The sequence below is a fragment of the Rhodanobacter sp. sgz306013 genome, from assembly GCF_057031145.1.
The window spans coordinates 500,576-612,249 of sequence record NZ_JBXCIJ010000003.1; the positions used below are offsets into that span (position 1 = coordinate 500,576).

At 68.1% G+C, this 111,674-nt stretch carries 108 protein-coding genes (2 of these 108 running past the window's edge); 57 read left to right on the forward strand and 51 right to left on the reverse strand.

What is annotated here, in order from left to right; genetic code table 11:
* The 9 genes from AC2EWF_RS11910 to AC2EWF_RS11950 all read right to left on the reverse strand — a co-directional run.
* On the reverse strand, positions 1-2,158 hold the 5' portion of the coding sequence (locus AC2EWF_RS11910; RefSeq protein WP_483639577.1) for a DEAD/DEAH box helicase. It extends 251 nt beyond the left edge of the window; 2,158 of the gene's 2,409 nt are visible here — the first part of the coding sequence; the start codon lies at positions 2,156-2,158; its stop codon lies off the left edge, out of view.
* 141 nt (positions 2,159-2,299) lie between these two features.
* Positions 2,300-2,734 (reverse strand): hypothetical protein, encoded by a 435-nt coding sequence (locus AC2EWF_RS11915; protein ID WP_483639578.1) that lies wholly within the window; start codon positions 2,732-2,734, stop codon positions 2,300-2,302.
* A 64-nt stretch (positions 2,735-2,798) separates the two neighbouring features.
* Positions 2,799-4,079: an SMP-30/gluconolactonase/LRE family protein gene (locus AC2EWF_RS11920; RefSeq protein ID WP_483639579.1), complete on the reverse strand. Its 1,281-nt coding sequence runs from the start codon at positions 4,077-4,079 to the stop codon at positions 2,799-2,801.
* Between the two features lie 138 nt (positions 4,080-4,217).
* Entirely contained in the window at positions 4,218-4,634 is a 417-nt protein-coding gene (locus tag AC2EWF_RS11925; RefSeq protein ID WP_483639580.1) for a MarR family winged helix-turn-helix transcriptional regulator, read from the reverse strand.
* 314 nt (positions 4,635-4,948) lie between these two features.
* Positions 4,949-5,506 carry an ester cyclase gene (locus AC2EWF_RS11930; protein ID WP_483639581.1) on the reverse strand — a complete coding sequence of 186 codons (558 nt, stop codon included), beginning with the start codon at positions 5,504-5,506 and terminating at the stop codon, positions 4,949-4,951.
* A 41-nt stretch (positions 5,507-5,547) separates the two neighbouring features.
* Positions 5,548-6,441, reverse strand: coding sequence for an MBL fold metallo-hydrolase (locus AC2EWF_RS11935; RefSeq protein WP_483639582.1), 894 nt, complete (start codon positions 6,439-6,441; stop codon positions 5,548-5,550).
* Positions 6,442-6,525: 84 nt separating this feature from the next.
* Positions 6,526-7,104 carry a flavodoxin family protein gene (locus AC2EWF_RS11940; protein ID WP_483639583.1) on the reverse strand — a complete coding sequence of 193 codons (579 nt, stop codon included), beginning with the start codon at positions 7,102-7,104 and terminating at the stop codon, positions 6,526-6,528.
* A gap of 89 nt (positions 7,105-7,193) precedes the next feature.
* Complete coding sequence (locus AC2EWF_RS11945) at positions 7,194-8,117, reverse strand: helix-turn-helix transcriptional regulator (RefSeq protein ID WP_483639584.1); 924 nt, start codon at positions 8,115-8,117, stop codon at positions 7,194-7,196.
* Positions 8,118-8,238: 121 nt separating this feature from the next.
* Positions 8,239-8,919 carry a BLUF domain-containing protein gene (locus tag AC2EWF_RS11950; protein ID WP_483639585.1) on the reverse strand — a complete coding sequence of 227 codons (681 nt, stop codon included), beginning with the start codon at positions 8,917-8,919 and terminating at the stop codon, positions 8,239-8,241.
* Between AC2EWF_RS11950 and AC2EWF_RS11955 the strand changes: the two genes are divergently transcribed.
* Entirely contained in the window at positions 8,860-9,072 is a 213-nt protein-coding gene (locus AC2EWF_RS11955; RefSeq protein WP_483639586.1) for a DUF6988 family protein, read from the forward strand. The two genes, AC2EWF_RS11950 and AC2EWF_RS11955, sit on opposite strands and share 60 nt — an antisense overlap.
* 335 nt (positions 9,073-9,407) lie before the next feature.
* Here AC2EWF_RS11955 and AC2EWF_RS11960 read toward each other — a convergent pair whose 3' ends face one another.
* The gene (locus AC2EWF_RS11960; protein WP_483639809.1) at positions 9,408-9,929 is read right to left on the reverse strand and encodes a fasciclin domain-containing protein; all 522 of its coding nucleotides are present in this window, start codon (positions 9,927-9,929) and stop codon (positions 9,408-9,410) included.
* Positions 9,930-10,194: 265 nt separating this feature from the next.
* On the opposite strand from AC2EWF_RS11960, the gene AC2EWF_RS11965 reads away from it, so the two are divergent.
* The 8 genes from AC2EWF_RS11965 (at position 10,195) to AC2EWF_RS12000 (ending at position 16,106) form a co-directional block, all read left to right on the forward strand.
* Entirely contained in the window at positions 10,195-10,755 is a 561-nt protein-coding gene (locus AC2EWF_RS11965) for a sigma-70 family RNA polymerase sigma factor (RefSeq protein ID WP_483639587.1), read from the forward strand.
* On the forward strand, positions 10,752-11,558 hold the full coding sequence (locus AC2EWF_RS11970; RefSeq protein WP_483639588.1) for an anti-sigma factor: 807 nt from the start codon (positions 10,752-10,754) through the stop codon (positions 11,556-11,558). Before AC2EWF_RS11965 ends, AC2EWF_RS11970 begins: the two co-directional genes overlap by 4 nt.
* Before the next feature lie 213 nt (positions 11,559-11,771).
* Positions 11,772-12,161, forward strand: coding sequence for a COG4315 family predicted lipoprotein (locus AC2EWF_RS11975; RefSeq protein WP_483639589.1), 390 nt, complete (start codon positions 11,772-11,774; stop codon positions 12,159-12,161).
* Between the two features lie 88 nt (positions 12,162-12,249).
* Positions 12,250-13,158 carry a DUF3034 family protein gene (locus tag AC2EWF_RS11980; RefSeq protein WP_483639590.1) on the forward strand — a complete coding sequence of 303 codons (909 nt, stop codon included), beginning with the start codon at positions 12,250-12,252 and terminating at the stop codon, positions 13,156-13,158.
* Positions 13,159-13,185: 27 nt separating this feature from the next.
* Positions 13,186-13,686, forward strand: coding sequence for a group I truncated hemoglobin (locus AC2EWF_RS11985; protein ID WP_483639591.1), 501 nt, complete (start codon positions 13,186-13,188; stop codon positions 13,684-13,686).
* Positions 13,687-13,948: 262 nt separating this feature from the next.
* Positions 13,949-14,749, forward strand: coding sequence for a cupredoxin domain-containing protein (locus AC2EWF_RS11990; protein ID WP_483639592.1), 801 nt, complete (start codon positions 13,949-13,951; stop codon positions 14,747-14,749).
* Positions 14,746-15,807: a hypothetical protein gene (locus AC2EWF_RS11995; RefSeq protein WP_483639593.1), complete on the forward strand. Its 1,062-nt coding sequence runs from the start codon at positions 14,746-14,748 to the stop codon at positions 15,805-15,807. Before AC2EWF_RS11990 ends, AC2EWF_RS11995 begins: the two co-directional genes overlap by 4 nt.
* Positions 15,808-15,917: 110 nt before the next feature.
* A complete protein-coding gene (locus tag AC2EWF_RS12000) occupies positions 15,918-16,106 on the forward strand; it encodes a hypothetical protein (protein WP_483639594.1) in 189 nt (62 codons plus the stop codon).
* A 187-nt stretch (positions 16,107-16,293) separates the two neighbouring features.
* Here the strand turns inward: AC2EWF_RS12000 and AC2EWF_RS12005 are convergent, their stop codons facing one another.
* A complete protein-coding gene (locus AC2EWF_RS12005; protein ID WP_483639810.1) occupies positions 16,294-16,692 on the reverse strand; it encodes an MAPEG family protein in 399 nt (132 codons plus the stop codon).
* Complete coding sequence (locus AC2EWF_RS12010; RefSeq protein ID WP_483639595.1) at positions 16,683-17,846, reverse strand: alpha/beta hydrolase; 1,164 nt, start codon at positions 17,844-17,846, stop codon at positions 16,683-16,685. Before AC2EWF_RS12010 ends, AC2EWF_RS12005 begins: the two co-directional genes overlap by 10 nt.
* A gap of 356 nt (positions 17,847-18,202) precedes the next feature.
* Between AC2EWF_RS12010 and AC2EWF_RS12015 the strand changes: the two genes are divergently transcribed.
* Complete coding sequence (locus AC2EWF_RS12015) at positions 18,203-19,432, forward strand: YncE family protein (RefSeq protein WP_483639596.1); 1,230 nt, start codon at positions 18,203-18,205, stop codon at positions 19,430-19,432.
* Positions 19,433-19,687: 255 nt separating this feature from the next.
* Here the strand turns inward: AC2EWF_RS12015 and AC2EWF_RS12020 are convergent, their stop codons facing one another.
* A complete protein-coding gene (locus tag AC2EWF_RS12020) occupies positions 19,688-20,593 on the reverse strand; it encodes an AraC family transcriptional regulator (protein WP_483639597.1) in 906 nt (301 codons plus the stop codon).
* 91 nt (positions 20,594-20,684) lie between these two features.
* Here AC2EWF_RS12020 and AC2EWF_RS12025 point away from each other — a divergent pair, with 91 nt between their 5' ends.
* Positions 20,685-21,647 carry an SDR family oxidoreductase gene (locus AC2EWF_RS12025; RefSeq protein WP_483639598.1) on the forward strand — a complete coding sequence of 321 codons (963 nt, stop codon included), beginning with the start codon at positions 20,685-20,687 and terminating at the stop codon, positions 21,645-21,647.
* 116 nt (positions 21,648-21,763) lie between these two features.
* Here AC2EWF_RS12025 and AC2EWF_RS12030 read toward each other — a convergent pair whose 3' ends face one another.
* Positions 21,764-21,964, reverse strand: a complete 201-nt coding sequence (locus AC2EWF_RS12030) for a hypothetical protein (RefSeq protein WP_483639599.1) — start codon at positions 21,962-21,964, stop codon at positions 21,764-21,766.
* 799 nt (positions 21,965-22,763) lie between these two features.
* Positions 22,764-24,338 carry a hypothetical protein gene (locus AC2EWF_RS12035; RefSeq protein WP_483639600.1) on the reverse strand — a complete coding sequence of 525 codons (1,575 nt, stop codon included), beginning with the start codon at positions 24,336-24,338 and terminating at the stop codon, positions 22,764-22,766.
* 396 nt (positions 24,339-24,734) lie between these two features.
* Here AC2EWF_RS12035 and AC2EWF_RS12040 point away from each other — a divergent pair, with 396 nt between their 5' ends.
* Both AC2EWF_RS12040 and AC2EWF_RS12045 read left to right on the forward strand, forming a co-directional pair.
* Complete coding sequence (locus AC2EWF_RS12040; RefSeq protein WP_483639601.1) at positions 24,735-24,992, forward strand: hypothetical protein; 258 nt, start codon at positions 24,735-24,737, stop codon at positions 24,990-24,992.
* A gap of 143 nt (positions 24,993-25,135) precedes the next feature.
* Positions 25,136-25,789, forward strand: coding sequence for a response regulator (locus tag AC2EWF_RS12045; protein ID WP_483639602.1), 654 nt, complete (start codon positions 25,136-25,138; stop codon positions 25,787-25,789).
* Positions 25,790-25,866: 77 nt separating this feature from the next.
* Here AC2EWF_RS12045 and AC2EWF_RS12050 read toward each other — a convergent pair whose 3' ends face one another.
* A complete protein-coding gene (locus AC2EWF_RS12050; RefSeq protein WP_483639603.1) occupies positions 25,867-28,869 on the reverse strand; it encodes an Rne/Rng family ribonuclease in 3,003 nt (1,000 codons plus the stop codon).
* A 344-nt stretch (positions 28,870-29,213) separates the two neighbouring features.
* Between AC2EWF_RS12050 and AC2EWF_RS12055 the strand changes: the two genes are divergently transcribed.
* A complete protein-coding gene (locus AC2EWF_RS12055; protein WP_483639811.1) occupies positions 29,214-30,218 on the forward strand; it encodes an RluA family pseudouridine synthase in 1,005 nt (334 codons plus the stop codon).
* Here the strand turns inward: AC2EWF_RS12055 and AC2EWF_RS12060 are convergent.
* Together AC2EWF_RS12060 and AC2EWF_RS12065 are read right to left on the reverse strand one after the other, a co-directional pair.
* Positions 30,196-31,686, reverse strand: a complete 1,491-nt coding sequence (locus AC2EWF_RS12060) for a CPBP family glutamic-type intramembrane protease (protein ID WP_483639604.1) — start codon at positions 31,684-31,686, stop codon at positions 30,196-30,198. The two genes, AC2EWF_RS12055 and AC2EWF_RS12060, sit on opposite strands and share 23 nt — an antisense overlap.
* A 26-nt stretch (positions 31,687-31,712) precedes the next feature.
* Positions 31,713-32,054 (reverse strand): 4a-hydroxytetrahydrobiopterin dehydratase, encoded by a 342-nt coding sequence (locus tag AC2EWF_RS12065; RefSeq protein WP_483639605.1) that lies wholly within the window; start codon positions 32,052-32,054, stop codon positions 31,713-31,715.
* A 153-nt stretch (positions 32,055-32,207) separates the two neighbouring features.
* On the opposite strand from AC2EWF_RS12065, the gene AC2EWF_RS12070 reads away from it, so the two are divergent.
* Positions 32,208-32,816 (forward strand): NfuA family Fe-S biogenesis protein, encoded by a 609-nt coding sequence (locus tag AC2EWF_RS12070; RefSeq protein ID WP_483639606.1) that lies wholly within the window; start codon positions 32,208-32,210, stop codon positions 32,814-32,816.
* Between the two features lie 120 nt (positions 32,817-32,936).
* Here the strand turns inward: AC2EWF_RS12070 and AC2EWF_RS12075 are convergent, their stop codons facing one another.
* The 6 genes from AC2EWF_RS12075 to AC2EWF_RS12100 all read right to left on the reverse strand — a co-directional run bounded on the left by AC2EWF_RS12075 (position 32,937) and on the right by AC2EWF_RS12100 (position 37,624).
* Positions 32,937-33,287 carry a c-type cytochrome gene (locus AC2EWF_RS12075; RefSeq protein ID WP_483639607.1) on the reverse strand — a complete coding sequence of 117 codons (351 nt, stop codon included), beginning with the start codon at positions 33,285-33,287 and terminating at the stop codon, positions 32,937-32,939.
* Between the two features lie 14 nt (positions 33,288-33,301).
* The gene (locus AC2EWF_RS12080) at positions 33,302-33,631 is read right to left on the reverse strand and encodes a c-type cytochrome (RefSeq protein ID WP_483639608.1); all 330 of its coding nucleotides are present in this window, start codon (positions 33,629-33,631) and stop codon (positions 33,302-33,304) included.
* A 124-nt stretch (positions 33,632-33,755) separates the two neighbouring features.
* Complete coding sequence (locus tag AC2EWF_RS12085) at positions 33,756-34,988, reverse strand: TraB/GumN family protein (protein WP_483639812.1); 1,233 nt, start codon at positions 34,986-34,988, stop codon at positions 33,756-33,758.
* Between the two features lie 123 nt (positions 34,989-35,111).
* On the reverse strand, positions 35,112-36,002 hold the full coding sequence (locus AC2EWF_RS12090; protein WP_483639609.1) for a carbon-nitrogen hydrolase: 891 nt from the start codon (positions 36,000-36,002) through the stop codon (positions 35,112-35,114).
* A gap of 47 nt (positions 36,003-36,049) precedes the next feature.
* A complete protein-coding gene (locus AC2EWF_RS12095; RefSeq protein ID WP_483639610.1) occupies positions 36,050-37,084 on the reverse strand; it encodes an agmatine deiminase family protein in 1,035 nt (344 codons plus the stop codon).
* Positions 37,085-37,276: 192 nt separating this feature from the next.
* Positions 37,277-37,624, reverse strand: a complete 348-nt coding sequence (locus AC2EWF_RS12100; protein WP_483639611.1) for a hypothetical protein — start codon at positions 37,622-37,624, stop codon at positions 37,277-37,279.
* Between the two features lie 134 nt (positions 37,625-37,758).
* Here AC2EWF_RS12100 and abc-f point away from each other — a divergent pair, with 134 nt between their 5' ends.
* From abc-f to recJ, 3 genes are read left to right on the forward strand one after another with little or no spacing between them, the layout of a single operon-like run.
* On the forward strand, positions 37,759-39,711 hold the full coding sequence (gene abc-f / locus AC2EWF_RS12105; RefSeq protein WP_483639612.1) for a ribosomal protection-like ABC-F family protein: 1,953 nt from the start codon (positions 37,759-37,761) through the stop codon (positions 39,709-39,711).
* A 6-nt stretch (positions 39,712-39,717) separates the two neighbouring features.
* On the forward strand, positions 39,718-40,632 hold the full coding sequence (locus AC2EWF_RS12110; protein WP_483639613.1) for a phosphoglycerate mutase: 915 nt from the start codon (positions 39,718-39,720) through the stop codon (positions 40,630-40,632).
* Positions 40,629-42,443: a single-stranded-DNA-specific exonuclease RecJ gene (gene recJ, locus AC2EWF_RS12115; protein ID WP_483639614.1), complete on the forward strand. Its 1,815-nt coding sequence runs from the start codon at positions 40,629-40,631 to the stop codon at positions 42,441-42,443. Before AC2EWF_RS12110 ends, recJ begins: the two co-directional genes overlap by 4 nt.
* Before the next feature lie 69 nt (positions 42,444-42,512).
* Here recJ and AC2EWF_RS12120 read toward each other — a convergent pair whose 3' ends face one another.
* Entirely contained in the window at positions 42,513-43,301 is a 789-nt protein-coding gene (locus AC2EWF_RS12120) for a hypothetical protein (RefSeq protein ID WP_483639615.1), read from the reverse strand.
* Between the two features lie 171 nt (positions 43,302-43,472).
* Here AC2EWF_RS12120 and AC2EWF_RS12125 point away from each other — a divergent pair, with 171 nt between their 5' ends.
* Entirely contained in the window at positions 43,473-43,847 is a 375-nt protein-coding gene (locus tag AC2EWF_RS12125; RefSeq protein ID WP_483639616.1) for a SpoIIAA family protein, read from the forward strand.
* Between the two features lie 357 nt (positions 43,848-44,204).
* Entirely contained in the window at positions 44,205-45,902 is a 1,698-nt protein-coding gene (gene asnB / locus AC2EWF_RS12130) for an asparagine synthase B (RefSeq protein ID WP_483639617.1), read from the forward strand.
* A 111-nt stretch (positions 45,903-46,013) separates the two neighbouring features.
* On the opposite strand, the gene AC2EWF_RS12135 is transcribed toward asnB, so the two are convergent.
* On the reverse strand, positions 46,014-46,436 hold the full coding sequence (locus AC2EWF_RS12135) for a VOC family protein (RefSeq protein WP_483639618.1): 423 nt from the start codon (positions 46,434-46,436) through the stop codon (positions 46,014-46,016).
* A gap of 135 nt (positions 46,437-46,571) precedes the next feature.
* Complete coding sequence (locus AC2EWF_RS12140; RefSeq protein WP_483639619.1) at positions 46,572-47,231, reverse strand: class I SAM-dependent methyltransferase; 660 nt, start codon at positions 47,229-47,231, stop codon at positions 46,572-46,574.
* Between the two features lie 129 nt (positions 47,232-47,360).
* On the opposite strand from AC2EWF_RS12140, the gene prfB reads away from it, so the two are divergent.
* The 9 genes from prfB to AC2EWF_RS12185 all read left to right on the forward strand — a co-directional run bounded on the left by prfB (position 47,361) and on the right by AC2EWF_RS12185 (position 58,139).
* A protein-coding gene (gene prfB, locus AC2EWF_RS12145) for a peptide chain release factor 2 (RefSeq protein ID WP_483639620.1) occupies positions 47,361-48,486 on the forward strand; the annotation gives its coding sequence in 2 pieces (ribosomal slippage) (positions 47,361-47,435 and positions 47,437-48,486; 1,125 coding nt in all).
* 86 nt (positions 48,487-48,572) lie between these two features.
* Positions 48,573-48,920 (forward strand): hypothetical protein, encoded by a 348-nt coding sequence (locus AC2EWF_RS12150; protein ID WP_483639621.1) that lies wholly within the window; start codon positions 48,573-48,575, stop codon positions 48,918-48,920.
* Between the two features lie 172 nt (positions 48,921-49,092).
* On the forward strand, positions 49,093-50,616 hold the full coding sequence (gene lysS / locus AC2EWF_RS12155) for a lysine--tRNA ligase (RefSeq protein WP_483639622.1): 1,524 nt from the start codon (positions 49,093-49,095) through the stop codon (positions 50,614-50,616).
* A 441-nt stretch (positions 50,617-51,057) separates the two neighbouring features.
* Complete coding sequence (locus tag AC2EWF_RS12160) at positions 51,058-51,357, forward strand: YciI family protein (RefSeq protein WP_483639623.1); 300 nt, start codon at positions 51,058-51,060, stop codon at positions 51,355-51,357.
* Positions 51,354-51,605 (forward strand): BolA family protein, encoded by a 252-nt coding sequence (locus AC2EWF_RS12165; RefSeq protein WP_483639624.1) that lies wholly within the window; start codon positions 51,354-51,356, stop codon positions 51,603-51,605. The genes AC2EWF_RS12160 and AC2EWF_RS12165 overlap by 4 nt, the downstream gene beginning before the upstream one ends.
* 143 nt (positions 51,606-51,748) lie before the next feature.
* A complete protein-coding gene (smc, locus tag AC2EWF_RS12170) occupies positions 51,749-55,258 on the forward strand; it encodes a chromosome segregation protein SMC (protein WP_483639625.1) in 3,510 nt (1,169 codons plus the stop codon).
* 89 nt (positions 55,259-55,347) lie between these two features.
* Positions 55,348-56,301, forward strand: a complete 954-nt coding sequence (zipA, locus tag AC2EWF_RS12175; RefSeq protein WP_483639626.1) for a cell division protein ZipA — start codon at positions 55,348-55,350, stop codon at positions 56,299-56,301.
* A gap of 51 nt (positions 56,302-56,352) precedes the next feature.
* Positions 56,353-57,219 (forward strand): PP2C family protein-serine/threonine phosphatase, encoded by an 867-nt coding sequence (locus tag AC2EWF_RS12180; protein WP_483639627.1) that lies wholly within the window; start codon positions 56,353-56,355, stop codon positions 57,217-57,219.
* Complete coding sequence (locus AC2EWF_RS12185; protein ID WP_483639628.1) at positions 57,216-58,139, forward strand: LysM peptidoglycan-binding domain-containing protein; 924 nt, start codon at positions 57,216-57,218, stop codon at positions 58,137-58,139. The genes AC2EWF_RS12180 and AC2EWF_RS12185 overlap by 4 nt, the downstream gene beginning before the upstream one ends.
* A gap of 25 nt (positions 58,140-58,164) precedes the next feature.
* Here AC2EWF_RS12185 and AC2EWF_RS12190 read toward each other — a convergent pair whose 3' ends face one another.
* From AC2EWF_RS12190 to motA, 5 genes are all read right to left on the reverse strand, one after another.
* Positions 58,165-59,853 (reverse strand): protein kinase domain-containing protein, encoded by a 1,689-nt coding sequence (locus AC2EWF_RS12190; RefSeq protein ID WP_483639629.1) that lies wholly within the window; start codon positions 59,851-59,853, stop codon positions 58,165-58,167.
* 10 nt (positions 59,854-59,863) lie between these two features.
* Positions 59,864-60,319 carry an FHA domain-containing protein gene (locus AC2EWF_RS12195; protein WP_483639630.1) on the reverse strand — a complete coding sequence of 152 codons (456 nt, stop codon included), beginning with the start codon at positions 60,317-60,319 and terminating at the stop codon, positions 59,864-59,866.
* Positions 60,320-60,577: 258 nt separating this feature from the next.
* Positions 60,578-62,860: a nitric-oxide reductase large subunit gene (locus tag AC2EWF_RS12200; protein ID WP_483639631.1), complete on the reverse strand. Its 2,283-nt coding sequence runs from the start codon at positions 62,858-62,860 to the stop codon at positions 60,578-60,580.
* 298 nt (positions 62,861-63,158) lie between these two features.
* Positions 63,159-64,217 (reverse strand): flagellar motor protein MotB, encoded by a 1,059-nt coding sequence (motB, locus tag AC2EWF_RS12205; protein WP_483639632.1) that lies wholly within the window; start codon positions 64,215-64,217, stop codon positions 63,159-63,161.
* Positions 64,214-65,083: a flagellar motor stator protein MotA gene (gene motA / locus AC2EWF_RS12210; protein WP_483639633.1), complete on the reverse strand. Its 870-nt coding sequence runs from the start codon at positions 65,081-65,083 to the stop codon at positions 64,214-64,216. Before motA ends, motB begins: the two co-directional genes overlap by 4 nt.
* Positions 65,084-65,339: 256 nt before the next feature.
* Between motA and hemN the strand changes: the two genes are divergently transcribed.
* Positions 65,340-66,737 (forward strand): oxygen-independent coproporphyrinogen III oxidase, encoded by a 1,398-nt coding sequence (gene hemN / locus AC2EWF_RS12215; protein ID WP_483639634.1) that lies wholly within the window; start codon positions 65,340-65,342, stop codon positions 66,735-66,737.
* Positions 66,738-66,924: 187 nt separating this feature from the next.
* Here hemN and AC2EWF_RS12220 read toward each other — a convergent pair whose 3' ends face one another.
* Positions 66,925-67,083: a hypothetical protein gene (locus tag AC2EWF_RS12220; protein ID WP_483639635.1), complete on the reverse strand. Its 159-nt coding sequence runs from the start codon at positions 67,081-67,083 to the stop codon at positions 66,925-66,927.
* 189 nt (positions 67,084-67,272) lie between these two features.
* Here AC2EWF_RS12220 and AC2EWF_RS12225 point away from each other — a divergent pair, with 189 nt between their 5' ends.
* Complete coding sequence (locus tag AC2EWF_RS12225) at positions 67,273-67,578, forward strand: hypothetical protein (protein ID WP_483639636.1); 306 nt, start codon at positions 67,273-67,275, stop codon at positions 67,576-67,578.
* A gap of 139 nt (positions 67,579-67,717) precedes the next feature.
* The gene (locus AC2EWF_RS12230; protein ID WP_483639637.1) at positions 67,718-68,401 is read left to right on the forward strand and encodes a DUF4396 domain-containing protein; all 684 of its coding nucleotides are present in this window, start codon (positions 67,718-67,720) and stop codon (positions 68,399-68,401) included.
* 31 nt (positions 68,402-68,432) lie between these two features.
* Here the strand turns inward: AC2EWF_RS12230 and AC2EWF_RS12235 are convergent, their stop codons facing one another.
* The 4 genes from AC2EWF_RS12235 to azu all read right to left on the reverse strand — a co-directional run bounded on the left by AC2EWF_RS12235 (position 68,433) and on the right by azu (position 72,357).
* Complete coding sequence (locus AC2EWF_RS12235) at positions 68,433-69,191, reverse strand: prephenate dehydrogenase/arogenate dehydrogenase family protein (RefSeq protein ID WP_483639638.1); 759 nt, start codon at positions 69,189-69,191, stop codon at positions 68,433-68,435.
* A complete protein-coding gene (locus AC2EWF_RS12240; RefSeq protein WP_483639639.1) occupies positions 69,188-70,693 on the reverse strand; it encodes a UbiD family decarboxylase in 1,506 nt (501 codons plus the stop codon). Before AC2EWF_RS12240 ends, AC2EWF_RS12235 begins: the two co-directional genes overlap by 4 nt.
* A gap of 54 nt (positions 70,694-70,747) precedes the next feature.
* Positions 70,748-71,785, reverse strand: coding sequence for a PLP-dependent cysteine synthase family protein (locus AC2EWF_RS12245; RefSeq protein ID WP_483639813.1), 1,038 nt, complete (start codon positions 71,783-71,785; stop codon positions 70,748-70,750).
* A 125-nt stretch (positions 71,786-71,910) separates the two neighbouring features.
* Positions 71,911-72,357, reverse strand: a complete 447-nt coding sequence (gene azu, locus AC2EWF_RS12250; RefSeq protein ID WP_483639640.1) for an azurin — start codon at positions 72,355-72,357, stop codon at positions 71,911-71,913.
* A 389-nt stretch (positions 72,358-72,746) separates the two neighbouring features.
* Between azu and AC2EWF_RS12255 the strand changes: the two genes are divergently transcribed.
* The 8 genes from AC2EWF_RS12255 (at position 72,747) to AC2EWF_RS12290 (ending at position 81,116) form a co-directional block, all read left to right on the forward strand.
* A complete protein-coding gene (locus AC2EWF_RS12255; protein ID WP_483639641.1) occupies positions 72,747-74,297 on the forward strand; it encodes a cytochrome ubiquinol oxidase subunit I in 1,551 nt (516 codons plus the stop codon).
* Positions 74,294-74,449 carry a cytochrome bd-I oxidase subunit CydX gene (gene cydX / locus AC2EWF_RS12260; RefSeq protein WP_483639642.1) on the forward strand — a complete coding sequence of 52 codons (156 nt, stop codon included), beginning with the start codon at positions 74,294-74,296 and terminating at the stop codon, positions 74,447-74,449. The genes AC2EWF_RS12255 and cydX overlap by 4 nt, the downstream gene beginning before the upstream one ends.
* Before the next feature lie 230 nt (positions 74,450-74,679).
* On the forward strand, positions 74,680-75,504 hold the full coding sequence (locus tag AC2EWF_RS12265) for a universal stress protein (protein ID WP_483639643.1): 825 nt from the start codon (positions 74,680-74,682) through the stop codon (positions 75,502-75,504).
* 124 nt (positions 75,505-75,628) lie between these two features.
* Complete coding sequence (locus AC2EWF_RS12270; protein WP_483639644.1) at positions 75,629-76,624, forward strand: zinc-dependent alcohol dehydrogenase family protein; 996 nt, start codon at positions 75,629-75,631, stop codon at positions 76,622-76,624.
* Positions 76,621-77,718: a hypothetical protein gene (locus tag AC2EWF_RS12275; protein WP_483639645.1), complete on the forward strand. Its 1,098-nt coding sequence runs from the start codon at positions 76,621-76,623 to the stop codon at positions 77,716-77,718. Before AC2EWF_RS12270 ends, AC2EWF_RS12275 begins: the two co-directional genes overlap by 4 nt.
* Before the next feature lie 81 nt (positions 77,719-77,799).
* Positions 77,800-78,450 carry a BON domain-containing protein gene (locus AC2EWF_RS12280; RefSeq protein ID WP_483639646.1) on the forward strand — a complete coding sequence of 217 codons (651 nt, stop codon included), beginning with the start codon at positions 77,800-77,802 and terminating at the stop codon, positions 78,448-78,450.
* A 309-nt stretch (positions 78,451-78,759) separates the two neighbouring features.
* Complete coding sequence (locus tag AC2EWF_RS12285) at positions 78,760-80,238, forward strand: thymidine phosphorylase family protein (RefSeq protein ID WP_483639647.1); 1,479 nt, start codon at positions 78,760-78,762, stop codon at positions 80,236-80,238.
* A gap of 17 nt (positions 80,239-80,255) precedes the next feature.
* Positions 80,256-81,116 carry a ribose-phosphate diphosphokinase gene (locus tag AC2EWF_RS12290; protein ID WP_483639648.1) on the forward strand — a complete coding sequence of 287 codons (861 nt, stop codon included), beginning with the start codon at positions 80,256-80,258 and terminating at the stop codon, positions 81,114-81,116.
* 36 nt (positions 81,117-81,152) lie between these two features.
* Here the strand turns inward: AC2EWF_RS12290 and AC2EWF_RS12295 are convergent, their stop codons facing one another.
* Positions 81,153-82,184, reverse strand: a complete 1,032-nt coding sequence (locus AC2EWF_RS12295; RefSeq protein WP_483639649.1) for a hypothetical protein — start codon at positions 82,182-82,184, stop codon at positions 81,153-81,155.
* Positions 82,185-82,371: 187 nt separating this feature from the next.
* On the opposite strand from AC2EWF_RS12295, the gene AC2EWF_RS12300 reads away from it, so the two are divergent.
* Positions 82,372-83,019, forward strand: coding sequence for a Crp/Fnr family transcriptional regulator (locus AC2EWF_RS12300; RefSeq protein ID WP_483639650.1), 648 nt, complete (start codon positions 82,372-82,374; stop codon positions 83,017-83,019).
* Between the two features lie 18 nt (positions 83,020-83,037).
* Here the strand turns inward: AC2EWF_RS12300 and AC2EWF_RS12305 are convergent, their stop codons facing one another.
* The 3 genes from AC2EWF_RS12305 to AC2EWF_RS12315 form a co-directional block, all read right to left on the reverse strand.
* On the reverse strand, positions 83,038-85,056 hold the full coding sequence (locus AC2EWF_RS12305; protein ID WP_483639651.1) for a PAS domain S-box protein: 2,019 nt from the start codon (positions 85,054-85,056) through the stop codon (positions 83,038-83,040).
* The gene (locus AC2EWF_RS12310; protein WP_483639652.1) at positions 85,053-85,808 is read right to left on the reverse strand and encodes a response regulator; all 756 of its coding nucleotides are present in this window, start codon (positions 85,806-85,808) and stop codon (positions 85,053-85,055) included. Before AC2EWF_RS12310 ends, AC2EWF_RS12305 begins: the two co-directional genes overlap by 4 nt.
* A 435-nt stretch (positions 85,809-86,243) precedes the next feature.
* Positions 86,244-86,783: a universal stress protein gene (locus AC2EWF_RS12315; RefSeq protein ID WP_483639653.1), complete on the reverse strand. Its 540-nt coding sequence runs from the start codon at positions 86,781-86,783 to the stop codon at positions 86,244-86,246.
* On the opposite strand from AC2EWF_RS12315, the gene AC2EWF_RS12320 reads away from it, so the two are divergent.
* The 3 genes from AC2EWF_RS12320 (at position 86,776) to AC2EWF_RS12330 (ending at position 89,231) form a co-directional block, all read left to right on the forward strand.
* Positions 86,776-87,639 carry a universal stress protein gene (locus AC2EWF_RS12320; RefSeq protein ID WP_483639654.1) on the forward strand — a complete coding sequence of 288 codons (864 nt, stop codon included), beginning with the start codon at positions 86,776-86,778 and terminating at the stop codon, positions 87,637-87,639. The genes AC2EWF_RS12315 and AC2EWF_RS12320 overlap by 8 nt on opposite strands.
* Before the next feature lie 120 nt (positions 87,640-87,759).
* Positions 87,760-88,335 (forward strand): N-acetyltransferase family protein, encoded by a 576-nt coding sequence (locus tag AC2EWF_RS12325; RefSeq protein ID WP_483639655.1) that lies wholly within the window; start codon positions 87,760-87,762, stop codon positions 88,333-88,335.
* Positions 88,336-88,346: 11 nt separating this feature from the next.
* Entirely contained in the window at positions 88,347-89,231 is an 885-nt protein-coding gene (locus AC2EWF_RS12330) for a universal stress protein (protein ID WP_483639656.1), read from the forward strand.
* A 27-nt stretch (positions 89,232-89,258) separates the two neighbouring features.
* On the opposite strand, the gene AC2EWF_RS12335 is transcribed toward AC2EWF_RS12330, so the two are convergent.
* The 5 genes from AC2EWF_RS12335 to AC2EWF_RS12355 form a co-directional block, all read right to left on the reverse strand.
* Positions 89,259-90,659: an MBL fold metallo-hydrolase gene (locus tag AC2EWF_RS12335; protein WP_483639657.1), complete on the reverse strand. Its 1,401-nt coding sequence runs from the start codon at positions 90,657-90,659 to the stop codon at positions 89,259-89,261.
* A 6-nt stretch (positions 90,660-90,665) separates the two neighbouring features.
* Positions 90,666-91,103 (reverse strand): universal stress protein, encoded by a 438-nt coding sequence (locus AC2EWF_RS12340; RefSeq protein WP_483639658.1) that lies wholly within the window; start codon positions 91,101-91,103, stop codon positions 90,666-90,668.
* Between the two features lie 25 nt (positions 91,104-91,128).
* Positions 91,129-91,890 (reverse strand): glucose 1-dehydrogenase, encoded by a 762-nt coding sequence (locus AC2EWF_RS12345; protein ID WP_483639659.1) that lies wholly within the window; start codon positions 91,888-91,890, stop codon positions 91,129-91,131.
* A gap of 65 nt (positions 91,891-91,955) precedes the next feature.
* Positions 91,956-92,792, reverse strand: coding sequence for a universal stress protein (locus tag AC2EWF_RS12350; protein ID WP_483639660.1), 837 nt, complete (start codon positions 92,790-92,792; stop codon positions 91,956-91,958).
* A gap of 28 nt (positions 92,793-92,820) precedes the next feature.
* Complete coding sequence (locus AC2EWF_RS12355) at positions 92,821-93,027, reverse strand: dodecin family protein (RefSeq protein WP_483639661.1); 207 nt, start codon at positions 93,025-93,027, stop codon at positions 92,821-92,823.
* A gap of 219 nt (positions 93,028-93,246) precedes the next feature.
* Here AC2EWF_RS12355 and AC2EWF_RS12360 point away from each other — a divergent pair, with 219 nt between their 5' ends.
* From AC2EWF_RS12360 to AC2EWF_RS12390, 7 genes are all read left to right on the forward strand, one after another.
* Positions 93,247-93,957, forward strand: coding sequence for a CBS domain-containing protein (locus AC2EWF_RS12360; RefSeq protein WP_483639662.1), 711 nt, complete (start codon positions 93,247-93,249; stop codon positions 93,955-93,957).
* A gap of 119 nt (positions 93,958-94,076) precedes the next feature.
* Entirely contained in the window at positions 94,077-95,816 is a 1,740-nt protein-coding gene (locus tag AC2EWF_RS12365; RefSeq protein ID WP_483639663.1) for a PHA/PHB synthase family protein, read from the forward strand.
* A 141-nt stretch (positions 95,817-95,957) separates the two neighbouring features.
* Positions 95,958-96,416 (forward strand): phasin family protein, encoded by a 459-nt coding sequence (locus AC2EWF_RS12370; RefSeq protein WP_483639664.1) that lies wholly within the window; start codon positions 95,958-95,960, stop codon positions 96,414-96,416.
* Positions 96,406-97,152 (forward strand): acetoacetyl-CoA reductase, encoded by a 747-nt coding sequence (phbB, locus tag AC2EWF_RS12375; protein ID WP_483639665.1) that lies wholly within the window; start codon positions 96,406-96,408, stop codon positions 97,150-97,152. The genes AC2EWF_RS12370 and phbB overlap by 11 nt, the downstream gene beginning before the upstream one ends.
* Before the next feature lie 14 nt (positions 97,153-97,166).
* On the forward strand, positions 97,167-98,123 hold the full coding sequence (locus AC2EWF_RS12380; RefSeq protein ID WP_483639666.1) for a bifunctional enoyl-CoA hydratase/phosphate acetyltransferase: 957 nt from the start codon (positions 97,167-97,169) through the stop codon (positions 98,121-98,123).
* Positions 98,124-98,125: 2 nt separating this feature from the next.
* Positions 98,126-99,367 (forward strand): acetate/propionate family kinase, encoded by a 1,242-nt coding sequence (locus AC2EWF_RS12385; RefSeq protein ID WP_483639667.1) that lies wholly within the window; start codon positions 98,126-98,128, stop codon positions 99,365-99,367.
* A gap of 126 nt (positions 99,368-99,493) precedes the next feature.
* On the forward strand, positions 99,494-99,844 hold the full coding sequence (locus AC2EWF_RS12390; protein WP_483639668.1) for a DsrE/DsrF/TusD sulfur relay family protein: 351 nt from the start codon (positions 99,494-99,496) through the stop codon (positions 99,842-99,844).
* A 175-nt stretch (positions 99,845-100,019) separates the two neighbouring features.
* Here the strand turns inward: AC2EWF_RS12390 and polX are convergent, their stop codons facing one another.
* Positions 100,020-101,747 carry a DNA polymerase/3'-5' exonuclease PolX gene (polX, locus tag AC2EWF_RS12395; protein ID WP_483639669.1) on the reverse strand — a complete coding sequence of 576 codons (1,728 nt, stop codon included), beginning with the start codon at positions 101,745-101,747 and terminating at the stop codon, positions 100,020-100,022.
* 8 nt (positions 101,748-101,755) lie between these two features.
* The gene (locus tag AC2EWF_RS12400; protein WP_483639670.1) at positions 101,756-102,187 is read right to left on the reverse strand and encodes a host attachment protein; all 432 of its coding nucleotides are present in this window, start codon (positions 102,185-102,187) and stop codon (positions 101,756-101,758) included.
* 229 nt (positions 102,188-102,416) lie between these two features.
* Here AC2EWF_RS12400 and AC2EWF_RS12405 point away from each other — a divergent pair, with 229 nt between their 5' ends.
* The 4 genes from AC2EWF_RS12405 (at position 102,417) to AC2EWF_RS12420 (ending at position 106,314) form a co-directional block, all read left to right on the forward strand.
* Positions 102,417-103,010: an OmpA family protein gene (locus AC2EWF_RS12405; protein WP_483639671.1), complete on the forward strand. Its 594-nt coding sequence runs from the start codon at positions 102,417-102,419 to the stop codon at positions 103,008-103,010.
* A 6-nt stretch (positions 103,011-103,016) separates the two neighbouring features.
* Entirely contained in the window at positions 103,017-104,345 is a 1,329-nt protein-coding gene (locus tag AC2EWF_RS12410; RefSeq protein WP_483639672.1) for an alpha/beta family hydrolase, read from the forward strand.
* A 153-nt stretch (positions 104,346-104,498) separates the two neighbouring features.
* Complete coding sequence (locus tag AC2EWF_RS12415) at positions 104,499-104,951, forward strand: Hsp20/alpha crystallin family protein (protein WP_483639673.1); 453 nt, start codon at positions 104,499-104,501, stop codon at positions 104,949-104,951.
* Between the two features lie 58 nt (positions 104,952-105,009).
* Positions 105,010-106,314: an erythromycin esterase family protein gene (locus tag AC2EWF_RS12420; RefSeq protein ID WP_483639674.1), complete on the forward strand. Its 1,305-nt coding sequence runs from the start codon at positions 105,010-105,012 to the stop codon at positions 106,312-106,314.
* 349 nt (positions 106,315-106,663) lie between these two features.
* Here the strand turns inward: AC2EWF_RS12420 and AC2EWF_RS12425 are convergent, their stop codons facing one another.
* Both AC2EWF_RS12425 and AC2EWF_RS12430 read right to left on the reverse strand, forming a co-directional pair.
* Positions 106,664-107,113 carry a DUF3775 domain-containing protein gene (locus AC2EWF_RS12425; protein ID WP_483639675.1) on the reverse strand — a complete coding sequence of 150 codons (450 nt, stop codon included), beginning with the start codon at positions 107,111-107,113 and terminating at the stop codon, positions 106,664-106,666.
* Positions 107,110-107,772: a nitroreductase family protein gene (locus tag AC2EWF_RS12430; protein ID WP_483639676.1), complete on the reverse strand. Its 663-nt coding sequence runs from the start codon at positions 107,770-107,772 to the stop codon at positions 107,110-107,112. Before AC2EWF_RS12430 ends, AC2EWF_RS12425 begins: the two co-directional genes overlap by 4 nt.
* A gap of 362 nt (positions 107,773-108,134) precedes the next feature.
* On the opposite strand from AC2EWF_RS12430, the gene ppsA reads away from it, so the two are divergent.
* Both ppsA and AC2EWF_RS12440 read left to right on the forward strand, forming a co-directional pair.
* Positions 108,135-110,549: a phosphoenolpyruvate synthase gene (gene ppsA / locus AC2EWF_RS12435; RefSeq protein WP_483639677.1), complete on the forward strand. Its 2,415-nt coding sequence runs from the start codon at positions 108,135-108,137 to the stop codon at positions 110,547-110,549.
* Positions 110,550-110,803: 254 nt separating this feature from the next.
* A complete protein-coding gene (locus AC2EWF_RS12440; RefSeq protein WP_483639678.1) occupies positions 110,804-111,085 on the forward strand; it encodes a DUF2934 domain-containing protein in 282 nt (93 codons plus the stop codon).
* Positions 111,086-111,477: 392 nt separating this feature from the next.
* Here AC2EWF_RS12440 and AC2EWF_RS12445 read toward each other — a convergent pair whose 3' ends face one another.
* On the reverse strand, positions 111,478-111,674 hold the 3' portion of the coding sequence (locus AC2EWF_RS12445) for a hypothetical protein (RefSeq protein ID WP_483639679.1). 91 nt of this gene lie beyond the right edge of the window; only the last 197 of its 288 coding nucleotides appear in the window; its start codon lies beyond the right edge, outside the window — the gene reads right to left on this strand; the stop codon is at positions 111,478-111,480.

Here is a 111,674-nt window from a genome sequence, read left to right on the forward strand (position 1 = left end):
GGCCCGCCGGTTGCCCGTCGGTGCCGCGAATCTGGCCCCGTCCGCTCGTGTCGGTACTCACGAACCAGGCACCGTCGCCGCTGCCCACGGCCTTCTGCAGGTCACGCGCCTCGGCCATCACGGCCACCGTGGCGACGATGTGCAGCGCATACGCTGCACCCAGGAATCCATCGAGCGCCTGCTGGCGCAGTTCGAAGGCCGCGTCCAACACCACCTGTGGCAGCTGCCACCACACCGCGGTGGTATGCAGCTCCTGGTCGGGCAGGTTCACCGGCCCGTAGCCGATGTTCTCGTGCGAGTAGAAGCGGATCTTCTTATAGCCCGGTACGCGCCGCACGACGTGCACCTCGCCGTGGTGCACCTCCCCGCAGCCAGCCCGGGAGTTCGCGAAGCTGTCGAGTACCTTGAGCTTGGTGTAGTCGATCGCATCGGTGTAGTAGTCGACGTGGGTGCGCGTGACGTAGGCCTTGCGGCCTTCCCAATCCAGCCGCTCCACCTGGTAGGGCATAGACTGGATCATGTGGATGGCGCCTTCATAGAGCGTCATCGGAGCGGCGGTGTAGTCGACTTCGGCGATGATCGTCTGGCGACCGTTGGTGCGATCGATCACCACGAAGTTGCCGCCGGCGACGGAACGCAGCGACACGGCAATGGCCGGGTAGCTGTCGGCGATCCACTCCCAGCGATCGCCTTCGCGATGGAGCACGCCTTCCTCGCCCAGCACGTCGAGCCAGGGCGTAGCGACTTCGGTGCCGAAGAGCTCATCGCCGACGAACGGCAACTCGAAGGCGGCACAGCGAATGTGGTCCAGCAGGATCAGCGGCTGGTTCGGCTGGATGCGGGCATGCTCCGGTGGCGCCCCCTGGAAGAACTCCGGGTGCCGCACCAGATACTGGTCGAGCGGATCGGAGTTGGCCACCAGCACCCCGAGCGCGGGTTGCTGCCGGCGACCGGCACGGCCGAAGCGCTGCCAGGTCGCGGCGACGGAGCCGGGATAGCCGTTCAGCACCACCGCATCGAGGCTACCGATGTCCACGCCGAGCTCCAGCGCGGAGGTGCTGACGATGCCGTCGACGGCGCCGGCGCGCATCTCACGCTCCGCGGCGCGCCGCTCCTTGGGCAGGTAGCCACCGCGGTAGGCACGGATCCGCGCGGGCTTGCGTGGATCGCTGTCGAACACGTCCTTTAGGTACTTGGTCAGCACCTCGACCATGGTGCGCGACTGGGCGAAGACCAGCGTCTTGAGACCCGACTTGATCGCTAGCCGTGCGATGCGATTGGTTTGCGAGCGCGCCGAGGCGCGCAGCCCTAGGTCCGGGTTGACCACGGGGGGATTCCACAAAAGAACGTGCTTGTCGCCGGTGGGCGCGCCGCTCTCGGTGATCGCGGTGACCGCATCTTCGATCAGCGCTTCGGCGTGTTCCTTCGGATTTCCGATGGTCGCCGAGCACAGGATGAATTGCGGCGTCACGCCGTAGAACGCGCACACGCGTTTCAGTCGGCGGATCACGTTGGCGACATGTGAGCCGAACACCCCTCGGTAGGTGTGCACCTCGTCGATCACGACATAGCGCAGGTTTTCGAAGAACTGCGCCCATTTGGTTTGATGCGGCAGGATCGCCTGGTGCAGCATGTCCGGGTTGCTCACCACGATGTCCCCGTGAAGCCGGATCGCCTGGCGCGCATCGCCCGGCGTATCGCCATCGAAGGTGAAAGCCTTCACCCCCAGCGCGCCGGCCTGGTTGAGCTCCAGCAGTTCGGCCACTTGGTCCTGCGCCAGCGCCTTGGTCGGAAAGAGGTACAACGCCTTGGCATGCTGGGTCATCGCCGCGGTGATCACCGGTAGGGTGTAGCAGAGCGACTTACCGGACGCGGTAGGGGTGACGATAGCCACATGCTCCCCCGACTGCGCCGCAGCCCAGGCCTGTGCCTGATGGCTGTAGAGCTCTGCGATGCCGCGCGAGCGCAGGGCCTTTGCCAGCGCAGGTGGCAAGTCGTCGGGCAACGGTGCAAAGGCGCCTTCCTGGCCGGGCACCTTGAATGCCCCGGTGATGCAGGTCGCATAGCGTTGGGTCAGCCGCTGGACCAGCGTGAAGCCATCGCCGGAGCGGCGCAGCACCAGGTCGTCGGTTGCGTAGCGGTCGGGGAGGGCATTCATGCAGCGGTCTCGGCAAGTCGGGAGCGCAGTGAATCGCGGCGCCATCTCATCAGGTGAGATGGCGCCCCGTGGTGGGCGGCCAGCCGGGATTCGACGTTGTTTCCGGCCCCGATCGTGGCGGCTGCCTTCCGACGCAGCTCATCAAAGGCGAGGATGGGATTCGGCGATGAACGTCGCCATGAAGAGAAGCGTGTTGATCAGCGTTGCGAAAAGACAGGTGCGATAAACCGCCAGCCGCCGGAAGACTCGGTTGAGTCCTTCTTCCATCGCCACGGCGGGGTCGATCTGCAAACCCCGAGGCTTGGTCATGACGATGGTGTACAGACAGCCGAGCGTGATCGTCAAATAGACTAGGAGCTCTATCTCGAACGCCCACCGGACGGCCTGGCCGGTGGTGAGCTGGGTGTACACCAGTGCCGTCATCCCCAGCATGATCGAGACATGGGTCAAGAGGGTGCCCGTTTTCTGGTCGATCCGATCCAGGGTGTAGAACGCCGCCGATCCGATCTTTGAACGCTGCAGGTCCGCAGTGGATTCGAGAAATCGACGCATGTCACGTTGATGTTGCTTGTGCATGGATTTGTCCACTTTGCCTTGAAACGAGAGAGCGCCCGGCAGGTCCTGCCGGACGCGAGGAGTTCTACCGCGAGGGATAAGGCTTTACAGCCACCAGTTGGCCACGGGTTCGGGGTCCGCCATTGAAGGCTCCACCGTCGGTGGCGACGTAGAGGACGTCACGATCCTTCTCGGTCCGCCCGAAAGTGGCGTCGGTGGCGCCGACGATCTGCTGGCGTGCGTCGGCAATGATCGAGCGGCGTCCATCGGGCGCGATGCGTACCAGCGTGTTGTAGGGGTGGGTCGTAACAAACAAAGATCCATCCGTTCCGATGGCGAAATCATCGCCCGGGATGCCGGTCGCCAGTATCTCGGGCGCCGCGAAGCGTCCGGTTGCGTCCATGCGGAAGCGAAGTACCTCGGTACTGTCGGATACGGTGACGATGAGGTCGTGGCCGATGAAATGCAGGCCATTGGCACCTGGGGCCAGGGCGATGAACCGCCGGGCGCGCAGCGACGGATGCTCGACCGCGACCTCGGCTTTGCCGCTTGCCGGATCGATCCGCCACACCAGCCCCAATGAGCTGTCCGGTGAATAGAGCCAGCCGTCGGGTCCGAAATCCAGCCCGTTGGGCCAAGCGCCGCGAGGCAGGCGCGCCCACAGCGTGCCCTGTCCGTCCGGGGTGATACGCCAAATGCCCGATGTCGCTCCGTGACTGGTCATATAAAGCACGCCATCGTCGGTGACGGCGAATACACCGGCGGCGGATCCCTTAGGTGTCTTGAACAGCACCTGCTCCGAACCATCCGGGCGGCGAGCGATCACTTCGCCGTGGGCGCCGCGGTAGTAGTCGCTGCGGTTGAAATCAAGGCCGATGTTTGCCGCCAGGTAGAGGGTTCCGTCTACGCCCGCGCGTACGCTCTCGAACCAGACGCCCTCGCCGTAGGTCTTCACGACCCATGCCTCGGCGACGGGCTCGTACGGAAGATCCGCTGCCTTTGGCAAGCCGAGGACGCGCAATCCGAGAGGCTGCAAGGCGGCGATGGCAGCCGATCCCAGGGTGAGGCCCGCCGCGATGGGCAGGTCGATCATGGCGTCATGCAGCGCGGCTTGGGTGCCAAGAACGATGGCGGTAAGCCCGGCGAACACGCCGGCGAAGAAGGCGAGAAACGGTACCCGTACCGAGACCAGCATGGCCACAGCGGCCAGCGCGCTGGCCCCGATGCGTAGGGTGTTTCCCAAGCCATGGGATGCAAAAGGCAACAGGACACAGTGCATGGCGCCTGGACGCGCAACGAGTGCGAACGTGAGCACGATGAATGCGAGTGCGACGAGGCCTTGCAGGAAGGGAGTGATGCGGTTCATGGGTTGTCTCCGTGGTTGTTCGATGCGTCGAGCCGGCGCAGAAAGCGGGGCACGTTGGGTGTTGCTCTATTTCGGTAGCTAGCTAACTAAATGAACAAAAACAAAGGCTTGCATCCCTTGCGGGATGGAAGCGCGCGATTACTCCAGGTTCTTTTCGATGCGGCGGAGGAGGTGCGTGAAGGTTTGGCGTTCCTGTTCCGTAAAGCCGCGGAACATGCTTTCAACCAACCGGTCCCCGGCATCGCAGAACGCTTCCGACGAGCAAAGCGTACGCGCGTGAGAGCCTAGGTAGATGCGCTTGACGCGTCCGTCGGTGGGATCCGATTTACGTTGCAGGTGCCCGTCGCGCTCCATCCGATCGAGGATCTTGCTCAGCGTCGGCGAGGCGATGGCCAGCCGTTGCTGCAATTCGCGATGTTCGAGGCCATCCTCGTGCATCAGGAGCTGCAGCACATCAAATTGCGCGACGGAAAAGTCGAACGGCTTGATGGTTTGCTCAAGGGCGCGGCGCATGGCGAGGTAGGCGCGCTTGAAATCCAAAGTAGGATGGCTCATTTAGTTAGCTTGCTACGTATGTTGACCAAGGTCAAGGGCATGCGGTGAGTACGCCATTCCCCCGGTGGCATGGTGTTGTCCTTGGTGGTCCTGCTGACGGGGGACGCCGAGTGCTACCGGATCTGGTGATTCCTCTCTGCGACAGCAATGATCGGGCGTCGCGCAAGGCGAGGCCGCCCACGGGACGGTGCACTTCGGGCCGTCACCGGCCGACGATATGGGGCCCTTTCCGGCGCCCCACCTCTTCATCAGTCCCAGGCCATAGGTGTTCAACCGGCAATCCGCGAACGTTCGAGAAGGACTGCCCTTCAAACTCAGGGTGCGATCCCCAACTGCTTCATGAAGGTGGCGTTATCCCAGAACAGGTATTCCTCGTCCATGGTCGACCCCTTCCAGTGACCGATAGTGACCATTTCGAGCTTGAACGCGCGGCCGGTCGGCTGGATGAACTTGCCGTTCCCGACCGGCATGGGGCGGGTGAATGTGCCTTGGAGCACCCCGATCACCGACGTCCACGGGCCCTGGCCGAACTTCACTGGGTGGGCGCTGATACGGGTGTCGGGCGCGTAGACGAACATCGACTTCAAGTCCTTGATGTGCTGCTCGATGCCGTGGGTGACGTGACCATCCGGCCAGTGAACGACGATGTCTTGCGCATGGCTCTCCCCGAGGCGATCCCACTTCTGGTGCGTGAACACGTCGAAGTCGAGCTCATCGAAGGTGGCGATGTGCGAGGCCACGCTATCGCGGTGCGAGATGACCGATCCATTGGCGTGTCCTGGCCCGGTGGAGGCGGCCATAGCCTGCGTTGATCCAGTGGCCAGCGTGCCCAGAACGACGAGCTGCGCCATGATCGAAATCTGCGTTTTCATTCAGATGCCTCGGTGTTGGAAGGTGGGGACAGGTATCGGGCTCACTTGGGCCAACGGGTATCACCCATCACGACGTGGGCACCCAGTTCGAGCCAGGAGGACGTGCTGTCAAAGTCGGGGTAGGCCTTTTTCATTGACTCGATGAGGTCGGCCGCGTCAGGTGCGCGGGCCAGTCTTTCGTTGAAGACTTCGAGGTATCGGGCCGTGAAGTCGACCGCGCGCAGGCCGTCCGGTGCGTTGCCCAGATAGTGACCAGGCACCACCCTGACCGGATGCAGGCTCTCGATGCGTCCGAGAGTGTCCTGCCAGTGCGCTCGCGACGCTGGCGTCTGCGTGTCGGCAACCCACACGTGCGTCCCGCTGAATACCACCGAGCCACCTACCACTGTCCTAAGCTCGGGAATCCAGACGAACGAACGCTCCGGGGTAGGGCCATCCAGTCCCTCGATCAACAGCGGATACCCGTCCACCAACAGGCGGTCCCCTTTTAGCACCTGGGGAAGGATCAGTTGATCTGGCGCATTCGCCTTCAGGATCGGCCCCCAGTAGGCCTTCTTGCCCGCCATGAGGTACGACATCGCCTCGATGGTCGGCGCCGTCGCGACGATGCGCGCGGCAGGGAATGCCTTGTGGATAACGCCGAGCCCGAAGTAGTAGTCGGGGTCGCTGTGGCTGATGTAGATCGTGGTCAGCGTCTTGCCTGTGGCGCGAATTTCGTCCACGAGCTTTTCGGCGTCATCGCGCTGGAACTGCGCATCGATCAGGATGGCGTGATGTGGTCCGGTCACGATCTCCGACGACACGGGGAATAGCGACTTCGCCCCCGGGTTGTACACCGTCAGGTGAAGTCCGCTTTCCTCGAGGGTTGCCGCCTGGGCCGTGGCGACCATCAGGCCGATCAGGGCGAAGATCGCAACGTGCAGTGACTTGCGCATGCCTTTCTCCTGGGTAGGGGCTACGTGCGGACGTGGTGCCGCTGAGGTGGGAACAGGTCGGGTACAGCGATGACGGGACGGGAGTCAGGCCGGCATCAGGCGTGAGGTGATGCGGGCGACCCGCTCGCCGAACAGGCGTGCGGTATTCAGGTCGCCTGCTCCCGGAGCGTTCTCAAGCGGAGCATCGACCGGCGATTGCGCCATGGCACCGGCAAAGGCACCGAGGTAGTTCACATCGTCGCGTTGCGCGGCGAGCGTGTTTGCGGGCATCAGATCCGAGCCCACCCACAACATGGCGTGCTGCATGGCCAGGGTGAACAGATAGCTCAGGGTCGAATGCTTGTCACCGTTCATGGATCCGGAGTTGGTGAAGCCCGCAGCAAACTTGTCCCGCCAGTGGCGCGCGAACCAGGGCTTGCTACTGTCGTCCGCGAAGCGCTTGAACTGCCAGGGAATGTTACCCATGTAGGTCGGGCACCCGAAGACGATCGCATCGGCTGCTGCGAGCTGAGCCCAGGCGTCGTCCTGTACGTGGCCTTCGGCGTCGATGACGATCTCTGAGGCCTCGACCTCGTGGACCGATACCAGTCCCTTGATCACCGCGGCCGCCTGGCGTGCCGTATGCCCGTAGCCGCTGAAGTAGACCGTACATATCTTTTTCATGGATGGTGTCCCGCGTTGAGTGCGAGATCCATCGTGGCGGTAGCACGAGGGTGTGGACAGGTCGGCACTTATCCCGGAACTGTCTGCATTTACGATGTCATGCGGTGTGCCATGCGAGCGCTCTCACGCCAGGCAGACGGAGTGAGTCCGTGGCGGGCGCGAAATCGGCGGATAAAAGATTCCACCTCGGCATAGCCGAGCGCCTGGGCGATCTCGCCGATGCCCAGATCCGTGGCGCTGAGCAGTCGCCGCGATTCGATCATACGACGCTCGATGACCCACTCCCCATAGGTCCGACCGGTCAGCTGTCGAAGTCGCGTCGTCAGGTGACCCACGGAATATCCAAGTCGGGAGGCCGCCAGGGTCAACGCAGATGCCTCCCGAAAATGGTGGTCAATGTCGGTGAATGCGCGCGAGACGAGGTCCGCCGGCGCCGCGGATGTGTCCGTCTGGCCCTGCAGCCACGGAGCAAGCCGCGTCAGATCGATCAACAGAAGTTGCAGAGTGGCGCGCGCCGCGTGCTCGTATCCGGGGTGCCGTGATTTCAACTCCTGCCGGAGCTGGTCGACTCGTGCCCCGACCGACGCCAGCTCTGTGGAGCCAAGCCGGATGGGGCGTGTCATTTGAAGCACGGGCAGTCGGAAGAGGTCGAACATGAAGCCGCGTGGCAGCGCGCTGATGGGAGTCAATCCCAGAGAGAGGCTCGCGTCGATGCCGTCGGCCTCAAACAGGATGGACCACCCATCTGCGTCCTCCATTGCACGCATGTCGTGCACCGACCCCGGCGGGAGCACAAAAACCATCCCGGGCTCGGCCTCGTGGTCGAGTCCATCGACCACGTGTCTGCCTCGACCGGACTTCACTAGTACCACTTCGAAGAACATGTGCGCATGGGGCTCCATGCGCTTCATGTGGCGGTTCTGGGTCAGGCCCTGCACCTCGATCGCCACCGCGCTCGCCGAGCTGGGCACGTAAGTAAGCATCTGCAGCGGCGTTGCACTCGGCTTGCTCATGCAAGGGATCCCGGTATCCAGTACTAGGTTGGAAAGTACGCCCGCTGACGCGGCGGGCCGGTGTCCACGGTTCAGTCCCGACTTCCACGTATGATCTCGGACAGGAACGACAACACCCGTGCTAGCGTCGCCATGCCAGCACGATCGCCAGCAGCGCGAGCAGCAGTGCCCCCGCGCTGACCGCCAGCGCCCGACGGGCGAGACGCGCGATATCGTCGCGATCCTGCCGTGAGGGGGCTTCCGCGGGTGATCCGGGCACCGAGGGGCGGTGCTGCAGCAGCGCGACCATGGACGAGACCTGCGCATCGTCGAAGCCATAGGGATCGAACCGGCGATGGCCGAATGAGGCCAGCAGGTGCCTCACCTCGTCTGCCGCGGCCACGTATTTCATCGACCATCCGCTGAAGCTCGGTCGCTCGATGCACACGCGCGAGAGCACGGTCAGTTCGTCGTGGCGCGGGTCCTTGTGCAGCGTGTCGAGTAGAGCGTCGATCGCGGCAACCTCGCCCTCGAGCACCTGGAAGAAATGCCCGTCGCCGTAGTACAGCGCCCCGACTAGTCCGCGTGCGGGATTGTTGCGGCGCGACTGCATCAGGATGCGGCCGATCTGCGGCTCGATCGCGGATGCACGGTCGGCGTTGGCGAAAGTGGCTTTGCTGATGTAGACAATACGTTGCCAGAGCGACATCGAAACCTCGGCAGGCGGCTGCGTAAACGAGCGTTCTACGCACGCTGCAGCGGTTTGGATGCAGCCGTCTGCGCGGGCCGAGGGCCGGGATGCGATCCTGTCGTTGATCCACACGGCCGGCTTGGTCTGGCGCCAGCGCTGCTTCGCCTTTGTTTTGAGGCACTGATCCGAGGGCTGTGGTTGCTACGTGGAGCTTCGAAAGAGCAAATCGACCGCTACATTGCGGGTGACGTCGCCCCGATGCGGCTGCATGCAATGTTGATGTAACCACCGACAGATTCGTTTTCACACAGCCTCCGCCGGAGGCGGACGCAGGGTGGGGCGATTAGGGAGCGTTATCGGGGGTATGGCGACCACGCGAACATGCAGCAAGCACTACAAGCTGTCGACCGGTAGGGGCGCGCCGGCCGAAACACCTCTGATGGCGATCATCGACCAACTTGCCTGTTTATGATTCGGAAACACTCCACATCGCGGGGCTTGGCACCATTTCAATCAAATCACATGGCGGCGCACTGTGATTCCCAGTCAAAAAAACGTCCCGGCCATGGATGTGGCCGGGACAAGGAGTTGCGACGGGAGGGGTCGCAACCCGAGGGGACTCAGGGCATCAACACCTTGTCGACCACCATGATCACACCGTTCGACTGATAGACGTCGGGGATGGTGACGTCGGCAACGTTGCCCTTGCTATCCGTGACAGTCAGATGCGTGCCGCTACCTTTGATCGTCAGCGAGTCACCTTCCACTGTTTTCAGTTTGGCCTGACCTCCGCCAGCCACGATCTTGGCATCAAGTGCCTTCGCATCCAGCCGGCCGGACACCACGTGATAGGTGAGGATCTTGGTCAGCGCGGCCTTGTTCTCGGGCTTGAGAAGATTCGTCACAGTGCCGGCCGGAAGCGCATCGAACGCTTCGTTGGTGGGTGCGAACACGGTGAACGGACCCGGGCCTTCCAGCGTATTCACCAGGCCGGCTGCCTTGACCGCGGCGACCAACGTGGTGTGGTCCTTCGAATTGATGGCGTTCTGGACGATGTTGCGCGAGGGGTACATGGCGGCCCCACCCACCATCACGGTCTGCTCGGAACCCGCTGGGCTCATGCTGCCCGACATCTGGGCCATAGATGGTGTAGCGCCGGCGACCAACGCCAGCCACAGTCCGCATTTCAATGCGCGTACGGTATAGCCATATTTCATGTCATCTCTCCTGTCCGGGTGATGCTGCGAATTGCGCAAGCACCTCCACTTACGTAGCGGGACCTGACACGGATGCATCCCTCGGGCATGATGGGATGTCTGCATCAAACGCATGGCATCACCGCGCCCCGCTCGCTGGGTAAGATTGATGGCATGCAGAACTTGATTTCCCGATACCGGACATTCGCCCATGCCCGCAAACCGCACCACCGAGCAGGAGGCGCTGGATCGCCTGTTGTCGCAGACCGCTGCAGGCGACCAGGCGGCGTTCGCCGAACTCTACCGGCGCAGCTCCTCGCGCCTGTACGGCGTGTGCCTGCGCATGCTGCGGGAGCGGGGCGAAGCCGAAGAGGTACTGCAGGAAGCCTGGATTGCGGTGTGGCATCGCGCGGCGATGTTCGATGCGTCCAAGGCCAGCGCGATCACCTGGCTCATCACGCTGGTGCGCAACAAGGCGATCGACCGGCTGCGCCAGCGCCGCGAGCAGCCACTGGATGATCCCGCACTGCTGGACGACTTGGTGGACGATGATCCCGGCCCGGCTGTCGGCGCTGAGAACAGCCAGGAATATCGCCGTCTGCGCGACTGCCTAGAGCAGCTGGATCCGCAGCAGCGTCGTTCAGTGCGTGAAGCCTTTTTCTCGGGAGTTACGTATAACGAGCTAGCGGCGCGCTGCAAGGTGCCGCTGGGAACCATGAAAAGCTGGATCCGCCGTAGCTTGCTGCAACTTCGCACGTGCCTCGACACATGAACACACCGATCGACGACGGCAACACCCATTTGCGCTACGCGGAATATGTCCTCGGCGTGCTGGGTGCCGACGCGCGGGCCGAGGTCGAGCGCGAGATGATGGCGAGCGATGCCGTCGCCACCACCGTGGTGCTGTGGCAACGTCGGTTGTTGCCGCTGGGCGAGGAAATCGCATCCAGGGAGCCGCCGGCCTACGTCTGGCACCGCATCCACAGCCAGCTCGGACTGGACACGCCGTCGCGTGTCGAACGGTCCGGTAATGCAGCGACCCGGAAGCCGGGCCTATGGGAAAATCTGCGCTTCTGGCATTGGCTGGGGCTGGGCACCAGCGTGCTGGCCGCCGCCTGCCTGGTGCTGCTGTTGCTGCCTGCGCGGCGACCGGTGGCTCCCGCGGCCGTCTACATGGCTTCAACCATTACCCAGACCGACGGCCAGGTTGGTTGGACGGCTACGGTGGATGTCGGTCATAGCCGCATGGTCGTGGTGCCCGCCAAGCCGCAGGCCATCGCGGCGGGGCACGCGCCGGAGCTCTGGCTGATCCCCGCGGGCCAGAAACCCATCGCGGTGGGTATGATCGGCGGCAGCGCGCCGACCACGCTGATACTCGATCCCACGCTGCTGGCCAAGCTCGGCCCTAGTGCTGCGCTGGCGGTCTCGGTGGAACCACCGGGCGGCTCGCCCACTGGCCAACCCACCGGTCCGGTGATCGCCAAGGGCAGCATTGGCGCCTCGCCCGACGCCGCACGCGGACAGCCAGTGACCCTGCTGAACCGGCCGGACGAGAACGTGCGCAGCAGCAGTTGAGCCCGACCCGCGCGCTGACTCGGCGCGCGGATCGCGGTTCTCTCATTCGGATGAATCCACGGCACGCAGGGACCGTGGCGTCGACTCCATCCCGGTTGTCGGTAGGGCGAAGCCGCCGCTTCGCTCGCAGACTGGCCAGTGCCGCATCCGCGCGCCTCCGGCCCCCGTATCAGGCTCGGCAGGCACGGGCCTGCGTCGAACGGGAGACAGGCGATGAAGGCTTCGATCCGGACCGCTTCGGTCCTGCTGTACATGCTGTGCCTGCACACCTCCATCGCCGCCGCGCAAACGCAAGCACCGCCAGCGGCAGATGCCCAGCAGCGGCTGGTCGGCAGCCGCGGCATGACGCTGTACACCTACGATCCGGACGGCGACAGCGGTCATAGCCAATGCGACGGGGCCTGCGCCACGTTGTGGCCGCCATATCTCGCGGCGGCGGGCGCCAAGGCGGAGGGCGGATTCGGCCTGGTTTCGCGCAGCGACCACAGCCTGCAGTGGAGCTACCGAGGGCACCCACTCTACCGCTACGCCGGCGATACCGCGCCTGGCACCGCGCTGGGCGACGGGGTGAACGGCAACTGGCACGTGGTGCGGATGCATTGAGGAACATCTCGCCGTGCATCCTTCGGCGTACTTGCTCCGTATCTGCCTGCAGGGCGCAAGTGGTGCGCCGAAGAGGGAGAACGCGGCAATGCACAAATTTTGCAGGCAAAAGATGCTGCTGGTCGGCGCCTTGGCGCTGGCGGGCGGGCTGGTTTCGCTGCAGGCAGCGGCCGCCGACGGCGGCGATCCGGCCGACAACGTCAGTGGCAAGCTGCTGCTCACCGGTGGCGTGTCGCAGGTCGAAGGCTCCGCCGGCGGTGGCCTGACCCCTTGGGCGCTCATCGGCAGCTACGGAACCCAAGGGCAGTTCGGCGCCAACGCCTTCTACACCCGGGTCAACGTGCAGGACTACCACCTCGACGATGCCGGCGCGATGTTCGGTATCGACAACCGCGTCGAGTTTTCGGTGGCGCAGCAGCGTTTCAACACCGAAGACGTGGGCGCTGCGCTGGGCCTGGGTCGCGGTTTCACCTTCAAACAAAACGTCATTGGCGTGAAGGTGCGGTTGTTCGGCGATGCCGTGCTCGACCAGGACAGCTGGGTGCCGCAGGTGTCGGTGGGTGCGCAATACAAGAGCAACAACCAGGGCGCGATCCTGCACGCGATCGGCGCCAAGAGCGACCACGGCACCGACTACTACATCAGCGCGACCAAGCTGTTCCTGTCGCAGAGCCTGCTGCTGGATGCCACGCTGCGCTTCACCAAGGCCAACCAGATCGGCATCCTCGGCTTCGGCGGCGACAAGCACGACAGCTACCAGGCCGAGTTCGAAGGCTCGATCGCCTACCTGCTCAGCCGCCATTGGGCCATCGGCGCGGAGTACCGCCAGAAACCGAACAACCTTGGCATCGCCAAAGAGGACGACTGGTACGACGCCTTCGTCGCCTGGGCGCCGACCAAGCACGTCTCGCTGACGCTGGCCTACGCCAACCTCGGCAACGTCGTCATCAAGGACAACCAGCACGGCCTGTATGCGTCCGTGCAGGTGGGCTTCTGACCCGATCACGCCATGAGGATTTCGACCATGTACAAGACTCTGCCTTGCATCCTGCTGCTTGCAGCCGGCCTTCTCGCCGGTACCACCGTTTCGGCGCAAACCGCCATGCAGCCGGCCGGTTCCGGCGCCAGCGGTGACGCCTACCCTGCCGCGCCGCGCGACCCCGCACTCAAGCCGGTATTTGAACAATTCGGCGGCAGGCCCGGCCTGGTCGCGCTGATGAACGATTTCATGGACAACCTGATGGCCGATCCGGTCACACGCCCCTTCTTCCAGAACGCCGACCGCGAGCACATCAAGGCCGAGCTGGTGGACCAGTTCTGCGTGATCCTGGACGGCCCGTGCACCTACACCGGCAAGGACATGACCGCGGCGCATCGCGGCATGAACGTCGACCGCGCCGACTTCAACGCGCTGGTGGAAGACCTGCAAAAGGCCATGAACAAGCACGACATCCCGTTCCGCGCCCAGAACAAGCTGCTGGCCAAACTCGCACCGATGCACCGGCAGATCATCACCAAGCCATGAGGTAGTGATCCTCCACGCGAACGTCGCCAGCCAACCGCGGCGTTCGTGCCGTTTCACTCTCCATAAAAAGGCGGCGCCCGAAACGGCGCAAGCCCATCGTTCACAACAGCCACAGGGGGCTGTCATGCTGGATAAACGACTGGTTCTGTTGTCTGCACTCGGCTTGTGCGCCTGCAACCCGGCACCCAGGCCAAATGCGCCCGCTACGCCCGCGCCGACGATGGCGCCTTCATCGGCTGCATCCGTCGCTGGCACGGCGGCCATGTCTGTCCAGATCGAACCCGCGCAGCCGGTCGTATCGACGCGCGCACCAGCTGCGCCGTCGTCGTCGCCAGAGGTCGCCGCGCTCGTCTCGCCCGCACCGGCGACTGCGATCGACCCAGCGGCGCAATCCGTGCCGGTCCCGCCGCCAATGCCTAGCGTCCGCTTGTCGCATCCGTCGCAACGCGGCGACGCGACCCGATCCGGAGGCGGCCCAGCCTCTGCCGACCTAGCCGGACGAATCGAACTCGTCGGCAAGCACGGACAGACCGTCTCGGCCAGCGACTTGACCAACACCTTGATCTATTTCGTGCCCGCCTCGGGCAAGCCCAAGGCCCCAGCCGGTACATACACGGTCTACACCGTCAATCGCGACTTCAAGCCGGAAGCCATGGCCGTGCCGCTAGGCAGCACGGTGAAGTTCGTGAATCTGGATCAGATCCGCCACAACGTGTTCTCGGTGACGCCCGGCGCAGCGTTCGACCTCGGCCTACAGGCCGCAGGCCAGACCGCCATGCATCGCTTCGACGGTGCCGGCCTGATGCTGATCAGCTGCAACGTGCATCGTTCGATGGAGCTGGATCTGCTGGTGGTGCCCAGTCCTTACCGCACGACCGCAAGCGCCGATGGCAATTTCAGCCTGCATGCTCTGCCACCGGGCCCCGGTACGCTGTATGTGTGGAACCCGCGCGGCGAACTGCAGAAGCGATCGGTGACCGCGCCACTGGGCGGCTTGCAGGAACGCGTGGTGATCAGCAAACCCGCGATCGTCGCGGACATCAATCCGGAGCCCGGCCCGTGAGCGCGGCCTACCGTTCCCTTGCGCTGGGCCTGCTGCTGGTGCTGGCCGGCGCTGTGGTTGCAGCCGTCGGCACCATCCATCTGTCGCGCCAACAAGCGCTGGCCGGCGACCGCCACAACGTCGCCACCGGCGGCAAACTGCTGGCGACGCTGGAGCGGATGGACATGGACAACCTCGCGCTGCGCTCGCAAGCCCTCGCCAACGATCCCGCCTTCGTCGACTACGTGGCGCAATCGCTGATGCCCAATCCTCAACTAGGCGGGGCCATCGACAGCGCTTCCATCATCGATCAGTTGAACGAGCGCCGCCACGGCTACGACGTCGCTTTGGTGCTTGATCCTGTCGGGAAACCCGCCGGCATGTCCGGCCTACTGACACGCTCCGCCGCCGATATCGCCAAAGATCCGCTGGTGCGCAGGGCCATCGCCAGCCAGCAACCGGTACAGGGATACTGGCTGGACAACGATCGCCTGCTGCGCGTGGCGATAGCTCCGTTGTTGCGCGGTCGCAGCTTGCAAGGCCTGGTTGTGGCGGCCCGTCGCGTTGGAGCAGATTTCGCGAATGAGGTGCACGACACGACTGGCGTGGATCTCGCTTTGCTGAGCACGTCCAGCCCGACTATCCCGCTGGTCTTTAGCGGCGTGGAGCCGCCATCTTCGACCGAATTGACCCACTTGTGGGGTGCCGCGCTATCCGCCAGTGGCGCCCCGAAGGCGCTACGCGTCGTAGGTTGGCCGGTGGCCTGCGGGCTTGCCGTACCCGTCTCCAACGGCCGAGCCGCCTGGCTGCTGTTGCCCTCGGCCGGCGGCGCGCCGCGCACGGTTCCCCGCGCAGCGGTGCCGCTGCTGTCGGGCGTGGCTTGCCTGGGCCTGCTGGCCGCGCTCGGCATTGTCTGGCTGTGGTGGCGCACCTGGTTGCCGCTGGAACGCATGCTGTACATCGTCGATCGGGCCGCGGCCGGCGATGGTCACATGACACTGCGGACCGGTGGGAGTGCTTTGGTGCGCCAGTTGCGCGACTGTCTCAACCGGCTGATCCATCAGCATCGTTCTTCGTAGAGCGGTATGGCCCGTCCGGCCCTCTTTCGACTGTGTTCATGCCTACCCCGAATCACAGTCACGTAAATACCAATGACTACGCGAAAACGAAAAAGGCGATCTGGAGGGAAGTGGAACTGTTGCTAATCGCCGATCTGGCCGACTGGCCGAATCAGGCGGGCGACTTCGGCATCACCTCGGTGTGGAAACCGTGCCACGCCGAGAAGCGCGGCCAGACCATCGAGATGCCTTCCGACTTCTACCTGTTCTTCAGTTCGGAGCCGCTGGGCGGCATACCGGGCATGCAGGATCAGGACTAACGGATTGCCAAATAACGATCTGCTGGCGTAATCCATGGACGAATCATTCGCCGAGCGATCAAGCCGGTCATTGATCGACGGAGCCGAGTCCGAACATGCGCAGAGCTTTGCGAGAGGTGGAAGTGCAGGACGGTCCTGCTGCGTACGGCACATCCATGCACTGCACCACTTCGAGGCAGCCTGCAAACTAGCGCAACAAGGTCTCCACCATTTGCAGGATGCCCCACAGGCTGGCAATCCAGACCGCTGTACGCAGGTAGGGGATGCCGACCACATAGACCGGTAGGTAGGCCAGGCGTGCCCAGAAATAAACCTGAGCGCCGAGCGCGGTTTGCGCGCCGGTCTTGTGCATCGCCACCACCGCCAAGGTGGTAGAAGCGAAGAATGCGAAGGTTTCGAGAAAATTGCGGTTGGCGCGATCCGCGCGCGCAGCGTACTTGTCGAGCGGCTTAGGCTCGCCGTCGCGGTTGCCCGCATTCCACCGTAGACCGCGCTGCCATGTACCGAAGGCCGCCGCGATCAACAGGTAGGCAATCCCTAGCACCACCGACCAACCCAGCATTTGCAATTCAGTCGTCATGTCGATATTTCCCCTTGGTTGGACATCGAGCTCTCACGAGCTTCAGGCATGCTGATTCTTGAATCGCACGAGCCTGCCTCGTGATCTGATTCGTGTTCACGGATGAAATGCAAGGTGTCGCGCAACGCCGTCGAGCTGCCGCGCAGCGGATGCGAGAACGAGAGCAGCAGGCGGATATGGCCCATGCCGGGATAGATGCGAACCTCGGCCGATTCACCTAGCGCATGCATGCGTGTCGCCAGCGCATGCGCGTTTTCCGGACGCACATAGTGATCGCTGGTACCCTGCAAAAGCAGCATCGGCGGCTCGTCGCCATCGACGAAGTTAACCGGCTGCGAACGCGCCTGCGCCTTGGGCGTGTCGCCGAACATGCTGATATAGGCGGGGTCGCTCAGCGGCAGGAAATCGTAGGGTCCGGCCAGTCCGATGAAGCCGGCCAGCTGGCGCGGGCGTAGGCCGACCCGTTCCAGCCAGCGCCCATCGGTGGCGAGCAGCGCGGCGATGTGCGCACCCGCCGAATGCCCCATCAGGAACAGTACCTGTGGATCACCGCCATAGTCGGCGGCGTGCGCATGCACCCAGGCTAGGGCATGGCTGGCATCGGACATGAATCCCTCCAGGCGCACCTGCGGGTACTTGCGGTAGTCAGGAATCACCACCACCAGACCGTGCCGTGCCAGCGTCTCGCCCATCCAGCGGTACCACTGGCGCTTGCCGCTCTGCCAATTGCCGCCATGGAAGAACACCACCACCGGCAGGTCGTGCGCGCCAGGCGGCGAATAGATGTCCAGCGCTAGCCGGTGCGCGGGGTCGAATTCGATGTCCGAGTCGACGCCACCTCCAGTGTCGCGGGAGATGGCGTTGATGGCATGGAACAGGCCCGCCTGGCAACCACTCAACAGCAGCGCTACCGGTAGCATCTGCGCACGACGTCGCAACGTATGCAGGCATGGCGGGATGTGCATGGGCTTCGCATGGCGGTAGAGACAATCCATGTACGTTGCAAGCCACTCGCTGGATGCGCCACGGACTGATGGCCAAGCCCCGGCCATCGGCCGCTGGCTGGATTGGTCGGCTTGTTGCTCTGTCATCGCCGCACCTGCATCCAATCCGCCCTTTGGTTCGCACCCATCACTGAACCTTCGACAGGCATCACCCATGGCACGCTCACGCTCCCTGGGTCGAAGTCGGGCTCTGGGGGCAACGTCGTATGCGTGCGCAGCCTGTCACTGTGAGCGGACTGGCATTGGATCCGGGATAGACGTTGGGGTAGGGTGATTAGGGCAAGTTATCGAGGGTAGGAAGCAGTACGCGTTTGATCCGACGTCGCCGCCACCGTACCCGGTTACCCGCCCCCTAGGATGTGGTTGCTCGCACCACCATGTCTTGCCGACAGAGAAAAGATGTGGCGGCATGTCGTCTGGTGCGTCGGAAAGTGGGCCACGTCCAGTGAGTTTGGCTGCGCTCCTTTCACTGGAGTAGTCTCGCCGCACATTCGCGAGGGGGGCGGATCCAGGTGAAGACGATATTCCGCGGTTTGCTGTGCGCGCTCCTGGCCACGCCGCCGGCGGTGCAGGCGGCCTCGCCACCCAGTCGCTACCTGTTCGTGTGGGCGATGGAGGCCAGCCATCCGCAGGCGGACACGATGGCGCTGGCCTCCACCGATTTGGCCGCCCGACGCGCGACGCTGGGGCTGGGCAGGGATTTCCTCGCGGTGTTCGACGTAGCACCGGGGCCGTCGTTCGGGCGGTTCGTGGCGATGGTGCCGGCCGGGCCGGCCGCGATGGCCCATCACACCAACTACGCCGAACCGGCCGACGACATGCTCTATGCCAACGACTGGCTGGCCAACCGCACCGACGTGTTCGACCTCCACCGGCCGCAGCACCCGCGGCTGGCCCGCAGCCTGGGCAGCGTGGGCGACCTGAGTTATCCACACTCATTCGTGGCGCTGGCGGACGGCAACACGCTGGCTACTTTCCAGTATTCCGGCGGCTTCAACCATGCGACGGGCGGGCTGGTGGAGTTCGACCCCCAAGGGCGCGTGGTGCGCAGTGCGTCGGCCCGGGTGCCAGGGCATCCGAACGTGCGGCCCTACAGTCTTGCCGTGGTGGCGTCGGCCGACCGGGTGGTCACCGGCAGCGCGGACATGATGGGCGCGCAGGTGAGCCATGTGGTGCAGGTCTGGCGGCTGTCCGATCTGAAGCTGCTGCAGACGCTGTCATTGCCGCATGAACCGGACTGGATCTACGACACGGCGGCCGATTCCTCCGAACCGCGTTTGCTGGCCGACGGCAAGACCGTACTGGTGCCGACCTTCAACTGCGGACTGTTCCTGCTCAAGCATCTCGTGGGTGCGCAGCCGACTCTGCAGCATGTCTACGACTTCGGCTATCGCATGTGCGAGGTGCCGGTAGTGGCGGGCGACTTCCTGGTGGAAGCGATGCAAAGCGGCCACGCGATCGTGAGCCTAGACGTGCGCGATCCGGAACATCCGCGTGAAGTCGGTCGCATCCTACTGCCGCCAGATGAGTACCCGCACTGGCTGGCGCTCGAGCCGGGCGGTGATCGTTTGGCCATCACCGGCTACGGGGCGCTTGCCACCCGGGTGCGCTTTGCCCGCGTCGACCTCCGCACTGGCGCATTGCAGCTCGATCCGGCCATGACGATCGACCTCTCGCATGCGCCGCCAGACGGCTGGCACGGCAGCGCCATGCCGCACGGCGTGGTGTTCAGCCGGCCGTGAGCGTTACGCGTCGGATGACTACGTCCGTGTTTGCGCGATGCGGGTGGCTAGGACGAACAAGGCACCAAGAAAAATTCCTGGGAACGAGGAACGGCAAAGCAGCCACATGCGACATGCCGGCGGTAATCTGGGAGGAGGGGTAACCTGCTATGCGCAATTTCTGAAAACGTCGCGGCACAAGACTTCCCGGCGACTGTTGGATAGACGCCATCCTACAGAGGTGTGGGCCAGCGGCAGTGAATTTGGACACTTGCCTCAGTCTGCCGCCATTTGACTATAAGTCGTCGGTGACATCCCTGTGGCGCGGTTGAACGCGGTGCTGAAAGCGCTGACAGATCCGTATCCTGCGATCTTGGCTACTTCGATCATCGGACGCTTGGTCGAAACCAGGGCGGCTTTGGCCAGCGACATGCGCCAAGCCGACAGATAGCCGATGGGCGAGACGCCGACGATCTCGGCAAACCGGGCCGCGAATCCGGCACGCGACATACGCGCTTCCCGCGCGAGGTGAGCCACGGTCCAACCGCGTGATGGTTCTATGTGCAGAGCCCGCAGTGCGCGGCTGATGCGCGGATCGGCCAGGCCTGCCAATAGCCCCGGTCGTATGCTGTCCACTTGGGTGGCGCGATGGCGTAGCGACTCCACGAGGATCACCTCCAGGAGGCGATCCAGCGCCAGCGAACGACCCGGACGGTCCGCCGTTGCCTCGTCGTCCAGGAGACTCAATAACCGTCCCAGCCGCTGGGCGGCCACGTCAGCCGCGCGGACATGCACGATCGGCGAAAGCAGGCCCGCAATGTGATCGGCGTTGGGCTCGGCGAACAGGAAATGCCCCGCCAGGAAACGGGCGGCGGGCGTGGCGGGATCGGAACCCAGAAGCGCTGACGGATCGGCGAACAGCGCCTTCAATCCGAGCGGCTGGACCTCCGGAGCCGATCGCATGACCCACTCCGGCGGGCAGGCCATGATCATGAAGTCGCCGGGCTGCAACGTCAGCCGAACCTCGCCGCGTTCGAGCGTGCATGCCCCTTCAATCATTTGCCCGAACACCACCGCTTGGACGGCAGGAAAGCTAATGGCCCAAGGCTCCCGCACCGCAATCATGCGCCAGCTCAACTCGCGTGGCCGCAGCAGGCTGATAACTTGTGATAAGGGATCCATTTGGACGATTGGTAAACAGATATGGATCTTGGATTATATATCGTCTCGATCGCTTGCCGGTACCGTGGCCTCAGGTCATTGGGAGATCGAAATGCGAGTATTCGTCACTGGTGCAAGCGGCTTCATCGGCCGGGCGGTTGTTAAAGAGCTGATTGGTGCTGGCCATCAGGTCACCGGCATGGCGCGTTCGGACGACGCCGCCCGGAAGCTGGCAAAACTTGGCGCGAAAGCCCATGCAGGCTCACTGCACGAGCCTGAAACCCTACGAGCCGGAGCGGCCGCCGCCGACGGCGTGATCCACCTGGCCTTCATCCACGGTCCAGGCGATATCCCGCTGGGCCGGCGGCTTGGTGTCATCCTCGGCGGTTCGCCGGGCGGCATCGTCGACCGGTTTGGCGCGGCGATCACCGCCGCCGACCGCCGTGCGATCGATGCCATGGCTGGGGCGTTGAAGGGGTCGGGCAGGCCTTTGGTGACCGTGTTCGGCACCATGGGCATGGCTGAGGGGCGAGCGGCGACGGAAGACGACGAGCCAGACCCGTGCTCTCCGGGTTGGATGCGCTCGCAGACCGAATCGGCTGTGAAGGCTTGGGCCGAACGTGGCGTCCGTGCGACGATGGTTCGTCTCGCGCCCTCGGTGCATGGCGATGGCGATCACGGTCTCGTCCCGAGGTTCATCGCCGCGGCGCGCAAGCACAAGAGCGCGGGCTACGTCGGCGACGGCTCGAACCGGTGGAGCGCCGTCCATCGCTTCGATGCGGCGGTCCTGCTGCGCCTAGCGCTGGAAGAGGGACAAGCCGGGGCGCGCTATCACGGCGTCGCCGAAGAGGGCGTTCCCTTCCGCCAGATCGTCGAGGTGATCGGACGGCGACTGAACCTGCCCGCGGTCAGCATGACGCCCAAAGAGGCGGTTCGGCGGTTCAGTTGGCTCGCCCCGTTCGCCGCCTACGACAACCCTGCCTCCAGCCAGAGCACTCAGGAACGGCTGGGATGGCGGCCGACCCGTCCAGGCCTGCTCGCCGACCTGGACCGCGAAGCGTACTTCTGCACGTAGGTATTCTGCCCAGGATGCCCATCACGGCTGGTTGGCTGGCCCGTCAGGTCATCAAGAGCTTGGAGCGCAATGTCCAAATGGGATTCCAGATTTCTCGACGGATCGGCAAACCAGGATTACACGGCGTAGCCAAAGGCAGCCATACCGATCCGGGCGGCCAGCATCGCCAGCGGTGCTTTCACATCCCGCTTTTCCAGCTCGCCCGCCAGCAGCAGGGGCAGGGACGCCGTCTTCGCCTCCGCCCGGTCTCTCAAACCCGGGTTTGCGGCGATGATCTCGCGCCGGGGTCTTGTGAGGCTCCGATTCTCCTCGAACATGCCCTTGATGTCATTGAGAGGGCATTGCCCATTGCCCCCGCGACTGCCCAATTCGATGCCCTAAACGGGACTAGAACTGTTGACCCCAGGAGTGCCGATATTTGGGCGAGCTCACGGGGCAGGGCTTCGCAATTGGGTACAAATTTGGGTATAAATGCCATATTTCTTCCCTATGAATTCTTTAAATTCAATGCTTTGGTTGAGATTACGGGTCCCCTCTTGGCACCAATGCAAGATTCCGAACTGTCAAAGATTGTTCGGAATTTCAACAACCCCGCGATCTGCGGGGTTTTCTTTGCCCGAATTGTCTGAAGCCCACCCGCGTCGTCCAAGGGCGTCCAGGAGCTATAGGTACACTTTTGGGTACAAATTGCCTTGTTTGTACCCAGGCTGGTTTCAAGCCGTGCTCCGCCTTGCCGTCTCGCTGACTGAGCTCCCGAAGGGCGTGTTGAAATGGAGCGCGCTTCATTACGCGCCGTGCCGGGGCGATGGATGTCGGAAAAACCTTCCCCATGGGCGCGGAAACCTGCCGCAAAGCCCGCCCGGTAGTGGAGTCGTACCCTGTCCCCAGATCGGCGACCTGGACGTTCGCATGATGGAGATAAAGCATGTCCACCCTTTGCCTGTCGGGATGGCCAGGGATACTCGGCAGCTGGCCGGAAAGCGCGACAGGACGTGGCCAGCCTCGTGGAGCAAGCCATCGAGGGCGGTCTGCGCCACGGCGATGGCCGGCCGTCCCTTGATTGCACGCTGCCAATCCGCCGCAGCGGCCACATGCCCGTCGTCCCCGCGACATAGGCTAGGCGCCCGGAGCTTCGCCGAGTCCGTCTTTCTTCAGCGTGTCCAGAAGTGTGCTCCAAGGTGTGGGTCGCATGTGCATGCCGATCATGCGCAAGCCTTTGGTGGCAACAGGTGTCTTCTCCACGGAATGCTTCAGCTCCAGCAATGACTCGGGTTGCAGCAGCGCACCCCGAGGCCCGAGCGGCATGACCATCTCGGCGGTATGAAGCAAATGGGCGCTTGCTATCCAGCTCATAAGCATGGGCTGCTCACCCTCACTAACCGGGTACAGCACGATCGCGTTGCGTCCTTGCCCCAGATGCGTTGGCTGGGAGACCGGGTGAAGGATCGGAGGTGCCGGATGCTTGGCGAGCGTATCCGGCGCCAGCGTGTGAGGGGCATTCAACAAGGCCCGGATCACCGGGATATTGCGATCCCGCGCATAAATGGGGATGCCCCTGGCCGCGTATTCGCGGATGCCGGCCACATGCCAGTAGAACGCGGTAGAGGTAACCAACGCCTTGACCGGCACTCCTGGGAAGCGCCGCGCAGCCTCATCCAGCACCTTGCGCGAGTAACCGCTGGAGATGGGTGCGTCGATGATCACCAGGCCATCCGGCTGGCGCACAATCGTTGTGAACCAGGACCCCGGGATCTGCACGATCCCGGGTGCGATCTCGGTGATGGGCGCCTTGGGGTCGGGAGCCCGTGCAACCGCTTGTCCGAGCTGAAGCTCATCGCTCGTCGTGTGGGATAGCGGAACATCGGTCTGCGCCATTTGGAAGTATTGGTCCTCCTGGGCGCCATTGACGCGCAGATCGTTGCAAGTCGTCACTTCCAGGTGCACTCCGTTGCGAAAGAAGTCGGCCTGGACCGGATACCGCACTCCATCGAATACCGCGTAATTCATCCACTCGATGCGATCGGTGAGATCACCCATGGCGTTGTACGCGATGTCCGAGCTGTCGGCGCGCGGCTGCACCCGCAAGACTTCGACCGCACTTGGCATGCCCGTGGACACGTCCAAGAACAGCCGCACGGGGAAGCGTCCCAGATGGAACGAAACCACGTGTTGCGGGATTCCGTGCAAGGAAACATCCGGCTCCTGCAAGAGATCATTTGCCTTTTCTGCGTAAAGCAGCGCACTGATCGGCTCCTCGATTTCCCAGGCGGCAGGCGGCTCTAGTCGCACCGTTTTTGCAGGCTGGCTGCCGGCAAGGTGATCAATGCGTTCCTCTGACCGTGTTACCAGCGTCCGCACATGCGGCATCGTGGAAGGATCGGTATCGCCCACCGGGACCTCATCGGTCAGCCGGCGATCGCCGCGGAGATCGTAGACGGCAAGAGATTGCGTTACCCCCTGGAAGATAAAGGGCGCATCGGCATGATCGAATTCCACTACATCCCAAAGTGCCTTGACGCTCTGGGTGCGCAAGGAGGAAACCTGGTGCAGATCGTGTGTCTGCCCCATCGCCTTCAGCGCCGCCTCGACCACCGTGCGCGCCCCGGCATTCGCAGCGCTGCTATGGCTGGCCAGCACCAGCACGGCGATCAGTGCGGCGGATCTTCCCGGCCGATCAAGAAGATATGGCATGCGAGTTCACCCTGAGCAGTAGCCCACTCCCGGCCAGCCCCGTGCCGCCCGCTGGAGTGTTGGCACTGCAGAGTGCGTCCTCTTCCGCAAGACAAGCTCATAAATGGGACAAGCGGACGCTTGCCGGTGGCCAACGGGCTGCCGGGGATTTCGAGTGGTCGCCAGCACCGCAGCCTCCGGACGGAGCGGTGTCTTTGCGTTGCGGGTTGGGACTGGCGCGGGTGTCGCAAGGCGGGCCACCATGGCTGTGGCCTGTCGATTTGGCGGACACGATGCGTAGGCATCGGCCGACAGAGTGCGCAGGCGACGCGTGGCACAGTTGCAGGGGATCGACGGCGCGGACTCCCCCGGCTGGTCGTCCTGCCGCCTTGCGGCTTGCGCACAGGGATCGCCTGCATGGTGCTTGTCTCGCTTACCCAGACCGATGCGTATCGCTGGAGTATCCGGCGCGGCAATACCACCTTGTTCCGCGGGTTGCCTCTGGGTCCGGCCATCACGCTGGCGCGGGAAATCGCGCGCGACGAGCATCTGCGCAGCAAGCGCGCCGTCTGTGTGGAGATGCCGGGCATCGGCGGACCGATCCGGTTGGCCTCGTATGTCAGGCCGTCGGTCGACGCAACGGAGGCCCCATCCGGAGACTCCGTGGCGGCCTGAGCCTGATCGATGCGGGCGTTTTGCTTGCATCCTGCGGCAAAGCCGCCTAGCTTCCTTTCCGGATGGCGGGGCAGCGGCGCATGCATGTGCCTTGCTTCGCCGCATACCGGCAACCAGGAGCATTCATCAGGGAGGGCAGGGGCATGATCCAGATCGTTCTTATCGACGACCACGAACTCGTGCGCACGGGTTTCCGGATGATCCTGCAGCAGCAGCGGGACATGGCGATCTGCGGCGAGGCGGCGAGCGCGGAGGAAGGCCTGCGCCTGATCCGCAGCCTCAAGCCCGAAATCGCCCTGGTGGACGTGCATATGCCGGGCATGAGCGGCATCGAACTCACCGAGCGGGTGAGCCGGGCCGAACTGGCCACGCGCATCGTGGTGGTTACCGTGGTGGACGATGGCCGCTTTCCCAAGCGCTTGCTCGACGCAGGCGCCTCGGGTTATCTGACCAAGGGCTGCAGCGCCGATGAGCTGGTGACGGCGGTACGCCAGGTGGCCGCCGGCCGGCGCTATCTTGCGCCCGCGGTGGCGCAGCAGCTGGCGCTGGCCACGCTGGACGGCAGCGCCTCGCCATTCGATGCGCTGTCCAGCCGCGAACTCGAGGTGGCGATGATGCTGGTGCGCGGCAAGCCGCTGACGATGATCGGCGAGCAGCTCAACCTGAGCCCGAAGACCGTGTCGACGTACAAACAGCGGCTGATGGAGAAGCTGCGCGTGGAGCACGTGCTGGGACTGGCCCACCTGATGACGGCGCACGGACTGATCGACGCGCCAAACCATCAGGTGGGTGCCTGAGCCGCTGCCCCACGGACATGGCGTCCACAAAAAAAGCCGGACTCAGGTCCGGCTTTTTTGTGGCGCAAGGTCAGGCGTCAGGGTGCTGCATCCTGCCGGGGCTCTTCTTCTTCCTCTGGTGCGTCGGCAGCCTTCGCCTCGGGGGCGGCCGGAGCCGGCGTATTGGCGGCCTCGGCATGGCCCAGCAGATCGCCTTGACGCGGTTGCGCGACGACAGGCGCGGCATGTCCGCTGGCTGCTCCGTGCGGAGGTTCCGCGCGTGCCTCCGTCGTGTCCGCCAACGGGAGCGGGGCCGGAGCCGGGATTGGCGCGGGTGAGGGCGCGGCGGCTTCCTTCGGCGCTACGACCGCTGGCGCGGATTCACGTGCCGGGTTCGTTTCGCTGTCGGTGGCGATGTCGGTTCCGACCGGGCGGGCCACGTCCGTCGCCGGTGCGCTCGGCGATGCCGGCTTCTCCGGGATCGGGGGCAGCGGCGGCAGGCTGAAGGCGGTGGCGACCGCGGCGGCGAGCGGCGCTTCGGTCAGTACCGCGCGCGCGGACTCGGCACGCTCGGCCTGCGCCGGCGTGGCACGGGCCGCGGGCGCAGCGCGAGGCACGACCGGAGCGGCCGGTGCCGCCGCCGCGGCATCGGTGGCGGCCTTGTCGGCAATGGCCGGGCGGCTCGCCGCATCGACGGCTGCAGGCACCGCAGCGGGTCCGGTTTCCTCGGCAGCGTCATCGGCCTCGTCGCGATCCTCGTCGTCCAGCTCGTTGAGCTGCTCCGCGTTCTCCGCGGCGCCGGCAGCGGCATCCTCGTGGCGACGGCGGCGGCGACCGCCGCGGCGGCCACGGCGGCGGCGCGAGGGATTCTCTGCGTCGGCGGCAGCGTCGGCGCCCTCGGGAGCTCCGGCCGCCGGAAGTGCGGCCAGCTTGGTTTCGTCGACGGACTCGGCGGGTGCGGGCGCGGGGGCAGGGCGCGGCGCAGGGGCTTCCGGCTTCGGTGCCGCGGCCGCTGCGGGAGCCGCGGGCTTGCGCTCGGCACGCTCCGGCTGGGAGGCCTTGTTGCCGTCCGGGGCATTGTTGCGCGGCTGCTGGCGTTCCTGCTTCGGCGCCTGCGCCGTGGCCTGCTGCTGGCGCGACGCCGCCTCGTTGCCCTGCTGGCGGCTGTTGCGGGCCTGCTGTTGCTGCGGGTTCGGCTTGGCCGAGGCCGTGCCGCCATCGCGGCGCTGGCGGTTGCCGCCTTGTTGCGCGTTGCGGTTGCGCTCTTCGCGCCGCGGCTGCTGCGGGCGGTTGCCGCGTGGCTGGCCGCTGTCGCCGGCACTTGCGGGCGCGGCGGCGGGTGCCGTGGCGGCCGGCGCGGCGGCCTCGTGGCGGAACCAGCCGAACAGTCGCGCGATGATGCCCCCGGCCGGGGCCGTGGCGATCGGGGCGGGTGCCGCCGCCGGACGACGCGACTGCACCGGTGGCGGCGCGGTGGCGGCCGCCTCCTCGCGTACCGGCGCCGGCGTGGCCGGCACGATGCCGCTGACCGCGGGCTGTTCGCTGCTGCCCAGCGTCTGGCCCATCTTCGGGACCGGCGTGGTTTCGACCGCGGTGAGCCGCTCGTAGCTGGGCTTGCTGTGCTCGCCCATGTCCGCTTCCTTGATCCGCTGGATCTGGATGTGCGGCGTCTCCAGCTTGTCGTCGGCCACGATCACCACGTGCGCCTTGTGGCGCAGCTCGATCTCGACCACGCTGGCGCGCTTCTCGTTGAGCAGGAAGTTGGCCACCGTGGGCGGCGCCTGCACCAGCACCTGGCCGGTGTTGTCCTTCATCGCGTGCTCTTCGATCAGGCGCAGGGTCGACAGCGCCAGCGATTCCACGCCACGGATCGCGCCATGGCCTTCGCAGCGCGGGCAGACGATCTGGGTGGCTTCGCCGAGGCTCGGGCGCAGGCGCTGGCGGGACATCTCCAGCAGGCCGAAGCGGCTGATGCGGCCCACCTGCACGCGGGCGCGATCAAGCTTCAGCGCATCCTTGAGCTTGTCCTCGACCTCGCGCTGGTGGCGCGGGCTGTCCATGTCGATGAAGTCGATCACGATCAGGCCGCCGGCGTCGCGGATGCGGCACTGGCGGGCGATCTCCACTGCGGCCTCGAGGTTGGTGTTGAACGCCGTTTCCTCGATGTCGGAGCCCTTGGTGGCCTTGGCCGAGTTGATGTCGATCGCGGTGAGCGCCTCGGTCTGGTCGATCACGATCGAACCGCCGGAAGGCAGGCGCACCTGGCGGTCGAACGCGCTCTCGATCTGGGTCTCGATCTGGTAGCGGCTGAACAGCGGGGTGTCGTCCTTGTAGAGCTTCAGCTTGCGCAGCGAGGTGGGCATCACCTGCTGCATGAACTCGCGGGCGTCCTCGTAGAGTGATTCCTCGTCGATCAGGATCTCGCCGATGTCGCTGCGCAGGTAGTCGCGCAGGGCGCGGATGAACAGCTTGGATTCCTGGTAGATCAGGAACGGCGCCTTGCGCTCGCTGGCGGCCTTGGAGATCGAGCGCCACAGGGTCAGCAGGTAGTCCAGGTCCCACTGCAGCTCTTCGGCATCGCGGCCGAGGCCGGCGGTGCGCACGATCAGGCCCACGTCGTCGGGCACGGTGACGTGCTCCAGGGCCTCCTTCAGCGCCTGCCGGTCCTCGCCCTCGATGCGGCGCGACACGCCGCCGGCCTTCGGGTTGTTCGGCATCAGCACCATGTAGCGGCCGGCCAGCGAGATGAAGGTGGTCAGGGCGGCGCCCTTGTTGCCGCGCTCTTCCTTCTCGACCTGGACGACGACCTCCTGGCCTTCCTTCAGCAGCTCGCGGATGCCCGACTTGTGCGGGTTCAGGCCCGGGGTGAAGTACTGCTCGGCGATTTCCTTCAGCGGCAGGAAACCGTGGCGTTCGGCGCCGTAGTCGACGAAGCAGGCTTCCAGGGATTGCTCGACGCGGGTGATGCGGCCCTTGTAGATGTTGGCCTTTTTCTGTTCGCGGGAGGGGATTTCGATGTCGAGATCGTAGAGGTTCTGGCCATCGACGATGGCCACGCGCAACTCTTCACGCTGAGTTGCGTTGATCAACATGCGCTTCATTGTAGTTTTCCTCGGCTCGCCCGCGCGTCGCGTGCCGCGGTGGCGCCGGGATGGCGGCCTGCCGGGGATCGCGCCGCTGCGGTGGAGCGGCTCATGTGACGGCGCCGTTCCCGGCGCCCGGATTGTTCGGTCTGCTGCGCCTGTCGCACCCTGGCACAAGGCTTCGGGCAAACGACAGCCCGAACCGTTACGATGAAAGGGAGTCGCGACCGCTGCCTGGGAATCATCCCTTGGACATCCGGCGCAATCCTCGCCGGCGTGACGGGCGGGGCCCCGGCCCGAACCGGTCTCGGCGGGCAGGGAATGACGCTCGCCGAGTATCCTATTTCGACAGGTTTTTTTCAATGCAGACGGCAACTTCCCGCGACGTACCTCACGGTGTGCGTCAAGTCGCGATCGGCCCCGAGCGGGACGGCCAGCGGATCGACAACGCGCTGGCGACCCTGCTCAAGGGGGTGCCCAAGAGCATGATCTACCGCCTTTTGCGCACCGGCCAGGTGCGCGTCAACGGCAAGCGGGCCAAGCCGGATACGCGGTTGAGCGACGGCGACATGCTCCGAATTCCGCCGATCCGGGTTGCTGAACGGCCCGAGGGGCGGGAGGCGCCCGATGCGCTGGTCTCGTCGATCGCCGAGACGGTGATCTTCGAGGACAAGCACTTCCTGGTGATCGACAAACCCTCGGGGATCGCCAGCCATGGCGGCAGCGGCGTCAGCCACGGTGCGATCGAGCTGCTGCGCGCGGCGCGGCCGCACGAATCGCTGGAGCTGGTGCACCGGTTGGACCGGGATACCAGCGGCGTGCTGGTGCTGGCCAGGTCGCGGGCGGGGCTGACCGGCCTGCAGGCGGCAATTCGGGCGGGCGAGGTCACCAAGCAGTACCTGTGCCTGATGGTCGGCCATCCGCCCAAGGCGAAATTCGACGTCAACGCGCCGCTGCGCAAATCCGTCCTGCAGGGCGGCGAGCGGATGGTGCGGGTCAGCGAGGACGGCAAGCCGGCGCTGACCTTCTTTCGCGAGATGGAGCAGTACCCCGGCGCCCGCCTGATGCAGGCCACGCTGGGCACCGGCCGTACCCACCAGATCCGCGTGCATGCTGCCCACGTCGGCCATCCGCTGGCGGGCGACCCGAAGTACGGCGACCGCGAGATGAACAGGCGTTTCCGCGAAATGGGTCTGCAGCGGCTGTTCCTGCACGCCTCGCATCTCAGCTTCGAGCTGGATGGACGCCTCTACAGCTTTTCCGCGCCGCTGCCGGATGATCTCAAGACCTTCCTCGACGTGCTGGCGGTGAAAGGCAAGCGCCTGCCATACATTCAGGCCGCGGCTAAAGAAAGAAACGGGCGCTGACCTCCAGCGAACGCAGCAGGCCGCCCACCAGGCCGGCTTCCGCCAGCAGGGCGCAGGCAGCATGCGCCGCCGCGACCGGAAGCAGCGCGCGCGAGCGCCGGAAGCACCACGCCCACCACAACTCGGCCAGCAGGCAGAGCTGCATCAAGACCCCGTTCGGCGTATGCAACAGGGCGAACGCGAGGGCGGTGAGCAACACGGCCAGGTCCGGGCGCAGCCTTCCGCCTTCGAGGCGACGCAGCACCACGGCCAGCACCAGCCATTGCTGCAGGATGGCCCAGAGCAGATAAATCAGCACATGCCCGGGCGTGGGCGCCTTGTAGTGGCCGCCATACCCGGTGATCAGCAGCAGAGCCAGCGGCAGCAAGGCGAACGGCGTCAGCCAGGCACGCCAGCCGCCCAGCCAGCGCCAGTTGCCGGGGCGTTGCCGCCACTCGGCGTGGGCCGCGAACAGCAAGGCTCCGCCGAAGCACAGCAGGCCGGGCAACGAGAGGCGCAGGCCCAGTTGCAGTCCGACGACCAGCCACAGGGGGCCGGCCAGGCAGGCGACGAGTTCCAGCCAGCGGCGCCCACGTAGGCGCGGCGCGCGCCAGGCCAAACTCGCCAGCGCCAGCAGATAGCCGATCGTACCGATCCAGGGCAGCCAGCCGTTGCCGCCAGAGTCGCCCGCAGCCATGGGTGTGCTGCCGTGCGGCAGGATCAGGGCGCCCGGTCGCTGCCACCAGACCAACTGGCGCAGGGCCAGTTGCATTTCGGCCGAGGCGCCCGCCGGCAAGGCGATCCACGGCGCGGCCGGCAAGGCGGGATCGGCGAGTTGCCGCCCGGCCGTCGCGGGATCGGGCGAAAGCTGCAGCGAGGGCCGGGCGGGTACGGGCAGGTAGGCATCCCGACGCAGCGCCACCTCGTCCAGATGCAGCGACGCCCCGGCCGGGAGCGCCAACTTGAGCCGCAGCATCTGGATCCGTTGCGGGGCGGCGCAGTTCTTGCCATCGGCAGCCCGCCAGTGCAAGCGGCGCAGGTCGACCACGGCGTGCACCGGACCTGCTGCGACGGGGGTGTCCTGCCAGCCGAGGCAACCCGGTTGTCCCAGCCGTGGTCGCCACGCCACGCCGAGACGGAATGGCGCGTCGGCTTCGCCATCCAGCGCCAGCAAGGGCCAGTGACCCGGATCGAGCATGCCGCTCACCGGCAGGCCCAGTTCGAATGGCGTGCCGTCGCGACTGCGGATGCGCAGGCCGCCGCCTGCGTGCCGCACGTCGGCGGCGCCGAAGGCGCGGCCGGCGACGAGGTCGTGCGGCTGGCGCAACCGCCACCGCCACAGCGGCTGGCCGTGCGCGATCAAGGCCAGTTGCCGATCCGCCGCGCGCTGCAGCTGGCCCGCGGTGACCCGCGCGGCCAGTTCGCGCAGGCCGGACAGCAGCAGCGCCAGCAGCAACGCAAAGCCTGCGGCGGCCAGCCAGCGGTGCATCGTCGGCGCGGGAAACCGCCGCACGCTCAGTGCGCCAGCAGCGCCTCGACCTTGGCCGCGCAGATGATGTCGTTGAGGGAGAGCCCGCCGACGTCGTGGGTGGACCACAGCAACTGGCAATGCCCGTAACCGGCCTCGATGTCGGGATGGTGATCCTCGTGGTTGGCCATGAAGCCCACCGCGTTGATGAATCCCAGCGTGTGGTGGAAGTCGCGGAAGCGGAAGTCCTTGACGATCGCGCGACCGTCCGCGGTGAGTTTCCAGTCGGGCAGCAGCTGAAGCAACTGGGTGATCTTGTCCGCTCCCAGCGCGTGTTCCTTGCCCTTGCGCGGCTGGCAATGCTGGCTGGCGAAATCGTGGATGTTCATGGGCGCTCCATCAGAGGCAAGGACAAGGCGCGCAGCGTCGAAGTTGTGCGCGCAAAAGTCAAAACCTGCCGGGCGGCATGAAACCGTACTAAAATGGTTCTGATTCGACGGGCGCGCTGGCGCGGCCTTCGCGGTGTCTGCCACAGGTGAAGCATGATCGAGATTTCCGAACGGGCGCAGCAGCATTTCCGCCGCCTGCTTGCGCAGCAGGGCAACGAAGGGCTGGGCATCCGCCTGCACGTGACCGCGCCGGGCACGCCGGCGGCGAACTGCGAACTGGAGTTCTGCGAACCGGCCGAGCTGCTCGGCAACGAGTGGACGATCGAGTGCGCCGGTTTCGACTTCCACGTCGAGGGCGGCAGTGCGTCGTGGCTGGATGGCGCCAGCATCGACTTCGAGCCGAACGCCACCGGTGGCCTGCTGAACATCCGCGCGCCGAAGATCAAGGGCGACGTGCCGGGGCTCGAAGCCGGCGTGATCGAGCGCGTGCGCTACGTGCTCGATGCCGAGATCAACCCGCGGCTGGCCTCGCACGGCGGCCGCGTCACCTTGCTGGAGGTCGACGCCGAGGGCGTGGTGAAGCTGCAGTTCGGCGGCGGCTGCCATGGTTGCGGCATGGTCGACGTCACCCTGAAGCAGGGCGTGGAAAAAACCTTGCGGGAGCGCGTGCCCGAGGTGACCGCGGTGCGCGATGGCACCGACCACAGCGGCGGCAAGCAGCCGTACTACAGCAAGCACGAAGGCAAGTCGGCGCTGGGTTGAGCGCCGGATGCTCGCGATCGTCGCCGATCGCGAACTTCGAACGGGCGGCCATCGATGCCGCACTTGTCAAACAAGCAGCCCGCCGTGAGGCGGGCTGCTTGTTTCAAGGCACGGAGCGGATCAGTCGCCCTGGATATGGCCTTTCAGCGTGTCGAGCTTAGTCGGCAGGCTGGAGAAATAGGCGGAGATGTCCTCGATGTCCTGGTCGGACAGCGTTGCCACCATGCCCTTCATGATCGGGTTGTTGCGGCGGCCGTCCTTGTACTCGTGCAGTACCTGTTGCAGGTACTCGTTGTACTGGCCGGCGAGGCGCGGGTATTGCGGGTCGACCGCGTTGCCGTCGGCGCCGTGGCAGGCGAAGCAGGCGGCGGCTTTGGTCTTGCCGTCCGCGGCGTTGCCGCTGGCCAGCAGTGGAGCGGAGGCGAACGCCAGCAGGGCGCCGCACGAAAGCAGGGTTAGTGCACGTTGCATGCGGAATCCTTCGGTCACTTGATCGGCGTGAGGCTGGACAGGTAGGCGGCGATGTCCTTGATGTTCTGCTCGGACAGGCTCTGCGCCTGCGCCACCATGGTCGGATAGGTGCGGTCGCCGTTCTTGTACCCGTCCAGTGCGTTGATGATGTATTGCTCGTTCTGCCCGGCGATCTTCGGCACCGGATAGCCCGGATAGGCGTTGGAGTAGCCAGGTATGCCGTGGCAGCCGGCGCAGGTGTAGACCAGCGTGCGACCGGCCGCCTTGTCACCTGCGGCGTGCGCGCTGGCGGTGGCCAGCAAGGCGGCAGCGGCTGCCAGACCGAGTGTGTGCAGTCGTATCATCGAGATCGTTCCCCAGGTGCGGCGACGGATGCGAATGAATGCAGCAATCGTCGCAGTATAGACAGCAGCTCAGGGCACGGACAACCTGCCGTACCCGGCTGATCCGCGGCATGCGCCACCAGGCTCAGACCAGGCTGCGGAAGATATGGATGCCCGCGCTGTACTCGCCCACGATGGTGCCCAGGCTGACCAGGAAGAAGTTCAGCAGGGTGCGCGCCACGCGGTTCTTCCACCAGCCGCTCCAGTGCACGATGTCGTCGCGCAGGGTGTCGAAATCCGCCACGCGCGGGCGGCGCACCCAGGCCTCGGCCGTGGCGCTGATGCCGCCGGCGGGAATGCCGGGGCGGAACGGCTTGATTGGCGCGGCAATGAACGCCGCGAGGATGCTGAGCGGATGTGCTGCGGCGGCCAGTGCGCCGAGTGCGGCAAAGCCGCCGGTAAACAGCACCCACGCGGTGAGCGCCTGCGTGCCCAGCGCTGCGTTGCGATGAAAAGCCCAGGCGATCGCCACGAACACCAGCAGCACCAGGCTCACCGCCAGCCACTTCGGCCAGCGTGCCTTCGGCGGCGATTGCGCCAGCCCGGCGGCGCTTGTCGCCGGGTCGCCCTGCTGTTCGCGCAGCAGCTGGCAAAGGCCTTTCAGATGACCTGCGCCGATCACCACCAGCACGCGGCGCGGCGTGCCGGTCGCGGTGCGCGCCGCTTCCTCGCGCAGGCGCGCGGCCATGTAGGCATCGCGCTCGGCGATCAGGCTCTGGTAGAGCGGTTTTGATTCGCTGGCGAATTCGCTGAAGGCGCTCTCCAGCATGTCGCCCTGCTTGAGCTTCTCGATCTCGCTGGCCTCGATTTCCTCGCGCTCGAACACGCTGGCGAGCAGGCCGCCGAGCAGGCCAAAGCGCTGCCAGAAACCCACGCCGTGCCAGGCGCGCTTGAGCGTAGTGCCGACTTCGCGGTCCACCAGCCACAGCGGCAGGTCACGCGCATCGGCACCGTCCATGGCCGCCTTCATCTCCGCGCCGGGCTGGATGCCGGACTGCTCGGCAAGCCGCTTCTGGAAAGTGGAGAGCACCAGGCTGGCCGCGACCATGCCGGCCTTGCCCTGGCGAATCACCTGGAACAGGTCCATGCGCTTGAACGCGTCGGGATCGCGCATGCCCTGCGCGCGGCTTTCGCACAGCTCTACCGCCACCGCGTCGAAAGGCTCGTGTTCCAGCAGCGCCTGCACCGCTTCCATGCTGGTGCGCGAGACGTGGGCGGTGCCCAGCACCACGTATTCCACGCCGTCGCGCTGCACGCGTTCGATCGGCTGGTCCTGCAGCACGGCAGGCAGGGGCGGGGCGGGTTCGGGGAAACTCATGCGCTGGGCGTGCTGGTCACGGGGATGGTTCAAGCATGGGGACGTGCTCCGCACGAAGCAAGTCGTGGGGAGTGCGGCCAGGGTCGGCCGCCGGTGTGATTCTCGCGTTCAGGGGCGAACGCACTAGTCCCTGAAACGCCTGAGCAGGTCGCCATAGGCGTCGATGCGGCGGTCACGCAGGAACGGCCAGATGCGGCGCACGTGCTCGCTGCGCTGCATGTCGATCTCGGCGACCAGCAGTTCGCGCCGGTCGGTGCCGGCCCTTGCGAGGAATTCACCCTGCGGCCCAGCCACGAAGCTGCTGCCCCAGAACTGGATACCTGCGCCGACGCCGCTGGGGTCGGCTTCGAAGCCGGTGCGGTTGCAGGCCAGCAGCGGCAGGCCGTTCGCCACTGCGTGACCGCGCTGCACGGTGACCCAGGCCTCGCGCTGGCGATCCTTCTCGTCCTGCGCGTCGTTCGGGTCCCAGCCGATGGCGGTGGGGTAGAGCAGCAGTTCCGCACCGGCCAGCGCCATCAGGCGCGCGGCTTCCGGATACCACTGGTCCCAGCACACCAGTACGCCGAGGCGGCCCACCGAGGTGTCGATCGGCTCGAAGCCGATGTCGCCCGGCGTGAAGTAGAACTTTTCGTAGAACGCGGGATCGTCGGGGATGTGCATCTTGCGGTACTTGCCCGCGATCGCGGCGGAACGATCGAACACCACGGCAGTGTTGTGGTACAGCCCGGCCGCGCGCTTTTCGAACAGCGAGGCCACCACCACCAGCTTCAGCTCCTCGGCCAGCCTGCCGATGCGTGCGGTACTCGGGCCGGGAATGTTCTCGGCCAGGTCGAACAGGTCGACCGACTCGTGCTGGCAGAAATACGGGCCGTTGTGCAGCTCCTGCAGCAGCACCAGTCCGGCGCCGGCTCCGGCGGCCTCGCGCAGGCCGGCCTCGATCGCGTCGAGGTTGGCGTCGCGGCTGCCGCGGTCAGTCTCCTGCAACAGGGCGACCTTGAGCGTCTTGCGGGTCATCGGTTGGATCCTCGTGCTGCCGGATCGTCCATTCTAGCCGAGGCGGCTCATACCAGCCCGGCCGGCAGTTGCATGGTGATGCAGTGCAGGCTGCCGTTCTGCCAGATCAACGGGCGGCAGGGCACCTGCACCACGACGCGGCCCGGGTGGGCGCTGCCGATGATGCGTGCGGCCTCGTCGTCGACCGCGTCGCCGTAGGCGGGCACCAGCACCGCGCCGTCGATGATCAGGTAGTTCGCATACGAGGCCGCGAGGCGGCGGCCCTCGTCGATGACCGGCTTGGCCCAGGGCAGCGGATGCAACTGGTACGGGCGCCCGTCGAGCGTGCGCAGCGCGGCCAGCTCCTCACCCATGCGCCCGAGTTCGTCGTGGTGCGTGTCGCCGGCGTCGCCGCAGGCCTGGTACACGATGCGGTCGCCGGGCGCGAAGCGGGCGAGGGTGTCGATGTGCGCATCGGTGTCGTCGCCTTCGAGATAGCCATGTTCCAGCCAGAGGATGCGCCCGGCGTGCAGGCTGTCCCTCAGGATCGCGCCCATCGCCTCGCGGCTCTGTTCCGGATGCCGCTGGTGCAGGCATTTCCAGGTGGTGAGCACGGTACCGGCGCCATCGCTCTCGATGCCGCCGCCCTCCAGCGCCCAGTCGATGCGCCGGTGCGTGGCCCGGCCGAACACGCCGGCGGTGACCAGACCCGCGATCAGCGCGTCGTCCCGTTCCGCGCCGAACTTGCCGCCCCAGCCGGTGAAGCGGAAATCGGCGAGCTGGAAGCGGCCATTGTCGCTCTTCAGGGTGACCGGGCCGGAGTCGCGCAGCCAGGTGTCGTCGTAGGGCAGTTCGATGAAGCGGATGCGGGCCAGGTCGATATCCGCCGCGTGCAGCAGGGTTTCGGCGCGGGCGCGAACCTCCGCATCGGCCACCACCACGATCAGCCGCTGGAAGCGGACGACGGCCGCGGCCAAGGCCACGTAGGTGGTTTCCACCTGGACCAGGCGATCGGCCCAGTCGGTGCCGGCGTGTGGCCAGGCGATCAGTACCGCGGCTTGCGGCTCCCATTCGGCGGGCAGGCGCCAGCGGGGTTCGGTCATGACGGAATCTCGTGCAGGGCAGGCCGGCCATGCGGCACGGCGCGGGTCGCGAAGTTTAAGCGATACGCGCAGCACAAAGCGGCGGGACTGCCGTTTTGCAGGTCCGAGGGGCGCCCGGGAGGGTGGCGCACAAGGGTGCGCGGCATGAAAAACGCGCCCCGCGCCGCCGCGAGGCGCGTCGCGAGCGGATGCTCAGTTCGCCGTGGCGGGGTTGGTGTTGTTGCCGGCCGGGGTGTTGAGCACGGCATGGATCACGTGGTCATGCTCGAAGTAAACGATGAAATCCGAATACTCCCAGCGGTTGATTACCGGGTGTTTCCGGGTGTCGCCACCGCGCGGCGCGAGCTTGCGCTGCGGCGCGCCGTATTTTTTCTCGACCTGGGCCATGGTCATGCCCCGCACGGGCAGGTTCATGCCCTTCTCCTGCTGCACGCGATGGATCAGCAGGTTGTCGGCGCGGGCGGCCTGCGGCGCGACCAGGGTGCCGGCACTGAAAGCGATGGCTGCCAGCAAGGGCAGGCTGTGGCGATGCTTGAACATGGTCCCCTCTCCGCGCAAGGCGTTGCCGCGTCGTTGTAGCAGAACTGTTTGCGACTATCCACGGGCAGGCGCGGCGGGTGTGACCGGCATAGCCGTTATCATGTGCGGCCGTTCGCCCGATTGAAGCATACCGAATGATCGCGTTCCGCCATTTTGCCCTGCGCCGCGGCAGCCGCCTGCTGCTGTCCGACATCGACCTGGTGATCCAGGGCGGCTGGAGGCTGGGCGTGATCGGGCGCAACGGCTGCGGCAAGTCCAGCCTGTTCGCCGCCCTGCAGGGCCAGGTGGAGGCCGACGCCGGCGACATCGGCCTGCCGGCGAAGCTGCGCCTGGCGTCGGTGGCGCAGGAAACCCCCGCGCTGCCCGACCCGGCGATCGACTACGTGCTGGGTGGCGACGTGGTGCTGGCGGCTGCGCTGCGCGACGAGGCCGATGCGCAGGCGCGCGGCGACACCGAGGCCATGGCGCGCGCCCACCACCGCATCGAGGAGCTGCACGGCTACGACGCCCGCGCCCGCGCCGGGCGCCTGCTGCACGGGCTCGGCTTTGCGCCGGAGACGCACGAGCGCGCGGTGAGGGAGTTTTCCGGCGGCTGGCGCGTGCGCCTGAACCTGGCGCGGGCGCTGATGGCGCCGTCCGAACTGCTGCTGCTCGACGAGCCCACCAACCACCTCGACCTCGACGCCGTGCTGTGGCTGGAGGAATGGCTGCGCCGCTACCAGGGCACCTTGCTGATCATCTCGCACGACCGCGAATTCCTCGACGGTGTGATCGACCATACGCTGCATCTGGTCGACGGCGGCGCACGGCTCTACAGCGGCAACTACAGCGCGTTCGAACGCCTGCGCGCGGAGCAGTTGCGCCAGCAGCAGATCGCGCACGAGCGCGAGCAGGCCGAGCGCGCGCACCTGCAGAGCTTCATCGACCGCTTCAAGGCCAAGGCCAGCAAAGCCAAGCAGGCGCAGTCGCGCATGAAGCGGCTGGAAAAGATGGCGGGCACCGAGGCGGTGCGCGCCGAGCGCGCATTCCACTTCCAGTTCGCCAAGCCCGACCGCGTGCCCGATTCCATGCTGCAGCTGGAAGAGGTGGTCGCCGGCTACCCGGCCGGCTCGCGCGAGGAGGGCGACGACCATCTGCCCGGCCACGATGTGGCCAGCCGCGAGGCCACGGTGATCCTGCGCGACGTGCGCTTCCGCCTCGAAGCCGGTGAACGCATCGGCCTGCTCGGCCCGAACGGCGCGGGCAAGTCCACCCTGGTCAAGACGCTGGTCGGCGAACTGGCGCCGATGGGCGGCGAGCGCAAGGCGCACAAGGATCTGCGGATCGGCTATTTCGCCCAGCACACCGTGGAAAGCCTGCGCGCCGGCGCCAGCCCGTTCGATCACCTGCAGGACAAGGCGCCGGACGCGGCCGCGCAGGTGCTGCGCGATTTCCTCGGTACCTGGAACTTCGCCGGCGACCGCGCCTTCGAATCGGTGGACGGCTTCTCCGGTGGCGAGCGCGCGCGCCTCGCGCTGGCGCTGATCGCCTGGGACAAACCCAACCTGCTGCTGCTCGACGAGCCCACCAACCATCTCGACCTCGACATGCGCGAGGCGCTGGCCGATGCGCTGGCCGACTTCGACGGCGCGCTGGTGCTGGTGTCGCACGACCGCCACCTGCTCGGCATGGTCAGCGACAGCTTCTGGCGGGTCGCCGATGGCGTGGTCGAGCCGTTCGACGGCGACCTCGACGATTACGCGCGCTGGCTGCGTGCGCGCGGCGCTGCGAACAAGAAAGCCGCCAGATCGAAGGTGGAGGCGAAACCCGCGGCACCGGTCGAATCCCCCGAGGAACGCCGTCGCGCCGCGGCCCAGCAACGCGACAGCGAAAAGGCCTCGCGCCAGCGCGTGAAAAAGATCGAAGCACGCGTGGCTGGCATCGAAACCGAGCTGACCCAGCTCGAAGCGAAGCTGGCCGATCCTGAAACCTACAACGGCCCCACCGCCGCGCTCATGAAGCTGAGCCAGCAACAGGCCGAGCTCCGGCGCGAGAAGGAGGCGCTGGAAGCGGAATGGATGGCCCTCTATGAAGTGCTGGAAGCCTGAGTGTCGATGAGCGCCCAACCGACGCAGCTGTGGCTGCCGGCACTGGATCGCTTTGATCGCGCGCATCCGCTGCGTCGCCTGCTGGCGCGGTCGGACCGACTCGCCGATGACACCCGCGGCCGGCTCGAATGCGTCGCCGCTGCCTTCCATGTCGATGCCGCGAGCTTGCCTGCCGCCGCGCTGATCCGCGAATACTTGGCCGGCGACGCGGGCGATGCGACGTGGCTCAATGCCGACCCCGCCTGGGTGCAGCCGGACATGACCGGCGTGCGCCTGCTCGCCTGCGGCTCGATGCCGCTGCAGCCGGGCGAGGCGCAGGCTTACGCGCAGGTGCTGCAACCCACGTTCGCCGAAGCGGGACTGCAACTGGAAATCACCGGCCCGAACCACTGGCAGCTGCGCCTGCCTCCGGATGTGCCCGTGCCCGACTTCGCCGCGCCCGAGCGGGCGCTGGGCGAGGACTTGTACCAGCATCTGCCGCAAGGCAGCGACGGACGTCGGTGGCGGCTGTTGCTCAACGAAGTGCAGGTGCTGCTGCACCAGCATCCGCTGAACGCCGCCCGCCAGGCGAGAGGCCTGGCACCGGTCAACAGCGTGTGGCTGTGGGGGGCAGGGCGCCTGCCCGCACGGTTGCACGGCGCTTTCGCCGGCGTGGCCGGCAACGATGCGTTGCTGCGCGCACTCGCGGCGCGGGCGGGCATTCCCGGCCGCCATCTCACGCGGGAAGCCACGGCGCTCGCGCTGGCCGGCTGGCTGCTGGACATGCAGGATCTGCCGGCCGCCGAACTTGCGCGCGACTGGTGGCCGGCCGTGCAGGCTTTGGCACGGCGGCAGGCGCTGCACTTCGCATTCGCCAGCGGCGAGCGCTGGTCGTGGCGGCCACGGCACCGCTGGCGCTTCTGGCGCGGGGCGTCGCCTTGAGCACGCTCGAGTTGCGTCGCCGGGAGGCGCAAGGCGAACCGTCCGGCTGGGCTGCCACCGTGCATCCGGTGCTGCAGCGCGTTTACGCGGCGCGTGGCGTGCTGCGGCCGGCCGATGTCGAGCACCGGCTGCAGCGCCTGCTGTCGCCACAATCCCTGGGCGGCCTGGATGCCGCGACGGACCTGCTGGCCGAGGCCATCCGCGATGACTGGGCGATCCTGATCGCCGGTGACTACGACTGCGACGGCGCCACCGGTACCGCCGTCGCCGTGCGCGGCCTGCGCATGCTCGGTGCCAAACGGGTGGGCTATGCGGTGCCGAACCGCTTCGTGCACGGCTACGGCCTGACGCCGGCCCTGGTCGATTCGCTGCTACCCCGCCCCCAGCTGGTCGTCACCGTGGACAACGGCGTGGCCAGCGTGGCGGGTGTGGCAAGGGCGCGGGAACTCGGCATGCGCGTGATCGTCACTGACCACCATCTGCCAGGTGAGCAGCTGCCCGCCTGCGACGCGATGGTGAATCCCAACCTTGCAGGTGACGGTTTCCCGAGCAAAGCCTTGGCAGGTGTCGGCGTGATGTTCTATCTCCTGCTGGCGCTGCGCGCGAAGCTTTACCCCTGCGATCGGCCGGATAGCTGGGAACAGGAAACGGCCATCCAGGGCCGCGCGCCTCATGGTTCCAGCGATCATCCTGATCGTGGAAGTCAAAAAGCGGCCATCCATGGGCGCACTCCTCAAAAAAGCAGGCCCGATCTTTCCGTGCTGCTCGACCTCGTGGCGCTGGGCACGGTGGCCGACCTGGTGCCGCTGGATTTCAACAACCGCGTGCTGGTGGAGGCCGGGCTGCGGCGCATCCGCGGCGGCAAGGCATGCGCGGGCATCGCCGCACTGGTCGAATGCGGCAAGCGCAGCGTGGCGACGCTGTGCGCCAGCGATCTCGGCTATGCGGTGGGGCCACGCCTGAACGCGGCGGGTCGGCTGGAAGACATGCGGCTGGGCGTGGAATGCCTGCTCACCGACGATCCTGCACAGGCGCGCGACTGCGCCGGACAGCTCGACGCGATCAACCGCGAGCGCCGCGACCTGCAGGCCTCGATGGTGGCCGAGGCCGAAGCGATGGCCGCCGGCCTGCGCGACATCCAGGCGGCAGGCGTGGCGTTGTACGAGCCTTCCTGGCATGCGGGCGTGGTGGGGCTGGTGGCCTCCAAGCTGAAGGAACGCCTGCACCGGCCGGTGATCGCCTTCGCTCCGGCCAGCGAAGACGATCCCGATAACCTGCGCGGTTCGGGCCGATCCATTCCGGGCTTGCACCTGCGCGACGCGCTGGCCACGGTCGCTGCGCGCCATCCCGACCTGGTCGAGCGCTTCGGCGGCCACGCCATGGCGGCGGGCTTGAGCCTGCGTGCCGCCGACTTTCCGCGCTTCGCCGCGGCCTTCGATGCCGTTGCACGCGAGCTGATCGCGCCGGAACGGCTGCAGGCCGCGCTCTACACCGACGGCGAACTCCCTGCGGGCAGCCTGTCGCTGGAACTGGCGCGGCAGTTGCGCGATGCCGGCCCGTGGGGACAGGCGTTCCCCGAGCCGCTGTTCGACAACGCGTTCGAGTGCGCGGGCTGGAAGACCATGGGCGAGGGCCACTGGCGGCTCAGCCTGCGCGACCCGCGCGACGGCAGCGTGCACGACGCGGTGATGTTCAACGTCGGCACCGCCGCGCCGCCGCCGCGCCTGCGCGCCGCCTACGAGCTGGTCATCAACGACTGGCAGGGGCGCGAGTCGCCGCGCCTGCTGCTGCGCCACGTCGAGGCCGTCTGAACGGCGGGGTCCGATGCCCGACCGGACCCCGCGCGCTCATGCCTGACGATCCCCTGCCGGAACTGCGGGCTACTGCTTGTGCGAGGTGGCGGTGGTCGTGATGTCGTTGTGCATGTCGTGGCTGATGCTCTTCATGCTCTTGCCGTCGGCGGAGACGGTCATCGTGCTGGTGCTCTGCACCTTGCCGTCGCGCTCGTAGGTCTCGCGCAGGCTGTGGGGACCAAGCTTCTTCACCGTCACGGTGTCCTTGGCCCCCATGGTGTTCTGGTACGGCACGGCGGGGCCATCGAGTTTCGCGGCATACGAGTTGCCCGTAAGGTCGCTGAAGCTCACATTGTCCCCGTCGACCTTGTAGGTGAAGGTGAGGGCGGCGTCGGAGATGTTGTCGAAACGCTTCATCTTCCACGAGCCGGCCAGCATGTGCGATCCGGGTGGCGCCTTGGCCACCTTGTAGATGGCCGCCTTGCCGGTCACCGGTTTCGTACCGCTGTCGTCAGTGAACTCCTCGCTGGCGTTCTTGCCGTCCGCGGATCCGGTGACAGTGAGCGTCTGCACGACCTTGCCGGCCTTCTTGAGGGTCTGCTGGATGGTGTGATCGTCCACGATCTTCACCGCGACGCTGTCGAAGCCCGGGTGCCCGGACACGGGATGGTCCTCGCCGTCGGTCTTCACGGTGTACGGCGGATTGCTGCAGGAGCAGCGGAACATGCCGTCCTTGAGCGTGATGACGATGGGCTTGCCCGTGTCGTGGATCGAGCCCGGGTCGGTTTTCCAGGTGCCGTTGAATGCGCTCTGCGCCAGCGCCATGGCGGGCATCAGCAGCGCGAACACGGAAACCGCATAAAGCAGCTTTTTCATGGCAGTGCTCCGGTGATTGGAGTCCCCCTATCCGGGTGCGTGCACCGGATCCTCTTTACTGTCCGCGCAGCCGCGTTATCGGCGCGTGCAGGCCACATGAACGCCGCCGGCCTTGCGCGGTGTTCACGGCATGCGCGCGAGACTGGCCATCCGTCCGCCATGGAGACCGTCATGCTCGAGCAGATCGATGGATTGCCGCCCGGCACGCTGGGCTTTCGCGCGCATGGCCAGGTGACCGCCGCCGACTACGAGCAGGTACTGGTGCCGGACGTGGAGGCCGTGTTCGCGCTGAACCGCAAGCTGCGCATGCTGTTCGTGGTGGCGCCGGATTTCACCGGTTTCGACGCGGGCGCGATGTGGGACGACTTCATGCTCGGCATCCGCCACATCAGCGGCTGGGACCGCGTGGCGCTGGTGACCGACGTGCCGTGGCTGCGCACCGCGACCAAGGCGACGCGCTTTCTGGTGCCGGCCGATTTCCGGCTGTTCGGGCTGGCCGAGCTGGAGGAGGCGGCGCGCTGGATCGCCGAGCCTGCAGAGAGCTAGTCGATGGACGGCCAAATCCCCACATGCGAAATCGTCACTTGCGCCGGTGCAGGTCTTCATGGTGTAGTCCGCCCATGATCTCCGCGACCGCCCTGTTCCCGAACGCCACCGCGCCTGCCGCGCGGGGTTTCGCGGCGGCCGTCAACAGCAATAACAATCGCGCGAACAATAACGCCAGCCGTTGGCGGGCCCGCGCGTAGCTGGAAGCAACACCTGCAGACACGCGACCGGGGCCCGCCAAAAGCGGGCCTTGGTCTTTTTGTGTGCTTGGTTTGTGCGCGGCTCCATCCGCGCAGTGCAGAACCGGCCATCCATGGCCGGCTTTCAACAAGAGCGCCGACACCGAGGAATTTCACCATGTGTTCGATTTTCGGAATGTTCGACCTGCAGCCGGGCGACGACCTTGCCGCGCTGCGCCGCCAGGCACTGGAACTTTCGCAACGGCAGCGCCATCGCGGTCCGGACTGGAGCGGAGTGTTCGTGGATGCCGGGGTGATCCTGGTGCACGAGCGGCTGGCCATCGTCGACCCGGCGTCCGGTGCGCAGCCGTTGCGCTCCCGCGACGGCGCGCTGGCGCTGGCGGTGAACGGCGAGATCTACAACCATCGCGAACTGCGCGGAGCCAGCACATACGACTTCACCACCGGTTCGGACTGCGAGGTGATCAACGCCTTGTACCGCGAGCAGGGCGCGGCTGAATTCATCGGGCAGGGCCTGCCGAAACTCAATGGCATCTTTGCCTTCGCGCTGTGGGACGGCGCGGCGCAGCGCTACCTGATCGCGCGCGATCCGATTGGCGTCTGCCCGCTGTACTGGGGCCACGACGCGCAGGGTCGGCTGTGCGTGGCGTCGGAGATGAAGGCCTTGGTGGGCGTGTGCGCGGATGTGGCCGCGTTCCCGCCAGGCCACGTCTACGACAGCGCCACGGGCGAGCTGCGCAGCTACTACGCCAAGCCATGGCGCGACTACGCGGCGACGCAGGGCCGCGCACCGGCGCCGGGCGAATTGCGCCATGCCTTCGAGCAGGCCGTGCATCGCCAGCTGATGACCGACGTGCCTTACGGCGTGCTGCTTTCGGGCGGTCTCGATTCCTCGCTGGTCGCCGCCTGCGCCGCCAGGTTCGCCCGCGAGCGCATCGAGGACGGCGACCGCAGCGAAGCGTGGTGGCCGCGCCTGCATTCCTTCGCGATCGGCCTGGAAGGCTCACCGGACCTCGCCGCCGCGCAGGTCGCCGCCGATGCGCTGGGCACGGTGCACCACGGCTTCGTCTACACCTTCTGGGAGGGGCTGGATGCGGTGCCGGAAGTGATCCGCCACCTGGAGACCTACGACGTCACCACCATCCGCGCCGCCACGCCGATGTACCTGCTGGCCCGCCGCATCAAGGCGATGGGCGTGAAGATGGTGTTGTCGGGCGAAGGCTCCGACGAGCTCTTCGGCGGCTACCTGTACTTCCACAAGGCGCCTTCGGCCGAAGCCTTCCACGAGGAAACCGTGCGCAAGCTCGACGCGCTGCACAGCTACGACTGCCTGCGCGCGAACAAGGCGATGATGGCCTGGGGCGTGGAGGCGCGCGTGCCGTTCCTGGACCTTGAATTCATCGACGTGGCGATGGGCATGGATGCCGCGCACAAAATGGTCGATAAAAGCGGGGCCGGCCACGGCAGGATCGAGAAACACGTGCTGCGCGCGGCCTTCGAAGGTGCGCTGCCCGGGGAGATCCTGTGGCGGCAGAAGGAGCAGTTCAGCGACGGCGTGGGCTATGGCTGGATCGACGGCCTGAAGGCACACGCCGAACAGATGGTGAGCGACCGCGAATTCGCCGCCGCAGCCGCGCGCTTCCCGTTCAACACGCCAGCCACCAAGGAGGCGTATTTCTATCGGCGCATCTTCGAGCAGTTCTATCCGGGCGAGGCCTGCGCCGCCACCGTGCCGGGAGGCAAGTCCATCGCCTGTTCCTCGCCGGCGGCGCTGGCCTGGGATCCCGCGTTCGCGGCGATGGCCGATCCATCGGGGCGGGCGGTGCGCGGCGTGCACGAGCAGGCGCTGGTCTGATCCCGTCCAGGCCGAGGTGCGGCAACGGCGGCATCATGGCAAGGCAAGCCCGCCGTTGCCCGCTCGCGAGCAGGGGGCGGGTCCTGCAAAACGGGCCGGGCGTCGTGCAGGTCAGCCCGCCGGCCCGGCGAACAGGATCAGGTTGCTGTCGGGATCGGAAATGACGAAGTCCCGGGCGCCCCAAGGTTGCTTTCGGAGCATCTGGTGGAAGTCCACGCCGGTCGCCTGGAAGGCGAGGAAAAGCTGCTCGATTTCATCTGCGCTCTCAACGGTGATTGACGCGCAGAGCAACTGTTCGCGTTCGCGGACGCCATCGGCGAACACTGGCGCCGGAACAAGCCGCAAGGCGATACGCGCGCAGTCGCGGCTGACCTGGGCGTAGAACGGTGGCTCGCCATAGGCAAAATCCAGAGCGAAGCCGAGCTTGCCCGTGTAGAAAGCGAGGGCTGCGGCGACATCGCTGACGTAAGCATGGGCGGCGATCGAATTGAAAGTGGGGCGCGGCGATTTGCTGGACTGGTCGAGCTGGTTCATGGTCTTCGCATCGTGAGGTGCATAGGGACCTGCCGGTGTGCGCTGGTTACATCTGGGCGACGCCTGCGCCGCTTCCGGATGGAGTGATGCGCGGAGTGCAGCAACGGGCCGCGTCCTGACGGATCGGCGGTCGAGTCAGCGCTTGCGGGCCAGGGTGAGGCCGTCGCCGACCGGCAGCATGGAGAGGTCGATACGCTCATCGTGGTGCAGATGCTGGTTGAGCGCCTGCAGCGCGCGGGTGTCGTCGTCCTGCGCGGGATGCGCTACGGCGCCGCTCCACAGCACGTTGTCGATCGCGATCAATCCGCCCCGGCGCAACAGCTGCAGGCAGCGCTCGTAGTAGGCGGTGTAGCCGGTCTTGTCGGCGTCGATGAAGGCTAAGTCGTAGCGGCCGGATGCGCCGGCGGCCAGTTCCGCATCGAGTGTCTGCAGCGCCGGCGCCAGCCGCAGATCGATCTTGTGCGCCACGCCGGCGCGTTCCCAGTACGGCCGGCCGATGCGGGTGTACTCGTCGCTGATGTCGCAGGCAAGGATGCGGCCGTCGTCGGGGAGGGCGAGCGCCACCGACAACGCGCTGTAGCCGGTGTATACACCGATCTCGAGGGTGCGGCGCGCGCCGAGCAGCTTCACCAGCAGGGCCATGAACTGGCCCTGTTCCGGCGAGACCTGCATGCCGGCGCGGGGATGGCCGCGCGTCGCACCGCGCAGGGCGACCTGTTCCGGATGCTCGCGCAAGGAATGTGCGAGCAAGTAGTCGTACAACGTGTCGTCGAGGTTCAGGCTGCGGTTGGACATGGGGGCGCTCCGGCCTGCGGTACCGGGCCGCCATGGTAACGCCGGCGGCACGCCCGACCGTCGTCCGCCGTCTGTCGCAGTGCGGCAATTTTGCTACCATGGCGGGCCATTCGCACGACGTGCCAATCCATGATCGAGACCAATCCGATCCTCGCGCAGATCGCGGACCTCACGGCCCGCGTCGAGTCGCTTAGGGGGTATCTTTGACTACGCCACCAAGCGTGAGCGCCTCGAAGAAGTAAGCCGCGAGCTGGAAAGCCCCAACGTCTGGGACGATCCGCCGCGCGCGCAGGAGCTGGGCCGCGAACGCGCCCGCCTGGACACCGTGGTCACCGGCATCGACGAGCTGACTTCGGGTTTGTCCGACGCGAAGGAACTGGTGGAGATGGCTGCCGCGGATGGCGACGAGGACACCGTTGCCTCGGTGACCGACGACGTGGCCAAGCTCGAAACCCGTGTCGCCAAGCTTGAATTCCAGCGCATGTTCTCCGGCAAGATGGACTCGGCGAACGCCTTCGTGGACATCCAGGCTGGCGCCGGCGGCACCGAGGCGCAGGACTGGGCGGAGATGCTGCTGCGCATGTATCTGCGCTGGGCCGAGTCGCGCGGCTGGAAGACCGAGCTGCTGGAGGTTTCCGGCGGGGAAGTGGCGGGCATCAAGTCGGCCACGTTCCGCGTCGAGGGCGACTACGCCTACGGCTGGCTGAAGACCGAGATCGGCGTCCACCGCCTGGTGCGCAAGAGTCCGTTCGATTCGGACAACCGCCGCCACACCAGCTTCACCAGCGTGTTCGTCTCGCCCGAAGTCGACGACGACATCGACATCGAGATCAACCCGGCCGACCTCAAGACCGACGTCTACCGCTCCTCCGGCGCCGGCGGCCAGCACGTCAACAAGACCGAGTCCGCGGTGCGCATCACCCACGTGCCCAGTGGCGTGGTGGTGGCCTGCCAGACCGAGCGCAGCCAGCACGCCAACCGCGACCGCGCGATGAAGATGCTGGCCGCGAAGCTGTACGAGATCGAGATCCAGAAGCGCAACGCCGAGAAGGACGCACTGGAAGCGACCAAGTCCGACATCGGCTGGGGCAGCCAGATCCGCAACTACGTGCTCGACCAGAGCCGCATCAAGGACTTGCGCACCGGCGTGGAGCGTTCCGACACGCAGAAGGTGCTGGACGGCGACCTCGACGAGTTCATCGAGGCCAGCTTGAAGTCCGGCCTGGATGCGGGCGCCAAGCGCATCGATGCCTGAGTAGTCCGTGCCGCGGCTTCGGCCGCGGCACGGAAAACCGCCTGTATCGACCTTCCCCGGTTTTCCACCCAGACGAGGTAGCCAGCATGAATGCCAGCAAGATCTGCAGCATCCTGTTTGCCTGTGCCGCCCTGGCGGCGTTCGGCGCGAGCGCGCAGAGCGCGGGCCAGGACATCAAGCAGGGCGCGAAGGACGTCGGCCACGGCGTCGCCACCGGCGCGCGCGACGTGGGCCATGCGACCAGGCATGTCGCCAAGAAGGTCGGCCATGGCGCCAAGGAGGCCGGCACCGGCATCGGCCACGGCGCGAAGAAGGCCGGCATCGCCGTGGGCCACGGCGCCAGGGACGTCGGCAAGGCCATCGGCCACGGCGCGAAGGAAGGCTGGGACGCCACCAAGGACGCGACCAAGAAAGTGTTCGGCAAGGGCGGTTGAGCGCCCAGCCTTCGCGAGAAGGTTTTGTAGGAGCGCACCCTGTGCGCGATGGCACTGATCCTGGGCAAGGCACACAGCCAATCGCGCACAGGGTGCGCTCCTACCGCTCCCGCAGAGAGACGAAAGGCGTCACGACAACAACGCAGGCGCTCCCATTCATTACGGAAACCCCATGAGCGATACCACCGATATCCAGCCTGTCGTCGACGAGAACAAGTTGATCGCCGAGCGCCGAGAGAAACTCACGGCCTTGCGCGGGCAAGGCATCCCGTTCCCCAACGACTTCAAGGTGGACAGCTTCGTCGGCGACCTGCAGGACGCGTACGCCGACAAGGACGCCTACACCGCCGAGGTCGTCGAGGCGGCGCAGCGCCGGGTGAAGGTGGCCGGCCGCATCGTGCTGAAGCGCGTGCAGGGCAAGGTCAGTTTCGCGCAGATCCAGGACATGACCGGCCGCATCCAGCTGTTCATCCACCAGGGTACGGTGGGCGACGGCGCCTACGAGGCGTTCAAGGGCTGGGACATGGGCGACATCGTGGGCGCCGAAGGCGTGCTGATGCGCACCAAGACCGGCGAGCTGTCGGTGAGGGTTGACGTGTTGCGCCTGCTCACCAAGAGCCTGCGCCCGCTGCCCGACAAGCACCACGGCATGGCCGACGTGGAGCAGCGCTACCGCCAGCGCTACGTGGATCTCATCGTCACGCAGGAAGCGCGCGACACCTTCCAGAAGCGCTCTCGCATCATCGGCTTCATCCGCCAGTGGCTGGAGGCCGCGCCGCGCCGCTTCATGGAAGTGGAGACGCCGATGATGCACGTCATCCCCGGCGGCGCCACGGCCAAGCCCTTCATCACCCACCACAACGCGCTGGACATGGACCTCTACCTGCGCGTGGCGCCGGAGCTGTACCTGAAGCGGCTCGTGGTGGGCGGCTTCGACCGCGTCTACGAGATCAACCGCAACTTCCGCAACGAGGGCGTGTCCACCCGGCACAACCCCGAGTTCACCATGCTGGAGCTGTACCAGGCCTACGCCACCTACAACGAGATCATGGACCTCACCGAGAACGTGATTCGCGAGACGGCCAAGTCGGTGATCGGCACTACCCGGCTGACCTGGGAAGGCGCCGAAATCGATGTCGGCCCGGCCTTCCGCCGCTGGACGATGGAGGACGCGGTGCTGGAGCACAATCCCGGGATCAAGCGCGAGGAACTGCGCGACCGCGCGGCGATGGCCGCACACGCGCAGCGTCTCGGCATCCACGTCAAGGACGGCTACGGCTGGGGCAAGCTGCTGCTGGAGATCTTCGAAAAGACGGTGGAGCACACCCTGATCCAGCCCACCTTCATTACCCAGCATCCGGTCGAGGTCTCGCCGCTGGCACGCGAGAACGACGCCGACAAGGGCATCACCGACCGCTTCGAGCTGTTCGTCAACGGCAAGGAGCTGGCCAACGGCTTCTCCGAGTTGAACGACCCGGAAGACCAGGCCGCCCGCTTCAAGGCCCAAGTGGAAGCCAAGGACGCCGGCGACGACGAGGCCATGCACTTCGACGCCGACTACATCCGCGCGCTGGAAGTGGGCTTGCCGCCCACCGGCGGCCTCGGCATCGGCATCGACCGCCTGGTGATGCTGCTCACCGACTCCGCCTCGATCCGCGACGTGCTGCTGTTCCCGTACATGCGGCCGGAAGCCTGAGCCTTTCCGCCGGTGGCATGTGATCCGACAGGGCCTGCGATCGCGGGCCTTGAGCGTTTCAGGCGGGTACGCACGAGTGTGTTGCCGCAACGCGGTTTAGCGCTGTTGCACAATCATGCCGGCCGTCCCGGCTCTGCTGATGCGGGCTTGCGGCAAGCTAGCCTACGCGCGCTCTTGCTTGAGAAACGACGACACTCCGGCTGTCTCTTTCCTCGCATTCCCCGCATTCCTCGTGGGCGCACCGATCCTGGCTACTTCGGACCTTCAATTCGACTTCAACAAGAAGCCATCGCTGTGCATCGTCCAGCGATCGATCAAGGGTTCGTAGGTAAGGCAAAAGCATCAACCCACGTCGCGGCCAGCACGCATCCCTCACTCAGCACCTTCCGGGCAGCGCAGTCGGGTAAAATTGCCGACTCGCCTTGCAACGGAGCCTTGCCCATGTGGTTCGCGATCATCGCCCAGGATCATCCCGGCACGCTGGACCGGCGGCTCGCCGCTCGCGCGGAACACCTGGAGCGACTGAACCGGCTGCAGGACGAGGGACGCCTGCTGCTGGCCGGCCCGTTTCCGGCCATCGAGTCGGAAAACCCCGGGCCGGCCGGGTTCACCGGCAGCATGATCGTGGCGGAATTCGCCTCGCTGGCCGACGCCGAGGCCTGGGCCAGGGTCGATCCCTACGTGGCTGCCGGCGTCTATGCCGAGGTGAGCGTCAAGCCGTTCCGCAAGGTCCTGCCATGAGTGAGGCGATGGCGGAGCAGATCCGCTCGCGCCTCGCGGCCGCGTTCTCGCCCACGGAGCTGGAGGTAGTGGACGAAGGCCACCTGCACCGCGGCCACGCGGGGGAGGGCAAGGGGCATTACCACGTGCGCATCGTCAGCCCTGCCTTCGCCGGCGTGCTGCCGATCAGGCGCCACCGGATGATCTATGCCACGCTCGACGACCTGATGAATCGCGGCATCCATGCGCTGTCGATAGACGCCGGGTAGAAAAGAATTAACAAACAAGTCGATACAATGCATTTCTGCAGTGAAATCTCATGCAGAAATGCATTGCGGCACCGCCCCTCCTTTGGCACAGTGCCTTGTCGCCCAGGCCCCTGGGCGCCCTCCGATTTCCCTGCGATGACCGCATGCGCCTGACCACGATCAAACTCGCCGGCTTCAAGTCCTTCGTCGACCCCACCACCCTGCACCTCCCGGCCAACATGACCGGCGTGGTGGGGCCGAACGGCTGCGGCAAGTCCAACATCATCGACGCGATCCGCTGGGTGATGGGCGAGAGCGCGGCCAGCCGCCTGCGCGGCGACTCGCTCACCGACGTGATCTTCTCCGGCTCCACCTCGCGCAAGCCGGTGGGGCAGGCCACGGTGGAACTGATCTTCGACAACGCCGACGGCACCGTGCAGGGCGAGTACGGCCAGTACGCCGAGATCTCGGTCAAGCGCCAGGTGACGCGCGACGGGCAGTCCCTCTATTTCCTCAATGGCGCGCGCTGCCGCCGCCGCGACATCACCGACCTGTTCCTCGGCACCGGCCTGGGCCCGCGCAGCTACTCGATCATCGAGCAGGGCATGATCTCGCAGATCATCGAGGCGCATCCCGAGGAGCTGCGCACGCACCTGGAGGAGGCCGCCGGCATCTCCAAGTACAAGGAGCGCCGCAAGGAAACCGAGAGCCGTATCAAGTCCACCCGCGAGAACCTCGACCGCGTGAAGGACGTGCGCGACGAAGTGGACAAGCAGCTCGAACACCTGAACCGCCAGGCCCGCGCCGCCGAGCGCTGGAAGGCCTACAAGGAAGAGGAAACCCGCAAGCAGGCCGAGCTGCGCGCGCTGGAATACCGGGCCCTGAAGGGCCAGCACGACGGCGAGGGCGCGGGCCTGTCCGCCGCCGAGATCGAGATCGAGAAGCAGTTGGCCGGCCAGCGCGAGATCGAGGCGCAGATCGAAGCCATGCGCGAGCGCCACACCGCGGCCGGCGAGCACCTCGGTGGGGTGCAGGCCGAGGTCTACAAGGTCGGTGCCGAGATCGCCCGCGTCGAGCAACAGGTACGCCACAACCGCGAGACCGCGGAGCGGCTGCAGCGCGCCCAGGGCGAGGCCGAGCGCGAACGCAACGAACTGGCCGAGCACATCGCCGGCGACCGCAGCCAGGTCGAAACCCTGCGCATGGCGCTGGCCGAGGGCGAACCGAAACTCGAAGCCCTGCAGCAGCTGCAGGACGACACCGCCGAAGCCCAGCGCAGCGCCGAGACCAGGCTTGCCGACTGGCAGCAGCGGTGGGACGCACATACCCGCACCGCCGGCGAATCCAGCCGCGCCGCCGAGGTGGAGCGCACCAAGCTCAACTACCTCGACCGCCAGGCCATCGATCTTTCCCGGCGCCGCGACGCGCTGGAAGCCGAGCAGAAGGCCACCGACCTCGCCGCGCTGGACGCCGCCGCCGAACAGATGCACCTGGAGCACGACACCCAGCGCGAGCGAGTGGAATCGCTGGGCGGCCTGCTCGACCAGCACAAGACCACCCACGAGAAGGTGCTGGACGAGGAGCGCCAGCTGCAGTCCACGCTCAACGAGGCGCGCTCGCAGCTGCAGACCGCCCGCGGCCGGCAGTCTTCGCTGGAGGCCCTGCAACACGCCGCACTGGGGCAGGAGGAGAACGCCGCCAGCCAGTGGCTCGCCCGCCTGAGCCTGGACAAGTCGCCCCGCCTTGGCGAGACGCTGCAAGTGGAAGCCGGCTGGGAAACCGCGGTGGAAACAGTGCTGTCCGGCTTCATCGACAGCGTGCTGGTCGACGGCGCGCATGCGCTGGCCGCCGACTTCGGCGCGCTGGAGAACGCCGACCTCGCGCTGCTCGATGCTGCCGAGGGCGGCGCCCACACCGCCGGCACGCTGGCCGCCCACGTGCGCGGCCCGGCTGCGGCGATCGCCATCCTCGGCCACGTGCTCATTGCCGAAACGCTGGACGAGGCGCACCAGCGCGTGGCCGGCCTGTCCGCGCTGGCGCCCTACCAGTCGGTGATCACCCGCGGCGGCGAGTGGCTGGGCCCGGGCTGGGCGCGCGTGCGCCGTGCGCAGGGCAACCAGGTGGGCGTGCTGGCGCGCGAGCGCGAGATCCGCACCTTGACCGAGCAGGTCGCCGCGCTGGAAGCGCGCATCGAGGAATGCACGGCGCAGCTCGACGACTTGCGTACCCGCAAGTTCGAGGCCGAGCGCGCCCGCGACGACACCCAGCGCGAGCTGTACAACGCGCATCGCCGCCAGAGCGAGCTCGCCGGCCAGCTGCAGAGCCACCGCGGCAAGCTGGAAACCGCCCGTGCCCGCGGCGAGAAGGTGGCCAGCGAACTGGCCACCCTGATCGAGCAGCTGGACGAACTGCAGACGCAGACCCGCGAAGCCCGTGCGCGGCTGGATGAGTCAGTCAGCCACATGGGCGACCTCGAGGACCAGCGCCGCGAACTGGAGAACGAGCGCCGTGCGCTGCTGGAGGCGCGCGAGGAAGCGCGCATGAACGCGCGCGAAGCCGCCGACCAGGCGCACGCGCTGGCGCTGTCGCTGGAATCCAAGCGTTCCTCGCTCACGTCGCTGGAACAGTCGCTGGCGCGCATGGAAAACCAGCTGCGCCAGATCGAGGCGCGCCGCGGCGAGATCGCCGAGCAGCTCGCCGCCGGTTCGGACCCCATCGCCGAACTCGAGGCCGAACGGCAGACCTACCTCGACCAGCGCCTGCTGGTGGACAGGCAGCTGGTCGAGGCGCGCCGTGCGCTGGAAGAATGCGACATCGCCCTCCGCCAGCTGGAACAGCGCCGCCACCTCGCCGAACAAGGTCTCGCCGGGCTGCGCGAAAGCCTGTCCGAAAAGCGCCTCGCCGCGCAGGCGCTGCAACTGCGCGCCGAGCAGCTGGCCGAGGCGATCGCCGCTTCCGGGCTGGAGCTGGAAACCCTGCTCGCCGAACTGGCCGAGGACGCGGATGCGGCGCAGTGGAGGCAGCAACTGGCCGACCTCGCGCAGAAGATCGTGCGGCTGGAGCCGGTGAACCTCGCCGCGATCCAGGAGCATGCCGAGCAGAGCGAACGCAAGACCTACCTGGACAACCAGCTGGCCGACCTCACCAGCGCGATGGAAACACTGGAAGGCGCGATCAAGAAGATCGACCGCGAGACGCGCGCGCGCTTCAAGGAAACCTTCGACAAGGTCAACGCCGGCGTGCAGGAGCTGTTCCCGCGCCTGTTCGGCGGCGGCCACGCCTACCTCGAACTCACCGGTGACGACCTGCTCGATACCGGCGTGGCGATCATGGCGCGCCCGCCCGGCAAACGTCCATCCAACATCTCGCTGCTCTCCGGCGGCGAGAAGGCGCTCACCGCGGTGGCGCTGGTGTTCGCGATCTTCAATCTGAACCCCGCGCCGTTCTGCCTGCTCGACGAGGTGGACGCGCCGCTGGACGAGGCCAACGTGGGCCGTTTCTCCAGCATGGTGCGCGAGATGAGCGAGCGGGTGCAGTTCATCTTCATCAGCCACAACAAGGCCACCATGGAGGCAGCCAGCCAGCTGTGCGGCGTCACCATGCGCGAGCCCGGCGTGTCGCGTCTGGTGCAGGTGGACCTGGCCGAAGCGGCTAAACTGGCGGGTACCGCCTGAGCATCGCCACCCATGCCCGGGACTTGAATTGAGGAAGCGCGTTCGCCCGCCGCGGGTCCGCGACGGACGAACCACACGAGGAACCGAAGATGACGCTGCAACCCGTGCTTGCCCTTGCCTGGAATCCGGCGGTCGGCATACCGCTGCTGATCGTCGGCGTGGTCGTGCTTGCGCTGATCTGGCTGTTCGGCCAGCCGAAGAAGGAACAGGGCAGGCGGCGTGCTCCGGGCGGGCAGGGCGCGCACGGCGGCGAACGCCGCGAGCCGACGCTGGGCGAAGCGGGCGACGAGGATGGCCTTTCCTTCAGCGCCACCGACCACGCGCTGGCCGACGAGCCGCCGCCGCAGCAGGGCGAGCTGGATATGGGCCTGCGCGAGGAACTCGAACGCCTCGGCGCCACGCTGGCCGGCGAGCGCAACGCGCCGCTGTCGCGCGGCAAGCTGGCCGGGCAGGCCGCCTCGATCGTCGACGCGTTGCGTGCACCGTCGTCGTCGGCACCCGCCGCGCCGGCGCCGGGCCCTGCGCCAGCCGCCCCCGCGCCGCAGTCCTCCCGCATGCCGCCGCGTTCCGATCTCGGCCGCCGTCCGCCGCAGGTTGCGGTGGAGCGCATCGTCACGCTGTTCGTGATGGCGCGCGAAGGCAGCCACTTCAACGGCTCCGACCTGATCGTGGCGGCCGAGAAGGCCGGCCTCGAATTCGGCGACATGGGCATCTACCACCGCCTCGTCGACGGCAAGCGCGAGCTCGGCCCGATCTTCAGCGTCGCCAACATGCTCAAGCCCGGCAGTTTCGACCTGTCCCGGCTCGACGCGCTGCGCACGCCCGGCCTCAGCTTCTTCATGACGCTGCCCGCGCCGCTGCCCGCGCTCGACGCCTGGGACACCATGCTGCCCACCGCGCAGCGCATGGCGGAATTACTGGACGGCCAGGTGCTGGACGAGGAGCGCAACGCGCTGGGCCGCCAGCGCATCGCCCACATCCGCGACGAATTGCGCGGCTGGGACCGCGACCACGAGGGCGAGGAAATCCACTTCGGGCGTTGAACACCCGGACTTGCATGGCTTGCTGGCTCGGGTTTCGGTAGGGGGCGGACGATGGACCAGGCGATCGATTTCCAGGCCTTGCCGCAGGTGGCTGCGGGACGCGCCCGCGGCGGCCGCGACACGCAGCAGGACGCGTTGGTCTGCCTGCACGATCCCGCCAGCGACACCTTGCTGCTGGTGCTGGCCGACGGCATGGGCGGCGACGGCGCGGGGGAGCTGGCCGCTGAGGGCGTGGTCGATACCGCTCGCCGCTTGTGGGAGCAGGGCCGGTGGCACGAGCAACCCGGTGCGCTGTTCCTGGAGGACTTGTGCCAGGAAGCACATGCCGAGCTGGTTCGCCGCCGCGAGGGGCTGCTTGCGGGCGAGCCCCATTCCACCGTGGTCGCGCTGCTGGTCCGCGGCAAGCAGGCGTACTGGGCGCACGTGGGCGACAGCCGCCTGTACCGCTTCCAGGGCCGGCGCTGCCTCAGCCGCACCGAGGACCACAGCGTCGCCCAGCTCAAGCTGCGCCGTGGGGAGATCACGCCGGAGCAGCTGGCCGGTGACCCCGACCAGCACAAGCTGCTGAGGGGACTGGGCGGCACCTCGCCTCCCGAGGTCGAGCACGGCGGCGCGATCCTGCATGCGGGACAGACCTTCGCCCTGTGCAGCGACGGCGTCTGGGCGCAGCTGTCCACGCCGGAGTTGCGCCGGCTGTCGCGCCGTCGCGACCAGGGCGGCGCGCTGCACGAAGCCTTGCGGCTCGCCACCGCGCGCGGAGGCGAACAGGGCGACAACGCCGCGCTGATCTTCGTGCGGGCGGCCGGTGCGGGCTGGATGCGCCGCTGTGGCGAAAAGCTCTGGTCCGCCATGCATCCCGCCGGCACCGCCGTGCGCGGATCCGGCGGGCAGGGTTTCGCGGGTGATGGCGAGGCATGAAGACGATGGCGTTTGCCTACCGGTCCCTGCGCATCGTCCTGCCGCTGGCCCTGGCCGGCCTGGCCGGCTGCGCGCAGATGACCACGCTGAAGAACAAGGTCGACGACCGCATGAGCGGCTCGCCGAGAGTCACCGTGGAACGGGCGGCGCCCGAGATGGAGGCGCCGGCAGCCGCGCCGTCGTCGCTGGGCGAGATCATCCAGGGCGAGCTGCAGCGGGGCCATTACGCCGACGGCGAGCGCGCCCTGCGCCAGTACCTGGCGGCGCACCCCGGCGACCGCACCGCGCAGGCCATGCTGCATCAGCTCACCGTTGATCCCGCACGTGAACTCGGGGCGCGTTCGCGCAGCTACACGGTGCAGCCCGGCGATTCCTACAGCACGCTGGCGGCACGCTACCTGGGAGATGCGCAGCGCTTCCTGATACTGGCGCGCTACAACGGTTCGACCGATCCCTCGGTGCTGCGCACGGGCCAGACGCTGCGCCTGCCGCTCGCCGCCGCACCGCCCGGTGCAGCGACGGCGGCATCGGCTGTCGCTGCGGAGGCCGGCGCCGCGGCGCCGGCGGCACACGGCCCGGCGAATGCATCGGGCGGATCGGCGGTGGCGAAGGCGCGTCGCCTGCAACGCGAGAGCGTGTCCCTGCTGGCGCAGGGGCACAAGAACCAGGCGCTGGAGCAGCTCGACGAGGCGCTGTCGCTCGACCCGCAGCTGAAGCCCGCCGACCCGCAGGCGGCCGCGTTGCGCCAGCAGCTGCTGACCGCGTATCACCAGCGCGCGATCGTGCTGTATCGGGACCAGAAGCTGGATCCGGCCATCGCATTGTGGGACCACGTCCTGGCGATCGACCCGTCCTATGAGCCCGCGGTGATCTACCGCGCCCGCGCGCTCGAACTCAAGCAGCGCCTGAAGCAGCTCTGATCCGGCGCCGGTGCGGAGCGACGCTTCAGGACGCGTCCGGGGGCGGGATGATGCGGGTCGGCTGCACGGCCGGCTCCACGGCGACGCCGGGCGAAGTGGAGGGGCCGGCCTCGTTCTGCTGGCGCGCCTGCAGCGCGCTGTTCATCAGGTTAAAGGCGGCGAACAGCTGGCCCAGCTCATCGCGGCGCACGAGCCGGATGCGGTGGTGGAAGTCGCCGCGGCCGACCCGCAGCAGGGCGTCGCTCAGCATCTGCAGCAGCGCGAACGGACGCCGGAACAGCCAGTAGGCGGCGCCGACCACCGCCGCCAGCGTCACCAGCAGCACGGCGAGGATCACCCACAGCGTGGTGTGCTGGGCGGTGCGCAGCGGCGCGCCGCTGATGCCCAGGCGCAATTCGCCGACCATCTTGGCCTGGTAGCGGATCGGCACGTCGAACAGCAGCATGGTGTCGTCGTCGCCGCCGACCACCCGACCGTGGTAGCTGTCGATGCCGTCGCCCCCGGAGAGCGGCTTCTGCCCCACCGGCACCGGCAGCGCGCGGCCGACTTCCGCGGGCCGGGTACTGGCCACCACGTTGCCAAAGCGGTCGGCGACGGCCAGGTAGTGGATCTGCCGGTTTCGCGCGATGTCCTGCACCAGCGCGCGCGTGGCGGCCTGGTCGTTCAGCAGCAGGTTTTCCGCCGCGTCGCCGGCGATCATGCGGCTCAGCGAACGGCCGAAGTCCAGCGCGAGGCCGGTGATCGCGGTGTTCTGCTTGGCATAGATCGCGGTCAGCCCGAGCAGCAGCACCAGGCACAGCGTGGCGCCCAGCGCGCCGGCCCAGCGCAGGCGCAGCGAGATGATGCGATTGGCGACCGGCTTCTCGTGCAGGCGCTCGTATTCGCGGCGTGCCTGGTGCAGGTCCTCGACGACTTCGGCGCCGCTCTGGTAGCGCGCGGCCGCGGTGGGCGAGAGCAGGGTGCGCACGATCCCCACCAGCATCGACGGCGTCGCCGGATCCAGCGGTTCGATCGGCGGGCGGGGCATGCGCTGCCGTTCGCGGATCAGCCGCGGCACGTCGGAGGTTTCGCGCCACGGCAGCTTGCCGGTGATCAGCCAGTGCAGCACCACGCCCAGCGAGAACAGGTCGCTGCGCGCGTCGTCCGGTTCGCCGCGCAGGCGCTCCAGCGCCATGTAGGCCGGGGTTCCACCGGTTTCAGTGCCGGCCGAAGGCGCGCCGCGCCGCTCCGCAATGCCGAAGTCGCTGAGCTTGGCGTAATGCCAGCCCTCGGCCAGCATGATGTTCTCGGGCTTGATGTCGTGGTGGATGATGCCCTGCTCGTGCGCGTAGTTCAGCGCAGCGGCCACCTGGCTGGCCAGCTCGATCACCATGGGCAACGGCGGCAGGCCCTCGGCGGCGACCCTGCCTGCCAGCGTCTCGCCGCCGAGGCGCTCCATCGCGATATAGGGGCGGCCGTCGTCGGTCTCGCCCGCGTCGAAGATGGTGACGATGTTCGGGTGGACCAGGTGCCCGGCCGCGCGCGCTTCGGCGAGGAAGCGCCGCCGGTAGGCGCTGTCAGCGGCCACGTGGCGGTGCAGGCACTTGATGGCGACCTGGCGCTGGATGCCAGGGTCGAAACCGGCGTAGACCACGGCCGTCGCGCCTTCGCCGAGTACGCCGTCGATGCGGTAGCGGCCGATTGTCCGCGGCATGGCGGTGGCGCGGGCGTTCACGGCGGAACCTTCAGAGCAGCCACCAGGCCAGGCCGGCGAGCGCGACCACCGCAAGCAGGCCGATGCCCAGCAAGGCCGGCTTGCCAAGGCGGGAATCGCGGCGGTCGCGGGTCAGGAAGACGAATTCGGCAACGCCCAGCCGGATGCGGTCGCCATGGTGCAACACCGACTCGTGGACGCGCTGCCCGTTCACGAACGTGCCGTTGGTGGACAGCGTATTCATGATCACGTAGTGGCCTTGCTGGTTCATGATCCATGCGTGCGACGCCGACACGCTGGAATCCCCGATCACGATGTCGTTGTCGCCGCGCCGGCCCACCGTCTGTCGACCCGGGCGCACGATGTAGCGCCGACGGTCATGCTCGCCACCGACGCCTTCGAGCACCGGTTCGTGGACGCTGGCGTGTCCGAGCGGAGCGGGCGCCAGCCCATCGGCCTGCAGGCGCAATTCTTCGGAGGAGAACAAGCGTGTTCCCTGCGGGCCGGCGGAACGCGGTGGCATGGATGGGCGTGGGTTCATGGCAGGCGCCGGTATGGCTCGGGTCCACACTATAGCCAATCGCCATGCCGATTCTGCCGACGCGATCGCCAATCCCGCACCTGCGCATCCGGTCATCGACCGCATAAGCGCTGCCCGTCTGCCACGACACGGCAGGGCCATCGCTGCCGCAGGAGAAGCGGTCCGGCAGGCGGGCAAGCCCCGCCTGCCGGACCGCCCGCTCGCTCATCGGCCCTGGCAGCGCTGGGTCCACAGCTTGGCCAGGAAGTCCCAGGCCATCAGCAGCGCACCGGCGGCGAACACGATGTCGCCGGGCATGCGCATCCACTGCCAGAACGTGGTGGTGTCGTAGAACGCGAGGCTGCGCGCATAGGCGTAGCCGTGGGTATAGACCGCTTCCAGCTGCGGCCAGCCCACCGGGTAGAAGTTCATCACGATCCACATCACCACGCCGATGTTGTAGAGCCAGAACGCCCACACGCCGCAGCGGTCGCTCCACGGCCGCTCGCCGTTGAAGTAGCGCAGCACCATGTAGAGCAGGCCGATGGCCAGCAGCCCGAACGCGCCGAACATCGAGGTGTGCGCGTGGTTGAGCGTGAGGAAGGTGCCGTGCTCGTAGTAGTTCACCAGCGGCGCGTTGAGCGTGCCGCCGCCGAACACGCCGGCGCCCACGAAGTTCCAGAACGCCGCACCCAGGATGTAGAGGTAGGCGAGCTTGTACGGGAAGTCCCGCTTGGCCTGGACGTGCTGGTGCTGGTCGATCGCCTCCAGCGCCAGTAGCACCAGCGGCAGCACCTCGATGAAGGAGAACATGCTGCCCACGCCCACCCACAGGCCGGGCTCGCCGGCCCAGTACAGGTGGTGGCCGGTGCCGAGCACGCCGCCGATCACGATCAGGATCCATTCGAACAGCACCGCGCGCTCGGCCATCTGCCGCGACACCAGCCCCAGCGCCATCAGGAAGTAGCCGGTTACCGAGGCGGCGAACAGCTCGAAGGCCAGCTCCACCCACAGGTGCACCACCCACCAGCGCCAGAAGTCGGTGATCGAGAACGAAGGGTTGGGCTCGCCCAGCGGGATCATGCCGAACACGTAGAACAGGGCGACCGTCAGCGTGCTGATCCACACCAGGTGCTCGATGCGGAATAGCCCGTACAGCGAGCCGCTCTGCCGGAACAGCGTGCGCAGCGTGGGCAGGAACGCGCGCAGCAGCACCAGGCACCACACGGCGAGGCCGACGAAGAACAGGATCTGCCAGAAGCGGCCCATCTCCAGGTAGGACAGCCCCTGGTTGCCCAGCCAGAACCAGTGCCGGTCGACGATGCCGGCGATGCCGAGGTAGTTGCCGACCAGCGCGCCGGCCACGATCACCACCAGCACCCAGAAGATCAGGTTCACCAGGAAACGCTGCCCGCGCGGCTCGCCGCGGCCGATGATCGGCGCCAGGAACAGGCCGCCCGCGATCCAGCTCACGCCGATCCACACGATGGGCGCCTGCAGGTGCACGCTGCGCAGGAAGGCGAACGGCAGCCACTTGTCCACCTCGATGCCGTAGAAGCTGGCGCGCTCGGTGTAGTAGTGCGCCATGATCGAGCCCGCGAGGATCTGCACCAGCAGCACGCCGGCCACCACCAGGAAGTACTTCCACAGCGCCTTCTGGCTGGGGGTGGGCGTACGGAACTTCTCCAGCACGGGCTCGAAGGTCTCGTTCGGTGCCTTGGGTTCGATCCACAGGCGGAAGATCACCAAGATCGCGCCGATGGCGAAGAACACCATGGTGAACGAGGCCCAGGTCCAGGTGAATGTGCTGGGCGTGGGGCTGTTGCCCACCAGCGGTTCGGACGGCCAATTGCTGGTCCACGAGTAGTCCTTGCCGGGTCGGCGCGCCACCGTGGTCAGCGAGGAGTAGAGCAGGAAGCCGGCGGTCTGCCGCGCGCTCGCTGGGTCCAGCGCGCGTGCGCCGGTATAGCCCTTGTTGAAGTCGTCCCGGCGCAGCGCCGCGCCGATGCGCTCGCGCAGCGCGACGATCGCCCTGGCCACCGCGTCGGGCAACACCACCTGCGGCTGGCTGAGGTCGATGCCTTGCAGCTCCGCGCGCATGGCCTGCGTGATGCCGGACTGCCGCTCGGCACCGATGGCGTCGAACGGCTGGCCGTAGCGTGCGAGCGCCAGGTTGTCCTGCACCTCCCTCGCCAGCTGCACGAGGTATTCGGCGGTGTAGTCCTCGCCGAAGGACGAGCCCATGCCGTACAGGCTGCCGTAGTCCATCAGGTCGGCCTTCTGGAAGCCGGACTTGCCGGCCACGATGTCGGCGTAGCTCATCACCAGGGCGCCGTCGCCGGTGGTCATCTGCTGCGGGATCGGCGCGGCCTGCCGGTAGGTGCTGCGGGTCGCCGCCAGCATGCCGGCGGAGCAGGCGATGGTGACGGCGACGAGTATCCAGACCAGTACCCGGCTGATGCGATCCTGCGGACCGGCCCGGTCCGCAGCTGGCGTGTCTGAGGCCATGCAAATCTCCTTGGAAGAGTGGGTGGGATGGGGAAAGCCGGCGGCATGCTAGAAGCCGGCGAAGCGGCCGCTCCTGATCTGGGTCAGCCCATCCTTCATTGCCCGGACAAACCGCGCCGCGCGGCGGTCATCGCGGATGCGGCATTTCGACTCACGCGCGATGGAGCGCATGCGGCGCAAGGCGCGCCTATCGGCCTGCCGCAGGACGGCGGGCAGGCTCAGCCGGCGGCGCGGTGTGCGATGCGCCGGCGTGGAGTGGCGAGGATGAGGGAGACTGCGACCCGTGGCGGGCTACGCCTCAGCCGGCGCGCTGACTGCTGTCCACGGCGTGCAGTGTGGGTGGCACGGGCAGCGTGGCGATCGCTGCGGCCGGCCGTCCGGCCGGGAAGGCCTGCGCATGCGTGCCGCCGGCCGGCTCGGGCGGCGTGGCGGCTTGCGGCGCAGGCACGCTTCCCCGGCTTGGCCGCGGCGCGCTGTCCACCATGTCGCGGGAAAGCGCCGCCGCCTCGGCCTCCCTGGTCATCACGATGATGCTGATGCGCCGGTTGACCGGGTCGCCGGGGTCGGCCTTATCCAGCGGCACCGAGGCGGCCAGGCCCACCACGCGGGACACCTTGCCGTCCAGCAGGCCGCCGGCGATCAGGGCGCGGCGCGCGGCATTGGCGCGGTCGGTGGACAGTTCCCAGTTGCTGTAGCCGTCGTTGCTGCCGTAGGACGCGTCGTCGGTGTGGCCGATGATGCTGATGCGGTTAGGCACGCGATTGATGAAGCCGGCCAGCTCGCCCAGGATCGTCCGCGTGTAGTCCTTCAGCCGCGCGCTGCCCAGGTCGAACATCGGCCGGTTGAGCTTGTCCACGATCTGGATGCGCAGGCCCTCGGACGTGATGTCCAGCAGCAACTGGTCCTTGAACGGCGCCAGCGCCTGGCTGTTCTGGATGGCCGCGTTCAGCTCCACCTTCAGCTCTTGCAGTCGCGTCCGGTCCAGTTCGCGCGCGCGGTGCTCGATCTCCGCCTTCGCGGGCACGCCGACCGGGCCGTTGTGGCGATCCTTGCCGGGGCCGTGCGAGAGGTCCATCGCGCCGCCGAGCTTGATCATGGCGTCGCTGGCGCCGCCGGGGCCCATCTTGCCGGGCGGCGCCACCGTGGCGTTGCCCGGCGTGGCGCTGGGGTTGCGGAAGTACTCGGAAATCGCCGCCTTCTGCTCGCGCGTGCCCACGCCGATGATCCACATCACCAGGAAGAACGCCATCATCGCGGTGACGAAGTCGGCGTAAGCCACCTTCCAGGCGCCGCCGTGGTGGCCGTGGCCGCGTTTCCTCGCGCGCCTGACGATGACCGGCGGGGCGGCGTCGCTCACGTGCCGGCTCCGGCATGCACCTTGCCGAGATGTTCCTCCAGGTCCTGGAAGTTCGGGCGCGCATGCGCGGAGAGCATCTTGCGGGCGAACTCCACCGACACCTTGGGGTTGTAGCCGCGCAGGTTGGCCAGCAGGCCCACCTTCACGCATTCGAAGGCCTTGCCGTCCTCGCGTACGCGCGCCTCCATGGCCGCGGCCAGCGGGCCCACGAAGCCGTAGCACAGCAGGATGCCGAGGAAGGTGCCGACCAGCGCGCCGGCGATGTGCGCGCCGATCTGCGAGGTGTCGCCGGAGAGGTTGGACATCGTCGTGACGATGCCGAGCACGGCCGCCACGATGCCGAAACCCGGCAGTGCATCGGCCATCTTCGCCACCGCCAGCGCGGGTACTTCCGCCTCCGTGTGGTGGGTTTCCACCTCGGCGTCGAGCAGCGCCTCCAGCTCGAACGGCTCCATGTTGCCGCCCACGATCAGGCGCAGGCAGTCGGTGATGAATTCCACCAGATGCCGTTCGCCAAGCAGGCGCGGGTAGGCGGAGAACAGCGAGCTCGTCTGCGGATCCTCGATGTGCTCCTCCAGGCCGAGCAGGCCTTCCTTGCGCATCACGCTGAAGATGTCGTACAGCAGCGAGAGCAGGTCCAGGAAATCCTGCTCGCGGTAGGCCGGCCCCTTGAACATCGCGCGTATTTCGCGCAGCGCGGCCTTCACTACCTTGGCCGAATTGGCGGTGAGGAAGGCGCCGATCGAGCCGCCGAAGATGATCAGCAGTTCGTAGGGCTGCCACAGCGCCAGCAGATGGCCGTGCGACAGCACGTATCCGCCCAGCACGCAGCCGATCACGACCAGCGACCCGATGAGAACCAGCATGTATCACTCCGTGTAGCGCGCGCATTGCCGTAGGCCTGGTATCTATCGGTCGCAGCGCGTGTAGCTTGAGCGCGCCGGGCGCCTGCGTGTGGCGGCGACGTGGCCCGCGCGGCCAGGGCAGCTGCGGCGTTTCGACACAGGGCGCGCCGCGCAGCGCGGCCAGGCGTGGTCCGTGGCCGTGCGTCGTGGGCGTCGCCGGCGGGCGGGTTTGACGTGCGTCAAGGCTTCCCCGCAAACCCTTGCGCACACTGCACCCATGAACCATGCCATCCAGATCCCCGAGTTCGATCCGGCGCTGATCGCGCGCTACGACGTGGCCGGTCCGCGCTACACAAGCTACCCCACCGCGCCGCAGTTCCGCGGCGACTTCGACGAACGCGCCTTGCGCTCGGCGATCCAGGCGTCCAACGAGGAGCCGATCCCGCGCCCGCTGTCGATCTACGTGCACGTCCCGTTCTGCACCAGCCCGTGCTTCTACTGCGGCTGCAACCGCATCATCACCCGCGACCTGGACAAGGCCGACCGCTACTTGGAGCGGCTGTACCGCGAGGTCGAACTGGTGGCGAAGCTGTTCGACCGCGACCGCCAGGTGACCCAGCTGCACTTCGGCGGCGGCACCCCGAACTTCCTCGACCTGCCGCGCATGCAGGAGCTGATGGGCGTGCTGGCGCGGCACTTCAGCTTCAGTACCGAGCGAGGGCGCGAGTTCGGCATCGAGATCGACCCGCGCTTCGCCGACGCCGGCTACATCCGCGGCCTGGGCGAGCTGGGCTTCAACCGCATCTCGGTGGGCATCCAGGACTTCGATCCTGCGGTGCAGGCGGCGGTCAACCGCATCCAGAGCGTGGCGCAGACCCGCGAGGTGCTGGAGGCGGCACGCACCAGCGGCTTCCGCTCGACCAGCGTGGACTTGATCTACGGCTTGCCGCGGCAGACCGTCGCGGGCTTCGAGCGCACGCTGGACGAAGTGATCGCGCTGGCGCCGGACCGCGTGGCGGTCTACGCCTATGCGCACCTGCCGGAGATGTTCAAGGCGCAGCGGCAGATCCACGCGGAAGAGCTGCCCGACCCGGCCACGCGCCTGGCCCTGATCGGCCGCGCGCTGGCACGCCTCAACCAGGCCGACTACGCCTACGTCGGCATGGACCATTTCGCACGTGCCGACGACGAACTGGTGGCGGCGCAGCGCGCCGGCACCTTGCAGCGCAATTTCCAGGGCTATTCCACCCATGGTGAGTGCGACATCGTGGGCCTGGGCGTGAGCGCGATCGGCCGCATCGGCGACAGCTACAGCCAGAGCGCGCGCGACCTCACCGGCTACTACGCCGCGCTGGACAACGGCCGCCTGCCGGTGGCGCGCGGCCTCGCGCTGGTCGAGGACGACCTGATCCGCCGCGAGGCGATCGGCCAGCTGATGTGTTACGGCGAGCTGGACACGATCGCGTTCGGCGAACAGCGCGGCATCGTGTTCGCCGAGTATTTCGCGGCCGAGCTGGAGCGCCTGCGCGCACTCGCCGGCGACGGCCTGGTGACGCTCGACGAGCGCACGATCCAAGTCACGCCGCGCGGACGGCTGCTGCTGCGCATCGTGGCGATGTGCTTCGACGCCTACCTCGACAAGGCGGCGCCGCCCCGGTTCTCGCGGACGATATGAACGGCGGACCGATGAACGTGCGCGTCGCATGGTCGGCTACGGCAAGCCCGAGCTGTCGCCGCTGCACGGCCTGATGGAACACCTCGGGCCGTGCCGTGTCGGCGAGGCGGTGTTCCGCCAGGGCGATCAATGCGCTGTCCGGGTAGGTATTCAAGGCGAGGTAAACCTTGCGGCCGCGTGCATGCGCTTAGGCGATGCCCTGCGCCAGCTCCGCATCGGAAAAGTTGTGACCAGGGAAGGCGCGCGCGTTGGTCTCGTTGCGCAGGGTGGCATAGACCGCGCCGGCGCCGGCTTCGACCGCCGCCTGCAGAGCGTGCAGGTTGCAGCCGGCACAGACCAGTTGCATAAGCAATGCTCCGCGTTGTGAAAGTGCACATCGTGGCCGCAGCGGGTCGCCGTGGCGTTGACGCGGGTCAGTTGATTCGCGGATCGAGGCGACGCGCTGGTTGACACTGATCCGGGGCACTGCTGATCCGGATCAAGAGCTCCGCCGCGGCGGTGGCGCACGATGCCAGCATCGAAACGGGCGACGCGCATGACCGACTACATTCAGGCCTGGCAATGCATTGGCTGCGGCAAGATCGAGGCGCCGCAGCCCTGCATCGGCGTATGCAGGGACCGCAAGGTGTTCATGGTGGGCAAGGAAGAACACGAGCGCGTGCTGGCCGAGCACGCCGCGCTGCAGGCGCAACTGCAGCAGGCGCGCGGGATGTTGCTGCGCTTCGGCCAGGCCAGGCCCAAGCCGGGACAATGGGAGGCCACGTGGCTGGCCCTGCACGAACAGCTGCGCGAGGCGCTGGCCGTGTTGGCCGAACCGAACGGCGGGACGCCGCCAGCCTGAGCCGTGGGACCAAGCCAGCGGACTGCCATCCCGTTGCTTGCAGAGTTTCTGCTCTCGCTTCCACCGTGGCTTCACCGGCCGGCAGCGATGCTGTGCAGCGGAGTCGACTCGCGCCGGGAGGCTGTCAGTGCTGGAGGCGATGGCAGTCGCCAACATCATGGTTTCGATCCTGCTGATGCTGTGGGCGATCGTGGACGTCAACCATCGTCCTCCGCCGATGGCAGTGATGAAGTGGGTCTGGCCGCTCACGTTTCTCTGGGGCGGGTTGTTCGCGCTGCTGATGTACCTATGGTTCGGTCGCGCTCCCGGGAACGGCGCACCGGGCCACGCCCCTCACGCCCATCGCGAGAAGCACGAACGCGGCCAGCGCCCGATGTGGCAGAGCGCGGCGCTGGGCGCGACGCACTGCGGGGCTGGCTGCTCGTTGGCCGACATGCTGGTCGAGGGCGCGATGTTCGCCCTGGGTCTGCGGTTCGTGGTGCTGGGCGAGGCGGTGTTCGGCAACTGGATCGTCGACTATGTCGCTGCGCTCGCCATCGGCATCGTGTTCCAGTACGCGGCCCTGGCGCCGATGTCGGACGCGCCGCGCCGTACCGTCGCCTGGAAGTCGTTCAAGTCGGACTTCCTGTCGCTGTCGTTCTGGCAGATTGGCATGTATGGCTGGATGGCGATCGTCATCTTCGTGCTGTTCGGCCATCCGGCCATGAGGCCAGATCACTGGCTGTTCTGGTGGATGATGCAGTTCGCGATGCTGCTGGGTTTCTTCGTCGCCTGTCCCGTGAACTGGCTGTTGATCCGCGTCGGCGTGAAGGAGGTCATGTAGAACGACCGAGGAGCCGGGCGGTACCGCCATCTCAAGGCGCTGGTGGCGGAATCGCCAGGGATTCGTCGCTGGCGAGCAGGCGGCGATGGATCGCGTCGAGGTGCTCCAGCAGTTCGGCGCGGGCCGCTTCGGCGTAAGGATTCTCGCGCTGGATCGCGGCGAACAGGTGGCCGGCGTCACCGCGCACCGCGGCGAGCATGTTGGCTAGGCCGAGGAAGGAGGGCGGCGCCACCGAGAGGTCGTCGCCCACGCCCATCTCCACCAGCGCGCGGGCGATGAAGAAGGCCAGCGCGTGGGTCTTTGCCATCGCGCGGTCGTGCGTGGCGGCGTCCTGCGCGATCACCGTGCAGCCCAGCGATTCGAACAGCGCCCGCGTACGTTCGGCCGCCTGCGGATGCCGCGTACTGGCGCACAGCACGGTGCGCAAAGGCTCGCCGCGGGCCAGGCTGAGCGGGCCGAACAGCGGGTGGGTGCCGGCATGCGGGATCGCCTCGCCGAGGTGCGCGTCCAGCAGCGCGCAGGGGTGTTCCTTCACGCTGCCCACGTCGATTACGGTGTGCCGCGCTTCGAGCAGGGGGCGCAATTCGTGCAGCGCCGTTTCCAGCTGCGGCACCGGCATCGCCAGCACGACCCACTCGGCGCCGTCGAGCGCGGCGGCGGGCGTGGCGCAGGCCAGGGCGGCCGGTGCCCCGGCGTGCGGGTCGTGGATGCGCACGGCGTGGCCGGCGCGTTGCAACAGATCGGCGAAGGCATGGCCGAAGCGGCCGTGGCCGAACAGGGCGAAGATCATCGAGGATTCCGGCGGTCGGGCTGGGAGTCTGCCGCCGATTCTCGCAGCGCGCGCCACAAAGTCTCCACCCGCGCCTCCACCGTGGCGTCGGGCGCGATCGGCATGCCCCAGGCGCGGCTGGTCTCGCCGGGCCACTTGTGGGTGGCGTCGAGGCCAAGCTTGGAGCCCAGGCCGGCCACCGGGCTGGCGAAATCGAGGTAGTCGATCGGCGTGTTCTCCACCAGCATCGCGTCGCGCGCGGGATCGACGCGGGTGGCGATGGCCCAGATAACCTGCTTCCAGTCGCGCGCGTCGATGTCGGCGTCCACCACGATCACGAACTTGGTGTAGGTGAACTGGCGCAGGCAGGACCACACGCCCATCATCACGCGCCGTGGGTGGCCGGCGTACTGCTTGCGGATCGCCACCACGGCGATGCGGTAGGAGCAGGCTTCGGGTGGCAGGTGGAAGTCGACGACCTCGGGGAACAGCTTCTGCAGGATAGGCACGAATACCTCATTCAGCGCCATCGCCAGCACCGAGGGTTCGTCGTGCGGCGCGCGGCCCATGTAGCTGCCCTGGTAGATCGCGTTGCGGCGCAGGTGCATGCGCTGGACGGTGAGCACGGGGAAACGTTCCTGCGCGTTGTAGTAGCCGGTGTGGTCGCCGAACGGTCCTTCCAGCGCGGTGTCGTCGGGATGGATGAAGCCTTCCAGCAGGATCTCAGCGCCGGCCGGCGCATCCAGCCCGGTGAGCTCGCTGCGCCACAGCCGCGTGCGCTCGCCGCGCAGCAGGCCCGCGAATTCGTATTCGGACAGCGTGTCGGGCACCGGCGCCACCGCGGCTAGCAGGGTGGCCGGGTCGGTGCCGATCGCCACCAGCACGGGAAAGGGGTCGCGCGGACGGTCCGCGCGCCAGTCCGCGTAGTCCAGCGCGCCACCGCGGTGCGGCAGCCATCGCATGATGACGCGGTTAGGCGCGATCACCTGCTGGCGGTAGATCGCCACGTTCTGCCGGCGTTTGCGGCTGCCGCGGGTGACCACCAGGCCCAGCGTGACCAGTCGTCCCGCGTCGCCCGGCCAGCAGTGCTGGATTGGCAGGCGGGCGAGGTCGACGTCGCTGCCCGCCACGGTTTCGTCCAGGAACGCGGCGCCGTCGAGGCGGCGCGGCGCCACGTGGGCGAGCTGGGCCAGTTCCGGCCAGGTGGCCAGCGCCTGGCGCAGGTTCGCGGGCCAGCTCGGCTCCTTGATCGCGGCCAGCAGCTGGCCCAGCTCGCGCAGGCTGGCCAGCGGCCGCCCGGCCAGCGCCAGTTCGATGCGGTGGCGATGGCCGAACAGGTTACCGAGGAAGGCGTGGTTCGAACCGAGTGGCTGCTGCATCAGCAGGGCAGGCCCGCCTTCGCGCAGGGCGCGGTGGCACAGCGCCGTGGTTTCGAGATGGGAGCTGACCGGCGCCTGTACGCGTAGCAATTGCTGCTGGCGTTCGAGCCGGTCGAGGAAGGACCGCAGATCGTGGTGGCTCATGCGGCAAGGTTCGCCGCCCGCGGGCCTGCGTGCCTTGATGCCGATCAGTCCGGATCAATCCCGCAACGGCTGCCAGCGGCTGCCGGCGAGGCAGCGCTGCAGCGCCTCGCGCGCTGGGACGAGGTCGATGCGATGGTCGGCCAGCCACGCCGGATCGAACAAGGTCTCCGCGTAGCGCACGCCGGGATCGCACAGCAGACTCACGATGCTGCCGCGCTCGCCGCGTGCGTGCATGGCTGCGGCCAGCTGCAGGCAGGCCACCAGGTTGGTGCCGGAGGAGCCGCCGTAGCGGCGGCCGAGCAGGTCTTCGAGCAGCCACGCGGCGGCGATCGAGGCGTTGTCGGGCACTTCGATCACGTGGTCGATTACGTCGAACAGGAAGCCCGGTTCCACGCGCGGGCGGCCAATGCCTTCGATCAGGGTGGCGTGGCGGGCGACCGCGGCGTGGTTGCGCGTGCGCCAGCCTTCGGCGAAGGCACAACCCGCGGGCTCGGCCACGCAGAGGCGGGTATCCAGGCGGCGATAGCGCAGGTAGCGGCCGATGGTCGCCGAGGTGCCGCCGGTGCCGGCCCCGCAGACGATCCAGGTCGGCACTGGCTGCGGTTCGCGCGCCATCTGCTGCAGGATCGACTCGGCGATATTGTTGTTGCCGCGCCAGTCGGTGGCGCGCTCGGCGAGGCCGAACTGGTCGAGGTGGCAGGCGCCGCGTGCGGCGTGTTCGGTGGCACGCTCGTGTACCCGCGCGGGATCGTCGACCAGGTCGCAGCGGCCACCCAGCGCCTGCACGTCGCGGATCTTGCGCGGCGCGGTGCAGGCCGGCATCACTGCCGTGAAGGACAGACCGAGCAGGCGCGCGAACCAGGCCTCGGAAATCGCGGTGCTGCCCGAGGAGGCATCGACCACGGCCTGGCCTTCGCGCAGGCGGCCGTTGCACAGCGCATAGAGGTAGAGCGAGCGGGCGAGGCGGTGTTTCAGGCTGCCGCTGGGATGCACCGACTCGTCCTTGAAGTAGAAGTCGATGCCGGGGAAGCCGGGGAAGCCGAGCTTGAGCAGGTGCGTGTCGGCCGAGCGCGCGGCCTCCTGCGCCAGCATGTCCAATGCGTCGTGCACCCAGCGGCGGTGGCCTTCGCGCGATGGTGGAATCGCCGGCAAGATGTTTTCCACGGAAGGCTCCGGCATGGCCGCGGCGTTCGGAATGACGATCACCGGAGGCTGGCCTACTTACCCAGGCTCAGCGTGCCTCTCATCAGCGTGGAATGGCCGGGGAAAGTGCAGAAATAGGTGTACCGCTCGCCGGCCTTGAGCTGGGCCACGTCGATCGTGGTGGTGTCGGACTGGCCGCCGCCGATCAGCTTGGTGCGGGCGATGATGCGGGTGTCGCCAGGCTTCTCGTAGTCATTGGCGGCGCCGGCCTGCATGCCGTCGGCGACCACGCCGGATTCGTCGGCGGCACGCGTCAGCACCCAGTTGTGGCCCATCGAGGCCACCGGCAGCTGGCCGGTGTGCTTCAGCGTGACCTTGAAACTCTTGCACGTCCTGGGCACGGTGATGGACCTGACGTTGAATTGCATCGCGTCGTCGGCCTCGACCGTGGTGCTGCATTCCGCCGCCATCAGTGGAGAGGAAGCGAGGGCGAGCAGGGCGAGGAAGATGAGTCTGCGCATGGGGGCGACTCCGGCAGGAAGGTGGACGCCCGGATTCTGCGCGGGCCGCAACCGGCCGACACTGATCTGCGTCACCTGCCGGGACGGTCGCGCGATCGAATGATCACGGGGTGCCGGCATGCGGGCCGGGCGGGGTTCTGGCACAGCGGCGGCTGCCGCCCGCGCTGCCGCCCTGGCCGAGTTGATTTCAATCAACACCCGACACGAACGGTGGATCCTAAGCTGGCGCACGCACGTGGCGCTTGCGCGACGTGCGTCAGCCGGGGTGCGGGCAAGGCGCGCCCCGGCAGTCGACATGTTCGAGCGCGCCCGGATTCCGGCAGGCGGGGTCCAGGGCCGTGCCTCGGTGCTTGCGCGGGAGCCGCGGCCAGGATGCGAAGGAGGCCAACATGATCGATCTTCCCTCGTTCCACGCGTCGACGCCGTGGCCGCACATCATCGCTCTCTACTGCGCCACCTTGCTTCCGCTTGTCGTCGGCCTGCCGCCGGTCATCGCGATCATCGAAAGCGTCCACGTGATGACCGAACGGGAGATCTGGCGGGAGATCGCGCGCTTCTGGAGCAGGTTGCTCGGCATCGCGTTGCTGATGTGGACGATAGGCTCGATGGTACTGGTCATCCTGTACGGCGCGGACCCCGGCCGGTTCGGCAGATATCTCCAGGGGACTCCCGGCCCATGGCTGATCCTGTTGCTTGCGCCGCTGGTCTTCGCCGGAGGCGCTTACCTCTGGCGCCTGTCCGGAGACTGGCGGGGCCGGGGGCGGTTGCGGCATCTGGCCGTCACGTGGCTGTGGATGCCGCTGTCGACCCTGGTCGTGCTGAAGATCGCGATCGGCTATGGCCTGATGGACCGTGCTGCCGGCGCAATCCTCGATCCCGGCAGCCTGCAGGTACGGATCCACGACCTGCCTTCGATGCTGCTCAACCCCGCCGCACAAGCGCGGTTCGTGCATCTCATCGCGTCCTGCTACCTCACTGCGGCGACGTTCGTGCTCTCGGTGTCGGCGTGGTACCTGCTGCGCGGCCGCAACGTGCAGATTGCGCGCCGGTCGATGACCGTGGCCGCCGGTTTCGGCCTGGCCGCGGCCTTGTCGCTTGCCGTGCTTGGCGACCGCGACGGCTACGCCGGTGCGCCCGGGCAGCAGATGAGGATCGCTGCGGTCGCGGGCGAATGGCATACGCGGCCGGCGCCGGCGTCGCTCATCCTCCTTGGGATACCCGATCCGGCGGGGCGCAGGACCCGGGTCGCACTGCAGGTCCCCTGGTTGCTGGGCCTTGCCGTGACGCACTCCTGGCGGATGCCGGTAGCGGGGCTGGACGACCTCGAGGCGGCGAATGCATTGCGCATACGCCGCGGCCTGGCGGAGTTCGTCGCGCTGGATGCCCAGGACGCCCGCGCGCACGGGGCCGGCTCGCCCGCGGACCTGGCTGCCGCCAACCCGGATCTGGGGTACGGGTTGCTGCTGCTGCGCCATGTCCGGATCCCGACGGCCCGGGGCAGTGGCGATGCGATGGCCGCGGCCGCGCGCGACACGATCCCCAATGTACCGCTGCTGTTCTGGTCCTTTCGGGCCATGGCGCTGCTCGGTGCATACGGCCTGGTCCTGTTCGGCGCATCGTTCTGGCTGGCGTCGCGGCGCCGGCTCGAGCAACGCGGATTTCTGCGCATCGCCGCCTGGAGCTGGCCTGCGCCGTGGGTGGCGGGCGCGCTGGGCTGGATCGTGAGCGAGGCGGGTCGCGGTCCCTGGCTGGTCGACGGGCTGCTGCCCGTCACCGGCATGGATGCGACGGAATCCGGGCGGCTCGTCGCCGTGATCGCGTATGCGGCGGTGTCCGGCCTGTTCGTGGCCGGCGCTGTCTCGACGATGCGCCTTGTCCGCCTTGGCCCGGATGGATTGAAGATCTGGCCGGTGGATCCGGACCCGACGAGAACGTATTGACCCTGCCGGTCATGGGAGAGCGGACGATGTGGTATTTCGCATGGTTGCTGGGCGTCGGCCTCGCCTGTGCCTTCGGCATCTTGAACGCGATGTGGTTCGAGCTGCACGCGGACGACGAGCGCGACTGGGCGGCGGTTGCCAACGACGACTGATGCCGCGGGTTTGCCGCGCGCGACGCAGGCCGGGATGGCGTCCGGCAGCGCGTTGCATGCGGATTCCCGGCGTGGCTGCGTCCCGGAAGCGGCGATCCGGGTGGACGTGTCCACGCTCATGCGGGGTGCGGTTCCGTTGACATGTATCAATGTGCCGCGACGCGTGCGCGGCAGCATGTCGCCGGCCGGGCAGATGCCGACACGCACGGTTCCCGGCGCGGAGCAGGCCCTTGAAAGACATCCTCATTCACGTCAGGGACTATCAGGAGCACACGCGGGCCGCCGATTTCGGCATGCGGCTCGCGGCGACGCTGGGCGCATCGGCCACGGCCGTCTACGCCTGCCCGCACCCCATGCATTTCGTGCCCGCATTTGATCCTGCGCCGATGACCGCATTCATGGAAAACGCGCTTGAGCTCGTCCGGGGCGCGGTCCAGGCCAGGCAGTCGTTCCAGTCCTGGGCGGCATCGCTGGGCGTGCCACGGGCGGAGTGGTTGGTCGCGCAGGGGGACCCCTTCGATGCGCTGATGCAGGAAGCCACGCGGCACGACCTGCTGGTGCTGGAGCATGCGCTGGACGGCCGCGGTTCGCCATGGGACATCCCCGGCCTGATCCTCAAGGCAGGTGTGCCGTGCATCGTGCTGCCGCGCGAGGAGACGGCGCCGGGCCGGCAGATTCAACGGGTCGCCCTTGCCTGGAACGGTTCGCCGGAAGCGATGCGGGCGATCCACGCGGCCTGCCCGTTGTTGCAGGGCAGGCAGGTGCTGTTGCTCTGGGGGGCCGCGGAGCGCGATGTGGACCATGGGGTGGAGTGGGACCCGCCCTTCCACATGCTCCGCTATCTGCGGCGCCACGGCATCGAGGCCGAGGAGCGCATGATCACCGCCAGGCACGACAACGCGGGAAGGGTATTGCTGGATGCGTCGACCAAGTTCGGCGCCGATCTTCTGGTGATGGGGGCCTACGGTCGCAATCGCTTCAGCGAATGGTGGCTGGGCGGCGCCACGCGGCACGCGCTGGCCTGGGCGAACATCCCGGTGCTGTTCCGGCATTGACGCCCGCGTGCCCGGGAACGGTCCTCCGCCCGCGCTGGCTCAGGGCTTTCGACGCATCGGGCATCTTCCACGCGGGCAGGATCGGTTGAAGCAACGAGGTGCAAGGGCGGGAGGTGTCCTCCACATGCACGCGATGGTCTTGCGCCGGCCGCAGACGGCGTTGGTTCCAGAGGAGCGGCCAATACCCGCGCCCGGAGCGGGCGAAGTGCGCATCCGGGTGGAAGCCTGCGGTGTGTGCCGCACCGACCTGCACCTGCTCGACGGGGAGCTCCCGCAGGCGCGCCTGCCGGTGGTACCGGGGCACGAAGTGGTGGGCAGGGTGGAGGCGATCGGCGCGGACGTCCTTTCGTGGAAGCAGGGCGACCGTGTCGGCGTGCCATGGCTGGGCGGCACCTGCGGCGTCTGCCGATACTGCCTGCACGGACGTGAGAACCTCTGCGACGCGCCGGCATTCACCGGCTGCACGCGCGACGGCGGCTATGCCACGCACATGCTGGCCAGCGCGGCGTTCTGCCTGCCGCTGCCGGAGCGCGATTATCCCGACCCCGCGCTGGCCGCGCCGCTGTTGTGCGCGGGGCTCATCGGCGGCCGCGCGTTGCGGCTGGCGGGCGAGGGCGCGGCGCTGGGCCTGTACGGGTTCGGTGCGGCGGCGCACATCCTGGCGCAGGTGGCGCGGGCGGAGGGCCGCCGGGTGCATGCCTTCACCCGCGCCGGGGATTCGGAGGCCCAGGCGCTCGCGTACTCGCTGGGGGCGACCTGGGCCGGGGCCTCCGGCGAGACGCCGCCCGAGCCGCTGGATGCCGCGATCATCTTCGCCCCCGACGGCGCGCTGGTCCCGGTCGCGCTGGCCGCCGTGCGCAAGGGCGGCACCGTGGTGTGCGGCGGCATCCACATGAGCGACATCCCGGGGTTTCCCTACCGCCTGCTGTGGGAGGAACGCCGCCTGCTTTCGGTCGCCAACCTCACCCGTGCGGACGGGCACGCCTTCCTCGCCGCCGCCGCACGGGCCGGAGTGCGCACGCGGGTGCGGCGCTATCCGTTGGCCGACGCCAACCAGGCACTGGATGATCTGCGCGCCGGCCGCGTGCATGGCGCCGCGGTACTGGTGCCGCCGGCATGAACACGGCCGCCGCAGCGGTGGTACGCCGGGGGCGGGTGATCGCGCAGCGCCTGTTCGACGTGGCTTATGCGATCGACCTGGGGCGGGCAAGGCAACTGTGCGCCGACCTGCCGGTCGCCGATACGCCGCCCGGGCCGCTGAGCTTCGGTACACCACCGCTGCGGCTGCGCCTGTCGCCGATCGACCTCCGCATCGGCGGCAAGCCGATGGCCGGCGATGTCTCGGTGCACCTGTATGACTTCGGCGCCATCGCCATGGCGATCACCTTCGTGGTCGAGGAACTGGCATGGAGCGGCTACGCCGAATTCTCGCGCCAGGTGGAGGATGCCGTCGCCGCCAACGCGGCGGCGGCGCCGTGGACGATGCTGCTGGAATCCCTGCGGGCGCGCATCGCGCCCGCACTGGAACGGCCGGGCGCGACGGTGATCCAGGAGGACTACCAGTTGATGGTGGTGGACACCTTCCGCGAGCCTCCGGATGAGGCGCTGCAGGGCGCCCTGGATCTCGCGCCGTTGCTCGCCGCCGAACCGCGCCCGCTGTCGGAGGATGCGCGCGAGGCATTGCTGCGGCACCGTTTCGCCCATCTTGCCGGGGATTGCGTGGTGGTCACGCGCGACCGCGCGTTCCTGTACCAGCCCGACGGCGATGCGGGCGTGGCCGCGGTACTGGAAGTGGCCAATGCGCAATTGCTGGAGCTGCGCTACTACGACGCACTGCTCGACGCCGAATTGCCGCGCATGTACGCGCTGGTGGCGCGTACCCGGACGGTTTCGCCGTTGTCGGCGCCTGGAAAGTTGTCGCGCCTGGCCCGCCGCCTTTACACCCTGGTCGCCGAAGTCACGGAACTGACCGGCAGGGTGGACAACGCGCTGCAGGTCACCGGCCACCCTTATCTGGCTCGCGTGTACACCACGACACTGGAGTCATTCGGCGTGCCTGCGCTGAGAGCCGCGGTGGACCGCAAGCTGGCGATCATCCGCGACACTTACGCCGCGCTTTACGACGAGGCCGCGGTAAGCCGCGCCGGAGTGCTGGAGCTGACCATCATCGTGTTGATCGGCGTGGAGCTGTTCATGGCGATGTTCCGGCGCTGAATCGGCCGACGGGTTGACCTGCGTCAACACCATGCATTTTCCGCGGCCCATCCTGAGCCGACGAAACATGGAGGAGCAGTCATGCGTACCGACGGGCAGTTGCAGAAAGACGTCATCGACGAACTTCACTGGGAACCGGCCGTCCAGGCCGATCACATCGGCGTGGAGGTGCGCAACGGCATCGTCACGCTGGCCGGCCGGGTCGGCAGCTACGCGGAAAAATACGCGGCCGAGCGCACGGCGCAGCGCGTCACCGGCGTGCGCGGCGTGGCGGTGGAACTGGACGTGGTGCTGCCAGGCGACAGTCATCGCACCGATGCGGACATCGCCGACGCGGCCACCCGCGCCATCGAGTGGAACGCCTCCATTCCCAGGGGCAGCGTCAAGGTCCTGGTCGAAGACGGGTGTGTCACGCTGAGCGGCGAGGTGCCGTGGGCCTATGCGCGCGAAGCGGCTTCTGCATGCGTGCGTGGGTTGCTCGGCGTCAAGGACGTGGTCAACCTGATCGCGATCAGGCCGCCGGTCACGGCGCATGACATCAAGGGAAAGATCGAGGCGGCGCTGCAACGCCAGGCGCACCTGCACACGAAAGGCATCACCGTGGGCGTCGATCGCGGCACGGTGACCCTGTCTGGCGAAGTCGGCTCGCTGAACGAACGCGCGGCGGTGGAGCAGGCCGTGTGGAACGCACCGGGCGTGCAGACCATCGTGGATCACATCCGGGTGCATTGAAGGTCTGCCTGTTCGCTGCATGGGAACGCCAGCGTGCCGGCGGCGCCGGCACAGCCCGTATGCGATCAAGGCCGTTGCGGCGCAGCTCCCGGGCCTGGACGACCCGCGGCCGGGACGGTTCATGGCCGAGCTGATGGAAAACCTTGCCCGTGCCTCGGTCGCCGTCCCGGCGTCGGATCGTGCGGGCCATTGACAAGGCCTGCCCCGACCGCCATGGAACCTCGCCTTTCGCCTCCCACAAGCGCTGGGTTGAAGAGTGCGTCGCCCGAGATCCCCCGCCCCGTCCTGCCGTCGGAGCGGCTGCGGCGGATGGGCATCGACAGCGGCGACGAGCATGTGATCTACCTGCAGGAGGACTCGCCCATCTGTCGCGCCGAGGGTTTCGGCGCGCACAGCCGGGTGCAGGTCGGCATCGGTGCACGCCAGGTGCTTGCCCGGTTGAACGTGGTGCACGGCGCATGGCTGGCGGGCGGGGAGGTCGGCCTGTCCGAGTCGGCCTGGCTGGCCCTGGCGCCGCAGCCGGGCGAAACGGCCATGCTCGCGCATCCGTCCAGCGTGGATTCGCTCTCGCTGGTGCGCGCGAAGATCCACGGCGCGGTGCTCCAGGACGACGCGTTCGCCGCGATCATGCACGACGTGGCCGCCCGCCGTTATACCGGCCTGGAGCTGGCCGCCTTCATCACCGCCTGCGCCGACGGCCACCTCGGGTTGGGGGAGATCAGCGCGCTGGCCGGCGCCATGGTCGCCACCGGCAGTCGCCTGCGCTGGCCCTGCGACCGGGTCATGGACAAGCACTGCATCGGCGGCCTCGCCGGCAACCGCACCTCGCCCATCGTGGTGGCCATCGCCGCGTCGCTGGGGCTGATGATGCCCAAGACGTCCTCGCGCGCCATCACCTCGCCGGCCGGCACGGCCGACACGATGGAGATGCTCGCGCCGGTGGACCTGTCGCTGGAACTCGTGCGGCGCACGGTCGAGCGCACGGGTGCCTGCCTGGCGTGGGGCGGGGCGATCGGCCTGAGTCCCGCCGACGACGTGCTGATCCACGTCGAGAAGGCGCTGGACATCGACAGCGAAGGCCAGCTGGTCGCCTCGGTGCTGTCCAAGAAAATCGCCGCCGGCTCTTCCCGCGTGCTGATCGACATCCCGGTCGGCCCCACCGCGAAGATGCGCGATCCGGACGCGGCCCGCTCGCTGGCCGCCTGCCTGCAGCACGTGGCCGCGGATTTCGGCGTGCGCGTGCAGTGCGTCTTCACCGATGGCCGCCAGCCGGTCGGCACCGGGGTCGGGCCGGCGCTGGAGGCGCACGATGTCCTTCGCGTGCTGCGCGGCGAGCCGGGGGCGCCGGCGGACCTGCGCGACCGCGCCGTGCTGCTCGCCGGGGCGCTGCTGCTGCTGGCGGAGGCCGCCAGCAGCGCGGGCGAGGCGCGCGCCATGGCGGTGCGGGCCCTCGACGGCGGCGACGCGTGGCGGAAGTTCCAGGAGATCTGCGAAGCGCAGGGCGGCATGCGCAGCCCCGGGCGCGCCGCCCAGCAATATCCCGTCGCATCCGCCTGCGACGGTACCGTCAGCGCCATCGACAACCGTCGCCTTTCGCGCGTGGCGAAACTGGCCGGCGCACCCGGGTCGCCGCTGGCCGGGCTGGAGCTTCACGCGCATCTCGGCGACCGGCTGGAGCGCGGGCAGCCGATGTTCACCGTGCACGCGCAGACGCGCGGCGAGCTGGCCTACGCGATGGAGTACGTGCAGCGCCATCCCGGCATCCTCACCCTGGACGGGTCCGCATGATGCGGGCGGTCTATGCCATGCCTGGCAACGAGGCACTGGCCGACGCGCTGGCGCGGCAGCTGCGGCTGCCGCGTCGTGCGCTGGACCTGCACCGCTTTCCGGACGGCGAGTCGCTGGTACGCGTGGATGAGCCTCCGGCGGGCGGCGAGGCCATCGTCGTGTGCACGCTGGACCGACCGGACGCGAAGACACTTCCGCTGCTGATGGCCGCGGCAACCCTGCGCGAGCTGGGGGCGCGACGGTTGGGGCTGGTCGCGCCCTACCTGGCGTACATGCGCCAGGACGCGCGCTTCCGTCCCGGCGAGGCCGTGTCGTCGCGCCTGTTCGGGCGGCTGCTGGCGCAGGGTTTCGAATGGCTGGTGACCGTCGCCCCGCATCTGCACCGGCACCGCAGCCTGGCAGAGGCTGGCATGCCGCACGGCCGCGCCGTGTCGGCCGCGCCCGCCCTGGCCGCCTGGCTGCAGGCGCATGTGGCGCGGCCGCTGCTGATCGGGCCCGACGAGGAAAGCGCGCCGTGGGTGGAAGGCGTCGCCAAGCTGGTGGCGGCGCCGGTGGTGGTCGCCCGCAAGCACCGCCTCGGCGATCGCGAGGTGCGCGTGAGCCTGCCAGATCTCTCGCGATGGCAAGACCGCGTTCCGGTGTTGCTGGATGACATCATTTCCAGCGGCCATACCTTGCTGGACGCCATCGCCGGCATCCGTGCCGCCGGCCTGCCGGCGCCATGGTGTATGGCCGTGCACGGCCTGTTCGCCGGGGATGCGCTGCAACGCCTGCGGTCGGCCGGGGTGGCCGGGGTGGTCGTCAGCAACAGCGTGCCGGGGGACACCGCAGAGATCGACCTGACCGGGATCCTGGCGGCGGCCTTGCCGCAGGAGTAATCACGCTGGGGTGCCTGCCGGCGGCGCCGCCGGCGCTCAAGCGTTGCAGCCCACGTGGGTGGCGATGGCCTTCCGGGTTTCTTCGGAGCCCGCCAGCGGCGACGGATAGCAAATCGGTTCGTCGATCCATGGCTGGATGGCCTCGCACAACGCGGGCTGGGCCTGCGCCGAAAGCTCCGCCAGCTCGGTGCCCACGCTGCGCAAGGCCTGACGCGTATGGAGGCGCTTGGCGAGCAAGATCGCATAACCCGGCGAGCAGACGAGGCGGTTGGTCTCGGCATCCGGGATGGCATGGATGTCGCCATGCGCGAGCAGCGGATCCGCGGCATCGGCAACGTTGTTGGCGAGCAGCGCCAGTCGCTTTTGCGAGTCGATCGCGGTGAGCGAACCATGGCGCAGGCCGTGCCGCACGGCATCCGCCGCCTCCGCCGCGTCGCCCAGTTCACCCAGGCGGCCCAGTCGCCGCAACGCATCCGGCGGCGACAGCAAGGCGCCACGCTCCCGGGCCAGGCGCAGGCTGCCCTGCAGGCAGCCGCGAGCCAGGCTCTGCGTAATGGCGCGCGCCGCCTGGCGCCCCTGCGGGCTGTCGTAGGCATGGCCCAACTGCGCCAAGGTGTCGGCCAGGCCCACCATGCCTATGCGCAGATGCGTGCCCGGATGTTCCCCGGCGGCCAGCAGTCCGGCGTTGTCCAGCGCGTGTACCGCCAGCCTGGCCACTGCCTCGAACGCCTCGTAGCGGAAGCTGGCCAGCGCGGTGAACGGCGCCGTGACGAATACGGCGGGATTGAGCGCCGCGGCGAGACGGTCGCGGGGCCAGCAGGGGCGGTCCGTCCCGGCGCTGGCGAGGATGCGCTCGTCGAGCAGCAGGCGCCAGCCGGCGAGGGCGTCGAGCAGCTGCTGCTCCCAGCCGGCCCTGCACGCCGGCGGTTCGCATCGCGAGAGTGCGTGGACGACCCGCCGCAAAGTGTCGTCGACCGTCAGGTCGCGCAAGCCGCCCTGGTCGCGCCAGCGGAACCATGCGTCCCAGGCTTCAACGGCCGCGATGTCGAGAAATGGAGAGTGGCGCATGACCGGTGGCTGCAATGACCGAGGCGAATATGCCCAGTTGTGCTCGAACGTCATTGAGCCACATCAACACCCCGGTGTGGTCCGGGGTTGCAAACGGTTACGAAGCGTTGCCTTGCCGCCATCGGTGCGTAACGGGCCGGGGCTAGGGTGTTCACGACGGGGGAAACAGGCATTCGACGGAGGCGCCATGAATACCCAGATCGAGCTCCTTCGCAAGTACGTGCAGGTCACCCGGCACAAGCTGGCGTCAGGTCAATATCTCTACCATGCAGGCCAGCCGTTCCAGTCGTTGTACCTCGTGCATGCGGGCTTCCTGAAGACGGTGGAACTGGCCGACGACGGCCGCGACCAGGTCACCGGCTTCCGCATGCGCGGCGACCTGCTGGGCATCGAGTCGATCGGCCTGCGGCAGCACGCCTGCAGCGCGGTGGCCCTGGAGCAGGGCGAGGTCTGGGAGCTGCCATACCCCGCGATGCTCGCCGCCTGCCGCGAGATCCCCGAACTGCAGGCCCGCTTCACCGCTGCGCTGGCCGCGGAGATCCGCAGCGACCATGCCTGGATGCTGACGATCGGCACGCTGAGCGCGGAACAGCGCGTCGCCAGCTTCCTGGTCGACGTCGCCGCGCGTTATGCCAGCCTGGGCTACAGCGCGCGGCACTTCATCCTACGCATGCGCCGCATCGACATCGCCAACTTCCTCGCGCTCAAGCACGAGACGGTCAGCCGGGTGTTGTCCCACCTCGGCAATCTGCATCTGATCGACGTGCGGCGCCGCGAAGTGCAGGTGCTGGACGACGGGGGGCTGCGGCAGATGGCGAGCGGGCACTCCCTGTGAGCTGGCGGCCGCGGCGGGTCATTCCGCCTGCCGCTTGAGGGCCCGCAGCAGGGCCATCGACAACTGCTCGACGCGGTAGGGTTTGCGCAGCAGTTCCACCTGGTCAAGCAAGGGGTTCTGGGCATCCATCGATCCGCGGGCATACCCGGAGGTCAGCAGCACCGGCAGCTCCGGCCGCGAACGCCGCGCCGCTCCGGCCAGCTCCACGCCGCTCATGCCGTTGCTCAGCACCACATCCGAGAAAAGCAGGTCGATGTCCGGATGCTGCTCGAGCAGCGCGAGGGCGCGGGCGGCGGTATCGGCCTCGCGGGTGAGGTAGCCCAGCGAGTGCAGGAAGGCGACCGCAATGGCGCGCACTTCCGGCTCGTCTTCGACCACTAGCACGGTTTCCCGTCCATGCTGCACCGGCACTTCGGCGGCGGCCACCGCCGTGGGCACCGCGTCCAGCACCGGAAAATACAGGCTCACGCAGGTGCCTTCGCCGAGCTGACTGTCGATGCCGAGATACCCGCCGGACTGCTTCACGAAACCGTACACCATGCTCAGGCCGAGGCCGTTGCCCTTGCCGGCATCCTTGGTGGTGAAGAACGGTTCGAGCGCGCGCCCTTGCACTTCGGGGGGCATGCCCATGCCGGTGTCCGCGACGCGAAAAACCACATAGTCGCCGGCCGGTGCCTTCACGCCGGCCCGGGCATCGTCGATGCGCTCGGCGCCCGCCGAGAGGGTGAGTTGCCCGCCGCGCGGCATGGCATCGCGGGCATTGACCGCAAGGTTGACGAGTGCGGTGTCGAATTCGGCGGGATCCAGGTGGACGAGCGGCGTTTCCGTTGCACATTCCGTGATCACGCGGATCCGCTCGCCCAGGGTGCGTGTCAGCATTTCCCGCAGGTCGTCCAGGATCTGCGCCGGCTGCAGCGGGCGTGGCGCGAGGCGGCGCCGGCTGGCGAAGGAGAGCAGCTTGCCGGTGAGCGCGGCGCAGCGATCGGCGGCGCGGGCCGCGCTCGCGGCGATGTCGCTTTGCAGCGACTCGCCCGGTAGCGATGCGGTCAACAGCTGCAGATTGCCCGAGATCACCGTGAGCATGTTGTTGAAGTCGTGCGCGATGCCGCCGGTGAGCTGGCCGACCGCTTCCAGGCGCTGCGCGTGCGAGAGCTGCTCCTCGCTGCGGCTGCGTTGCACCGCCGCGGCGAGCATGTTCGCCACCGATTGCAGGAAATGCAGCATGTCGTGGTCGATGCTGTCCGCTTCGCGCACGGGCATCACCAGCAGGCCCAGCGGTCCGTAGCGGTCCGGCAGCGGCACGATGGCGGCGTCGTGGAATTCCGTGCCCTTCAGCAGTCTGGTGAGGTCGCCTTCCGAGCGGGACAGCACCGCAGGGTCGCCTGGGCCATCCATCCAGGGGCCACGGGACAGGCGCCGTGCGATGCCGCGCAGCACGAGGTCGGGCAGGCCGATGGCGGCACGTATCTGCAGCTCCGTGCCGTGGATGTCGCGGAACAGGATCAGGGCGGCGTCGGTGTGCAGCGCCGAGGCGAGCAGGGCGGCGATGGCGTCGACGGCCATGTCCAGGTTCGGCGATTCGAGCAGCGGGCGGCTGGCCTGCGCGAGAAAGGCGTCGTAGCGCGCGCGGACCAGCGCCTGGCGTGCGCGCTGCGTTTCGGAGATGTCGCGGATGGAGGCGGCATACAGGAGGCGTTCGCCAGCCTGGATCGGACTCAGGCCGATCTCCACCGGAAACGGCTGGCCGCTGCGGCGCACGCCGGTGAGCTCGTAGCCGGCGCCCATGGGCCGTACGCGGGGAGCGGCCATGTACCTGGCGCGGTGATCCTTGTGTACGTGTCGCACCGATTCCGGCAGCAATATCTCTACTGGCCTGCCGCGCAGTTCGTTCTCGCCGTAACCGAACAGCCGGTCCGCCTGCGGGTTGGCAAGCATGATGGTGCCGTCCTGGTCCACCACGACCATGGCGTCCGGGGCGGTATCGAACAGCGCCCTGAAAAGGTCCGCATCGGCGATGTCGTCCGGGCCGGAGGTCACAGGCGGCGCACCTGGCCGGTAAACATGTAGCCGGCGCCGCGCACCGCCTTGAACAGGGGAGGGCGATCGGTGGCGGCGTCGATCTTGCGGCGCAGGCGGCTCAGCTGCACGTCGATCGCGCGATCGTAAGGGCCGATGTCGCGGCCATGGATGCGGCTCATGATGTCGTTGCGCGAAAGCACCCGGTTGGGGTGTTCGAGAAACAGCCGGAGCAGATCGTATTCCCCTGTGGTCAGGGGAACTTCCTCGCCGTCGGCGCCGGCCAGCAGGCGCGCGGAGGGGTCGAGCCGGTAGCCAGCGAATTCGAGCGTGCGGCCTTCCGATGCCGGTCCGTCTGCCGCAGGGGCCTGCGCTGCATATCGGCGCAGTACGCTGCGCACGCGCGCCAGCAGTTCGCGCAGGTCGAACGGCTTGGTGATGTAGTCGTCGGCCCCCAGTTCCAGACCCACGACGCGGTCGACCGACTCGCCACGGCCGGAGACGATGATCACCGGCCCGCGCCAGTGCTCGTGCAGGTAGCGGGTCAGGGCGAAACCGTCCTCGCCGGGCAGGCCCAGGTCCAGCAGCACCAGGTCCACCGGGCCGTCGGCGAGCGCGCGGCGCAGCATGGCGCCGTTGGCGGCGACGCCCACCATGAAGCCCTGGGCGGAAAAATAGCGGCTGATCAGCGTCGAGATGTCGCGGTCGTCCTCGACGACCAGCAGCCGGGTGGGTGTTGGCGGATCCGCGGATGGCACCTGACCGGGGGGCATGGGAACCTCGGCGAACGGGGCGGCCCACGGCCGGATGGCCCGTCGCGGAAGCAGAGTTTATATCCGCGCCCGGCCACTGCGTTAGCCGTCGGCGGGAATCGCCCCTCGGCCGACCCTGGCGCGCGTCGAGTCCCCCCGCGGCCGGCCTTGACAGCCACGGCTCCGCCACGGCCCCGTTCCTTGCCGCCCGCCTTCCGCGCACGCATCCGTTGGATATGGAACCTGGTGGCCGTCGCGGCGTCGCGCGACCGCCTGCGGCAGCCCGGCCCCGGCCTGCTCGTCGTTGCGGCGGCGTGCGTGGCCGCCGTGCCGTGGGGCGTAACGCCCGTTCGTGTCGTCGCGGCGGTCGCGGCGCGATGGCAGGGCCACGGCGGTCGCGGCCATCGCCATCGCCATCGCCACCATACCGGCGAGATCGATGCCTGGCTTCGCGATTCAGCGGCAGACCAGCACCGGCACATCGCAATGGAGAATGACCTGGTGCGTGACGTCGGTTGCGAGCGGGGCATCGCGCGCGTGCGCGCCCATCACGATCAGGTCGCAACGGTGCTTCATCGCCGCGCCCGCGATGGCGGCGTACGGTCGATGGTCGAATACGTGTTCGACGTGGCAGGGCACGCCGGCGCGCCTGGCCTTTTCACGCACGTCCGCCAGATCCCCGTGGATGTGCCGGATCGCATGCCGCGCATGCGACCCGCCCTCGATCACGTCGGCGGCGAGCGCCACCGCCGGCTGCGGCGCCAGCACGTGCAGGGCGTGCATCCGGGCGCCCAGTGCCGCGGCGAGGGCGAGGGCCACGTCCACGGCGTGGTGTGCGGCCGGGGAGCCATCGGTAGCCAAAAGGAGGTGCTTGGACATGGCCGGTCTCGGCGTGGGCGCAGCTGCCATGCCAGCTTCGCGCGACGGCGACGCCGCGTGTTGATACTGGTCAACTGCCGTTGCCGGCCGGTGGCCGCATGGCTTGATCTTGGTCAAGCGCAGCCGGCCTCGCCGGCGGCACGATGGGTTGCGTCGAGCGGCCGGGGATACCGTCATGCGGGATATCACGGTGAACGTAGGTTCCGCCACCGAAGCCGAGCCGGCGGTGGCCTGCGCCTTGTCGCTGGCCAAACGCTACGGCGCCTTCCTGACCGGACTGCAGGTGCTACCAGGGAATCCGCTGTTCGCCGCGGCGGCCGGCACCGGTGCCCCTGCCGCGGCGACCGGCGCCGATGCGGTTTCCCGCCGGACATGGTGGGAGGCGCTGTGCCGTGGCCAGGGTATCTCCGGCGCCTGGGAAACGCCGCGTGGCGCGTACGTGCCGATGCTGGCGCTGCGTTCGCTCTTGTCGGACGTGCTCGTCGGGTCCTTGCCAGCGGGATCGCCGGAAGCGGCGGCGATCATCGAAGAGTGGAGCCGCCTCCTGCTGGAAGGCTCTGCGCCGTTGTTGCTGGTGCCACGGGGCGGCACCACCGACTTCGATTTCCGGCACATCGCCATCGGGTGGAACGGCAGCGGCCAGGCCTTGCGCGCCATCCATGCCGCACTGCCTCTCTTGCGCGACGCCCACGAGGTGACGGTCTATGACGGTTGCCGCTCCGGCGCTACTGGCGCGCCGCCCACGGCGTGGCTGCGGGAATGGCTGGGCCGCCAGGGCGTCCGCTTCCAGCGGATCGACTTCGCCCCCGGCAAGGAAGTGGGGCGCAGGCTCCATGACGACGCGCAGGCCCGGCAGGCCGGGCTGCTGGTGATGGGCGCGTGGGGGCGTTCGCGCATGAGCGAACGGATGCTGGGAGGCGCCACGCACTGGCTGCTCGGCGACTCGCGCCTGCCCATGCTGCTCGCGCACTGAAAGCGCCGCGCGGTCCAGTTGATCCGCATCAAGTCGGCGCGCACGAAGGTGGCATACACAGGAATCCACCGCGTCCGCCGCGCCCCGGCCGGCACCCTCTCCGACTGCCAGGACAAGCCCATGACGACCAACGCCTCGCCCCAGCCCGCCAAGGGCGCCTTCAGCGAATTTCCCCATCTTCTCGCAGGCACGCACTGGATCGACCACCTGCTCGACGGCACGCCGGTGCTGATCCGTCCGTTGCGCACCGAAGACCGGGAGCGGGAAGAAGAGTTCATCCGCCGCCTGTCGCCTACCGCACGCCGCTACCGCTTTCTCGGTGACTTCCGCGAGCCCAGCCCCGCGCTGATCGACCAGTTGATGAAGGTCGAGTTTCCGGGCCGGGTGGCCTTCGTGGCGCTGGTGCACGACAACGGGAAGCTGCGCGAGATCGGCGTGAGCCGGTTCGCCGCCGCGGACGACGCACGGCAATGCGAGTGCGCGGTGACGGTGGCCGACGAGTGGCAGCACCGCGGCCTCGGCGTGCTGCTGATGCGGCACCTCATCGACGTGGCGCGGGGCAACGGCTACAAGCGCATGGTTTCGCTCGACGATGCATCGAATCAGCCGATGCGCCAGCTGGCCGATTTCCTCGGCTTCCGCCGCGAACTGGTCGCCGACGATCCCGCGCGCGTGATGCACATCCTGGACCTGTGACCGGAGCCCGCATGGCCCCGCATGCGCATCGGTCCGCTGAGGCGCTGCCCCGCGTCGACGACCGCGGCAAGGCACGCCACGGGCCCGCCGACCTCCTGGCGCTGGTCACCTCGGTGCATCCCTGGAGCCCGTCGGTGACGGCGGCGTTCTCGCTCGCCGGCCGTTGGGGCAGCCATGTCACGGGATGTTTCGTTGCTCCCGCGTTGCGCGGCTTGCGCGGGCGCGACGAAGAGCCCACGGTGTTCTCGCTGCTGCTGGAATCGCCGGGAGAAGCGGCGGGGGGTGAGGCGTTCGGGAAGCTGGCCCGCCTCGGCGGGGTGCGCAGCGCCATCTGGACCAGTGCACGGGCCGGCCTGGCCCGCACCATGCACCAGCTGGGCGCCTGGCACGACCTCATCCTGCTGGAACGCGACATCGGGGCGGACGACGGCGATGCCGAGGTGCTCGGCGAGGCGTTGCTGGGCTGCCGCAGGCCCTGCCTGCTGTTGCCGCCGGACTCGGGCACGACACTGGGGTTCGACCGCGTGATGCTCGCCTGGAACGGAGGCCTGGAGGCCGCGCGCGCGATCCATGCCGCCCTGCCGTTCCTGTCGGTCGCCCGCGACGTGGTCGTGCTGGATGGTGCGCCGGCGGCGCCATCGGAAGACGGCATGCCGGCGCCGCGCTTCCACCCGGTCGAATACCTGGCGAGCCACGGCATTGCCGCCAGGCGCCGGCGCATCGACGCGTCGTCGCACGAAGCAGGCGACGCGCTGCTGCGCGAGGCGCAGCGGATGGATGCCAACCTGCTGGTGATGGGGGCCTATGGACGATCGCGGCTGCGCGAGCGGGTGCTGGGTGGCGCCACGCGGCAAGTATTGCAGCAGGCGGCCCTGCCGGTGCTTATCCAGCACTGACCGACCGCGCGAGCCGTCGACCGCGGTTCACGCCAGCAGGATGGGCTCGTGCATCCCGGGCATCCGGCTGGCGATCCCCCTTTGCCGCAGCGCCTCGCCCATGGCCAGCATGCCGCGCTCGTACTCGCCGTGCACCAGCAGCACGTCGCGCCGGGTAGCCTTGCCCAGCCAGTCCAGCAGCGCGTCCTGGCCGGCATGGGCGGAGAAGCCGTTGATGGTCCACACCTGCGCCCGCACCTGGATGTCCTCGCCCAGCAGCCGCACCGACCTGGCACCGTCCACGATCCGCCGGGCCAGCGTGCCCTCCGCGGCGTAGCCGACGAAGACGATGCTGCAGCGCTCGCGCCAGAGGTTGTGCTTGAGGTGGTGGCGGATGCGGCCGCCGGTGCACATGCCCGCGCCGGCCAGGATCACCGCGCCGCTCTCGATCCGGTTGATCGCCATCGACTGGGCGACGTCGCGGGTGAAGCGCAGGCCCGGCATGGCGAAAGGGTCGCCCTCGCGCAGCAGGTCGAGGAATTGCCGGTCGAAGCATTCCGGGTGCCGGCGGAAAACCTCGGTGGCGGAGATCGCCATGGGCGAATCGAGGAATACCGGCATGCGCGCGGGCAGCCTGCCGTCGGCCACGCCGCGTTGGAGGTAGTAGAGGATTTCCTGCGCGCGCTCGAGCGCGAAGGTGGGGATGACCACGTTGCCGCCGCGCGCGAAGGTCTCGCGGACGGCGCGGTACAGCTCCTCCACGGAATCGGGCAGGGAGCGGTGCGGACGGTCGCCATAGGTCGTTTCCATCACCACGTAGTCTGCCTCCGGCGCGGGCACGGGATCGCGCAGGATCGGCCGCCCGGGGTTGCCCAGATCGCCCGAGAACAGCAGGGTGCGTATCTCGCCCCGGTCGCTCAGCGTGAGCAGGATGGAGGCCGAACCGAGGATGTGGCCGGCGTCCAGGAACCTGGCCGTCACGCCTGGGGCGACGGCGACGCTCTGGCCGTAGGCCACCGGCGTATCGAAGAAGTCCAGGCTGTGGAACGCATCATCCAGGGTGAACAGCGGCGCCCTGGGCGGCTCGCCGCGGCGGCGCCCGCTGCGTTCGGCGCGGGCGGCGTCCTCTTCCTGCAGGCCGGCGGCATCCAGCAGCACGATGCGCGCGAGGTCGCGCGTCGCGGCAGTGGTCAGGATGCGGCCGCGAAAGCCCTGCCGCACCAGGCGCGGGATCCGGCCGCAGTGGTCGAGATGGGCGTGGGTGAGCAGCAAGGTGTCGACGGACGCCGGCTCGAAGCCGAACGGTTCGAAGTTCAGGTCGCCCTGGCCGCTGCCCTGGAAAAGCCCGCAGTCGACCAGCACGCGGGAGTCGCCGCAAGTCACCAGGTGGCACGAGCCGGTCACCTGCTTGGCGGCGCCGTGGGCGCTGTAGACCAAGCGGGCGTTCATGCCCGGTCAGTGGCAGACCAGGACCGGCACCGAGCTGGTCTGGAGCACCCTCTGCGTTTCGCTGCCGAGCAGCAGCCTGTTGAAGCCGCGCCTGCCGTGCGACGCCATCACGATCAGGTCGCACTGCCTGCGCTGCGCCTCCTGCACGATCCATTCGCTGGGCGGGTCGCCGACGAGGTGGCCGCTGTCGCACGGCACGCCGGCCTTGGCGGCCTGGTCGCGCGCCTCGGCCAGGTAGCGTTCCGCGCGCTCCACGGCCCCTTCCAGGTACACGGCCTGGGTGGCCGTGATCATCTCCGCCACGTAGCTGATGGAGTGGAAAGGCTCGATGACGTGCAGCACGAAGACGCTGGCGCCGCACGCTGCGGCCAGCTCGATGCCCAGCTTCACGCCGTGCAGGGACAGCTCGGAACCGTCGGTGGGAAGCAATATGCGCTTGAACATGGGCTATTCCTCGTCGGCATGGGGGTTACCGGCAGCTGTAGCCGCCGTCGATCACCAGTTCGCTGCCAGTGATGAACTTCGCCTCGTCCGAGGCCAGGTAGACCACGCCCCAGGCGATGTCGTCCGCGTCGCCCAGGTGGCCGAGCGGATGAAGCGCCGCCACCTCGTGCCGGTGCGTCGCGACGTCGCCGCCGAGCGAGGCGAGGTGGTGCTCCACCATGGGTGTCCAGATGAAGCCGGGGTGGATCGAGTTCACCCGGATGCGGTCGGCGGCGTAGAGCAGGGCGTCGGTCTTGGCCATCAGGCGCACGGCGCCCTTGGACGCGTGGTACGGCGGCACGTCCGGCGCGCCGACCAGCCCGTAGATGGACGACAGGTTGATGATGCTGCCTCCGCCGGCGGCGCGCATCGGGCCTATGGCGTGCTTGGTGCAGAAGAACACGCCTTTGACGTTGATGGCCTGCACCCGGTCCCATTCGGCTTCCGTCAGCTCGTGGGTGGGCTTGTTGGTGCCGGAAATACCGGCGTTGTTGACCAGCACGTCCAGATGGCCGAAACGAGCGACCGTGTCCTTCACCGCCTGCTCCACTTCGTTCTCGACGGACACGTCGGCATGCAGGTAGCAGGTGCGCTCCCCCAGTTGCTGCTGGAGTGCTTGCCCTGCCTCGTCGAGCACGTCGACGATGGCGACGCGCGCGCCGGACTCCACCATGCGCCGCGCGCAGGCGGTGCCGATGCCCAGGGCGCCCCCAGTGACCAGGGCGACTTTGCCATTGAGCCTGTTCATCTGCTTCTCCGGTCGGGTGTTGCGTCGAGAGTGCGCCTGGGCCGCCGGCGGCTTGTTGATGCGTATCAATGCCGCAACAACACCGGTATCGCGGCATGCTCGATGACATGGCGGGTCACTCCGCCGAGCACCCACTCGCGAAAACGGGCGTGGCCATAGGCGCCCATGACGAGCAGGTCGGCGCCTAGCTCGCCCGCGGCATGCAGCAGGGCGGCGCCGACACCTTCTTCGTCGGCCCCGACGATCGTCCGGCTCTCCGTGCCCACGCCGTGGCGGAGCAGGTACCCGGCAAGATCGAAGGGTGGCCGCCACGCCGCCAGCCTGGCGGGCGGATGCTGTTCGCCGCGCAGGATCACGATGCGGTGCGCGCGCCGCAGCAGGGGCAGCGCCGCATGGGCGGCGCGCAGCGCTTCGGTCGAGCCGTTCCAGGCGATCGCCACGGTGTCCAGCGCGGGATCCCGCATCGCGGCGTCGGCCGGAACGACGATGCATGGCAGGCCGTCGGCGCCGAGCACGAGGTTGCCCACGGCCGACGTCGTGCCCCATACCGTGCGGTCCGTGCGTTCGACGACCAGCAGGTCGTGCCAGCATCCGGCGAGGGCGAGCGCCTCGGGCACCTCGCCCTCGGCGACCTGCCAGGAGGCATTGCGCTGACCGAGTTTCAGGACATGGTCGACGAACGACGCGGCCGAGGCGAAAGCCTCCCTTTCCAGGTCCAGCGCGGCATCCAGCAGCTCGGCCAGCAGCTCCGGCTCTTCCAGCGCGGGGATGGATGCGGTGGGGGAGGCACACACCCAGATGCCGGTCAGGTGGGCATCGAAGATGCAGGCGAGCCGCGCGGCATACGCGATGCCGGCACCCCAGCGCTTGAAGCTTTCCGAATGGACCAGGATGTCGCGCATCGGGACGCCCCGTACCGGAGGACGGCTTTCAGTCCACGACGAAGGTCACGCGCAGGCAGGCGCGCCATTCGGTGATGTCGCCGTCCGGTGTCGTGCGCACCTTGATGTCGCTGATCCAAGCTCCCTGGACGTTGTCGATGGTGCTGGCGACCTTCCGCAGCCCGGACTGGATGGCGTCCTCCAGGCTCTTGCCGGAAGCGGCGCTGATTTCGACGGTCTTCGCTATGGCGTTCATGGGGCATCCCTCCGGCACACAGATCGAATCGGCCTGCCGCGGGTCCGCCATCGCGGCGCGGCAGCCTGGGACAACGTAGGCGGCTCGCGGCGCCGGCTTGTTGACATGCGTCAACGGATACCGGCGCAGGCGGGCGGAACATGGCGATCGACCTGAAGCGCCGCCGCGCGGCTGCGGCGGCGCGGCACCGGCATGGATGCTTCGCAACCGGAGTCCGCCATGAGAGTCCGCCAGGCCATGTCCACGCACGTGGTCACCGTCACCCCCGACACCCCGCTGGTCGAGGCCATGCGCACGATGCTGCGCGAGCGCATCAGCGGCCTGCCGGTCGTGGATGCGCGCGGCGCGCTGGCCGGCATCCTGACCGAGGGTGACCTGATGCGCCGCGCCGAAACGGGAACCGCACGCACGCATCCTGCGTGGCTGGGTTTCCTGCTCGGACCCGGCCGCCTGGCCCGCGAATTCACCGTCGCGCATGCGCGTCGCGTCGGCGAGGTGATGACCCACGACGTGGTGACCATCGACGCCGAAGCCCCGCTGGCGGACGCCGTCCGGCTCATGGAGCAGCACCGCATCAAGCGTCTGCCCGTGCCTGGAGCCGGGGGCCTGCAGGGCATCCTGAGCCGCGCCGACCTGCTGCGGGCATTCGTCGCGACCGCGCCGGAAGCCGCGCCGGATGACCTCTCCGATGCGGCCATCGCGCGCCGGATCGCCCGCGAGCTCGACACGAAGTCATGGACTCCCCGGGAGACCATGGGCGTGGACGTGCGGGACGGCGTGGTGACCCTGCACGGCGTGATCCTCGACGACGCCGTCCGCGAGGCGCTGGTGGTGCTGGCCGGGAACACCGCGGGCGTGGTGCGCGTGGACGACCAGCTCACCACGGTGGAGCCGATGATGGGCATGGTGGTGCGCGCGCCCGGGCCCTAGCCCGCGGGGCCGGCCATCGCTGCCGCGCCTGGACTCCCGCGAAGCGGGGCCGGTTTGATCTGCGTCAACGAGCGGCCCGCGCGGCCGGAGCACCGTGACCGCGCCACCGAGGATTCGCCGTGCTCCAGCCGAGGGCGTCAGCCGCCGCAACCATCGACCCGCCCCTGCATGCGCTGCAGGCGCGCTGGAGCGGTTCGCTGTCGCTGGAATCCCTGTACCTCGCTTTTGCGGACTGGCTGCTGCACCTGCTGCGCTCGCCGGGCAAGCGCCTGGACCTGCTCCAGCTTGGCCTGTCGCAGGCGCGGCAGATCGAGGGCTACCTGCTCCAGTGCGCCCTGCGGGAGGATGGTGGCGCCGCGCCTTGCGCGGGAACACCTGCGAATGACCGGCGTTTCGCCGATCCCGCATGGCGGCAGTGGCCGTTCAACGTGCTGCAGCAGTGCTTCCTGTTGCAGCAGCGCTGGTGGCATGCGGCAACGACCGATGTGCATGGCGTATCGCCGCACCACCAGGCCCTGATGGATTTCGTCGCCCGCCAATGGCTGGACGTGTTCTCGCCGGGCAATTTCCTGTTCACCAATCCCGTCGTGCTCGAGCGCACGCAACAGCAGGGCGGACAGAACCTGCTGCGCGGAAGCCTGAACTGGACGGACGACGTGGTGCGCTACCTGAGCGGCGCGGCGCTGCCGGGTACCGAGCGTTTCGTCGTCGGCCGCGATGTCGCCACCTCGGCGGGCCGGGTGGTGCTGCGCAATTCGCTGATCGAGCTGATCCAGTACGCGCCCGCGACGGAGTGGGTGCATCCCGAGCCGATCCTGATCGTGCCGGCGTGGATCATGAAGTACTACGTGCTGGACCTGTCGCCAGGCAATTCGCTGATCGGCTATCTGGTCGCGCACGGGTACACGGTGTTCTGCATCTCCTGGAAGAACCCGGAGCGCTCCGATGCCGGGCTCGGCATGGACGACTACCTGCGGCTGGGCGTGCACGCCGCGCTCGACGCCATCGGCGCCGTGCTGCCGCAGCGGCGCGTGCACGCCGCGGGCTATTGCCTCGGCGGCACCTTGCTGTCGATCGCGGCAGCCGCGCTGGCGCGCGACGCGGACGAGCGGCTGGCCTCGCTCACCTTGCTGGCGGCGCAGACCGATTTCAGCGAGCCCGGCGAGCTTGCGCTGTTCGTCGACGAGAGCGAGATCTCGCTGCTCGAGGACCAGATGGCACAGGCCGGTTACCTGACGGCGACGCAAATGGCAGGCGCTTTCCAGATGCTGCGTTCCTACGATCTGCTGTGGTCCCGCATGGTTAGCGATTACCTGCTGGGCGAACGGCGCGGCATGAACGACCTCATGGCGTGGAACGCCGACGCCACCCGCATGCCGGCCACCATGCATTCGCAATACCTGCGCCAGCTCTACCTGCACAACGATCTCTCCGAGGGGCGCTACCGGGTGGATGGCAGGCCGGTGGAGCTGAAAGACATCCGCGTGCCCGTGTTCTGCGTGGCCACCGAAACCGACCACATCGCGCCGTGGCGGTCGGTCTACAAGGCACACCGCCTGTTCGCCGGTGAGCTCGCCTTCGTGCTGGCCAGCGGCGGTCACAACGCGGGCGTGGTCAGCGAACCGGGCCATCCGGGGCGCTCGTTCCGGTTGCTGGCGCTGGCGGACGGAGCACGGACGTTGGCCGCGGATGCATGGCTGTCGCGGGCGGAACGCAGGGAAGGCTCCTGGTGGCCAGCCTGGCTGGCGTGGCTGGACGCCCGTTCCGGCACACCCGAACCGCCGCCTCCCATGGGGCTCCCAGGGGCCGCGCCAGACGAGTTGACGCCGGCGCCGGGACGGTACGTTTTCGAGAAATGAGCGACGCGGCACAGCCGACCGCCGCGTCGCGTCCTGCGGGCTCCCGCCGGGAGCGGGCAGGGCTGGCGTTACAAATCGTCGCGGCGGACCAGCCGGCGATCCAGCGCAGGGACGCATGTTTCACCACCCGAGGGCTTCCCCATGTCCACGCATCAGACCGATGTCCCGTTCGAGCTCTACAAGGCCAACCTGCAATTCGCCTTGCGCACCAACAAGCTGCTGAAGGAGTGTGGCCAGCGCTGGCTGGACACCTTCGACCATGCGGCGGGCGACAGCGTCGCCGAAACCCAGGAAGAGATCGACAAGGTCTCCCTGGAAGACGACTGGAAGTCGCTGGCCGCCATCCCCGGCGAGACCTTCCTGCGCGTGATGCAGGAGCGGGTGGGCGATGCGCAATCGATCGCGCAGGCGGCGCTGACCAACCAGACACGCTTCCTGACCGGCCTGCAGGACGCCTTCCTGATCTGGCAGCGCGACACCACCAAGGCGATGGGCGGGCTGGAGGCACCCACGCCGTTCAATGCCGCGCTGGGGGACTTCTTCAAGCTGTTCGGCAACGCCGGATCGAACGCGGACAAGGGAGCCGCCCATGGGCACTGAACGCGTGGCGCTGGTCACCGGCGGCATGGGCGGCATCGGCGAGGCGATCGCCGTGGCCCTGCACGACGCCGGCCATGCCGTGCTGGTGACGCACTCGCCACACAACGACCACGTCGACGCGTGGCTGGCGCAGCACCTGCAGCAGGGGCGCCGCTTCAGCGCCTATGCGGTGGACGTGGGCGACTTCGAGGCCTGCCGGCGCATGGCCGGGGAGATCGCCGGGGACGGCTACGAGGTGGACATCCTGGTCAACAACGCCGGCATCACCCGCGACGCGCGTTTCCTCAAGATGAGCAGGGAGGACTGGGACCTCGTGATGCACACGGACCTGGATTCCATGTTCAACGTCACCAAGCAGTTCTGCGCCGGCATGGTCGGGCGCGGCTGGGGGCGCATCGTCAACATCGGCTCGATCAACGGCACCAGGGGGCAATACGGCCAGTGCAACTACGCCGCGGCCAAGGCGGGCATCCACGGCTTCACCGAATCGCTCGCGCAGGAAGTGGCGCGGCACGGCGTGACCGTCAACACCGTGTCGCCCGGCTACACCGACACGCACATGGTGGCCTCGGTGCCGAGGGAGGTGCTGGAAAGCAAGGTGATCCCGCAGATACCCGTGGGCCGCCTGGGCCGGCCCGAGGAGATCGCCGCGCTGGTGGCCTTCGTGTGCGGCGAGTCCGCCGCGTTCATCACCGGCAGCAATCTCGCCATCAACGGCGGCCAGCACATGTACTGACAGGCGTCCGACCCATGCATGAGCCCGTCATCCATCGTCATCTCTTCCAGGCGCTGCTCGCCGGCGTGAAAGGCCGGCCGGCGCTGCCCGCGGTGATCGCGCATCCGTGCGACGAGACCGCGGTGGCGGCGGCCGTCGAAGCGGCGCAGGAGGGCCTGATCGCGCCGATCTTCGTGGGGCCGGCTGCCAGGATGGAGAGCGCGGCATGGCAGGCCGGCGTCGAGCTGTCCCGCTATCGCGTGGTGGACGTGCCGCACAGCCACGCCGCGGCGGCCCGGGCCGTCGCGCTGGTGCGTAGCGGCGAAGCCCGCCTGCTGATGAAGGGCTCGCTGCACACCGACGAACTGATGCACTCCGTATGCGCGCAGGGCGGCCTGCGCACGGACCGGCGCATGAGCCACGTGTTCCTGCTCGACGTGCCCGGCCAGGCGCGCCTGCTGCTGGTGACGGATGCGGCGATCAACATCGCCCCCGGCCTGCTGGAGAAGCGCGACATCATCCAGAACGCGATCGACCTTGCCCACGTGGTCGGCGTGGCCACGCCCAAGGTGGCGGTGCTGTCCGCGGTGGAGACGGTGAATCCGGCCTTGCCCTCCACGGTGGATGCGGCGGCGTTGTGCAAGATGGCCGAGCGTGGCCAGATCACCGGCGGCCTGGTCGAGGGTCCGCTGGCCTTCGACAACGCCATCGACGCCCGGGCGGCGCGGGAGAAAGGCATCGTGTCCCCGGTGGCGGGCGCGGCCGACGTGCTCGTGGCGCCCGACCTGGTATCGGGCAACATGCTGGCCAAGCAGCTCTCGTTTCTCGCCGGCGCGGAGGCGGCCGGCATCGTGATGGGTGCACAGGTGCCGATCGTCCTGACCAGCCGCGCCGATGCGTCGCGCGCGCGCATTGCTTCCTGTGCGGTGGCGGTATTGGTGGCGCAGGCCGCCAGGGCCCGGGAAAGCAGCGTCGTGGCGGAAGCCTGCTGACCGTGTCCAAGGCCACCCTCACGCTCAACGCCGGCTCGTCGAGCATCAAGTTCGCCCTGTATGAACTCGGCCTGCATGCACAGCACCCGATTGTGCGCGGCGCCATCGAGGGCATCGGCGAGGCGCCCCGGTTCACCGTGCGGGACTCCGGCGGCGCCATCCTCGAGAGCCGCGCATGGGAGGTGCCGAAAACCGCGTCGCATGAAGATCTGCTGAGGCCCTTGCTGGCGTGGATCGACGCGCACCTGGGCGAAACGGCGCTGGTGGCGGCAGGGCACCGCATCGTCCACGGTGGCGCGTCGTTCAACCGTCCCGTGCGCATCGATGCGCTGGTGCTGGCCGAACTGGAGCGGCTCGTGCCGCTGGCGCCACTGCACCAGCCCCACCAACTGGCCGCGGTGAAGGCGGCAGGCCGCCTGCGGCCCGACCTGCTGCAGGTGGCGTGCTTCGACACGGCCTTCCATTCCGGCATGCCGGCGGTCGCCGCCCGCGTGGCGCTGCCGCACACCTATGCCGCCGCCGGCGTGCGCCGCTACGGATTCCACGGGCTTTCCTACGAGTACCTCGCCGGCCGGCTGCGCGAGCTCGCCCCGGCGCAGGCCGAGGGGCGGGTGATCATGGCGCACCTGGGCAACGGCGCCAGCCTGTGCGCCATGCGCCAGGGTCGCAGCATCGATACCACCATGGGGTTCAGTACCCTGGAGGGCCTGGTGATGGGCACGCGCTGCGGCAGTCTCGATCCCGGCGTGGTGCTGCACCTGCTGCAGGCGGACGGGATGGATGCCGCGGCGATCGAGCGCCTGCTGTACCGGGAGAGCGGCCTGCTGGGCGTTTCCGGCATCAGCGGCGACATGCGCACCCTGCTGGCAAGCGACAGCCCTGCGGCGCGCGAGGCCATCGACCTGTTCGTCTACCGCATCGTCAAGGAGATCGGTGCCCTTGCGTCCGCGCTGGGCGGCCTGGATGCACTGGTGTTTTCCGCGGGCATCGGCGAACGCTCGGCCGCGATCCGGTCCGAGGTCTGCGGGGCGCTCGCCTGGCTGGGCGTGGAGTGCGACGAACTGGCCAATGACCTGCACGAGACGCGGATCAGCACCCGCCACAGCGCCGTGCGCGTGTTCGTGATACGCACGGACGAAGAGGCGATGATCGCCAGGCACACCGCGGAACTCATGCATGCCGCCTCCCCCGGGGACATGGCCGCTCCGCGGCCCTCGGGCCGTGCGCCGGCCGCCAGCCCTTGACGGAGATCAACACGGACCGCGGCCGCCGTGGTTGGCTGCTTCCGTACCCTGGAGGCGGAACGGCGAGACGCAGGCATTGCGGCCGCCCATGCACGAAAACGGCGGACAGACGCGGGAGGCTGCGCCATGGCAACCACGCTCTTCATTCTCAACGACGCGCCGTACGGCAACGAGCGCGCCTACAACGCGCTGCGCCTGGCCGGTGCGATGGCCGGCCACGCCGTCCAGCAGGTGTCGGTGTTCCTGCTGGCCGATGCGGTGGCCTGCGCCAGGGCCGGGCAGAAGGTGCCAGCCGGCTGCTATAACGTCGAACACCTGCTCGACAAGGTGCTGCGCCATGGCAGCGTCGCCCTCTGCGGCACCTGCATGGACGCGCGCGGCATGCAGGATGCGGACATGATCAAGGGCGCGACACGCTCGAACCTGTCCACGCTCGCGGACTGGGTCCTGCAGGCAGACAAGGTGCTGGTGTTCTGACGACTGCGGACGCGTCGGCGCTTGCAAGCGGTGACCGGGAAGCGAGTCCACCGCGTCGCGCCCCGCCCCTCCGCGCATCGACCGACCTGCAGGGCGCCGTGCACGGCCTCCTGCAGGGGCATCAACGACGGGCTCAAATGTGTGCTGCCAGGGCGTCGCCGTGCCCGACGCCGCCTCAACCCATCGTCTTCGCCAGCGCCTCCCGCAGTTCCCGCAACGGTAGCGTGTTGACCACGTCCTTCGCCTCCAGCCAGCCGCGCCGCGCCTGGCCGATGCCGAAGCGCAGGTTGCCGAAGCCGTGGACGTCGTGCGCGTCGCTGGAGATCGCCAGGCGCACGCCGGCTTCCATTGCCGCGCGGCAGCCGGTGTCGTCCAGGTCCAGCCTTTCGGGCTGGGCGTTGATCTCCAGGAAGCAGCCGCGTTCGCGGGCGTGGCGCGTCAACCGGTCGAGGTCCACGTCGCAGGCGTCGCGTTCGCCGATCAGGCGGCTGGTGGGGTGGGCGAGCACGCTGAAGCAGGGGTGGTCCATGGCGCGCAGGATGCGCTCGGTCTGGCGCGTGCGCGACAGCCTGAACTGGCTGTGCACGGCGCCGACGACGAGGTCGAGCCGGCGCAGCACGGACAGCGGCAGGTCGAGCCCGCCGTCCTCCAGGATGTCCACCTCGATGCCTTTCAGCACGGCGATGCCAGGGTGCCCCGCGTTGAAGCGGTCGATCGCGTCGATCTGCCGGGCCAGCGCATCGGCGTCCAGCCCGTGGGCGACCGCCAGGTGCCTGGAATGATCGGTGATGGCGATGTAGGCCAGCCTGGCGCGGCGGGCGGCCGCGGCCATCTCGGCGAGGCTGGCGTGGCCGTCGGAGGCGTCGGTGTGCACGTGCAGGTCGCCGCGCAGGTCGCGCAGCTCGATCAGCGCCGGCAACCGGTGCTCAGCGGCGGCCTCCAGTTCGCCGCGGTTTTCGCGCAGCTCGGGCGGCACGCAGGGCAGGTCCAGTGTGGCGTACACCGAGGCCTCGGTCTCACCGGCGATGCGCCGGTTGCCGCGATAGACGCCGTACTCGTTGATCTTCAGGCCGCGCTTCTGCGCGATGCGCCGCAAGGCCAGGTTGTGCGCCTTGGATCCGGTGAAGTAGACCATGGCCGCGCCGAACGACTCCGGTTTCACCACGCGCAGATCAACCTGCATGCCGGTGTCGAGTACGACGCTCGCGCGCGTCGGACCCTGGGCGAGCACGCGCGACACTTCGGGGTAATCCAGGAAGCGGCGGTTCACTCCCACGGCACGGCGGCTGGCGACCAGCACGTCCAGGTCGCCGACGGTATCGCGTTGCCGGCGGTAGCTGCCTGCCAGGCACAGGTCGGCGACGTCTTGCGATGCGCGGAGATGGCGCGAGAGGGCATCGGCCTGCTGCGCGGCCTCGTCGACGCGCCAGCGCCGGTCGCTGGCCAGCCAGGCCTCGGCGGCCTGCATCAGGTCCGACTCGCTGCGCGCGCCGAAGCCGCGCAGCGTGCGTATGCGGCCGGCGCGCGCTGCTTGGGCCAGGCGCCGTGCCGTGGTGATGCCGGCCTCACGGAACAGGCGCTCGGCGCGCCGCGGGCCCACGCCGGGAATGCGCAGCAACTCGCGCAGCCCCCGGGGATGGGTGCGACGCAGGCTGCGCAGCTGCCCGCAGGAGCCGGTGCGCAGGATCTCGCCGATTTTTTCCGCGAGGTCCTTGCCGATGCCGGGCAGGTCGGTGAACGCCTCGGTGTCCTGTCCGGCGTCGGCCAGCGGCTTCGGCCAAACCGCCACGGTGCGTGCGGCATTGCGGTAGGCGCGGATGCGGAACGGATTGGCCTGGTCCAGTTCCAGCCAGTCGGCGATTTCGTCGAAGACCGCGCCGATGGTGGCGTTCGTCGCGGCCATGCCTTTCGTCAGTCGGGCAGGTGGTTGCGCAGCTCCGCGGGGGAGAGCGCCAACAGCTCATTGCACACTTCGCCGACGACGCAGGCCGCGGTCTGTTCGTCCAGGCTGTCGTGCAGGACACCCAGGAAACGCGGCGGGGCCACCAGGATCAGCTTGTCGTAGCGGCCCTCCAGCCGCCCTTTCCGCACGACGGTGCCGAGGGTGTCCGCGAACCGCTGCGCGTGCTTGTCGCGCAACGATGTCTTCGGCTCGATCGCGTGCCGGCTCGGGTTGTTGCTTTCCTGCACGCGGGGCAACCTGCCGTGCTCGGGGTGGCGGCCCGGCGAGCGGCCGTCGGGGTAGGTGTAGCAGGCCAGTTCGACAGGGTTGGCTCCCTTCCGGGGCAACTCGAACAGGCGTGCCTTGGCGGCATCGGCGACCAGTATCCAGGTGTTCGTCATGGCGGGCTCCGGACTCGACCCGAGGAGGGAACGGTGGCCCGCAGGATAGGCACCAGGTGGCGGGGCGCTTGTTGACGATGGTCAACGGAGGTTCCGCTTTCCCTGCGCGGAGGGACGATTCGCGTGACATGGATCAACGTCGCCGGGTCCTGGCCGCCTAGATTGAAGGCCCCGCGCGGCAGGCGATTGCCAGGCAACCGCCGCCGCGGGCCATGAAGGAGGATCTGCCATGCGTTCCTATCGCCGTTTCGCCGTTGTCTCACTGGGTGTCCTAGCGGTCGCCATGGGCGGCTGCCAGGGCTACGTCAAGAAGGCCGACTTCGATGCAACCGTCAACGAGCTGCGCGCCAGCGACCAGCGGCAGCAGCAGGAGATCGACAGCCTGACCCAGCAGATGCAGCAGCACTTCGCCGCCTACGACGCCAAGATCGCCCAGATGCAGGGCCGCATCCGCGTCGATGCCATCTCCCATTTCGCCTTCGACAAGGCCACCTTGCGCGACGAGGACAAGCCCCTGCTGGACGATTTTGCGAAGGTCGTCAACGGCAATTATCCGCAGGCGATGGTGACGGTGGAGGGCTTCGCCGATGCGGCGGGCAGCACGCCGTACAACATCCGTCTGGGCCGCGAACGGGCGAATGCGGTGCGCGATTATCTGGTCAAGACGGACGGCATGCCCGCCGACCACGTGCGCGCGGTCAGCTACGGCAAATCGGAAAACCGCCAGGTGCTGAAGGGCAAGTGGGGCGACGGCGGCGAGCCGAACCGTCGCGTCACGCTGGTGGTGGATTTTGCCGGGACGCAGGCGCCGGGCAACGGGTGACCGCCGATGACGCTCAGGCAGATCGACCGCTTCCGCGACCGCGCCGATGCGGGCGGGCAGCTCGCCGCGGCCTTGTCGTCCCTGCATGGCCAGCACCCCCTGGTGCTGGCCATCCCGCGCGGCGGCGTGCCGATCGGGCGGATCGTGGCGGACCGGCTGGACGGTGAGCTCGACGTGGTGCTGGTGCGCAAGATCGGCGCCCCCGGGCACGCGGAGTTCGCCATCGGCGCCATCGACGAGAGCGGCGCGACGCAGGTTTCGCCGGATGCCGCGCTGGTTGGCGCGGACGAGCGCTACATCAAGCGGGAGGCCGCCAGGCAACTGGCGACGATAAGCGTGCGGCGCGAGCTGTACAGCCCGCACCACACGGCGATCGATCCCGCCGGGCGCGTGGTGGTGGTCGTCGACGACGGCCTCGCCACCGGCGCGACCATGCGGGCGGCGCTGCTGGCGGTGCGTGCGCGCCGCCCGGCGCGGCTGGTGTGTGCGGTGCCGGTGGCTTCGCCGCACAGCCTGGCCGAGATCGCCGATCTCGCGGACGACCTGGTGTACCTGTCCGCGCCGGACGATTTCCGCGCCGTGGGCCAGTTCTACCTGGAGTTCCCCGACGTGGAGGATGCCCAGGTGATCCGCCTGCTGCGGCGTTCGCCCGAGCCTGCGGCCGTCGGCAGCGAAGCCGTGCGGATCGATGCCGAGGGCGTGATGCTGGACGGCGAGTTGGACATGCCGGCGCAGGCCGCCGGCCTGGTGATCTTCGCGCACGGCAGCGGCAGCAGCCGCGCGAGCCCGCGCAATCGCCGCGTGGCCCAGGCACTGCATGCACGGGGGCTGGCCACGCTGCTGTTCGACCTGCTCGGCGAGGAAGAGGCGCGCGAGGTGGCGGCCCGCTTCGACATCCCGCGGCTGACGGCGCGACTCGACGCCGCCTTGCGTTGGGCGGCCGGGCACGCCGGTACCGCAGCCCTGCCGGTGGGCCTGTTCGGGGCGAGCACCGGCGCCGCGGCGGCGCTGGCGCTGGCCGCGCGTCGCCCCGCGACGGTCAAGGCGGTGGTTTCGCGCGGCGGCCGGCCCGACCTGGCCGGCGACGGCTTGCTCGCCCGCGTGCAGGCTCCCACGCTGTTGATCGTGGGGGGCGCCGACACCGAGGTGATCGCGCTCAACCGCATGGCGCTGGCGGCATTGACCTGCCCCGCGAAGATGGTGCTGGTGCCCCATGCAAGTCACCTGTTCGAGGAGCCCGGCGCACTGGAAACGGTGACGGAGCTGGCCGCCGACTGGTTCGCGCGCTGGCTGCGGGGCGACGAGGCGCAGCGCGACGGCGCGGCTTCCCGCTGAGGGCCTGCGGCTCGCCGCGAGTCCCGCAACGGCGAGGATCGTGCGCAAGCTTGATCTGGATCACCAGCGCCCGACGCGCGGCGCTTAGGCTGGGCAATGACCCGCGCACGACGCGCGAGTCTTCCCCCGACTTTCTCCATGAGGATCCATGCCATGGCCAATCTTGTCCACTGGAATCCCTTCAAGCCGCTGACCCGGCTCGAATCCCGCTCGCCCGTGTTCGAGGACTTCTTCCGCGATTTCGGACTCCGCCCGCGCTGGCAGGAACTGGAAGCGCCGGACATGCGCATCGACGTGGTGGAAAACGACCAGGCCTATGCGGTCAAGGCGGAAATTCCCGGCGTCCAGAAGAACGACATCGACGTGTCCATCGATGGCAACCAGGTGTCCATCACCGCCGAAGTCAGGCGCGAGAGCAAGAACAAGAACAAGGATGAGGAGCGCGATATCTACACGGAGCGGTATTACGGGCAGGTCTATCGCTCGTTCAGCCTGCCCAACGAAGTGGACAGCGGCAAGGCCGAAGCGCACTACGAGAACGGCGTGCTCACGCTGAAGCTCCCGAAGAAGGCGAACGGCAGCGCCCGCAAGCTGGCAGTCAGCTGATCGCGCTCCGGTCCGCTCGCCGGCCAGGGAAGGGGCCGGCGAGCGGGAGGGGATGGCCATGCCCGGTCTCCATCACGGCACCCTCGAGGTCCTGCGCGGCGAGGCCTTGCGGCTGGGCGACAGCCCGCGCGACTACGATGCGCTGCTGGACAGCGTGGGCGACCGCAGCCTGGTGCTGCTCGGCGAAGCCACCCACGGCACGCTGGAGTTCTATCGCATGCGCGCCGACATCACGCGGCGGCTGATCGAAGAGAAGGACTTCGAGGCGGTCGCGGTGGAGGCGGACTGGCCGGATGCCTACCGGGTCAACCTGTTCGTGCGCGGGGAAGGTCGCGATGCCGGCGCGGAATCCGCCTTGGGCGATTTCCTGCGCTTCCCGCGCTGGATGTGGCGCAACGAGGAAGTGCTGCGCTTCGCCGCATCCCTGCATGCGTTCAACCTTGCGCGGCCGCCGGAGCGGCGCGTGGGTTTCTACGGCATGGACATGTACAGCCTGTATCGCTCGGCGGAGGCGGTGGTGGACTACCTGTCGACCGTCGACGAAGAGCAGGCGGCCGTCGCCCGGCAGCAATACGCGGCGCTCGATCACGTGCGCGATCCGCAGCGCTACGGCTACGAGGCCGTGCACGGGCTGCGCCCCGATTGCCGGCGGGCCGTCCGCGAACGCCTGCTGGACTTGTGGCAGCGCAGGCCGGAGTACATGGAACTGGATGGCCGGCAGGCGATGGACGCATTCTTCTTCGCCGAGCGCAACGCGCAGGTGGTAGCCAGCGCGGAAACCTATTACCGCGCCATGTTCGGCTCGCGCGCCGAGAGCTGGAACGTGCGCGACCAGCACATGGTGAACACGCTGCTGGCCTTGCAGCGCCATCTGCGTGCACAGGGCGGGGCGGGGCGGATCGTGGTCTGGGCGCACAACTCGCATCTCGGCGATGCGCGGGCCACCGAGATGTCGCATGCGGGCGAATGGAACGTGGGCCAGCTCGTGCGGCAGCGTGCCGGAGGGCAGGCGGCCCTGCTGGTGGGTTTCACCACCTATACCGGAACCGTCACCGCAGCGCGCGAATGGGATGGCGAGGCCGAATGCCGCGACGTCCGGCCCGCCCGGGCGGACAGCTACGAGTCGCTGTTCCGCGACACCCGGCTCGAACGGTTCTACCTGCCGCTGCAGGGCGAGGCTGCGCACGTCCTGCGCACACCCCTGCGCGAGCGCGCCATCGGCGTGCTGTATCGGCCCGACACCGAGCTGCAGAGCCACTATTTCATGGCCTCGCTGCCGGCCCAGTTCGATGCGGTGTTCCACCTGGACGAGACCCATGCGGTGGAGCCGATGGATGTCGCGGTGGAGGCCTATCCGGCGTGAACTGGCTCCACTCCTCTCGCCCGCTTGCGGGGGAGCAGCGTTTGCCTTGCCTTTCTCCCTCTCCCCTTTGGGAAGAGGGTGGGGTGAGGGGCGGGTGCTCGCAATCACCTCGATTTTCCTTCTCCCGTCTGCGGGGGAGGGGGGCTCTTGCTCGTGCATCTTCGCCAGCGACAAAGCGGTTTCGTCCACCTGCCGGCGTCCGACACCGCTTTGTTCCTTGCGGGCAGGCGACAGAAACCACCTTGTCCCTCGCCACTGGCGCCCGAGACAGCCCCGCCGCTTGCGGCAGCCCTCCATTACCGCGTTCCGCCCCGCAAAGAAGCCCCACCGGGAGGCCAGCCCGCAGCCGCTAGGGCGCCTCTACGCGGCGCCCGTCGCAGCCGTATCCCAGTGTCGACAGGCCTTCCTCCAGGAAGTCGCCGGCCAGCGGCGAACCCAGGATGTAGTCCAGCGTGCGTGCGTTGTAGGCCTGCGTCGCCTCCTCGCGGATCGACGGCCATTCGGCCGGGGACGCGCTGTTGCGGCCGAGCCACATCAGGGCGACCAGGTCGATCTTCTGGTCCTCGGGCAGGTCGCCGATGAACGACGCCAGTTCCTGCCGCACGGGATCGAACGAGTACTCGATCTCGTGCTCGGTGACTTCGTCCACGTCCTCCCGTTCCAGCGGATTGGCAGGGTCCTCGCGTTCGACGAGGAGATCCATGTTCTCGAACTCGCGCAGCTTGCGGACGATGTAGCAGGCGATATCCAGCGGAACGGCCAGCGCCGGTTCGGGGGCGTCAGGCAGCGGCGTGTTCATGGCGCGCTCTCCGCCTCCGGGTAGCCCACCGTCTGGGCGAAGGTGACGAACTGCCCGCCTTCCAGGCCCAGCAGCCGTTCCACCCCGGTATGGTCGACCGCGCCGCGGAACACCGTACCCAGCCCTTCCGAGGCACAGAACAGGTAGACGTTCTGGCCGATGAAGGCCGCGTCCACCGACGCGTAGAGCCGACGCTCTTCCGGCGCGACATCGTGCATGCGTTCGCCATGGGCCACGTAGACGAGGTCCAGCGGTGCGGTGCCCACGAAGTCCTGCAAGCCGGTCAGCGCACGGAGATCCGCAGACAAGAACGGCAGCAGTTCATGCCGCCCCGGCGCATACAGCCACACGCCATCGGCCATCGCGAGGTAGATGTCCATGACCATGACATGGCGCCAGTACGGCGCCGTGCGATCGGCGGTCTGCGCGCGATTCACGCCGAAGGCCGCCCACAGCAGGTCGGACACCAGGCCCTCCGGCAGCGGGCGCGTGCTGTATGCACGCGTCGAACGGCGCCGCGCCAGCGCGTCGAGCAGTGGCAGGCCACCTTGCCTGCGCGGCGGCGGCAGGGCGCGTGCCTTCGCCTGCAGCCGCGCGAGGTTCGAGGCGGCGTCCAGGGTCTGCTCGTTGAGTTCGTGATCGCCAGTCCTGCGGATCATGGCCATGCCCTCCGTTGGGTGCGTTCGTCGCGTCCGACGACACGCGTGGTTTATCACCCCGCGATGACCGGCGATTGATCTGGCTCAAGCGAGTGTTTCCCCGGCGGCGCGGGCGGATCGCCGAACGCGTTGATCCTGATCAACGCAGTGCGTGCCACGAAGGCTACGGTAGGCCGGCGACGCACCCCGCCATCCGGCGACGGAGCCGCGCGTGGCGGCGCCGCCGGTCAGGCCAGGTGCCTGCCAGCGGGCGCCGCCGCACCGGCGTACAGGGCGTCGCGCAGCGCCCGACGCGGTCCCGGCGGATCGGTTCCGAGGAGGCGCGGGAATCGCATGGCCCGATCGACGCCCAGGAGAGAGAGATGGCGACCGACGCCCCGCTGGTGATCTGGCTCGACAAGCTGGGGCAGCATGACCTGCCGCGCGTCGGCGGCAAGAATGCCTCGCTCGGCGAGATGCTGGGCCAGCTTGCCGCCCGCGGCGTCAAGGTACCGGCCGGGTTCGCTACGACGGCGGACGCCTACTGGCGTTTCGTCGACGCCAACGGGCTGCGGGAAACGATCGCATCGGCGCTCGCCGCATTGCTCGACGGCAAGGCGACGCTCGCCACGACCGGCCAGCGCATTCGTGACGCCTTCCTGCGCGGCACGTGGCCGCAGCCCCTCGCCGAATCGATCACGGCGAACTACCGCGAGCTGTGCAGGCGCACCGGCTCGGAGGAGGCCGACGTCGCGGTGCGCTCCAGCGCGACCGCCGAGGATCTGCCCGACGCCAGTTTCGCCGGACAACAGGAGACGTATCTCAACATCCGCGGCGAGCGTGCGCTGCTCGACGCCTGCCGCCGCTGCTACGCCTCGCTGTTCACCGACCGCGCCATCAGCTATCGCCGGACCAAGGGTTTCGACCACCTGAAAGTGGCGCTGTCGATCGGCGTGCAGCGCATGGTTCGTTCCGACCTCGGCGGCGCCGGCGTGATGTTCTCGATCGACACCGAGACCGGCTTCGACCGGGTGGTGCTGATCAACGCGGCCTGGGGGCTGGGCGAGAACGTCGTGCAGGGGGCGGTGGATCCGGACGAATACGAGGTGTTCAAGCCGCTGCTGGCCGACCCGTCGCTGGTGCCGGTCATCGAGCGCAGGTGCGGCGGCAAGGCGCTCAAGATGATCTACACGGACGACGGCGACCCGCCGACCCGCAACGTGCCGACCTCCGAGGCGGAGCGCGCCGCCTTCGTGCTCGACGAGCAGGAGATCCTGCAACTGGCGCGCTGGGCCTGCCTCATCGAGGCGCACTACGGCCGCCCGATGGACATGGAATGGGCCAAGGACGGCCACGGCGGCGAACTGTTCATCGTCCAGGCGCGGCCGGAGACGGTGCAGTCGCGGCGCGCGGCCGGCGCGCTGAAGACCTACCGCATCAGGCACACCGGACGCCGGCTGGTCTCCGGCTTCAGCGTCGGAGAGGCCGTGGTCGGCGGAACGGTCTGCGTGCTGGAAAGCGCGCGCGACATCGACCGCTTCGTCGACGGCGCGGTGCTGGTCACCGGCACTACCGATCCGGACTGGGTGCCGATCATGAAGCGCGCCGCGGCGATCGTGACCGACCACGGCGGCCGCACCTCGCACGCGGCCATCGTCAGCCGCGAGCTGGGCCTGCCGGCGGTGGTCGGCACCGGCGAGGCCACCCGGGTGCTGCGCGACGGCCAAATGGTGACAGTGTCCTGCGCGGAAGGCGACGAGGGTTTCGTCTACGAAGGGCTGGCCGACTTCCAGGCCGAGGACATCGATCTCGGCGGCATTCCCGCGACGCGGACCAAGGTGATGCTCAACCTGGCCAATCCCGCGGCGGCCTTCCGCTGGTGGCGGCTGCCCACCGACGGGGTCGGGCTGGCGCGCATGGAGTTCGTCATCAACAACCAGATCAAGATCCATCCGATGGCGCTGGTCCGCCATGCGACGTTGCAGGACGAGGCGGCCAGGCGCCGGATCGCGGAGCTGACCGCGGGCTACGCCGACAAGACCGCGTATTTCGTCGAGCGGCTCGCGCGCGCGCTGGCCCGGATCGCCGCGGCGCACTACCCGGCGCCGGTGATCGTGCGCATGAGCGACTTCAAGACCAACGAATACGCCAACCTGATCGGCGGCGCGGAATTCGAGCCGAAGGAGGAGAACCCGATGCTCGGCTTCCGCGGCGCATCGCGGTACTACTCGCTGCAATACCGGGAAGGCTTCGCCCTGGAGTGCCGCGCCATCCGGCTGCTGCGCGGGCAACTGGGGTTCGACAACGTGATCGTGATGATCCCGTTCTGCCGCTCCCCGGGCGAGGCGGACCGCGTACTCGAGGTGATGGCGGCGAACGGGCTGGTGCGCGGCCAGGATGGCCTGCAGGTGTACGTGATGTGCGAGATCCCCTCGAACGTGGTGCTGGCCAGCGCGTTCGCCCGGCGCTTCGACGGCTTCTCGATCGGCAGCAACGACCTGACCCAGCTCACCCTCGGCGTCGACCGGGACTCCGAAGCGCTGGCCGGGCTGTTCGACGAGCAGGACGACGCGGTCAAGTGGATGATCCGCCATGTCATCGACGAGGCGCATGCCGCTGGCGCCAAGGTCGGACTGTGCGGCCAGGCCCCCAGCGATCATCCGCAGTTCGCGGAATTCCTGGTGGGCTGCGGTATCGACTCGATGTCGGTGAGCCCCGACAGTTTCGTGGCGGTCAAGCGCCACGTGGTCGCTGCCGAGCGGGGCGTCGCGACGGGCAAGGCTGCGGCGGGCAGGTGAAGCCGGGCATGCCCGCCACGGGGCAAAGCAGCGCGCGATCAGAGGGAGAACGCTGGCCGCCGCGCCGCCGATGCATCCGTGTCGCTTGCGACCCGGACGGCAATTGATTTTGATCAACATGAAATGGCGGGAATTGGATAGACCGGAGGCCGTGCCCCTGATCGGCAGGTGTCCGTGCAGCAATCCCCCGCATGCGCGGCCAGTCGCAGAGGCCTGTCCGATTTTCCATGACCTGCCCTCCGGAGGTTGTCACCATGTCCAAGCCACGCAACGCAGGCAAACTTCCCGCCAGGATCCCGCCCGAGGCCTCGCCGGCAGTCCCCAGGCAGAAAACCCCGACGGCCCGAAGCACCCGCGCCAGCAAGCACCGCAAGCAGCCGCACGTCGTGGACGGCGACGCCCGTCGCTCGATGATCGCCGAGGCCGCCTACTTCCGCGCCGAGCGCCGCAATTTCGCCGACGGCGGCGCGTTCGACGACTGGATCGAGGCGGAAAACCAGATCGACAGGCTGCTGGACCTCGACAGCGAGCGCTAGGAGCCGCAGGCCGGGAGGGTGGCGTCTCGCTGCGTAGCGGCAGGCGCGGCTGCGCGGCGGCGGCTGTCGCGCCGCCTGTGGCAGCACCTTGCATACCGTCCTGCTGGGTGGCGTAGCCTGCGCCACCTCCGCTGCCGCGAACCCGGCGATCAGCCTGTCGGTCGCCGCATGAGGTGCTGCCGGACGCCATCGCGCGGCAAACGGATCATCGGCGCGGGCATTGTCGCGCCCCTTACCGTGCAAGTGCGCGAAAGAAACGGCGCCATCGGGCGCGACCGGGAGGGTGCGTCGATGGACGCGGCACCGAAGGTGCGGAGGCAGGACGACACAGCTTCCGGAGCTGTGGCGTGCAGGCGGAAACTCCACGCTTGCCGCCGCCCGGCGATCCGTCCCTAGATGTTCTCGATGTCGGACCCGTCGAGGAACTCGGCGGAGGCGTCCATCAGGATGGCGGCGCTCGCCGCGAAGCTGCGGATGCGGTAGGCGTCGCCGTCGGCTACGGCCACTTCGATGTCGCTGACAGCATCGCCGGGGCCATCGGCATCGAGCCCGGCACCTGGCAGCGTTATCTCCTCCACCTGTGCTACAC

Excerpts from the sequence above, each read along its gene's own strand:
- AC2EWF_RS12335 (WP_483639657.1), bottom strand. The coding sequence starts at position 90,659 with ATGAACGCCCGCTTGGTCTACAGCGCCCACGGCGCCGCCAAGCAGGTG.
- AC2EWF_RS12300 (WP_483639650.1), top strand. The coding sequence starts at position 82,372 with ATGAATACCCAGATCGAGCTCCTTCGCAAGTACGTGCAGGTCACCCGG.
- AC2EWF_RS11975 (WP_483639589.1), top strand. The coding sequence starts at position 11,772 with ATGAAGGCTTCGATCCGGACCGCTTCGGTCCTGCTGTACATGCTGTGC.
- AC2EWF_RS11970 (WP_483639588.1), top strand. The coding sequence starts at position 10,752 with ATGAACACACCGATCGACGACGGCAACACCCATTTGCGCTACGCGGAA.
- AC2EWF_RS12020 (WP_483639597.1), bottom strand. The coding sequence starts at position 20,593 with ATGGATCCCTTATCACAAGTTATCAGCCTGCTGCGGCCACGCGAGTTG.
- AC2EWF_RS11945 (WP_483639584.1), bottom strand. The coding sequence starts at position 8,117 with ATGAGCAAGCCGAGTGCAACGCCGCTGCAGATGCTTACTTACGTGCCC.
- AC2EWF_RS12160 (WP_483639623.1), top strand. The coding sequence starts at position 51,058 with ATGTGGTTCGCGATCATCGCCCAGGATCATCCCGGCACGCTGGACCGG.
- AC2EWF_RS11940 (WP_483639583.1), bottom strand. The coding sequence starts at position 7,104 with ATGAAAAAGATATGTACGGTCTACTTCAGCGGCTACGGGCATACGGCA.
- AC2EWF_RS11980 (WP_483639590.1), top strand. The coding sequence starts at position 12,250 with ATGCACAAATTTTGCAGGCAAAAGATGCTGCTGGTCGGCGCCTTGGCG.
- AC2EWF_RS12075 (WP_483639607.1), bottom strand. The coding sequence starts at position 33,287 with ATGCAACGTGCACTAACCCTGCTTTCGTGCGGCGCCCTGCTGGCGTTC.
- AC2EWF_RS12125 (WP_483639616.1), top strand. The coding sequence starts at position 43,473 with ATGCTCGAGCAGATCGATGGATTGCCGCCCGGCACGCTGGGCTTTCGC.
- AC2EWF_RS12095 (WP_483639610.1), bottom strand. The coding sequence starts at position 37,084 with ATGACCGAACCCCGCTGGCGCCTGCCCGCCGAATGGGAGCCGCAAGCC.
- polX (WP_483639669.1), bottom strand. The coding sequence starts at position 101,747 with ATGGCCGCGACGAACGCCACCATCGGCGCGGTCTTCGACGAAATCGCC.
- AC2EWF_RS12275 (WP_483639645.1), top strand. The coding sequence starts at position 76,621 with ATGAACACGGCCGCCGCAGCGGTGGTACGCCGGGGGCGGGTGATCGCG.
- AC2EWF_RS12240 (WP_483639639.1), bottom strand. The coding sequence starts at position 70,693 with ATGAGCCACCACGATCTGCGGTCCTTCCTCGACCGGCTCGAACGCCAG.
- AC2EWF_RS11920 (WP_483639579.1), bottom strand. The coding sequence starts at position 4,079 with ATGAACCGCATCACTCCCTTCCTGCAAGGCCTCGTCGCACTCGCATTC.
- AC2EWF_RS12165 (WP_483639624.1), top strand. The coding sequence starts at position 51,354 with ATGAGTGAGGCGATGGCGGAGCAGATCCGCTCGCGCCTCGCGGCCGCG.
- abc-f (WP_483639612.1), top strand. The coding sequence starts at position 37,759 with ATGATCGCGTTCCGCCATTTTGCCCTGCGCCGCGGCAGCCGCCTGCTG.
- AC2EWF_RS12420 (WP_483639674.1), top strand. The coding sequence starts at position 105,010 with ATGCCCGGTCTCCATCACGGCACCCTCGAGGTCCTGCGCGGCGAGGCC.
- lysS (WP_483639622.1), top strand. The coding sequence starts at position 49,093 with ATGAGCGATACCACCGATATCCAGCCTGTCGTCGACGAGAACAAGTTG.
- AC2EWF_RS12360 (WP_483639662.1), top strand. The coding sequence starts at position 93,247 with ATGAGAGTCCGCCAGGCCATGTCCACGCACGTGGTCACCGTCACCCCC.
- AC2EWF_RS12230 (WP_483639637.1), top strand. The coding sequence starts at position 67,718 with ATGGCAGTCGCCAACATCATGGTTTCGATCCTGCTGATGCTGTGGGCG.
- AC2EWF_RS12310 (WP_483639652.1), bottom strand. The coding sequence starts at position 85,808 with ATGCCCCCCGGTCAGGTGCCATCCGCGGATCCGCCAACACCCACCCGG.
- AC2EWF_RS12225 (WP_483639636.1), top strand. The coding sequence starts at position 67,273 with ATGACCGACTACATTCAGGCCTGGCAATGCATTGGCTGCGGCAAGATC.
- AC2EWF_RS12050 (WP_483639603.1), bottom strand. The coding sequence starts at position 28,869 with ATGAAGCGCATGTTGATCAACGCAACTCAGCGTGAAGAGTTGCGCGTG.
- AC2EWF_RS11965 (WP_483639587.1), top strand. The coding sequence starts at position 10,195 with ATGCCCGCAAACCGCACCACCGAGCAGGAGGCGCTGGATCGCCTGTTG.
- AC2EWF_RS12080 (WP_483639608.1), bottom strand. The coding sequence starts at position 33,631 with ATGATACGACTGCACACACTCGGTCTGGCAGCCGCTGCCGCCTTGCTG.
- AC2EWF_RS12090 (WP_483639609.1), bottom strand. The coding sequence starts at position 36,002 with ATGACCCGCAAGACGCTCAAGGTCGCCCTGTTGCAGGAGACTGACCGC.
- AC2EWF_RS12070 (WP_483639606.1), top strand. The coding sequence starts at position 32,208 with ATGATCGAGATTTCCGAACGGGCGCAGCAGCATTTCCGCCGCCTGCTT.
- AC2EWF_RS12355 (WP_483639661.1), bottom strand. The coding sequence starts at position 93,027 with ATGAACGCCATAGCGAAGACCGTCGAAATCAGCGCCGCTTCCGGCAAG.
- AC2EWF_RS12340 (WP_483639658.1), bottom strand. The coding sequence starts at position 91,103 with ATGTTCAAGCGCATATTGCTTCCCACCGACGGTTCCGAGCTGTCCCTG.
- AC2EWF_RS12400 (WP_483639670.1), bottom strand. The coding sequence starts at position 102,187 with ATGACGAACACCTGGATACTGGTCGCCGATGCCGCCAAGGCACGCCTG.
- AC2EWF_RS12200 (WP_483639631.1), bottom strand. The coding sequence starts at position 62,860 with ATGGCCTCAGACACGCCAGCTGCGGACCGGGCCGGTCCGCAGGATCGC.
- AC2EWF_RS12410 (WP_483639672.1), top strand. The coding sequence starts at position 103,017 with ATGACGCTCAGGCAGATCGACCGCTTCCGCGACCGCGCCGATGCGGGC.
- AC2EWF_RS12430 (WP_483639676.1), bottom strand. The coding sequence starts at position 107,772 with ATGATCCGCAGGACTGGCGATCACGAACTCAACGAGCAGACCCTGGAC.
- AC2EWF_RS12030 (WP_483639599.1), bottom strand. The coding sequence starts at position 21,964 with ATGTTCGAGGAGAATCGGAGCCTCACAAGACCCCGGCGCGAGATCATC.
- AC2EWF_RS11985 (WP_483639591.1), top strand. The coding sequence starts at position 13,186 with ATGTACAAGACTCTGCCTTGCATCCTGCTGCTTGCAGCCGGCCTTCTC.
- AC2EWF_RS12350 (WP_483639660.1), bottom strand. The coding sequence starts at position 92,792 with ATGCGCGACATCCTGGTCCATTCGGAAAGCTTCAAGCGCTGGGGTGCC.
- AC2EWF_RS12060 (WP_483639604.1), bottom strand. The coding sequence starts at position 31,686 with ATGCACCGCTGGCTGGCCGCCGCAGGCTTTGCGTTGCTGCTGGCGCTG.
- AC2EWF_RS11930 (WP_483639581.1), bottom strand. The coding sequence starts at position 5,506 with ATGAAAACGCAGATTTCGATCATGGCGCAGCTCGTCGTTCTGGGCACG.
- AC2EWF_RS12065 (WP_483639605.1), bottom strand. The coding sequence starts at position 32,054 with ATGAACATCCACGATTTCGCCAGCCAGCATTGCCAGCCGCGCAAGGGC.
- AC2EWF_RS12045 (WP_483639602.1), top strand. The coding sequence starts at position 25,136 with ATGATCCAGATCGTTCTTATCGACGACCACGAACTCGTGCGCACGGGT.
- AC2EWF_RS11960 (WP_483639809.1), bottom strand. The coding sequence starts at position 9,929 with ATGGCCCAGATGTCGGGCAGCATGAGCCCAGCGGGTTCCGAGCAGACC.
- AC2EWF_RS12270 (WP_483639644.1), top strand. The coding sequence starts at position 75,629 with ATGCACGCGATGGTCTTGCGCCGGCCGCAGACGGCGTTGGTTCCAGAG.
- AC2EWF_RS12140 (WP_483639619.1), bottom strand. The coding sequence starts at position 47,231 with ATGTCCAACCGCAGCCTGAACCTCGACGACACGTTGTACGACTACTTG.
- hemN (WP_483639634.1), top strand. The coding sequence starts at position 65,340 with ATGAACCATGCCATCCAGATCCCCGAGTTCGATCCGGCGCTGATCGCG.
- AC2EWF_RS12285 (WP_483639647.1), top strand. The coding sequence starts at position 78,760 with ATGGGCATCGACAGCGGCGACGAGCATGTGATCTACCTGCAGGAGGAC.
- motA (WP_483639633.1), bottom strand. The coding sequence starts at position 65,083 with ATGCTGGTTCTCATCGGGTCGCTGGTCGTGATCGGCTGCGTGCTGGGC.
- AC2EWF_RS12325 (WP_483639655.1), top strand. The coding sequence starts at position 87,760 with ATGACGACCAACGCCTCGCCCCAGCCCGCCAAGGGCGCCTTCAGCGAA.
- AC2EWF_RS12010 (WP_483639595.1), bottom strand. The coding sequence starts at position 17,846 with ATGGGTGATGCCTGTCGAAGGTTCAGTGATGGGTGCGAACCAAAGGGC.
- AC2EWF_RS12055 (WP_483639811.1), top strand. The coding sequence starts at position 29,214 with ATGCAGACGGCAACTTCCCGCGACGTACCTCACGGTGTGCGTCAAGTC.
- AC2EWF_RS12425 (WP_483639675.1), bottom strand. The coding sequence starts at position 107,113 with ATGAACACGCCGCTGCCTGACGCCCCCGAACCGGCGCTGGCCGTTCCG.
- AC2EWF_RS12280 (WP_483639646.1), top strand. The coding sequence starts at position 77,800 with ATGCGTACCGACGGGCAGTTGCAGAAAGACGTCATCGACGAACTTCAC.
- AC2EWF_RS12110 (WP_483639613.1), top strand. The coding sequence starts at position 39,718 with ATGAGCGCCCAACCGACGCAGCTGTGGCTGCCGGCACTGGATCGCTTT.
- AC2EWF_RS12035 (WP_483639600.1), bottom strand. The coding sequence starts at position 24,338 with ATGCCATATCTTCTTGATCGGCCGGGAAGATCCGCCGCACTGATCGCC.
- AC2EWF_RS11925 (WP_483639580.1), bottom strand. The coding sequence starts at position 4,634 with ATGAGCCATCCTACTTTGGATTTCAAGCGCGCCTACCTCGCCATGCGC.
- AC2EWF_RS12295 (WP_483639649.1), bottom strand. The coding sequence starts at position 82,184 with ATGCGCCACTCTCCATTTCTCGACATCGCGGCCGTTGAAGCCTGGGAC.
- AC2EWF_RS12185 (WP_483639628.1), top strand. The coding sequence starts at position 57,216 with ATGAAGACGATGGCGTTTGCCTACCGGTCCCTGCGCATCGTCCTGCCG.
- AC2EWF_RS11990 (WP_483639592.1), top strand. The coding sequence starts at position 13,949 with ATGTCTGTCCAGATCGAACCCGCGCAGCCGGTCGTATCGACGCGCGCA.
- azu (WP_483639640.1), bottom strand. The coding sequence starts at position 72,357 with ATGCGCAGACTCATCTTCCTCGCCCTGCTCGCCCTCGCTTCCTCTCCA.
- AC2EWF_RS12150 (WP_483639621.1), top strand. The coding sequence starts at position 48,573 with ATGAATGCCAGCAAGATCTGCAGCATCCTGTTTGCCTGTGCCGCCCTG.
- AC2EWF_RS11935 (WP_483639582.1), bottom strand. The coding sequence starts at position 6,441 with ATGCGCAAGTCACTGCACGTTGCGATCTTCGCCCTGATCGGCCTGATG.
- AC2EWF_RS12345 (WP_483639659.1), bottom strand. The coding sequence starts at position 91,890 with ATGAACAGGCTCAATGGCAAAGTCGCCCTGGTCACTGGGGGCGCCCTG.
- asnB (WP_483639617.1), top strand. The coding sequence starts at position 44,205 with ATGTGTTCGATTTTCGGAATGTTCGACCTGCAGCCGGGCGACGACCTT.
- AC2EWF_RS12440 (WP_483639678.1), top strand. The coding sequence starts at position 110,804 with ATGTCCAAGCCACGCAACGCAGGCAAACTTCCCGCCAGGATCCCGCCC.
- AC2EWF_RS12180 (WP_483639627.1), top strand. The coding sequence starts at position 56,353 with ATGGACCAGGCGATCGATTTCCAGGCCTTGCCGCAGGTGGCTGCGGGA.
- AC2EWF_RS12085 (WP_483639812.1), bottom strand. The coding sequence starts at position 34,988 with ATGAGTTTCCCCGAACCCGCCCCGCCCCTGCCTGCCGTGCTGCAGGAC.
- ppsA (WP_483639677.1), top strand. The coding sequence starts at position 108,135 with ATGGCGACCGACGCCCCGCTGGTGATCTGGCTCGACAAGCTGGGGCAG.
- smc (WP_483639625.1), top strand. The coding sequence starts at position 51,749 with ATGCGCCTGACCACGATCAAACTCGCCGGCTTCAAGTCCTTCGTCGAC.
- AC2EWF_RS12370 (WP_483639664.1), top strand. The coding sequence starts at position 95,958 with ATGTCCACGCATCAGACCGATGTCCCGTTCGAGCTCTACAAGGCCAAC.
- zipA (WP_483639626.1), top strand. The coding sequence starts at position 55,348 with ATGACGCTGCAACCCGTGCTTGCCCTTGCCTGGAATCCGGCGGTCGGC.
- AC2EWF_RS12220 (WP_483639635.1), bottom strand. The coding sequence starts at position 67,083 with ATGCAACTGGTCTGTGCCGGCTGCAACCTGCACGCTCTGCAGGCGGCG.
- AC2EWF_RS12100 (WP_483639611.1), bottom strand. The coding sequence starts at position 37,624 with ATGTTCAAGCATCGCCACAGCCTGCCCTTGCTGGCAGCCATCGCTTTC.
- AC2EWF_RS12290 (WP_483639648.1), top strand. The coding sequence starts at position 80,256 with ATGCCTGGCAACGAGGCACTGGCCGACGCGCTGGCGCGGCAGCTGCGG.
- AC2EWF_RS11915 (WP_483639578.1), bottom strand. The coding sequence starts at position 2,734 with ATGCACAAGCAACATCAACGTGACATGCGTCGATTTCTCGAATCCACT.
- phbB (WP_483639665.1), top strand. The coding sequence starts at position 96,406 with ATGGGCACTGAACGCGTGGCGCTGGTCACCGGCGGCATGGGCGGCATC.
- AC2EWF_RS12330 (WP_483639656.1), top strand. The coding sequence starts at position 88,347 with ATGGCCCCGCATGCGCATCGGTCCGCTGAGGCGCTGCCCCGCGTCGAC.
- AC2EWF_RS12120 (WP_483639615.1), bottom strand. The coding sequence starts at position 43,301 with ATGAAAAAGCTGCTTTATGCGGTTTCCGTGTTCGCGCTGCTGATGCCC.
- AC2EWF_RS12025 (WP_483639598.1), top strand. The coding sequence starts at position 20,685 with ATGCGAGTATTCGTCACTGGTGCAAGCGGCTTCATCGGCCGGGCGGTT.
- AC2EWF_RS12235 (WP_483639638.1), bottom strand. The coding sequence starts at position 69,191 with ATGATCTTCGCCCTGTTCGGCCACGGCCGCTTCGGCCATGCCTTCGCC.
- AC2EWF_RS12245 (WP_483639813.1), bottom strand. The coding sequence starts at position 71,785 with ATGCTGGCGCAGGAGGCCGCGCGCTCGGCCGACACGCACCTGCTCAAG.
- AC2EWF_RS12415 (WP_483639673.1), top strand. The coding sequence starts at position 104,499 with ATGGCCAATCTTGTCCACTGGAATCCCTTCAAGCCGCTGACCCGGCTC.
- AC2EWF_RS12040 (WP_483639601.1), top strand. The coding sequence starts at position 24,735 with ATGGTGCTTGTCTCGCTTACCCAGACCGATGCGTATCGCTGGAGTATC.
- AC2EWF_RS12255 (WP_483639641.1), top strand. The coding sequence starts at position 72,747 with ATGATCGATCTTCCCTCGTTCCACGCGTCGACGCCGTGGCCGCACATC.
- AC2EWF_RS12380 (WP_483639666.1), top strand. The coding sequence starts at position 97,167 with ATGCATGAGCCCGTCATCCATCGTCATCTCTTCCAGGCGCTGCTCGCC.
- AC2EWF_RS12405 (WP_483639671.1), top strand. The coding sequence starts at position 102,417 with ATGCGTTCCTATCGCCGTTTCGCCGTTGTCTCACTGGGTGTCCTAGCG.
- AC2EWF_RS12135 (WP_483639618.1), bottom strand. The coding sequence starts at position 46,436 with ATGAACCAGCTCGACCAGTCCAGCAAATCGCCGCGCCCCACTTTCAAT.
- AC2EWF_RS12390 (WP_483639668.1), top strand. The coding sequence starts at position 99,494 with ATGGCAACCACGCTCTTCATTCTCAACGACGCGCCGTACGGCAACGAG.